This is a genomic window from Phytohabitans kaempferiae (assembly GCF_042433955.1).
GTDB classification, from domain to species: domain Bacteria; phylum Actinomycetota; class Actinomycetes; order Mycobacteriales; family Micromonosporaceae; genus Phytohabitans; species Phytohabitans kaempferiae.
This window is the reverse complement of sequence record NZ_JBHLUH010000035.1, coordinates 1-85,874: the sequence shown is the minus strand read 5'-3', so window position 1 is coordinate 85,874 and position 85,874 is coordinate 1. Positions and strand designations below refer to the sequence as shown.

General features: G+C 73.4%; 84 protein-coding genes and 1 pseudogene. 47 read left to right on the top strand and 38 right to left on the bottom strand.

Translation table 11 applies throughout. From position 1 onward, the window contains the following. Positions 1 to 394, bottom strand: a 394-nt coding sequence (locus tag ACFFIA_RS17800; RefSeq protein WP_377252336.1) for a substrate-binding domain-containing protein, incomplete at its 3' end; no start/stop codon positions are given. Positions 395 to 834: 440 nt separating this feature from the next. Here ACFFIA_RS17800 and ACFFIA_RS17795 point away from each other — a divergent pair. From ACFFIA_RS17795 to ACFFIA_RS17780, 4 genes are all read left to right on the top strand, one after another. After that, positions 835 to 1,854: a LacI family DNA-binding transcriptional regulator gene (locus tag ACFFIA_RS17795; protein WP_377252345.1), complete on the top strand. Its 1,020-nt coding sequence runs from the start codon at positions 835 to 837 to the stop codon at positions 1,852 to 1,854. 46 nt (positions 1,855 to 1,900) lie between these two features. Next, positions 1,901 to 2,386 carry a TerB family tellurite resistance protein gene (locus ACFFIA_RS17790; protein WP_377252334.1) on the top strand — a complete coding sequence of 162 codons (486 nt, stop codon included), beginning with the start codon at positions 1,901 to 1,903 and terminating at the stop codon, positions 2,384 to 2,386. A 76-nt stretch (positions 2,387 to 2,462) separates the two neighbouring features. Continuing rightward, positions 2,463 to 3,752, top strand: coding sequence for an erythromycin esterase family protein (locus ACFFIA_RS17785; RefSeq protein WP_377252332.1), 1,290 nt, complete (start codon positions 2,463 to 2,465; stop codon positions 3,750 to 3,752). Positions 3,753 to 3,868: 116 nt separating this feature from the next. Further along, complete coding sequence (locus ACFFIA_RS17780) at positions 3,869 to 4,222, top strand: helix-turn-helix domain-containing protein (protein WP_377252330.1); 354 nt, start codon at positions 3,869 to 3,871, stop codon at positions 4,220 to 4,222. Positions 4,223 to 4,281: 59 nt separating this feature from the next. Here the strand turns inward: ACFFIA_RS17780 and ACFFIA_RS17775 are convergent, their stop codons facing one another. The 6 genes from ACFFIA_RS17775 to ACFFIA_RS17750 form a co-directional block, all read right to left on the bottom strand. Beyond that, positions 4,282 to 4,902, bottom strand: a complete 621-nt coding sequence (locus ACFFIA_RS17775) for a ClpP family protease (protein WP_377252328.1) — start codon at positions 4,900 to 4,902, stop codon at positions 4,282 to 4,284. After that, complete coding sequence (locus ACFFIA_RS17770) at positions 4,899 to 5,513, bottom strand: ClpP family protease (RefSeq protein ID WP_377252326.1); 615 nt, start codon at positions 5,511 to 5,513, stop codon at positions 4,899 to 4,901. The genes ACFFIA_RS17775 and ACFFIA_RS17770 overlap by 4 nt, the downstream gene beginning before the upstream one ends. Positions 5,514 to 5,602: 89 nt before the next feature. Then, positions 5,603 to 6,607, bottom strand: a complete 1,005-nt coding sequence (locus ACFFIA_RS17765) for an acetylxylan esterase (protein ID WP_377252324.1) — start codon at positions 6,605 to 6,607, stop codon at positions 5,603 to 5,605. A 59-nt stretch (positions 6,608 to 6,666) separates the two neighbouring features. Next, complete coding sequence (locus ACFFIA_RS17760) at positions 6,667 to 7,560, bottom strand: carbohydrate ABC transporter permease (protein ID WP_377252322.1); 894 nt, start codon at positions 7,558 to 7,560, stop codon at positions 6,667 to 6,669. Next, positions 7,557 to 8,528 (bottom strand): carbohydrate ABC transporter permease, encoded by a 972-nt coding sequence (locus ACFFIA_RS17755; RefSeq protein ID WP_377252320.1) that lies wholly within the window; start codon positions 8,526 to 8,528, stop codon positions 7,557 to 7,559. The genes ACFFIA_RS17760 and ACFFIA_RS17755 overlap by 4 nt, the downstream gene beginning before the upstream one ends. A 7-nt stretch (positions 8,529 to 8,535) precedes the next feature. Next, entirely contained in the window at positions 8,536 to 9,897 is a 1,362-nt protein-coding gene (locus ACFFIA_RS17750) for an ABC transporter substrate-binding protein (RefSeq protein WP_377252318.1), read from the bottom strand. 133 nt (positions 9,898 to 10,030) lie between these two features. On the opposite strand from ACFFIA_RS17750, the gene ACFFIA_RS17745 reads away from it, so the two are divergent. Beyond that, positions 10,031 to 11,032 carry a LacI family DNA-binding transcriptional regulator gene (locus ACFFIA_RS17745; RefSeq protein ID WP_377252316.1) on the top strand — a complete coding sequence of 334 codons (1,002 nt, stop codon included), beginning with the start codon at positions 10,031 to 10,033 and terminating at the stop codon, positions 11,030 to 11,032. A 141-nt stretch (positions 11,033 to 11,173) separates the two neighbouring features. On the opposite strand, the gene ACFFIA_RS17740 is transcribed toward ACFFIA_RS17745, so the two are convergent. Next, complete coding sequence (locus tag ACFFIA_RS17740; RefSeq protein WP_377252314.1) at positions 11,174 to 12,160, bottom strand: 2-dehydropantoate 2-reductase; 987 nt, start codon at positions 12,158 to 12,160, stop codon at positions 11,174 to 11,176. A gap of 393 nt (positions 12,161 to 12,553) precedes the next feature. Next, on the bottom strand, positions 12,554 to 13,711 hold the full coding sequence (locus ACFFIA_RS17735; RefSeq protein WP_377252312.1) for an ROK family transcriptional regulator: 1,158 nt from the start codon (positions 13,709 to 13,711) through the stop codon (positions 12,554 to 12,556). Positions 13,712 to 14,769: 1,058 nt separating this feature from the next. Between ACFFIA_RS17735 and ACFFIA_RS17730 the strand changes: the two genes are divergently transcribed. The 5 genes from ACFFIA_RS17730 to ACFFIA_RS17710 all read left to right on the top strand — a co-directional run bounded on the left by ACFFIA_RS17730 (position 14,770) and on the right by ACFFIA_RS17710 (position 21,652). Next, positions 14,770 to 15,399: a hypothetical protein gene (locus ACFFIA_RS17730; RefSeq protein ID WP_377252344.1), complete on the top strand. Its 630-nt coding sequence runs from the start codon at positions 14,770 to 14,772 to the stop codon at positions 15,397 to 15,399. Between the two features lie 237 nt (positions 15,400 to 15,636). Further along, a complete protein-coding gene (locus ACFFIA_RS17725; protein WP_377252310.1) occupies positions 15,637 to 17,682 on the top strand; it encodes a DNA gyrase/topoisomerase IV subunit B in 2,046 nt (681 codons plus the stop codon). A 17-nt stretch (positions 17,683 to 17,699) separates the two neighbouring features. Then, positions 17,700 to 20,180: a DNA gyrase/topoisomerase IV subunit A gene (locus ACFFIA_RS17720; protein ID WP_377252308.1), complete on the top strand. Its 2,481-nt coding sequence runs from the start codon at positions 17,700 to 17,702 to the stop codon at positions 20,178 to 20,180. Between the two features lie 51 nt (positions 20,181 to 20,231). Beyond that, positions 20,232 to 20,963 (top strand): ATP-binding cassette domain-containing protein, encoded by a 732-nt coding sequence (locus tag ACFFIA_RS17715; RefSeq protein WP_377252305.1) that lies wholly within the window; start codon positions 20,232 to 20,234, stop codon positions 20,961 to 20,963. Continuing rightward, positions 20,960 to 21,652: a hypothetical protein gene (locus ACFFIA_RS17710; protein ID WP_377252303.1), complete on the top strand. Its 693-nt coding sequence runs from the start codon at positions 20,960 to 20,962 to the stop codon at positions 21,650 to 21,652. Before ACFFIA_RS17715 ends, ACFFIA_RS17710 begins: the two co-directional genes overlap by 4 nt. A gap of 34 nt (positions 21,653 to 21,686) precedes the next feature. Here ACFFIA_RS17710 and ACFFIA_RS17705 read toward each other — a convergent pair whose 3' ends face one another. Next, entirely contained in the window at positions 21,687 to 22,334 is a 648-nt protein-coding gene (locus ACFFIA_RS17705) for a TetR/AcrR family transcriptional regulator (RefSeq protein ID WP_377252301.1), read from the bottom strand. Positions 22,335 to 22,448: 114 nt separating this feature from the next. On the opposite strand from ACFFIA_RS17705, the gene ACFFIA_RS17700 reads away from it, so the two are divergent. Continuing rightward, positions 22,449 to 23,225: an SDR family NAD(P)-dependent oxidoreductase gene (locus ACFFIA_RS17700; RefSeq protein WP_377252299.1), complete on the top strand. Its 777-nt coding sequence runs from the start codon at positions 22,449 to 22,451 to the stop codon at positions 23,223 to 23,225. 175 nt (positions 23,226 to 23,400) lie between these two features. Here ACFFIA_RS17700 and ACFFIA_RS17695 read toward each other — a convergent pair whose 3' ends face one another. From ACFFIA_RS17695 to ACFFIA_RS17685, 3 genes are read right to left on the bottom strand one after another with little or no spacing between them, the layout of a single operon-like run. Further along, positions 23,401 to 24,156 carry a succinate dehydrogenase/fumarate reductase iron-sulfur subunit gene (locus ACFFIA_RS17695; RefSeq protein WP_377252297.1) on the bottom strand — a complete coding sequence of 252 codons (756 nt, stop codon included), beginning with the start codon at positions 24,154 to 24,156 and terminating at the stop codon, positions 23,401 to 23,403. After that, entirely contained in the window at positions 24,153 to 26,078 is a 1,926-nt protein-coding gene (locus ACFFIA_RS17690; protein WP_377252295.1) for a fumarate reductase/succinate dehydrogenase flavoprotein subunit, read from the bottom strand. Before ACFFIA_RS17690 ends, ACFFIA_RS17695 begins: the two co-directional genes overlap by 4 nt. Further along, on the bottom strand, positions 26,078 to 26,758 hold the full coding sequence (locus ACFFIA_RS17685; protein ID WP_377252293.1) for a succinate dehydrogenase cytochrome b subunit: 681 nt from the start codon (positions 26,756 to 26,758) through the stop codon (positions 26,078 to 26,080). The genes ACFFIA_RS17690 and ACFFIA_RS17685 overlap by 1 nt, the downstream gene beginning before the upstream one ends. A 71-nt stretch (positions 26,759 to 26,829) precedes the next feature. Between ACFFIA_RS17685 and ACFFIA_RS17680 the strand changes: the two genes are divergently transcribed. From ACFFIA_RS17680 to ACFFIA_RS17670, 3 genes are all read left to right on the top strand, one after another. After that, entirely contained in the window at positions 26,830 to 27,717 is an 888-nt protein-coding gene (locus ACFFIA_RS17680; RefSeq protein WP_377252291.1) for a LysR family transcriptional regulator, read from the top strand. A 5-nt stretch (positions 27,718 to 27,722) separates the two neighbouring features. After that, positions 27,723 to 28,088: a YybH family protein gene (locus ACFFIA_RS17675; protein ID WP_377252288.1), complete on the top strand. Its 366-nt coding sequence runs from the start codon at positions 27,723 to 27,725 to the stop codon at positions 28,086 to 28,088. 77 nt (positions 28,089 to 28,165) lie between these two features. Beyond that, the gene (locus tag ACFFIA_RS17670) at positions 28,166 to 28,534 is read left to right on the top strand and encodes a hypothetical protein (protein WP_377252286.1); all 369 of its coding nucleotides are present in this window, start codon (positions 28,166 to 28,168) and stop codon (positions 28,532 to 28,534) included. 451 nt (positions 28,535 to 28,985) lie between these two features. Here the strand turns inward: ACFFIA_RS17670 and ACFFIA_RS17665 are convergent, their stop codons facing one another. Continuing rightward, positions 28,986 to 29,309, bottom strand: coding sequence for a hypothetical protein (locus tag ACFFIA_RS17665; protein ID WP_377252284.1), 324 nt, complete (start codon positions 29,307 to 29,309; stop codon positions 28,986 to 28,988). A gap of 18 nt (positions 29,310 to 29,327) precedes the next feature. On the opposite strand from ACFFIA_RS17665, the gene ACFFIA_RS17660 reads away from it, so the two are divergent. Together ACFFIA_RS17660 and ACFFIA_RS17655 are read left to right on the top strand one after the other, a co-directional pair. Further along, positions 29,328 to 30,227, top strand: coding sequence for a hypothetical protein (locus ACFFIA_RS17660; RefSeq protein WP_377252281.1), 900 nt, complete (start codon positions 29,328 to 29,330; stop codon positions 30,225 to 30,227). A gap of 378 nt (positions 30,228 to 30,605) precedes the next feature. Continuing rightward, complete coding sequence (locus ACFFIA_RS17655; RefSeq protein ID WP_377252278.1) at positions 30,606 to 31,211, top strand: response regulator transcription factor; 606 nt, start codon at positions 30,606 to 30,608, stop codon at positions 31,209 to 31,211. A 143-nt stretch (positions 31,212 to 31,354) separates the two neighbouring features. On the opposite strand, the gene ACFFIA_RS17650 is transcribed toward ACFFIA_RS17655, so the two are convergent. After that, positions 31,355 to 32,221, bottom strand: a complete 867-nt coding sequence (locus tag ACFFIA_RS17650; RefSeq protein WP_377252276.1) for an SDR family oxidoreductase — start codon at positions 32,219 to 32,221, stop codon at positions 31,355 to 31,357. Positions 32,222 to 32,291: 70 nt separating this feature from the next. Between ACFFIA_RS17650 and ACFFIA_RS17645 the strand changes: the two genes are divergently transcribed. Together ACFFIA_RS17645 and ACFFIA_RS17640 are read left to right on the top strand one after the other, a co-directional pair. Next, positions 32,292 to 32,666 carry a winged helix-turn-helix transcriptional regulator gene (locus tag ACFFIA_RS17645; protein ID WP_377252274.1) on the top strand — a complete coding sequence of 125 codons (375 nt, stop codon included), beginning with the start codon at positions 32,292 to 32,294 and terminating at the stop codon, positions 32,664 to 32,666. 91 nt (positions 32,667 to 32,757) lie between these two features. Continuing rightward, on the top strand, positions 32,758 to 32,910 hold the full coding sequence (locus tag ACFFIA_RS17640) for a hypothetical protein (protein WP_377252271.1): 153 nt from the start codon (positions 32,758 to 32,760) through the stop codon (positions 32,908 to 32,910). 24 nt (positions 32,911 to 32,934) lie between these two features. On the opposite strand, the gene ACFFIA_RS17635 is transcribed toward ACFFIA_RS17640, so the two are convergent. Further along, complete coding sequence (locus ACFFIA_RS17635) at positions 32,935 to 33,702, bottom strand: TetR/AcrR family transcriptional regulator (RefSeq protein WP_377252269.1); 768 nt, start codon at positions 33,700 to 33,702, stop codon at positions 32,935 to 32,937. A 93-nt stretch (positions 33,703 to 33,795) separates the two neighbouring features. After that, a complete protein-coding gene (locus tag ACFFIA_RS17630; protein WP_377252267.1) occupies positions 33,796 to 35,169 on the bottom strand; it encodes an aminotransferase-like domain-containing protein in 1,374 nt (457 codons plus the stop codon). Between the two features lie 134 nt (positions 35,170 to 35,303). Between ACFFIA_RS17630 and ACFFIA_RS17625 the strand changes: the two genes are divergently transcribed. From ACFFIA_RS17625 to ACFFIA_RS17575, 11 genes are all read left to right on the top strand, one after another. Then, positions 35,304 to 36,143, top strand: a complete 840-nt coding sequence (locus tag ACFFIA_RS17625; protein ID WP_377252265.1) for a nitrilase-related carbon-nitrogen hydrolase — start codon at positions 35,304 to 35,306, stop codon at positions 36,141 to 36,143. A gap of 71 nt (positions 36,144 to 36,214) precedes the next feature. Then, positions 36,215 to 37,615 (top strand): dihydropyrimidinase, encoded by a 1,401-nt coding sequence (hydA, locus tag ACFFIA_RS17620; RefSeq protein ID WP_377252263.1) that lies wholly within the window; start codon positions 36,215 to 36,217, stop codon positions 37,613 to 37,615. A 5-nt stretch (positions 37,616 to 37,620) separates the two neighbouring features. Further along, positions 37,621 to 39,150, top strand: a complete 1,530-nt coding sequence (locus tag ACFFIA_RS17615; protein WP_377252342.1) for a CoA-acylating methylmalonate-semialdehyde dehydrogenase — start codon at positions 37,621 to 37,623, stop codon at positions 39,148 to 39,150. Between the two features lie 2 nt (positions 39,151 to 39,152). After that, positions 39,153 to 40,172: a TIGR03842 family LLM class F420-dependent oxidoreductase gene (locus tag ACFFIA_RS17610; RefSeq protein ID WP_377252261.1), complete on the top strand. Its 1,020-nt coding sequence runs from the start codon at positions 39,153 to 39,155 to the stop codon at positions 40,170 to 40,172. Beyond that, positions 40,169 to 41,020 carry an ABC transporter permease gene (locus ACFFIA_RS17605; RefSeq protein WP_377252259.1) on the top strand — a complete coding sequence of 284 codons (852 nt, stop codon included), beginning with the start codon at positions 40,169 to 40,171 and terminating at the stop codon, positions 41,018 to 41,020. The genes ACFFIA_RS17610 and ACFFIA_RS17605 overlap by 4 nt, the downstream gene beginning before the upstream one ends. Then, positions 41,017 to 41,799, top strand: a complete 783-nt coding sequence (locus ACFFIA_RS17600) for an ABC transporter ATP-binding protein (RefSeq protein ID WP_377252257.1) — start codon at positions 41,017 to 41,019, stop codon at positions 41,797 to 41,799. The genes ACFFIA_RS17605 and ACFFIA_RS17600 overlap by 4 nt, the downstream gene beginning before the upstream one ends. Then, positions 41,796 to 42,557 carry an ABC transporter permease gene (locus ACFFIA_RS17595; RefSeq protein ID WP_377252255.1) on the top strand — a complete coding sequence of 254 codons (762 nt, stop codon included), beginning with the start codon at positions 41,796 to 41,798 and terminating at the stop codon, positions 42,555 to 42,557. Before ACFFIA_RS17600 ends, ACFFIA_RS17595 begins: the two co-directional genes overlap by 4 nt. A 22-nt stretch (positions 42,558 to 42,579) precedes the next feature. Beyond that, on the top strand, positions 42,580 to 43,710 hold the full coding sequence (locus ACFFIA_RS17590) for an ABC transporter substrate-binding protein (RefSeq protein ID WP_377252253.1): 1,131 nt from the start codon (positions 42,580 to 42,582) through the stop codon (positions 43,708 to 43,710). A 67-nt stretch (positions 43,711 to 43,777) separates the two neighbouring features. Beyond that, on the top strand, positions 43,778 to 44,281 hold the full coding sequence (locus ACFFIA_RS17585) for a cysteine dioxygenase (protein WP_377252251.1): 504 nt from the start codon (positions 43,778 to 43,780) through the stop codon (positions 44,279 to 44,281). 23 nt (positions 44,282 to 44,304) lie between these two features. After that, on the top strand, positions 44,305 to 44,775 hold the full coding sequence (locus tag ACFFIA_RS17580; RefSeq protein ID WP_377252340.1) for a rhodanese-like domain-containing protein: 471 nt from the start codon (positions 44,305 to 44,307) through the stop codon (positions 44,773 to 44,775). A gap of 98 nt (positions 44,776 to 44,873) precedes the next feature. Next, positions 44,874 to 45,395, top strand: coding sequence for a winged helix-turn-helix domain-containing protein (locus ACFFIA_RS17575; RefSeq protein WP_377252338.1), 522 nt, complete (start codon positions 44,874 to 44,876; stop codon positions 45,393 to 45,395). A 344-nt stretch (positions 45,396 to 45,739) separates the two neighbouring features. Here ACFFIA_RS17575 and ACFFIA_RS17570 read toward each other — a convergent pair whose 3' ends face one another. Then, on the bottom strand, positions 45,740 to 46,630 hold the full coding sequence (locus tag ACFFIA_RS17570) for an AMIN-like domain-containing (lipo)protein (RefSeq protein WP_377252249.1): 891 nt from the start codon (positions 46,628 to 46,630) through the stop codon (positions 45,740 to 45,742). A 78-nt stretch (positions 46,631 to 46,708) separates the two neighbouring features. Between ACFFIA_RS17570 and ACFFIA_RS17565 the strand changes: the two genes are divergently transcribed. Then, entirely contained in the window at positions 46,709 to 47,089 is a 381-nt protein-coding gene (locus ACFFIA_RS17565; RefSeq protein WP_377252247.1) for a thiol-disulfide oxidoreductase DCC family protein, read from the top strand. A 214-nt stretch (positions 47,090 to 47,303) separates the two neighbouring features. Here the strand turns inward: ACFFIA_RS17565 and ACFFIA_RS17560 are convergent, their stop codons facing one another. Both ACFFIA_RS17560 and ACFFIA_RS17555 read right to left on the bottom strand, forming a co-directional pair. Continuing rightward, complete coding sequence (locus tag ACFFIA_RS17560) at positions 47,304 to 48,155, bottom strand: MFS transporter permease (protein ID WP_377252245.1); 852 nt, start codon at positions 48,153 to 48,155, stop codon at positions 47,304 to 47,306. Further along, positions 48,143 to 48,577: a hypothetical protein gene (locus ACFFIA_RS17555; protein WP_377252243.1), complete on the bottom strand. Its 435-nt coding sequence runs from the start codon at positions 48,575 to 48,577 to the stop codon at positions 48,143 to 48,145. Before ACFFIA_RS17555 ends, ACFFIA_RS17560 begins: the two co-directional genes overlap by 13 nt. A 527-nt stretch (positions 48,578 to 49,104) precedes the next feature. On the opposite strand from ACFFIA_RS17555, the gene ACFFIA_RS17550 reads away from it, so the two are divergent. The 3 genes from ACFFIA_RS17550 to ACFFIA_RS17540 are packed head-to-tail and all read left to right on the top strand — an operon-like array spanning position 49,105 to position 51,175. Further along, positions 49,105 to 49,617 (top strand): winged helix-turn-helix domain-containing protein, encoded by a 513-nt coding sequence (locus ACFFIA_RS17550; RefSeq protein ID WP_377252241.1) that lies wholly within the window; start codon positions 49,105 to 49,107, stop codon positions 49,615 to 49,617. A 31-nt stretch (positions 49,618 to 49,648) separates the two neighbouring features. Further along, complete coding sequence (locus ACFFIA_RS17545) at positions 49,649 to 50,299, top strand: nucleoside/nucleotide kinase family protein (RefSeq protein WP_377252238.1); 651 nt, start codon at positions 49,649 to 49,651, stop codon at positions 50,297 to 50,299. 9 nt (positions 50,300 to 50,308) lie between these two features. Further along, a complete protein-coding gene (locus tag ACFFIA_RS17540; RefSeq protein ID WP_377252236.1) occupies positions 50,309 to 51,175 on the top strand; it encodes a DUF72 domain-containing protein in 867 nt (288 codons plus the stop codon). Positions 51,176 to 51,371: 196 nt separating this feature from the next. Here the strand turns inward: ACFFIA_RS17540 and ACFFIA_RS17535 are convergent, their stop codons facing one another. Genes ACFFIA_RS17535 through ACFFIA_RS17525 form a run of 3 tightly spaced genes read right to left on the bottom strand, consistent with a single transcriptional unit; the run spans position 51,372 to position 54,364 of the window. Then, the gene (locus ACFFIA_RS17535; RefSeq protein WP_377252234.1) at positions 51,372 to 52,577 is read right to left on the bottom strand and encodes an acyl-CoA dehydrogenase family protein; all 1,206 of its coding nucleotides are present in this window, start codon (positions 52,575 to 52,577) and stop codon (positions 51,372 to 51,374) included. Further along, entirely contained in the window at positions 52,578 to 53,609 is a 1,032-nt protein-coding gene (locus ACFFIA_RS17530; protein WP_377252231.1) for a phosphotransferase family protein, read from the bottom strand. After that, positions 53,606 to 54,364, bottom strand: coding sequence for an SDR family oxidoreductase (locus ACFFIA_RS17525; protein ID WP_377252229.1), 759 nt, complete (start codon positions 54,362 to 54,364; stop codon positions 53,606 to 53,608). Before ACFFIA_RS17525 ends, ACFFIA_RS17530 begins: the two co-directional genes overlap by 4 nt. 149 nt (positions 54,365 to 54,513) lie before the next feature. On the opposite strand from ACFFIA_RS17525, the gene ACFFIA_RS17520 reads away from it, so the two are divergent. Beyond that, positions 54,514 to 55,506: a serine hydrolase gene (locus ACFFIA_RS17520; RefSeq protein WP_377252227.1), complete on the top strand. Its 993-nt coding sequence runs from the start codon at positions 54,514 to 54,516 to the stop codon at positions 55,504 to 55,506. Here the strand turns inward: ACFFIA_RS17520 and ACFFIA_RS17515 are convergent. From ACFFIA_RS17515 to ACFFIA_RS17495, 5 genes are read right to left on the bottom strand one after another with little or no spacing between them, the layout of a single operon-like run. Continuing rightward, on the bottom strand, positions 55,481 to 56,074 hold the full coding sequence (locus tag ACFFIA_RS17515; protein WP_377252224.1) for a GNAT family N-acetyltransferase: 594 nt from the start codon (positions 56,072 to 56,074) through the stop codon (positions 55,481 to 55,483). The two genes, ACFFIA_RS17520 and ACFFIA_RS17515, sit on opposite strands and share 26 nt — an antisense overlap. A gap of 2 nt (positions 56,075 to 56,076) precedes the next feature. Then, positions 56,077 to 56,355: a DUF6510 family protein gene (locus ACFFIA_RS17510; protein WP_377252222.1), complete on the bottom strand. Its 279-nt coding sequence runs from the start codon at positions 56,353 to 56,355 to the stop codon at positions 56,077 to 56,079. Between the two features lie 6 nt (positions 56,356 to 56,361). Continuing rightward, entirely contained in the window at positions 56,362 to 57,114 is a 753-nt protein-coding gene (locus ACFFIA_RS17505; protein WP_377252220.1) for a ferredoxin reductase, read from the bottom strand. After that, entirely contained in the window at positions 57,084 to 57,683 is a 600-nt protein-coding gene (locus tag ACFFIA_RS17500; RefSeq protein WP_377252218.1) for a sulfite oxidase-like oxidoreductase, read from the bottom strand. The genes ACFFIA_RS17505 and ACFFIA_RS17500 overlap by 31 nt, the downstream gene beginning before the upstream one ends. Before the next feature lie 36 nt (positions 57,684 to 57,719). Then, on the bottom strand, positions 57,720 to 58,619 hold the full coding sequence (locus ACFFIA_RS17495) for a S1C family serine protease (RefSeq protein WP_377252216.1): 900 nt from the start codon (positions 58,617 to 58,619) through the stop codon (positions 57,720 to 57,722). 125 nt (positions 58,620 to 58,744) lie between these two features. Between ACFFIA_RS17495 and ACFFIA_RS17490 the strand changes: the two genes are divergently transcribed. Continuing rightward, positions 58,745 to 59,416 (top strand): DsbA family protein, encoded by a 672-nt coding sequence (locus ACFFIA_RS17490; RefSeq protein WP_377252214.1) that lies wholly within the window; start codon positions 58,745 to 58,747, stop codon positions 59,414 to 59,416. Between the two features lie 28 nt (positions 59,417 to 59,444). Here ACFFIA_RS17490 and ACFFIA_RS17485 read toward each other — a convergent pair whose 3' ends face one another. After that, positions 59,445 to 60,068: a TetR/AcrR family transcriptional regulator gene (locus tag ACFFIA_RS17485; protein WP_377252212.1), complete on the bottom strand. Its 624-nt coding sequence runs from the start codon at positions 60,066 to 60,068 to the stop codon at positions 59,445 to 59,447. A 530-nt stretch (positions 60,069 to 60,598) separates the two neighbouring features. Between ACFFIA_RS17485 and ACFFIA_RS17480 the strand changes: the two genes are divergently transcribed. Beyond that, positions 60,599 to 63,082, top strand: a complete 2,484-nt coding sequence (locus ACFFIA_RS17480) for a putative bifunctional diguanylate cyclase/phosphodiesterase (protein ID WP_377252210.1) — start codon at positions 60,599 to 60,601, stop codon at positions 63,080 to 63,082. Positions 63,083 to 63,304: 222 nt separating this feature from the next. On the opposite strand, the gene ACFFIA_RS17475 is transcribed toward ACFFIA_RS17480, so the two are convergent. Further along, positions 63,305 to 64,663 carry a 6-phospho-beta-glucosidase gene (locus ACFFIA_RS17475; protein WP_377252208.1) on the bottom strand — a complete coding sequence of 453 codons (1,359 nt, stop codon included), beginning with the start codon at positions 64,661 to 64,663 and terminating at the stop codon, positions 63,305 to 63,307. A gap of 266 nt (positions 64,664 to 64,929) precedes the next feature. Here ACFFIA_RS17475 and ACFFIA_RS17470 point away from each other — a divergent pair, with 266 nt between their 5' ends. After that, complete coding sequence (locus ACFFIA_RS17470; RefSeq protein ID WP_377252206.1) at positions 64,930 to 65,925, top strand: NADP-dependent oxidoreductase; 996 nt, start codon at positions 64,930 to 64,932, stop codon at positions 65,923 to 65,925. A 63-nt stretch (positions 65,926 to 65,988) separates the two neighbouring features. Here ACFFIA_RS17470 and ACFFIA_RS17465 read toward each other — a convergent pair whose 3' ends face one another. Beyond that, positions 65,989 to 66,837: a hypothetical protein gene (locus ACFFIA_RS17465; protein ID WP_377252204.1), complete on the bottom strand. Its 849-nt coding sequence runs from the start codon at positions 66,835 to 66,837 to the stop codon at positions 65,989 to 65,991. Positions 66,838 to 67,094: 257 nt separating this feature from the next. Here ACFFIA_RS17465 and ACFFIA_RS17460 point away from each other — a divergent pair, with 257 nt between their 5' ends. After that, a complete protein-coding gene (locus ACFFIA_RS17460) occupies positions 67,095 to 67,538 on the top strand; it encodes a GNAT family N-acetyltransferase (protein ID WP_377252202.1) in 444 nt (147 codons plus the stop codon). Positions 67,539 to 67,665: 127 nt separating this feature from the next. Here ACFFIA_RS17460 and ACFFIA_RS17455 read toward each other — a convergent pair whose 3' ends face one another. Together ACFFIA_RS17455 and ACFFIA_RS17450 are read right to left on the bottom strand one after the other, a co-directional pair. Beyond that, positions 67,666 to 69,939, bottom strand: coding sequence for a glycoside hydrolase family 95 protein (locus ACFFIA_RS17455; protein ID WP_377252200.1), 2,274 nt, complete (start codon positions 69,937 to 69,939; stop codon positions 67,666 to 67,668). Positions 69,940 to 69,998: 59 nt separating this feature from the next. Next, positions 69,999 to 72,224: an MMPL family transporter gene (locus ACFFIA_RS17450; protein ID WP_377252198.1), complete on the bottom strand. Its 2,226-nt coding sequence runs from the start codon at positions 72,222 to 72,224 to the stop codon at positions 69,999 to 70,001. Between the two features lie 130 nt (positions 72,225 to 72,354). On the opposite strand from ACFFIA_RS17450, the gene ACFFIA_RS17445 reads away from it, so the two are divergent. Then, complete coding sequence (locus ACFFIA_RS17445; RefSeq protein WP_377252196.1) at positions 72,355 to 73,080, top strand: TetR/AcrR family transcriptional regulator; 726 nt, start codon at positions 72,355 to 72,357, stop codon at positions 73,078 to 73,080. Positions 73,081 to 73,148: 68 nt separating this feature from the next. Here the strand turns inward: ACFFIA_RS17445 and ACFFIA_RS17440 are convergent, their stop codons facing one another. Further along, entirely contained in the window at positions 73,149 to 73,769 is a 621-nt protein-coding gene (locus ACFFIA_RS17440; protein ID WP_377252194.1) for a pyridoxamine 5'-phosphate oxidase family protein, read from the bottom strand. A 181-nt stretch (positions 73,770 to 73,950) separates the two neighbouring features. After that, the gene (locus ACFFIA_RS17435; protein ID WP_377252192.1) at positions 73,951 to 75,270 is read right to left on the bottom strand and encodes an SNIPE associated domain-containing protein; all 1,320 of its coding nucleotides are present in this window, start codon (positions 75,268 to 75,270) and stop codon (positions 73,951 to 73,953) included. A gap of 461 nt (positions 75,271 to 75,731) precedes the next feature. On the opposite strand from ACFFIA_RS17435, the gene ACFFIA_RS17430 reads away from it, so the two are divergent. The 3 genes and pseudogenes from ACFFIA_RS17430 to ACFFIA_RS17420 form a co-directional block, all read left to right on the top strand. Next, positions 75,732 to 76,745 (top strand): alpha/beta fold hydrolase, encoded by a 1,014-nt coding sequence (locus ACFFIA_RS17430; RefSeq protein ID WP_377252190.1) that lies wholly within the window; start codon positions 75,732 to 75,734, stop codon positions 76,743 to 76,745. 201 nt (positions 76,746 to 76,946) lie between these two features. After that, positions 76,947 to 77,135, top strand: coding sequence for a hypothetical protein (locus ACFFIA_RS17425; protein WP_377252188.1), 189 nt, complete (start codon positions 76,947 to 76,949; stop codon positions 77,133 to 77,135). Between the two features lie 84 nt (positions 77,136 to 77,219). After that, positions 77,220 to 78,069 (top strand): annotated as a pseudogene (locus ACFFIA_RS17420) (penicillin acylase family protein); the annotation flags it as partial. Positions 78,070 to 78,200: 131 nt separating this feature from the next. Here ACFFIA_RS17420 and ACFFIA_RS17415 read toward each other — a convergent pair. From ACFFIA_RS17415 to ACFFIA_RS17405, 3 genes are read right to left on the bottom strand one after another with little or no spacing between them, the layout of a single operon-like run. Beyond that, positions 78,201 to 79,271 carry a PfkB family carbohydrate kinase gene (locus ACFFIA_RS17415; RefSeq protein ID WP_377252186.1) on the bottom strand — a complete coding sequence of 357 codons (1,071 nt, stop codon included), beginning with the start codon at positions 79,269 to 79,271 and terminating at the stop codon, positions 78,201 to 78,203. A 7-nt stretch (positions 79,272 to 79,278) separates the two neighbouring features. Next, positions 79,279 to 80,442, bottom strand: a complete 1,164-nt coding sequence (locus ACFFIA_RS17410) for a sensor histidine kinase (protein WP_377252184.1) — start codon at positions 80,440 to 80,442, stop codon at positions 79,279 to 79,281. Next, the gene (locus ACFFIA_RS17405) at positions 80,439 to 81,095 is read right to left on the bottom strand and encodes a response regulator transcription factor (protein WP_377252182.1); all 657 of its coding nucleotides are present in this window, start codon (positions 81,093 to 81,095) and stop codon (positions 80,439 to 80,441) included. The genes ACFFIA_RS17410 and ACFFIA_RS17405 overlap by 4 nt, the downstream gene beginning before the upstream one ends. Positions 81,096 to 81,222: 127 nt before the next feature. Here ACFFIA_RS17405 and ACFFIA_RS17400 point away from each other — a divergent pair, with 127 nt between their 5' ends. From ACFFIA_RS17400 to ACFFIA_RS17380, 5 genes are all read left to right on the top strand, one after another. Next, positions 81,223 to 81,765 (top strand): hypothetical protein, encoded by a 543-nt coding sequence (locus ACFFIA_RS17400; protein WP_377252180.1) that lies wholly within the window; start codon positions 81,223 to 81,225, stop codon positions 81,763 to 81,765. Positions 81,766 to 81,838: 73 nt separating this feature from the next. Further along, positions 81,839 to 82,939, top strand: coding sequence for a peptidoglycan-binding protein (locus tag ACFFIA_RS17395; RefSeq protein ID WP_377252178.1), 1,101 nt, complete (start codon positions 81,839 to 81,841; stop codon positions 82,937 to 82,939). After that, complete coding sequence (locus ACFFIA_RS17390) at positions 82,936 to 83,613, top strand: ABC transporter ATP-binding protein (RefSeq protein ID WP_377252176.1); 678 nt, start codon at positions 82,936 to 82,938, stop codon at positions 83,611 to 83,613. Before ACFFIA_RS17395 ends, ACFFIA_RS17390 begins: the two co-directional genes overlap by 4 nt. After that, a complete protein-coding gene (locus ACFFIA_RS17385; RefSeq protein WP_377252174.1) occupies positions 83,610 to 84,815 on the top strand; it encodes an ABC transporter permease in 1,206 nt (401 codons plus the stop codon). The genes ACFFIA_RS17390 and ACFFIA_RS17385 overlap by 4 nt, the downstream gene beginning before the upstream one ends. A 110-nt stretch (positions 84,816 to 84,925) precedes the next feature. After that, positions 84,926 to 85,720, top strand: coding sequence for a hypothetical protein (locus ACFFIA_RS17380; RefSeq protein ID WP_377252172.1), 795 nt, complete (start codon positions 84,926 to 84,928; stop codon positions 85,718 to 85,720). Positions 85,721 to 85,874 lie beyond the last annotated feature (154 nt).

Sequence of the window (85,874 nt, the reverse complement as noted above, 5' to 3'; positions counted from 1 at the left end):
TGGAGTCGACGGCGCGGTCGGTGAGGATGACCGGGATGCCGGCGTCTTTGGCTTCTTTGAGGACGGTGTCCCAGCCGGACTCGACGACGGGGGAGAAGGCGATGACGTCGACTTTTTGTTGGATGAACGAGCGGATCGCCTTGATCTGGTTTTCTTGTTTTTGTTGGGCGTCGGAGAACTTCAGTTCGATCCCGGCGGCTTTGGCCGAGTCCTGGATTGATTTGGTGTTGGCGGTGCGCCAGCCGCTTTCGGCGCCGACCTGGGAGAACCCGAGGGTGATCGTCCCGTCGTCGGAGCCGCTGCCGGAGCCGGCACCGTCACCACCGCCACACGCCGTCACGGTGACGGCGGCCAGCAGGCCGGCGGCCACCGCCGTGGACCATCTCCTGAGCATCGCTTCCTCCTGCCAAGAAACTGGTGCGAACCGCGCTGGGTGAGCGTTAACATTGACAACCGTGACATCCCCGTCGCGAGAACGGGGATCGTCGTGCTGCTGAGCCCTATCCAGGTCTTGAAGAGCCGCGCGCCAGGGGGAGATCTGACGCCGGTCACGGAAGTGGCCTGAGTCACCTTCCGCGATCGAGAATGTTACCGTTCTCTATCCGCGCGTCAAGAGGTGGTTGCGATCTGTTGCCGAGGTGTTGCCACCGGGCAGGACTGACGCGGCGCGTCGCCTGTCGGTAGCTTGTGATCGGTAACAAGAGGGCTCAGGGGGTGGATGTGCCGAGGAAGCGGCCGGCGGACGACGACCGCCGGGAGGTGCCCGCCGGTGGTCCGGAGAAGGGGCCGGCCCGGGTCGACGGCGCGGTGCCGGCCGCGCCCCGCGGTTCGGTGATGCGCGATGTCGCCCGGCTCGCCGGGGTCTCGCACCAGACCGTGTCCCGCGTGCTCAACGAGCACCCCAACGTGCGCCAGGAGACCCGGCGCCGGGTCCTGGAGGCGATGCAGGCACTCAACTACCGGCGCAACCTCGCCGCCCGCACGCTGGTCACCCGCCGCTCCGGGACGCTCGGCGTCGTGGGCCTGGAGAGCACGCTCTTCGGCCCGGCCTCGATGCTGTACGGGATCGAGGACGCCGCCCGCACCGCCGGCTACTTCGTCACGGTCGCCTCGGTGCGCACATTGGAGCGTCGCTCGGTGCTCGAGGCGGTCGACCGCCTGTGCCAGCAGTCGGTCGAGGGCATCATCGCGATCGCGCCCAAGCCGGCGGTGACCAACGCGCTCGTGCAGGTCCCCTCCGGGCTGGCCAGCGTCGGCGTGGGCGGCGGCGCCGACGACGACGCGGTGCCGACCGTCCGCATCGACAACGTCGCCGGCGCCCGCCTGGCCACGCAGCACCTGCTCGACCTCGGCCACCCCACCGTGCACCACGTGGCCGGACCGACCGACTGGCCGGAGGCGCGCGAGCGCATCGAGGGCTGGCGGAGCACGCTCTACGCCGCGGGCGCGCCGGTGCCGCCGGTCGAGGCCGGGTCGTGGAGTGCGCAGTCCGGCTACGAGCAGGGGCAGGCGCTCGCCCGCGACCCGTCGGTCACGGCCATCTTCTGCGGCAACGACCAGATCGCGCTCGGCGTGCTGCGCGCGCTCCAGGAGGCGGGCCGGCGCGTGCCGCGCGACGTGAGCGTGGTCGGCTTCGACGACATGCCCGACTCCGGCTACTTCCTGCCGCCGCTCACGACGATCCACCAGGACTTCGCGGAGCTGGGGCGGCGCAGCCTCGCCGTGCTCCTCGACCAGATCAACCACTCCGCCGAGCGCGCGCCCGACCACGTCCTGCTCTCGCCCGAGCTCGTGGTCCGCGCGAGCACGACCCGCCCCCGCGTGCCGGCGCGCGAAGGATCGTCGCCACGATGAGCGCGGCGTCCCGGCGCGATCCCCGTCGACGGGGTGCCCTACGACCGTGCCGGTGATCCCGCTCGACAAGGTCGGCGAGGTCGTCCAGTGCCAGACCTGCAAGGTCCGCTTCGACCCGGTCGTGCTCCAGCAGCCCACCAGCGCCCAGCTCGCCACCGCCCTTCCCACCGGCATGCGCGCCGCGGTCGTGGCGGTGCTCCGCGCGGGCGGCACCTCCGACCTCGCCGTCACCGCCGCGGTCGCCGCGGTGCGTTCGGCCGGCGCGCAGGGATACGACCTGCCGCAGCTCCAGGCCGATCTCGCCCAGCCCGCCGACGCCGTGGTGGAGCCGCTGCGCGCGCTGGGGGCCAACCTGACGCTCGACGCCCGCGAGCGCTACCTGGCCGACGCCGCGCGGGTCGGCCTGGCTGACGGGTCGCTCAGCCCCGCCGAGCGCGACGCCCTCGGCTGGATCGCCAGCACCCTCGGCCTCACCCCGGCCCACGCGCTCGGCGTCATCACCACCGTCGAGCAGTCGGCCCGCCTGGGGTGACCGCGCCGGCGGGTTGATCCATCCGCCGCGGGGTAACCGCGAGTGGACGGGACAACCGCACCCGCCGGGAGGGGACATGTCACGGTACGGGGACGATGTCGCCGCGCTCGCCGCGCCACTCAACGACGCGGGCGACCTCGACGTACTGCTCGACCGGGTCGGCACGGCCCGGGTCGTCATGCTGGGCGAGGCGAGCCACGGCACGCATGAGTACTACCGCTGGCGCGCCATGCTGACCCAGCGGCTCATCGAGGAGGCAGCTTTCTCGTTCGTCGCCGTGGAGGGGGACTGGCCCGACTGCGACCGGGTCAACCGCAGCGTACGGCTGGAGGAGGGGGCGCCCGAAGACCCGCGCGCCGCGCTCGCCACATTCGAGCGTTGGCCCACCTGGATGTGGGCCAACGAGGAGGTCGTCGACTTCAGCCAGTGGCTGCGCTGGCACAACGCGCAGACCGACCCGGAGGTACGCGCCGGCGTGCACGGGCTCGACGTCTACTCGCTCTGGGAGTCGCTCCGCGAGATCCTGGTGTACCTGCGCGAGCACGACCCGGAGCAGGTGCCGGCCGCGCTCGCCGCGTACCAGTGCTTCGAGCCGTACGGAGAGGACGCGCAGATCTACGCGCTGGCGAGCCGGTTCGTCGCGGCGGCCTGCGAGAACGAGGTGGTCGACCTGCTGGTGGGGCTCCGCGAGCGGGCCGCCGAGGCCGGTGGGTCCGAGCGCTTCAACGCCTGGCAGAACGCCGAGGTGGTCGCCGGCGCCGAGCGCTACTACCGGGCCATGGTGCGCGGCGGACGCGAGTCGTGGAACCTGCGCGACCGGCACATGGACGCCACGCTCGACCGCCTGCTGGAGCACTACGGGCCGGAGTCGAAGGCCGTCGTGTGGGCGCACAACACGCATGTCGGCGACGCCCGCGCCACCGACATGCGCGACCGCGGCGAGGTGAACATCGGCCAGCTCGCGCGCGAGCGGTACGGCGCCGACGACGTCGTCCTGATCGGCTTCGGCAGCCACCACGGCACGGTCGTGGCCGGCGACGGCTGGGGCGCGCCGATGGAGGAGATGCTGGTGCCGCCGGCCCGCGGGGACGCGCTGGAGGGGGTGCTGCACGCCGCGGCACCGTCCCGAGGGCTCTTCGTCTTCCCCCGCGACGAGCGGCCCGACCTGCTCACCGACACGCTCGACCACCGGGCGATCGGCGTGGTCTACCACCCCGAGCGGGACCAGTGGAGCAACTACGTACCGACCGTCCTGGGCGACCGGTACGACGCGTTCTTCTGGTTCGACGAGACGCGCGCGGTGCGCCCGATGCGCGTGCCGCCGGCGCCGGTGTTCGAGCCGGAGACGTACCCGACGGGGGTCTGACGCCAGTGGCGGCGGCCACGTGCGCGGTGAGGCCGCGTACGTGGCCGCCCTACGCTGACCGCGAAACCAGCGCCGGCGCGATGCCCGGTGGCGGCCGCCGCACGTATGGTGAGCGCATGTCGGAGGTGGCGTACATCGGTCACGGCGGGCGGCGGCAGCGGCCGTTGCTGCGCGTGCTCGCCGGCGACGTGCTGCGCCGCAACCGGATCGCGCAGCGGCGCACGCTCGCCGACGTCGCCGGGGCGGCCCGGGTCTCGTCGCAGTACCTGTCCGAGGTGGAGCGCGGCCGCAAGGAGGCCAGCTCCGAGGTGCTCGCCGCGGTCTGCGAGGCGCTGGGGATCGAGCTGGCCGACTTCCTGACCGAGGTGCGGCTGCTGCTCCTGCACCAGACGGCGCCGGTGCGGTCCGCCCGGCACCACATCTTCGGCCCGCCCCGCCGCTCCGGCGACGTGGTGCTGCTGGCCGCCTGACCGGCGCGCCCGGCCGGTGGTGCCCGCACGACCGCCACACGCGGCCGCGCGGGCCGGTCTCAGGCGGCGCGGCGCAGGTCGCGCGGGCGGCGCTCGATGACCCGGTCGGCGAGGCCGTACGCCACGGCGTCCACAGCGGACAGCGTCATGCTGCGGTCGGTGTCCGCGCGGATCTTCCCGGTCGGATTTCCGGTGTGGCGGCTCAGGATCTCGTCCATCTCGGCGCGTACCTTGGCCACCTCCTTCGCCTGCACCGCGAGGTCGGGCAGCGTGCCGCGAGCCTGGCTGGACGGCTGGTGCAGCGTCACCTTCGCGTGGCGCAGCACCGACCGCCGGCCCGGTGTGCCGGCTGCCAGCACCACCGCGGCCGCGGAGGTCGCCTGCCCCACGCAGATCGTGGCGATGTCGCACCGAACGAAGTTCATCGTGTCGTAGATGGCGGTGAGCGCGCTGAACGAGCCGCCCGGCGAGTTGATGTAGATGCCGATCTCCTGCTCGTTCTGCGCCTCCAGGTGCAGGAGCTGGGCGATCACCACGTTGGCCACGCCGTCGTCGATCTCCGTGCCGAGGAAGACGATGCGCTCGGAGAGCAGCCGCGAGTAGATGTCATACGCCCGCTCGCCCTGCGCCGTCCGCTCGACGACCGTCGGGATCAGGTACTGGCCTCGGGGTGCGTTCACTGGAACATCCCCACTAGCGTGCGGGCGCCGGCCGGGCGTACGTCGTCGACCCGCGTGAGGATGTGGTCGATGAGGCCGTACGCGCGGGCCTCCTCCGCGGTGAACCACCGGTCGCGCCGGCTGTCCCGCTCCACCTTCTCCAGCGGCTGCCCGGTGTGCTCGGACGTCAGCCGCAGCACGGTGGTGCCGAGCCGGTCCAACTGCTCGGCGTAGATCTCCACGTCGGCTGCCGTGCCGCCGAAGCCGGCCGAGCCCTGGTGCATCAGGATCTGCGCGTGCGGGAGGCTGAACCGCTTGCCCTCGGCGCCCGCGGTGAGCAGGAACTGACCCATGCTCCCGGCCAGCCCCATCGCGAGCGTGCCCACGTCGTTGGGGATGAGGCGCATGGTGTCGTAGATGGCGAGGCCGGCGGTGACCGAGCCGCCCGGCGAGTTGATGTAGAGGCTGATGTCGCCCTTCGGGTCCTCCGCCGACAGCAGGAGCAGTTGGCCGCAGAGGCGGTTGGCGACCTGGTCGTCGACCTCGGCGCCGAGCACGACGATGCGCTGGTGGAGCAGGCGCGCGGCGACCTGGTCGTCGAGCGTGCCGGCGGCTGGTGTGGGGTACTGCATGGGATCCTCCCGGTTCCGTCTCTCTCCGGACCAACCATGGGACCGGGGAGCCGGACACGCCAAGGGAATCTGCTGTCAGCAGCGGGGCGTCACGCCGGCCTGACCGGCTCGCCGGCGAGCAGCGGCCGCAGGAAGTCGAGCTGCCGCCGCACCTGGTGGGGGCCGCCGCCGTCGTGGTCGTTGAACTCCCACACCACCATCCGCTTGGGGCCGGCGTAGTGGTGGTACGCCGCGTAGACCGTCGAGGGTGGACAGACACGGTCCATCAGCGCGACCGAGAAGAGCGCGGGCGCGGCGCAGCGGGCGGCGAACGACATGCCGTCGAAATACGCGAGCGTGGCGAAGACGTCGGCGACCGGCTGGCGGTGGCTGGCGCACCAGCGGGCCACCTCGGTGTACGGGCCGCGGTCGCTGACCCGCACCGCTCGGCTCCAGTGGCACAGGAACGGCAGGTCGCACAGGACCGCCGCGACCGGGCCGACGAGCGCGGCGGCGGCGAGCGCGATGCCGCCGCCCTGGCTCACACCGCCGACGGCGACCCGCTCGGGGTCCACCATGGAGAGTCCGCGCACCGCCTCGACCGCGCACGCGGCGTCGACGAAGGCGCGGCGGTAGTAGTACGCCTCCGGATCGTGCAGCCCGCGGACCACCGGAGGACCGGCCTCCCACGCGCCCGGGTCGGGCGTCTCGCCGCCCTGGCCCCGCGCGTCGACGACCACGTGGGCGTAACCGGCGCTGGCCCAGACCAGGTGCTCGACCGGCAGGCCGCGACCGCCGCCGTAGCCGACGAACTGCACGAGGCAGGGGAGCGGCCCGGTGTGGTGGGCGGGGAGCGTGAGCCACGCCTTGACCGGCTCCCCGCCGTACCCGGCGATGGTCATGTCGTGCGTGACCACGGTGGACAGTCCGTTGTCGACGGCGGTGAGTCGCGCGGAGGCGGCGCCGCCGGTGCGGCCGTAGGCGAGCGCCTGCTTCCAGAAGATGTCGAAGTCGGCGGGCTCGTCCCGGGGCGGGCGGTAGGTGGCCAGGGCCGCGGGGTCGAGGTCGTACGCGGTGGGCGCCGGCGGGTCGCCGGCGTAGGGCACGGCGGGCATCCCTACCACGCCCCCTCGGGCTCGCGGCCCGTGGCCCGGAGACTGCCGCTCATGGACCCTCACTTTCCCGATCCGGCCAGCAGGCCGCGGACGAAGTAGCGCTGGAGCGCGAAGAAGATCACCATGGGCACCGCCATCGCGACGAACGCCGCCGCGGTCAGCAGGTGCCAGCCCTGGCCGGTGCTCGCGCTGACGAGGTTGCTCACCGCGACGGTCAGCGGGGCCACGCCCGGGTCGCCGCCGAGGAAGATGAGCGCGATGAGCAGGTCGTTCCAGACCCAGATGAACTGGAAGATGGCGACCGAGGCGAGGGCCGGCCCGGAGACCGGCACCGCCAGCCGCAGGAAGGTGGTGAGCGTGGAGGCGCCGTCGAGCGCCGCCGCCTCGAACATCTCCTCCGGCAGTCCGGCGAAGAACGTCCGCAGTAGATAGACGGCGAACGGCAGCCCGAAGCCCAGGTGCACCAGCCAGATCCCGGCGAACGTGCCGGTCAGGCCGGCGGCGTTGTAGAGGCGGAGCACCGGTACGAGCGTCATCTGGAGCGGCAGCGCCAGCAGCGCGATCATCGCGACCGTCACCGCGCGGCGGCCGGCGAAGGACATGCGGGCGAGCGCGAAGGCGGCGACCGAGCCGACCACCACCATCGCCGCGACCGCCGGCACGGTGATGAGCAGGCTGTTGACGAGCGCGGTGCCGAAGCCGCCGGTGGCCAGCACGTCCCGGTAGTTGCCGGTGGTGAGCGTGCCCTCGCCGGCCCGCCACCAGCCGGTGGTGGAGATGTCGTAGGCGGGGCGGAACGAGCTGACCAGCAGCCCCAGCACCGGCACCGTCCACAGTCCACACACGAGCAGCAGCGTGAGGTGCGTGGGGACGCGGCGGCGCCGGCGGGCTCTCCGGGTCGGGGCGGGGGCGGGCCGGGCCGCCGCCTCCGGACGGGTCAGGAGCTGGGTCACGGGGCGCTCCTCCGGGTCGCGCGCGCGTTGACGAGCAGGATCGGCGCGGCGAGCAGCGTGAGGAGCACCGCGATCGCGCTCGCCCGCCCGTAGTCCTGGTCGACGAAGAGCTGCCGGTACATGAGGTTGGCGATGACGTCAGTGCGGTAGTTGCCGTTCGTCATCGCGTACACGATGTCGAACGCCTTGAAGGCACTCACCGCGACGAGCGTGGCGGTGACCACGATGGCCGGACGCAGCTCGGGGAGGATGACGTGGCGGAATGCCTGCCACGGCCCGGCGCCGTCGATCCGGGCCGCCTCGTGCAGCTCGGGCGGCACCGCCTTGAGCGCGGCGGAGAGGATGACGGTCGCGAAGCCGGCGGTCATCCACACGCCCACGCCGATCAGCGCGGCGTTGTTGGTGCGGCCGTCGACCAGCCAGGCCACCGGCGCGGCGCCGACCGCGGTCAGGACCGCGTTGAGCGTGCCGGTCTGCGCGAGGCCGGGCGGGCGGTACTGGTACATGAAGCGCCAGATCACCGCGCCGGCGACGAACGGGATCGCGGTCGGCAGCACGACCGCCGCCTTGGCGAGCGACTCGTACCGCACGCGGTCGGTCAGCACCGCGACCGCGAGCCCGACCACCAGGCAGCCGCCGGTGAGCAGGACCAGCCAGAGCAGGTTGTTGCGGAGCGCGGTGTGCACCTCGCCGCTGGTCACCAGGTAGCGGTAGTTGTCGAGCCCGGCCCACGACCGCGAGCCGGCGTCGCGTAGCGAGAGCCACACCGTGTTGGCCAGCGGCCAGGCGAGGAAGACGCCGACCGGGACGAGGGCCGGCGCCAGCCACAGCCAGGGCACCAGCCGCCGCTGGAGGCGGTGCGGGACCACCGCCTCCAGCCGGCCGACCAGCCACAGCCAGCCGAGCACGACCACCGGCGCGGCGACCGTGAAGGCGAGCGCGGCGAGGATACGGGTCGCGGGAACCATGCGCCGCTCAGCTCCGGTACGCGCCGGCGCGGGCCCGGTTCAGCCCGGCGAGCTGCGCGTCCAGCGTGGACGGATCGTCGACGTACGCGAGCACCGCCTTGTGGAACGCCTGGGTCATGGCGAGCGGCATGGCGTTCTGCGCGGCGTACTGCACGGTGCGCGCGTCCGCGTAGACCTGGGCGGCCCGGCGGGACAGCGTGGACGGGTACGCCTCCGGGGGCGTGCGGCGGTTGGCGCCGATCCACTGCCCGGTGCCGGCGACGAGGGCGCTGAACTCGGGCGTCGCCACGTACCGCATGAAGGCCCGCCCCTGCGGGCTCTCCCGGAGCAGCGCGAGCGTCTCGCCGGAGATCTCGATCGAGCCGGCCCGCGCCGGGTCGACCGGCGGGAACGGGAAGAAGTCGATGTCGGTGCCGGGCACCACACCGGGCACCGTCTGGGCCAGCGCGTTGCCGAGGAAGTCCGCCTGTACGTGCAGGTGGCACGCGGGCGGGTCGGCGAAGAGCCCTTGCGGGCTGGAGTTGAAGTCGGTGGTGAGCACGGCGGTGGGGCCGCCGCTGACCTGCTTGGCGTCGGTGGCGATCGCGCCGAACCGCTCGAACGCCTGCCTGATCTCCGGCGCGGTCCAGGGCAGCTCGCCCTTCCACCACTTGGTGAAGACCTCCGGGCCGGCCTGTTGCAGCACGAACTCCTCGATCCACACCGCGCCGGGCCAGCCGCTGGTCGGGCCGGATTCCAGCCCGATGCACCACGGTGTCGTGCCGGCGGCCGAGGTCTGCCGTGCCCAGCCGGCGAGGTCGTCCCAGGAGGCGGGGGGCTTCGGCCCCTGGTACGTCTTCGGGTCGTACCAGACCAGCCCCTGGACGGCGGTGTTGTAGAAGATCCCATAGAGCCTGCCGTCCACTGTGGAGAGGTCGAGCAGGCCCTCCGGGTAGTCGGCGCGGACCGCCGCCATGTCCAGGAACGGGTCGAGCGGAACCAGCCTGCCCTGCGCGGCGAGCTGGGCCACCTGGCCGGCACTGGGGTTGGAGACGGCATCGGGCGGATTGCCGCCGGCGATGCGTGTCTGCAGTACGGCGAAGACGTCGCCGGTGCTCTCGTACTTGATCTCTATGCCGGTCGCCTCCTCGAAGGGGGCGAAGGTGCCGAGGTACGCGTCGAGCTGGGGCCCGCTCAGGACGCCGAGCAGGTTGAGCGTGCCGCCGGGCCGGGCCCCGTCGGCGGCCCGGACGGCGGCGTCGCGGGCGGCCTGGAGCCGGTCGGCCGCCTGCGCCGGTGGTGCCTGGGTCCGGGACCCGGAACCACCGCAGCCGGCGGCGAGGACGGCGACGAGTGCCGTGGTGGCGGCGATGAGGGTGCGCGGTCTCATGAGGGGTGCCCTCCCTCAGCTTGTTGGGGTGTCACGCCATGACGGAAATAGAACGCCCGTGTTACAAGCTTGTCAAGAGCTTCGCTCGAAGCACTTCGAAGACTCGGCTAACCTGTTCCGGAGGGAGGCGCGTGTGACCGACAAGATCACCATCTACGACGTCGCCGCGCGGGCGGGCGTGAGCATCTCCACCGTCTCGCTGGTGCTCAACTCGCCGACCCGGGTCCGCCAGGCGACCCGCGAGCGCGTGCTCACCGCCGCCGACGAGCTGGGCTTCGTGCCCAAGGCGGACGCGGTCACCCGGGCCCGCCGGGGCGTCGGGCGGATCGGCGTGATCGCGCCGTTCAGCTCGTACCCGTCGTTCAGCCGCCGGCTGGCCGGTGTCTTCGGCGCGCTCGGCGCCGACCCGCTCGAGGTCGTGGTCTTCGACCAGCAGTCGGCGGCCTCGGCCACGTCACCGCTGCTTTCCAGCCTCCCCATCACCCGCCGCCTCGACGGCCTGATCATCATGGGGCTGCCGCTGGAGGAGTCGGTCGTCGAGCGCCTGCGCGGCCAGCGGCTGCCCACCGTCGTGATCGACTCGCCCCGCCCGCGCTTCGAGGCGGTGGTGACCGACGACGAGGCCGGCGGCGAGCTGGTCGCGCGGCATCTGCTGGAGCGGGGGCACCGCCGCTTCGGATATGTGGGGGAGGCGCAGCGCTCGCACGCGTACGTCTCGCCGTCGGAGAGCCGCCTCGCCGGCTACCGGCGGGCGCTCACCGAGGGCGGCGCGGCGCTGCCTGGTGAGGCGGTGCGGCTGGTGCGGCACGACGTGGCCGAGGCGCGGGCGGCGACCCACGCGCTGCTCGACCTCGCGGCGCCGCCGACCGCGATCTTCGCGCACGACGACACGCTCGCCGGCGGTGTGCTGGCCGCCGCCCGCGACCGGGGGCTGGCGGTGCCCGAAGGGCTGGCGGTGGTCGGCTTCGACGACTCCGACCTGGCCCAGGCGCTCGACCTCACGACGGTGCGGCAGCCCTTCGAGGAGTCCGGCCGGCTCGCGGTCCGCGCCCTGCTCGACCAGATGCAGGAGCGCCCGACCGGCCGCCGCACCACGGTCCTCGACCTCGACCTCGTGGTGCGTGCGACGACATAGCCGAGCTGCCGCGACGTCCGTCGCGGTCCAGACCGCCGCTCCCGCGGCCTCGCCCTTCGCGGTCACCACGACCCGCCCGGTCACGCCGGCGGTTCGACCCCGGTGACCGGCGGCACCTCCCGGAGGTCGCGGTCGCCCGGATCAGGGGTAGAGGCCGCGCTGGCGGGCGGCGAGCCGGGTCAGGCCGAGCAGGGCGTCGATGTGCGGCGTCGGCACGCCGGCCGCCTGGGCGATCTCGCGGACGACGGTGACCATCGCGTCGAGCTCCAGCGGGCGGCCGGCCTCGGCGTCCTGGAGCATCGAGGTCTTGAACGCACCGAGCCGCCGGGTCACCTGGTTGCGGTCTTCGGCGCTCTGCGCGATCGGGCAACCGATGCGGTCGCCGATCGTTGCCGCCTCGCCCATGACCGCGCGGACGAAGCCGTCGACCAGCGGGTCGTCGAGGATGCGGTCGGCGGTCGCCCCGGTGAGGGCGGAGATCGGGTTCATCGTCATGTTGCCCCAGAGCTTGTACCAGATGTCCTGCTGGATCCGGGGCGAGACGGTGACCGTGAAGCCGGCCTGGTCGAGCACGCCGGCGAGGGCGTCGACGCGCGCGCTCGGCTCGTCGCCGCCGGCCGGCTCGCCGAGGATGAGGCCGCCGCCGGCGTGGTGGCGGGCCAGGCCGGGCTCCTCGACGCTGGCGCTGAGGTGCACGACGCAGCCGACCACGCGCGCGGCCGGGATGGCGGCGGCGACCGTGCCGTCCGGGTCGACCGCGCGCAGCCGCAGCCCGGCCAGCGCGCCGCCGGCGCCGTCGAAGAACCACCACGGCACGCCGTTGATCGCCGGTACGACCACGGTCTCCGGGCCGAGCAGTGGCGCGAGCGTGGGGGCGAGCGCGGGGAGCGCGTGCGCCTTCACGGTCAGCAGCACCGCGTCCTGCGGGCCGAGCGCGGCCGGGTCGTCGCTGGCCTCGACCGCCCCACCGACCAGCCCGTCGGCGGTGCGCAGCCGCCAGCCGTGCGCCCGCAGGGCCGCCAGCGTACGCCCGCGGGCCAGCGCGCTGGTGTGGCATCCGCTCGCGGCGAGCCGCGCCCCGATGAGCCCACCGACCGCGCCCGCTCCGACGACACATATCCGCTTCACGCCGACCATTCTGCGCCTCGCGCCAGCGTCCGGGCGCGGTGCGGGGGCGGCCGCCACGGGCTGGCTCCTCCGGCCGGTGCGCCCTCCGGAGCGTACGGATGACCTGGTCAGGGCCGTCAGTTTGGAGTGATCGTCGGCTACCGGACAGTGGCGTGGCCGGCGGCGCGACCGCTCCTAGCCTGATCAGCCATGGAACGGATCACGCCGCGGCGCACCGCCGCCGTGGGTCGCTCCTGAAACGGCCCTGGGCCGCCGCTCACCCCCCGGAGGGCGGCCCAGGGTTTGCTCCTCCCGCTGCGCCGCCCGGCTGGTCCGCGCCTCGGCTCGGCCCGTGCGCTCTGGGCATGGTGAGCGGGCTCCTTCCCAGCGGATGAGGGGTCTGCGCGGCGGGGCCTACGCGGCCGGGGCGGCTTCCCGCAAGGTGGCGATGATCTGCTCGCGCAGGGCCCGCTGGGCGGCGACCTGCGCGCCGAGCAGCACCGGATCGCCGTCGACACCGGTGACGGCGATCGCGGTGTCGAGGGGCGTGGTGGCGCGCAGCGAGGCGGTGACCCGCGTGGCGAGCGCGTCGCCGCCGGCCCGGGCGATGTCGCCGGCCAGGACGATCAGCTCCGGGTCGAGCACCGCGGCGACGGCGGCCAGCCCGTACGCGATCCGCTCGGCGAGCGCGTCGAGGAAGGCGCCGGCACCGGGCGCGCCGGCCGCGGCGGCGACCGCGGCCTCCGGGGTGGCTGCCTCGATGCCGTGCGTGGCGGCGAGCGCGCGTACGGCCGGGCCGCCGACGAGGTCGGTGAGGTCGGTGCCGTGGCCGAGCCCCACCGGCACGTACCCGATCTCGCCGGCCCCGCCCCGCGCGCCGCGCAGAAGCGAGCCGCCCAGGTCGATGGCGAGACCGAGGCCGCCGGAGAACCACACCAGCGCGAAGCTCTCCACCGCGCCGGCGACCCCGTGGTGGCGCTCCGCGAGGGCGGCGAGGTTGACGTCGTTGTCGGCGGCGACGGTGGCGCCCAGCCGCCCGGCGAGGTCGGCGACGAGCCCGGGCCGGTCCCAGCCGGGCACGTCGATGTGGCGGATGGCGCCGGCGGCGGGGTCGAACGAGCCGGGGAGCGCGAGCTGGACCAGCCGTACGCGCCCCGGGCCAAGCCCTGCCTGGCGGGCCAGGTCGTCGACCAGCCCGAGCACGGCCGGTACCGGTTCGGCCGCGACCGCCACCTCGGCCCGGGCCACCTCGGCGCCGGCGAGGTCGGCGAGCACGCCGGTGAGGTGGGGGCGTCGCGCCTCCCGTACCGAGATGGCGATCGCGTGCCCCGCGGCCGGGTTGGCGGCGTAGATCTCCGCGCTCGGACCCGGCCCGCCGCTCGTGTGCCCGACCACGACGGCGAGCCCGGCGCCGGTGAGGCGGCGCATGACCTCGGAGGTGGTGGGCTTGGAGAGGCCGGTGAGGTCGCGCAGGTCGCCGCGGGTCAGCGTGCCGTGGTCGAGCAGGAGTGCGAGCGTGGCGCTCTCGTTCATGGCGCGGAGCAGCTTGGAGGAGCCGGCGAGTCGCGTCATCCGTTCCCCAATGCTGTCCGGAAATCGTTAGGCAAGTTACCTAACTAATGCGGTGAAGGCTAGGCGGCCCACCGCGCACCGGTCAAGACCTGAGGGCTGCCACCGCCACGGCGACGAGGTGCTGCTCTGCGTCGGCATCTCCCCGAAACGGCCCCCGGCGGGCGGGAGGGCGGCCAGCGGGCAGACTGTCCGGAAAAGGATCCGCTACCACGACCGCGGCAACGCCGAAGGTTCGACGCTCGGCTGCCTGCTCGCCCGCCGATCTCCGCATTCGGCTGCGACGCCTGGGGACATCGGGGCGGATGATGTTCGGGCGTGCTGGCGAGGCCCGGCTGTCGGAATGGATGGCACGGCACGCGAAGGTCGCGTGGATGGCCGCATGTCCGTGCATTCCGTTTTGTGGATCAGGCCGGATATCAAAGGCTTCGAGGCGGCGACCACGCGCGCCATTCACGGCAGATATCGGGCGTGTCCCGTGGATCCCATTTGCGGCGCGAGGCGAGCCGTGCCGCCACATGCCGAGCGCGTTCGCGGAATGGCCGGCCACCCCGCGGCGTTATGCATCCGGCTCGCCAAGGAGCCCGCCGGATCGGCACGGTGGCCGCCGGCTGTGCGGAATGATCGGCCGCCCGGCGGCGTTGTGCATGCGGCCCACGAAGGGGTCGCCGAATCGGACACCGCGCCCGCCGGCTGTGCGGAATGGCCGGCCGCCGGATCGCGTTGTACAGGCGGCCGACGGAAAGCCTGGCGAGCCGAGCGAAATGGCTCGTGGAAAGCCGGGCAGGCGGCCCAGGAAGAAGCCCGTGGATCCGAGTGGAAATCGCGGAATGGCGGGCGGGTCGGCGGCGTTGTCAACGGCGGCCGACAGAGTGGCCCGCCCCGGATGGGGCCGTGGAATGTCGGGCCGGGCCCGGGCGTTGGATATCCCGGTGCCGGAGATCCGTCAATTATGGCGGGCGTTCCCGCATCCCCTTTTCGCAGCGCCGAAATGGTGCTCGCATGTGCGTCTCCTGTTTTTGGTGGAGGCGCGCGCCTCCCCCTGGAATGGAGAGATCAGCATGAACAACACGATTCTGCGCAAGACTGTAATCGCGCTGGCCGGGCTGACCTTCTCCGGTGCGGTGGCCGCTGGTCCGCCGGCCGCGGCGATGGCGGCGCCCAGCACCCCGGCGCAGCCGGCCGTGACGCAGGTGGCCGAGAAGCCGACCGCGCACGAGGTTGCCGCCAAGCCCGCCGACAAGCCGGGCAAGGACAAGCTGATGCCGCATGGCGTGCAGGGTGAGCAGTCGTCGATTCCGCTCTCGGGTGAGCAGGTGGCGAACTCGAAGGCGATTATCGCGGCGACGAAGAAGGCCGGTATGGACGAGCGTGCCGCGGTGGTGGCGATCGCCACGTCGCTGCAGGAGTCCAAGTTGGAGAACCTGGGTCACCTGGGCGATACCAACGACCATGACTCGCAGGGCCTGTTCCAGCAGCGTCCGTCGTCGGGTTGGGGTTCGGTGGAGCAGATCACCGATCCGGAGTATTCGACGACCGCGTTCCTGTCGGCACTGAAGCGGGTTGACGGTTGGCATGACATGCCGCTGACCGAGGCCGCGCAGGCGGTGCAGGTGTCGGCGTACCCGTTCCACTACGCGCAGTGGGAGACGCAGGCCGCGAACCTCGTGGCTGACCACTGGAACAGCTGACGCCGGTAACCACCGAATCCGGTGACAACCGAATAAGGCAGCCGCTGGCCGGGTCCTCATCCCAGAGGGCCCGGCCAGTGGCGTGTCAGCCTGGCCGGTCGAGGTGGCCCGGGACCGAGCGCGACCTGACACACCCCGGCCAGGGTGACGGGCTGATGTCGGAGTCGGCCGTTACGCTGGCCGGGGCGTGCCGCCGGTACGCCGTGACGTGCCGCACGACCCGGGAGCGCAGCGCAGGTGACCGCACAGCCCGAAACCCTGTACGGGGCGGACGACCTCACGCACCTCGAAGGGCTCGACGCCGTCCGCAAGCGACCGGGCATGTACATCGGCTCGACCGACAGCCGCGGCGTCAACCACCTGGTCAACGAGATCCTCGACAACTCCACCGACGAGGGCGTGGCCGGCCACGCCACGCGCGTCGAGGTGACGCTGCACGACGACGGCTCGGTGCAGGTCGACGACGACGGGCGGGGCATCCCCACCGACGTGCACGCCCGCTCCGGCCTCTCCGGCGTCGAGCTGGTGCTGACCCGGCTGCACGCGGGCGGCAAGTTCGGCGGCTCCGGCTACAAGACCTCCGGCGGCCTCCACGGCGTCGGCGCCTCCGCGGTCAACGCGCTCGCCAGCCGCTTCGACGTCACCGTCCGCCGCGGCGGCAAGGTGCACGAGATGTCGTTCCGCTATGGCGAGCCCGGCGTCTTCGACGGCCCCGGCCCGGACGCGCCGTTCACCCCGCAGACCGGCCTGCGCGTGACCGGCCGCCTCCGCGCCGGCAAGGCCACCGGCACCTCCATCCGGTACTGGCACGACCCGCGCTACTTCGAGACCGGCGCCGCGCTCGACGTCGAGGCGGTGCGGGCCAAGGTGCGCAACACCGCGTTCCTGGTGCCGACGGTGACCTACCTGCTGCACCACGGCGGCGAGAAGGACACGTTCCACTTCCCCAACGGCCTCTCCGACATGGTGGAGTTCCTCGCCCCGTCCGGCGACCGCCCGGTCTGCGGCACCATCCTGATCAACGGCTCAGGCACCTACCGGGAAAACGCCGCCGACGAAAACGGCGTGATGCAGTCCAACGTGGAGCGCCGGGCCGAGGTCGAGGTCGCGCTCCGCTGGGGCACCGGATACGAGCGCACGGTCGAGTGCTTCACCAACACGATCCGCAACATGCACGGCGGCACGCACCGCAAGGGCTTCGAGCGGGCCGCGACCCGCGCGCTCGTCGAGGCCGTGCGCAGCACGCGCGGGCTGCTCAGGCCCAAGGAGGACCCGCCCGTCCTCGACGACGTGCTGGAGGGCATGACCGCGGTCGTGCACGTGCGGATCCCCGAGCCGCAGTTCACCTCGCAGACCAAGGACGAGCTCTCCACCGCCGGCATCACGCGCGTCATCCAGAGCGTGGTCGAGCAGCACCTGCGCGGCTGGGTCGACGCGCGCAAGACCAAGGCCGAGGCGCGCACCGTCCTGCAGAAGATCGTCGACGCCGCGCGCGTGCGCCTCACGCAGAAGCAGCAGAAGGACGCCGCCCGGCGCAAGACCGCGCTCGAGGGCGCCTCGATGCCCGCCAAGCTGGTCGACTGCCGATCCACCGGCGTCGAGCGCAGCGAGCTGTTCATCGTCGAGGGCGACAGCGCGCTCGGCACCGCCCGGCTGGCCCGCTCCGCGGAGTACCAGGCGCTGCTCCCCATCCGCGGCAAGATCCTCAACGTGCAGAAGGCCAACCTCCAGCAGGTGCTCGACAACGCCGAGTGCTCGGCGATCGTGCAGGTGCTCGGGGCCGGCTCGGGCCGCACCTTCGACCTCACCTCGCTGCGCTACGGCCGGATCCTCATCATGGCCGACGCCGACGTCGACGGCTCGCACATCCGCACGCTGCTCATCACGCTCTTCGCCCGGTACATGCGGCCGGTCGTCGAGGCGGGCCGCCTCTACGCCGCGATGCCGCCCCTGCACAAGGTGACCACCAAGGGGCGCGACCCGAAGACCATCTACACCTACACGCAGGCGGAGATGGAGGGCACGGTCGCCAAGCTGGAAAAGTCCGGCAAGCAGGTGGTGACGCCGGTGCCCCGGTTCAAGGGTCTGGGCGAGATGGACGCCGACGAGCTGTGGGACACGACGATGAATCCGGCCACGCGCTCCGTCCGTCGCATCACGATGCAGGACGTCGACGAGGCGGAGCGGGTCCTCGACCTGCTGATGGGCGACGCGGTGCCGCCGCGCCGCGCGTGGCTGATCGACCAGGCGGCGCGCGTCGACCGCGACGCCATCGACGCGTAAGGGAGAGACCGAAGCACATGGCACGCCGCAAGGGCAAAGCGTCCACCGTGGACCTGTCCGCGTTCGACCAGGCGGGCGCGACGGTCCTCGACAACCCGCTGATCCAGGAGGTCGAAGACTCCTACCTGGAGTACGCGGTCTCGGTCATCCACTCCCGCGCGCTGCCCGACGCCCGCGACGGCCTCAAGCCGGTGCACCGCCGCATCCTCTACTCGATGTACGAGCAGGGCCACCGCCCCGACCGCCCGCATGTGAAATCTGCCCGAGTTGTCGGGGATACGATGGGTAAGTACCATCCGCACGGAGATGGGGCGATTTACGACGCCATGGTGCGGATGGCGCAGGACTTCTCGCTCAACGCCACACTCGTCGACGGGCACGGCAATTTTGGGAGCCCAGACGACGGACCCGCCGCGTCGAGGTACACCGAGGCGCGGATGTCGCGGGAGGCGATGCTGCTCGTCGGTGAGCTGGGCGAGGGCACCGTCGACTTCTACCCCAACTACGACGGCTCGCTGGAGCAGCCCACCGTGCTGCCGGCCGCCTTCCCCAACCTGCTGGTCAACGGCACCTCGGGCATCGCGGTCGGCATGGCGACCAACATGATCCCGCACAACCTGGGCGAGGTCGTGGCGGCCGCGCGGTGGCTGATCAACCATCCGGACGCGACGCTCGACAAGCTGATGACCTTCGTGCCCGGCCCCGACCTGCCCACCGGCGGGCTGCTGCTCGGCCTCGACGAGGTGCGCAAGGCGTACGAGACCGGTCGCGGCGTGGTGCGCATGCGCGGCAAGGTGGAGATCGGCCCGGTGGAGGGGAGCCGGGGGCGCCAGGCGATCACCGTGACCGAGCTGCCGTACGGCGTGGGCGCGGAGAAGGTGATCGAGCGGATCACCGACGAGGTCAACCGCACCAAGCGGTTGCAGGGCATCGCCGACGTCAAAGACCTCACCGACCGCGAGGCGGGCACGCGGCTGGTCGTCGAGTGCAAGGTGGGGGTCAACCCGCAGGCGCTGCTTGCCGACCTCTACCGGCTCACGCCGCTGGAGTCGTCGTTCGGCGTCAACAACCTGGTGCTGGTCGACGGGCAGCCGCAGACGCTGGGGCTCAAGGCGCTGCTGGAGGTCTTCCTCGCGCACCGCTACGAGGTGGTGACCCGGCGCACCACCTACCGGCGGCGCAAGCGGGAGGAGCGCCTGCACCTGGTCGACGGCCTGCTCATCGCGCTGCTCGACATCGACAAGGTGGTGCGGCTGATCCGGGCGAGCGAGAATGCCCAGGCGGCCAAGGACGGGCTGATGAGGCAGTTCAAGCTCTCCGAGATCCAGGCGACGTACATCCTGGACACTCCGCTGCGGCGGCTCACCAGGTTTGACCGGCTGGAGTTGGAGGCCGAGGGGGAGAAGCTGCGCGGCGAGATCGCCGAGCTCTCCCGCATCCTCGACGACGAGGCGGTGCTCAAGAAGGTCGTCTCGGACGAGCTGGCCGCGGTGGCGAAGGAGTTCTCCAGCGAGCGGCGCACCACGCTGATCGGCGGCGATCTCAAGGAGACGCTGGCCGCCTCGATCCCGGCCGGGCCGCTGGAGGTCGGCGACGATCCCTGCCAGGTGATCCTCTCGGCGAGCGGGCTGGTCGCGCGCACCGCGGTCGAGTCGGAGGAGGCGCCGGAGGGGCGCAGCCGGCGGGGGCGGGTCAAGCACGACAGCGTACGCGCGGTGGTGCACTCCACCGCCCGGGGCCGCGTGCTGCTCGTGACCAGTCACGGGCGGGCGTTCAAGACCGACGTGCTGCCGCTGCCGGTCCTGCCCGAGCAGACCGGCACGGTGTCGCTGAGCGGCGGCATGTCCGCCTCCGAGCTGGTGCCGCTGGCGGCGGGGGAGACGGTGATCGGCCTCGCCCCGCTCACCGGCGAGGGGTCGCCCGGCCTCGCGCTCGGCACCAAGCAGGGCGTGGTGAAGGTGTGCGCGCCGGAGTGGCCGGTCCGCTCCGACGAGTTCGAGGTGATCACGCTCCGCGAGGGCGACGAGGTGGTCGGCGCCACCTGGCTCACCGACGGGGCGGAGGTGCTGGCGTTCGTCAGCTCCGACGCGGCGCTGCTCTACTACGCGGCCGGCCTGGTGCGCCCCCAGGGCCTGAAGGGCGGGGGCATGGCCGGCATCAACCTGACCGCCGGCGCGCACGCGGTCTTCTTCGGCGCGGTGCGCACCGACGACCCCGAGCACGGCGACCCGATGGTGGTCACCTCCAGTGGCGGCAGTGTCAAGGTCACGCCGCTGTCCGCGTACCCGACGAAGGGGAGGGCGACCGGCGGCGTGCGTGCCCAGCGCTTCCTCAAGGGTGAGCGGCGGCTGGCCCTCGCCTGGGTCGGCCCGCGGCCGGCGGCGGCGAGCGGCACGGGCGAGCCGGTCACGCTCCCCGACGTCGACATGCGGCGCGACGGCTCGGGCGCGGCCATGTACGGCCCGGCCGTGGTGGGCCACCTCATCGAGCGCGGCTGACCGACCTCCACCGCGGGCCGTGGACTGAGCGGGGCGTGGCATCATCGACCGGTGCGATTGGACGGGGTGTGGCTCCGCTACCGCCGGGGTGAGCCGTGGATCCTGCGCGGCGTGACCGGCGCGGTCGGGCCGGGTGAGGCGGTCGCGGTCGTCGGCCGCAACGGCGCCGGCAAGTCGACGCTGCTGAGGCTCGCCGCGGGCCTGCTCCGCCCGCGGCGCGGGGCCGTCCACGACCGGCCGGCCACCACCGGGTACGTGCCGGAGCGGTTCCCGGCCGACCAGCCGTTCACCGCCCGGCGATACCTCCTGGGGATGGCGGCGATCCACGGCCTGGCGCCGGCCGACGCGCGCCACGCGGTCGGTGAGTGGGCCGAGCGCCTGCACCTGGGGCGGCTGCTGGACACGCCGCTGGCCGAGCTATCCAAGGGGTCAGCGCAGAAGGTGGGGCTGATCCAGGGCCTGGTGCACCGCCCCGACCTGCTGATCCTCGACGAGCCGTGGGAGGGGCTGGACGCGGCGACCCGCGCGGAGGTGCCGCTGATCGTGGCCGACGCGCTCGACCGGGGCGGGCGCGTGCTGATCAGCGACCACCTGGGCGGTGCGGGCACGCTCCCCGACGTACGCACCTGGGAGTTGGCCGACGGCGTGCTCACCGCGTCGGGCGCCGCACCTGCCGCCGAGTGCGTGATCGAGGTGGCCGTGACCGCCGCCGGCGTCCCCGCCGCGGTGGCCAGCCTGCGCGCCGCCGGGCATCGGGTCGTGGGGGTGCGCACGCCGTCATGACCGCGCTGATCCGCCTGCGGCTGGCCGCGTTCCTGCGTACCGGCCGCGCGCTCGCCCCGCTGCTCACCGTGCTCGTGGTGCTCGGCATCATCTACGGGGGCGGCGAGGCGCAGGCCGCCGAGGCGTACGGCTTCTCCGCCGCCGTCCTCTTCCCGGTCGTCGCCTGGCAGACGCAGATCCTCTTCAACGTCGAGCCGGACACGCAGCGGCAACTCTCCACAGTGGCCGTACGCGGGCTGGGCCGCGAGGTGGCCGCCGGGCTGCTCACCGCGCTCGTACCGGCCCTCGCGCTGGTCGCGCTGGCGCTCGCGCTGCCCTGGCCGCTCGGCGGCATCACCGGCCCGGAACGCGGCGACGACCCGTCGCTCGCCGCCGGCGTGGTCGCGGGCGTGTGGGCCCATCTGCTGCTGGTCCCGCCGGCCGTACTGCTCGGCGCGCTCGCCAGCCGCGCGGTCGTGGGCAACGCCGCCCGGGGGCTCGCGGTCCTGGTCGGTTGCACGGTGGTCGCGTTCGTCGTGGGCACGAAGGACTCGCCGGTGCCGTGGCTCGCGCCCCCGCTTCTGCCCACCGCCCGCGCCACGGTGGACGGGCTGTCGGTGGGCCCGCTCGCGCTCCAGACGGCGGTGGCGGCGGGATGGGCGGTGGTCGCGCTGGCCGGCTACGTGGCCCTGCGCCGCCGCAACACCTGATCGGCCGCTCAGCCCCGGCGCCTGGTGGCGGCGGTCAGGCTGGCGCGTGGCCGGCGGCGGAGCGCGGGCCGGCGCCGTGCAGGAGGGTGTCGACGACGCGGCCGGCCAGGATGTCGGGGTCGGTGCCGGCGTCGTCGCCGTGCAGGGCCTCGCCGATCAGCGCGTAGTAGACGCGGCGGGTCCACTCCAGGTCGGCGTCGGGGGCGAGCACGCCGAGGTCGCGGGCGCGGGCGAAGAGCTCCAGGCAGCGGCGGGCCACGTCGCGCTGGCCCTCGGCGGCGGCGGAGCCGGGCGCGGCGGGCAGGTCGAGGGCGAAGCGCCAGCCGATCTTCGTGCGGAGCACGCTGGCGGTGATCTGGTGGAGCGAGACGAGCGGGGGTGCGGTCTCCGGGCGGCCCTCGTCGATGACCGCGCGGAGCTGGGCCACGGCCGCGTCGGCCATCGCGTCCGTCAGCGCCTGCCGCGTGGCGAACCGGCGGTGGATGGTCGTGCGGGCCACGCCCGCGGCCTCGGCGATCTGCTCCATCGAGGCACCGGGGTCGGTGGCGAGGACCCGCTCGGCCGCCTCCAGGATGGCCCGCACGCTCCGCTCCGCGTCGGCCCGCAGCGCACGGGGGCGCCGCTGCGCCGTGGCCCTCTCCGCGCGGGCGGCCGCGGCGTCCGGGGGGCGAGCGTCTGTCACGGCACATACGGTACACCGGCGTCGCGGGTCCTGCGATAACCGCAACAGTGGTGTTGCGGATCTGACGCGAACGGCTACGCTCGTGTGGCGATACCGCGAGAGAAGGGATTGCCCATGACCGCGCTTGTCACCGGAGCGTCGAGTGGCCTCGGCGCCGAGTTCGCCCGCCAGCTCGCCGCGCGCGGGCACGACCTCGTGCTGGTCGCCCGGTCCGCCGGCCGCCTCGACGCGCTCGCCGAGGAGCTGCGCGGGGCGCACGGCGTGCGGGTCGACGCGTTCGCGCACGACCTCGCCGCGCAGGGGGCGCCGGAGCGGGTCGCCGCCGACCTCGCCCGCATCGGCATCGCCGTCGACCTGCTGGTCAACAACGCCGGCTTCGGCACGGCGGGGCGGTTCGAGGAGATCGCGGCGGGGCAGGACACCGCCCAGCTCATGGTCAACGTGGTGTCGCTCGTCGGGCTCACCCGCGCGCTGGTGCCGACCATGCTGGCCCGGGGCGGTGGCGGCGTGATCAATGTGGGCTCGACCGCCGGGTTCCAGCCGTCGCCGTACTTCGCCACCTACGCGGCGGGCAAGGCGTTCGTGCTCAACTTCAGCCTCGCGCTCCGGGAGGAGTACCGGGGGCGGGGCCTGCGCGTGCTGGCGCTCTGCCCGGGCCCGACGCGCACCGCCTTCTTCGACGAGGTGGGGGAGCGGGCGGCGATCGGCGGGCCGATGATGCCGGTCGGCACGGTGGTGCGGGCGGCGCTGCGGGCCTTCGACCGCGACCGGGGCTACGTGGTGCCCGGACTGGCCAACGCGCTCAACGCCCACCTGACCCCGCGCCGCCCCCGCCGGCTGGTCGCCGCGATGGCCAAGCGCGCGACCCGCGGCGTCCTCAAGCCCGCCTGACAGGCGATCCATCGGGCTACCGCGATGCCCGTCGCGGTCCGGACCGCCGCGCGGGGTCCCCGGGGAGACGTGGAGCGCAGCGGAGCGTCTTCTTGGGTGCTTTCCCACGGCCTCACGCTCCACGGTTCACGACCCCGACCCGGCCCGCCGCGCCCGCCGCCTCACGCTCCGCGGTTCACGACCCCACCTCCGCCCGCCGCGCGGCGCGGACGAAGTCGTGGTTGAGCTGGCCGATCGCCGTCAGCGGGATGCCCTTCGGGCAGACGGCGGTGCACTCGCCGGCGTTGGTGCACCCGCCGAAGCCGGCGTCGTCGTGCGCCGCCACCATGTCCAGCACGCGCTCGTAGCGTTCCGGCTGGCCCTGGGGCAGCCGGCCGAGGTGGGTGACCTTCGCGGCGGTGAAGAGCATCGCCGAGCCGTTGGGGCAGGCGGCCACGCACGCCCCGCAGCCGATGCAGGTGGCCGCCTCGAAGGCCGCGTCGGCGTCGGGCTTGGGTACCGGCTGGGCGTGCGCGTCGGGGGCGCTGCCGGTGGGGGCGGAGACGTACCCGCCGGCCTGGATGACCCGGTCGAGCGCGCCGCGGTCGACGACCAGGTCCTTGACGACGGGGAAGGCGCGCGCCCGCCACGGTTCGACGTCGATGGTCTGGCCGTCGCGGAAGTGACGCATGTGGAGCTGGCAGGTGGTGGTCGCCTTCTCCGGGCCGTGCGCGGCGCCGTCGATGACCACGCCGCAGGCGCCGCAGATGCCCTCACGGCAGTCGTGGTCGAAGGCGACCGGATCCTCGCCCTCCAGCGTCAGCCGCTCGTTGAGCGCGTCGAGCACCTCGAGGAACGACATGTCCGGCGAGATGTCGGTGACCGGGTAGGCGACCATGCGGCCCTTCTCGTCCGGGCCGGCCTGGCGCCAGATGCGCAGTACGACGTTCACTTGTAGCTCCGCTGGCTCGGTGTCACGTACTCGAAGGTCAGCTCCTCGCGGTGGAGCACCGGCGGGCCGCCGGTCCACTCCCACGCGGCCACGTACGCGAAGTGCTCGTCGTCGCGCAGTGCCTCCCCCTCCGGCGTCTGGCTCTCCGCCCGGAAGTGGCCGCCGCACGACTCGGTGCGGTGCAGCGCGTCGACGCACATCAGCTCGGCGAGCTCGAAGAAGTCGGCGACCCGGCCGGCCCGTTCGAGCGCCTGGTTGAGCGTGCCGGCGGAGCCGGGCACGCGCACGCGCGCCCAGTACTCCTCGCGCAGCGCCCGGATCTGCCCGATCGCCTTGCGCAGCCCGTCGTCGGTGCGTTCCATGCCGCAGTGGTCCCACATGACGCGGCCCAGCTCGCGGTGGAACGAGTCGACCGTGCGGTCACCGCCGACCGCGAGCAGCCGGTCGATCCGCGAGGTGACGTCCGCGAGGGCGGCCCGGGCCGCCGGATGCGTGGCGTCGACCGGCGGGAACGGCCCGTCCGCCAGGTAGTCGCCGATGGTGTTGGGCAGCACGAAGTACCCGTCGGCGAGGCCCTGCATGAGCGCGGAGGCGCCGAGGCGGTTGGCGCCGTGGTCGGAGAAGTTGGCCTCGCCGGTCACGAAGAGCCCCGGGATGGTCGAGCGCAGGTCGTAGTCGACCCACAGCCCGCCCATCGTGTAGTGCACGGCGGGGTAGATGCGCATCGGCACCGCGTACGGGTCCTCGCCGGTGATCCGCTCGTACATCTCGAAGAGGTTGCCGTACCGCTCCGCGACCGCCGGCCGCCCGAGCCGCGCGATGGCGTCGGCGAAGTCGAGGTAGACGCCGAGCCCGCCCGGCCCGACGCCGCGCCCCTCGTCGCACACGTTCTTCGCCGCGCGGGAGGCGATGTCGCGGGGGACCAGGTTGCCGAAGGCGGGGTACAGCCGCTCGAGGTAGTAGTCTCGCTCGGCCTCCGGGATGTCGCGGGGCGGCCGCCGGTCGCCGGCCCGCTTCGGGACCCACACGCGCCCGTCGTTGCGCAGCGACTCGCTCATCAGCGTGAGCTTCGACTGGTGCGGGCCGGACTGGGGGATGCAGGTGGGGTGGATCTGCGTGAAGCAGGGGTTGGCGAAGAGCGCGCCGCGCCGGTGCGCCCGCCAGGTGGCGGTGACGTTGCAGCCCTTGGCGTTGGTGGAGAGGAAGAAGACGTTGCCGTAGCCGCCGGTGGCGAGCACCACCGCGTCGGCGAACTCGGTCGTGATCGCGCCGGTGACCAGGTCGCGCACGACGATGCCGCGGGCCCGCCCGTCCACCACGACCAGGTCGAGCATCTCGTGGCGCGAGTACGCCTCGACGGTGCCGGCGGCGACCTGGCGTTCGAGCGCCTGGTACGCCCCCAGCAGCAGTTGCTGCCCGGTCTGCCCGCGCGCGTAGAACGTGCGGGAGACCTGCGCGCCGCCGAAGGAGCGGTTGTCGAGCAGCCCGCCGTACTCCCGGGCGAACGGAACCCCCTGGGCCACGCACTGGTCGATGATCTCGACGGAGACCTCGGCCAGACGGTACACATTGGACTCGCGGGAGCGGAAGTCACCGCCCTTGACCGTGTCGTGGAAGAGGCGGTGCACCGAGTCGCCGTCGTTGCGGTAGTTCTTGGCCGCGTTGATGCCGCCCTGCGCGGCGATCGAGTGGGCGCGGCGAGGGCTGTCCTGGTAGCAGTACGACCGGACGCGGTAGCCGGCCTCGCCGAGCGTCGCGGCGGCCGAGGCACCGGCCAGCCCGGTGCCGACGACGATGACCGTGAGGCGGCGGCGGTTGGCCGGGTTGACCAGGCGGGCCTCGAAGCGCCGCCGCGCCCAGCGACCCTCGATCGGCCCGCCAGGCGCGCGCGAGTCCTTCACCGGGGAACCGACCTCGAACATCAACTCACCAACCCCAACGAGACAGCGAACGGCACCGACAGGTAGCCGGCGCACAGACCCACCGAGACCACCAGCGCCGCCAGCCGCGCGCGCCGCTCGCCCGCCGCCGTGCGCTGCCCCAGCGAGCGGAGCGCGCTGAAGACCCCGTGCCGCAGGTGCAGCCCCACCGCCAGCACCGCGAGCGTGTAGAAGAGCGTCACGTACCACCGCTCCGGCGCGAAGTCGGCGACCACGTTGTCGTACGGGTGCGCACTGTCGCCCACGGGGTTGAGGTGGCCGGTGGTGAGGTCCAGCACGTGGTACACGACGAAGAGCAGGATGATCACGCCGCCCCACCGCATCGTGCGCGCCGCGTAGCTGCCCCGCACCGGGCGGCGGTGCGCGTACCGGACCGGCCGTGCGGCCCGCGCCCGCAGCGCGAGCGTGGTCGCCGCCCAGATGTGCGCCACCACCGCGACGGTGAGCACGGCCCGCTGGACCCAGAGGTATCCGGACTGGGGCAGCAGCGGCGCGCCGATCGTGCGCAGCCAGTGCGCGTAGTGGTCGAAGGACTCCGCCCCCACGAACACCTTGAGGTTGCCGACCATGTGCGCCACCAGGAACAACACCAGCACGATGCCGCTCACCGCCATCAGCGCCTTCCGCCCGACGGTCGACCGCACCGCACTCAACGTGACCACGGCACCGACGCTAGGGCGGGCGGCGTGATTCGTCCAATGCATCGTTGGCGCAGTCGCGATAGCTGTAGGCTATGGCCGTGCAGCTGCAACAGCTCAGGTACTTCGTGGCCGTCGCCGATGAGCGCCACTTCACACGCGCGGCCTCCGACCTGGGCGTGGCGCAGCCCACGCTGAGCAAGCAGATCCACAGCCTGGAGCGCGACATCGGCGCCCCGCTGCTCGACCGCACCCGCGGCACGGTCACGCTCACGCCCGCCGGCGCGGCGCTGCTGCCCATCGCGCGGCGCATCCTCGCCGACGTGGAGACCGCCCGCCGCGAGGTGCAGGAGCTGGTGGGGCTGCGCCGGGGCCGCGTGCGGCTCGGCGCCACGCCCAGCCTCTCCACCAGCCTCGTCGCCCGCGTGCTGCCGCTCTTCCGGGCCGACCATCCCGGCATCGACCTGCACGTGGAGGAGAGCGGCTCGCAGGATCTCGTGCGCCATCTCACCGAGGGAAACCTCGACCTCGCGCTGGTCATCCTGCCGCCGCACGGCATCGACCCGGCCCTGCGGGCCGAGCCCATCCTCCGCGAGGACCTCGTCGTCGCCTCGGCCTCACCCCTCCCGGCGCCCGCCGGGGGCATGCCCATCGCGGAGCTGCGGCACCACCCCCTCGTGATGTTCCGCAAGGGGTACGACCTGCGTGATGCCACCCTCGCAGCCAGTCACGCCGCGGGGTTCGAGCCGGCGTTCGCCGTCGAGGGCGGTGAGATGGACGCGGTCCTCAGCTTCGTCGCGGCCGGGCTCGGCGTGGCGGTCGTGCCGAGCATGGTGCTCGCCGGCCACCCCCGCCTGCACGCCACCTCGCTCGCCCCGCCCGGCATCCAGCGCACGGTCGCCATCGCCGAGCGGCGCGAGTCGACGCCGACGCACGCGGCCGCCGCGCTTCGCCGCGCGATCCTCGCGTACCTGAGAGACTGAGCGGCGTGGAGCATTCCGACGTGCTGGGCTGGGTCGACGCCTACGAGCGGGCCTGGCGCTCGCCGGGCACCGAGACGCTCGGCGAGATCTTCACCGAGGGCGCGAGCTACCTCCAGGGGCCGTGGGACGAGCCGGTCGTGGGCCTGCCCGCCATCGCCGAGATGTGGGAGGCGGAGCGGGCGGGGCCGGACGAGGCGTTCGACATGAGCTGCGAGGTGGTGGCGGTCGACGGCGACACGGCGGTGGTGCGGGCCGAGGTGCGCTACGGCCCGCCGCACGACCAGGAGTGGCGTGACCTGTGGATACTCCGCTTCGAGGCGGACGGGCGGTGCCGGTGGTTCGAGGAGTGGCCCATCGCGCCGAGCGGCTGACGCCCGGCCCGCCCAGCGTCACGAGGCACGCAGCTGACTTTCAGTAACCTTTCAGTCGCGGGCGCTACGGTCGGCGGATGGACGAGAGCAGGGCCCAGCGGGTCGTCGACGCACTCCGTGACCGGGGCGTGCCGGCCCACCTCGCCCGCCCAGGCGTCGCGCAGTACGGCATACGCGTGGCGCTGCGTGACGGCCGCGAGGCGCTGTGGGACACCGACGGCACGGCGGGCCTGGAGGCGCAGGTCCTGCGCAACGGCGTGCTGGTCGGCTTCGTGCCGCATGTCGAGGGCTCGGAAAACTTCGACGAGGAGCAGGTGGTCGACACGATCGCCCGCACCGACTACGACCAGCCGATCGCCCGGCAGCGGGCCACCGCACCCCCGTCCGCGCCGCCGCTGCCCCGCGAGGGCGGCTTCTTCCGCCGCTTCCGTGACGGCTTCCGTTAGGGCCTGTTCACGAGGGCATGGCCGGCCTACGGCGGGCCATGACGACGACCGGCGGCACCGGACGGCCGCCCGGGCACCGACCCTCATGAAACAGGCCCTGGCCCGCGCCTTCCACGCGCGACTCTCCACAGTGGGATGACCGCCGCCCGGGGGCGTCATCCCTACCGGGTAATGCGACCTTGTAAATGTGTTGATATTGTCCGCTGATCGTATGATCGCGGAGGGTGACACAGGCTTGACGAGCAGCAATCCGGCACTCCGGGCCGCGGCACGCACGCTGCTGCTCGCCGGCGTGGCGGTCGCCGCCTACCTGCTGCTCACCCTCCTCGACCGTCCGGCCCACGCGAGCCCCCAACGCGACCTCCCGGCCCGGCCCAGCACCGCCGAGCCGAAGCTCCCGCTGCTCGGCCTGCTCCTCGGCCCCGCAGGCCACGCTGCCGCCGACGCGGCCCTATCCGACGCCGATCGGTCCCACGGCGACGATCCAGTCCCGGGCAGCGATGCCGCCCCCGGCAGCGACACCTCTCGCGGCGGTGACGCGGCTCGCGGCGGCAGCGCCCTTCGCGGCAGCGGCGCGGCTCGTGGTGACGATGCCGCTCGTGGTGACGATGCCGCTCGTGGCGACGATGCCGGTCGCGGCGACGATGCCGGTCGCGGCGGCGGTGGCGCTCGTGGTGGCGACGCCGCTCGCGGTGGCGGCGCCTCGGGGCGGGGTGGGGGAGATCCGGGCGGTCGTGCCGGCGGTCCAGTCAGCGGCGATGGCGCCCGCGTCCACATCGGACTCGTAGGCGCGGTGACGGGCCTGGTCACGCCGGTCGTGGGGGAGCTGCCTGGCTTCGCTTCCAGCACCGCGGAGGCCGGTCTGACGCCTGGCACCACGAAGACCACGCGCCCGGCCACCGAGTCGGATGCGCTCCCGCCGGTGACAGCCCCGGCGCCCCAGCCGGCCGAGCCTGGCATCGGCCCGCTCCCCGGCACCGTGGGCGTCGCGCTCCGGCCGGTCGAGCGGGTCGTCGGCCTCGTGGTGGGCGCTGGCCAACGGCCGGTCAAGCGCGTCGCCGGCCGGGTCGTGGACCTCGCCGGCGCCGTGCCGCGGCCTGTGCGACCTGTCACTGACCTGGTCGTCGGTGTCGCGGGCGCGGCGCTGCGGCCCGTCCAGCCGGTCGTGGCCCTCGTGGTGGGCGCCACGGGCGCTCTCCTGCGGCCCCTCGCCCCGGTGCTTGGCGGCGTGGTCGAGCGGCCACCGCCCACCGGCCAGGAGTCGGGGCCGCCGGCCCCACCGCCGCCCGCCGTGCCCGCCGTACCCGGCGAGCAGCCGGCCACGCCGCCGGCGGCCACAGCGGAGGCCGGCGAGGCGCGGATAAGCGCCCCTGGCGATCGCCTGCGCCGGACATCGGCGACGGCGGGGCCGAGCGTCGGCGCCGGCAGCGGCCTCACCGAGCCGCCGCGGCAGCGGGTCGCGGCGACGGTGGGCGCCGATCGGGGCGCGCCGCCCGGGCCGGGGTCCGGGTTCGGGGGATGCGGGCCGGCCGGATGCGCCCACACCACCGACGCGATCAGCGCCTCGGGCCAGCCGCTGGTCCTGCCTTCCGGGCTCGCGGTACCTCCGGACGCGCGCGGGCACCTCGTCACGCCGCCCGCCGGGCTCGTCCACGCGGGCCGGCGTCCCGGGGTCGCGCCGCTTCCCGGCTGAGCCCTTTCCGCCGCGTTCGAGGTGGGCGGCGCGTGAGCACGGGCTTAGCCGGCGAAGCGACCGCGCTCACCAGTAGCGATGAGGGGCGGCATCCGTCGTGGGGATGCGGCCGCGCGCGTTCGGGCAGTGCCCCGTGCGGGGGATCCGACACGCCGACCGTCCGCGACACGCCGGTGCCCGGCCCTCGACCGACCGCCGGCCGAACGCGCGGAGAGCTTGCCAAACGCACCACCGGTGTGGGGAGGGCGTGGCCGTTCCCCAACACGGCGTTGCGGTGCGCGGGTCGTCAGCGATGACCCATGAGGAGCGACGCGGAGTACCACGGTCCACAAGGGACCGGAACAGAGCTGTGGGCACCAGAGATCGGAGAAGACCCTCGTGGTCCGCATCATGGTCGTCGAGGAGATGGGATTGCTACGGAGCGCGCTGCGTACCGTGCTGTCGAGCGAGCACGACCTGGAGGTGGTCGCGGAGATCGCCGAACAGGCGGAGATACTGCCGGTCGCCCAGCGGGAGCGGCCGGACGTCGTGGTGGTGGACGTGGACCTGACCGGGGCGCAGACGCGTTCGGCGCTGATGCGGCTGCGGGAGGCGCTGCCGCCCGTGGCGGTCCTGGCGCTGAGTGCCCACTGGACCGCCGACTCGCTGCGGCGGGCGCTGGCGGCGGGGACGCTGGGGTTCGCCGGTACGGATGTGACGCCGGTCCAGTTCGTGCGGATCGTGCGGTCGGTCGCCGTGGGCAACCGGGTGATCGACCCGGTGGTCGCGGCGGCGGTGCTCAACCCGCCGCCGAACCCGCTGACCACGCGGGAGCGGGAGATCCTCCGCGCGGCCGCGGAGGGGCTGCCGCCCAAGGAGATCGCCAACCGGCTGTACCTCGCGCACGGCACGGTGCGCAACCGCATGTCGGCGATCCTGCGGAAGACCGGCGCCCGCAACCGCGTGGAGGCGATCCGCCGCGCCCAGGAGCGGGGCTGGCTGTGACGCCGCGCCCCGCGACCCCACCAGCCCGCGGCCGCTCCGCGACCACCAGCCCGGAAGCCGCGCGACCACCAGCCCGCGTGGCCCTCTCGCGGAGCGACCGCGCCGCCGGGCACCGAAAGAAGGCGGCGCCCGCCGGCAAGCGGCTACGACAGGCGGGACAGGCCGGCCGCCACCGAGTCCGCCAGCGGGGTCGTCGGGCGGCCGATCAGGCGGCTGAGGTCACCGGTCTCGACCAGCAGCCTGCCCTCCCTCAGGGCCACGTCCGAGCCGGCCAGCACCTGTGCGTACCGCTCGGGAAGGCCGGCCCCGACGAGGGCCCGCGCGTACTCCGCCGGCGGCAGATCGCGGTAGGCGACCTCCCTGCCGCTCTGCCGGGACACCTCGGCGGCCAGCTCGGTGAGGGTGAAGGGCTGGTCGCCGCCGAGCTCGTACACCTTGTTGTCGTGGCCCTCGCCGGTGAGGACGGCGGCCGCCGCGGCGGCGAAGTCGGCCCGCGGGGCCGCGGAGACCTTGCCGTCGCCGGCCGAGCCGAGGATGGCGCCATGGGCGAGGGCGGGGGCGAGGTTGTCGGTGTAGTTCTCGACGTACCAGCCGTTGCGAAGGAACGTGAACGGCACTCCCGTGCCCCGGATGACCTCCTCGGTCGCCTTGTGCTCGGGGGCGATGGGCAGGTCGGTGGTGTCGGCGTACGGCGCGCTGGTGTAGACGATCAGCGACACGCCCGCCGTCACCGCCGCGTTGACCGCGTTGGTGTGCTGGGCGACCCGCACGCCGACCTCGCTGCCGGAGACGAGCAGCAGCCGGTCGATGCCCGCGAACGCCGAGGCGAGCGTCTGCGGCCGGTCGTAGTCGGCCTCCCGCACCCGCACGCCGAGCGCGGCGAGGTCGGCGACCTTCTCCGGGCCGCGCGTGCCCGCGACGATGTCGCCGGCCGGGACGCCCCGGTCGAGCAGGGACCTGACCACGAGCCGGCCGAGCTGGCCGCTGGCGCCGGTGACAGCAACGATCATGAGGACCCCACTAACCATCGGAAAGCACTAACCAAAAGAGAGTACCCCACCATCGGGTAGCCTGGCGGGCATGGAGGAGGCCATGGAGGATCTCGTCGCCGACGTGTTCGCGCGCGCCTGCGCCTCCCGCCACGTGCTGGAAAACGTCGTCGGCAAGTGGGGCGTCCTCGCGCTCGCTGCCCTCTCCGAGGGGACCTACCGGTTCAACGCGCTGCGCCGCCGCGTCGACGGGATCAGCGAGAAGATGCTCGCCCAGACCCTCCACGCGCTCGAGCGCGACGGCCTGGTGCGGCGCGAGGTGCACGGCACGATCCCGCCCCGCGTGGAGTACTCGCTGACCCCGGTGGGCGAGCGAGTCGCCGCCAAGCTGATCGAGCTGATCGAGCTCGTCGAGGGCGAGATGCCGGCCATCCGTGCCGCCCAGGACAGCTACGACAACCGGTAACACCTGGGCGGGCCGGTGACCTGTCTCATGTGGTGTCACAAACGACCGGCCAGGGGGTGTCTGCCGCCCCGGCGCGAAGCTCAAGGAGTTCGTGGTCAGGAGCGCGGTCAAGCAGTTGGCGGCCGAGGCGCGCAAGCCCGGTTCGCGCAACCTGTGGGCCAAGGACGGCAAGCGCCAGCAACTGCTGCGGGCCAAGCGCGGCGAAGGGCTGGCCACGGCCGAACGGGCGCCCCGGCACGCCTGACGCAGGGGCGGTGCCGCGGCCGGGTCAGTCCGGCGCGCCCCGTGAGATCAGCACCGCGATCCCGTCGAGGATCCGCGCCAGCCCGAACTCGAACGCGCGGGCCGGGTCGAGCGCCGCGGCGTACTCCGTGCCGGCCGCGGTGCCGACCCGGCTGGCGACGGGGAAGCGGTCGGCGTCGTACACCTTGTCCAGCAAGGGGGCCAGCTCCTCCCACCACTCGTCGTCGGTCTTGCCGCTGTCCCGGGGGAGGGCGACGGCGGCGAGCGCGCTCCGTACCGCCCCGTGCACGTAGTCGTTGACCATCGTCACGACCAGGTCCATCTCGATGTCGGTGAGGCCGGTGCCCTCGACCGCGCGCAGCTCGTAGTCGTACCGGGCGATGAGGTTGGGGCCGAGCACCGGGCGGTTGGTCGCCACGTGCAGCAGCCAGGGGTGGCGCAGGTAGAGCGCCCACGTCTCGCGCGCGACAAGTTGGAGCCGCGCCCGCCAGCCGCCCGGCACGTCCTCGGGCTTGGCGGTCTCCGCGCAGACCCGGTCGAGCATGAGGTCGAGCAGCTCCGCCTTGCCCGGCACATACGTGTACAGCGACATCGCGGTCACGCCCAGCCGCTCGGCGACGCGGCGCATGGAGAGCGCGGCGAGCCCTTCGGCGTCGGCGATCTCGGTGGCGACCGCGACGATCTGGTCGACGGAGAGGCGGGGCTTGGGGCCGCGGCGGACCCGCTCCGGGGCGCCCCAGAGCAGCTCCATGATCCGCTTCGGGTCACTCCCGCCCGTGTACTCGGTGGTCACTCCGTACAGCGTAGAGCTGTGCGGCGCGGAGAGCCGGGGCGCCTGGACCGGTGGTCAAGGGCTCGTCCAGGCCGGCGAGGCGCAGGGACGCGGTCAGCGGGCGGCGCGGTGCAGGGGACGCGTGCGGTGGCCGCTGGCGCGGTGCCGGGAGCCGGCGGCCTCGGCGAGGATCGCGGCCAGGTCTTCGAAGCCGTCCCGGACCAGCCCGACCGTGACCCGGATGTGGTCGGTGCCGAGCGGGCGTACCTCGAACGGCGCGCCCGGCGCCGCGCCGATCCCGTGCGCGGCGAGCGTGAGGAGCGCGACCTGCTGATCCCGCACGGCGATCCACATGTTGATGCCGTCGGCGGCCGTCGCCGCCACGCCGTGCCGGGCGAGGGCGGCGAGCAGCAGGTCGCGGCGGCGGGCGTACTCCCGGCGGGCCTCCGCCACCGCCCGCGTGGTCGCCGGGTCGGTGAGCAGGTCGACCAGCACCGCCTGGAGCACGCGGCTGGACCAGCCGGGGCCGAGCAGCCGGCGGTCGGCGATCGCGGAGATCAGCGCGGCCGGCCCGCCGATCGCGGCGAGGCGCAGGTCGGGGCCGTGGCTCTTGGAGAAGCTGCGCACGTGCACGACCCGGTCCGGCAGGTGCGCGCCGAGCGAGACGGCCGGAGCGGTCGCGATGTCGCCCACGTGGTCGTCTTCCACCACGACGACCGAGTCGTGGCCGGCGAGCACCGAGGCGAGGTCGGCGGCGCGTGCCGGGGTCGTCGAGACGCCGGTCGGGTTTTGCGCGCGAGGCTGGAGGAAGACCGCGATGGGCGAGTGGTCGAGCGCCTCGGCCAGGGCCGCCGGCTCGACACCGGAGGCGTCCAGCGGCACGGGGACGGGCACCGCGCCGACCGACTCCAGCAGGTCCAGCAGCGGCGGAAACGTCGGGTTCTCCACCACCACGTGCGCGCCGAACCGCACCACCGCCCCCACCACGCGGTCGAGCGCGTCCAGCGCCCCGTCGACGACGGTGAGCTGCTGCGGCGGGTACGGCCAGCGCTCGCGGAGCACCACCTCCAGCCGGGGCAGCACCGGATCCTCCAGGTACGACGTCGTGAGCCGCGTGTCGCCGATGCGGCGCAGGGCCGGCGCGAGGTCGGGGAGGAGGTCGTGGTCGGGCACGCCGGTGGAGAAGTCGTGCGGGAGCGTCGAGGGGTTGGCGACGAGCCGGGAGAAGCGCATCTTCTGCCGGGGGCGGGACGGCGTCAGCACGTACGTGCCGGAGCGCCCGCGCGTCTGGATCGCCCCCGCGCTGGCCAGCGAGCGCCACGCCTCGCTGACCGTGGTGGGGCTGATGCCGAGCGCCTGGGCGACCGAGCGGACGGTGGGCAGGCGGGCGCCGGCGGGCAACTCGCCGGTGTGCACGAGACGGCTCACCGCGGCGGCGATGCCACGTGCGGTGCGGTCGTTGACCGCATCGGCGATGAGCTGGAGCATGTTACTCCTACGCAATATCCTGTAACAATCTCGCCATTGTCCGCCCGCACCTGTGTCACTAAAGTCCTACGCTAAACCACCAGATGAAGACAAGACAGGTTGCGAAAAGAACAGAGCCGAGAGGGGACAACCCCATGGCAGACCTTGTCCGCGCCGCGCTCGTCCAGACCACGTGGACCGGCGACAAGGAATCGATGATCAAGGCTCATGAGGAGTACGCCCGCCAGGCGGCCGCCCAGGGCGCGAAGGTGATCTGCTTCCAGGAGCTGTTCTACGGCCCGTACTTCTGCCAGGTCCAGGACAGCCAGTACTACGCGTACGCCGAGTCGATCCCCGGGCCGACCACCGAGCGCTTCCAGGCCCTCGCCGCCGAGCTGGGGCTGGTGATGGTGCTGCCGATGTACGAGCAGGAGCAGCCCGGCGTCCTCTACAACACCGCGGCCGTGGTCGACGCCGACGGCAGCTACCTCGGCAAGTACCGCAAGACGCACATCCCGCAGGTCAAGGGCTTCTGGGAGAAGTTCTACTTCCGCCCCGGCAACCTCGGCTACCCCACGTTCGACACGGCGGTCGGCCGCATCGGCGTCTACATCTGCTACGACCGCCACTTCCCCGAGGGCTGGCGCGCGCTCGGCCTCGCCGGCGCCACGATCGTCTTCAACCCGTCGGCGACCCACCGAGGGCTCTCCTCGTACCTGTGGAAGCTGGAGCAGCCGGCCAGCGCGGTCGCCAACGAGTACTTCGTCGGCGCGATCAACCGGGTCGGCGTCGAGCCGCTCGGCGACAACGACTTCTACGGCACGTCGTACTTCGTCGATCCCGAGGGCAAGTTCGTCGGCGAGACCGGTGACCCGCACCAGGCCGAGCTGATCGTGCGCGACCTCGACATGGGCCTGCTGGCCGAGGTGCGTGACCGGTGGGCCTTCTACCGCGACCGCCGCCCGGACGCCTACGGCCCGCTCGTCCAGCCCTGACCAGCCCGGCCCCTGCCGGCCGCACAAGGCCCGGGGCGCGGAGCGCCCGTGGCCAGAGAGGGGATTCGCGCATGACTCTGCTGATCACCGGGGGCACCGTGATCGGCCCCACCGGCGCGGCACCGGCCGACGTGCTGGTCGACGGCGAGACCATCGCCGCCACGTACGCGCCCGGCACCGGCCCGTCGGACACCGAGACGCTCGACGCCACCGGGAGGTACGTGATCCCCGGCGGCATCGACGCGCACACGCACATGGAGCTGCCCTTCGGCGGCACGTTCGCGTCGGACACCTTCGACACCGGCACGAGGGCGGCGGCGTTCGGCGGCACCACCACGATCATCGACTTCGCCGTGCAGCGCACCGGCGAGGTGGTGCGGGACGGGCTCGCCGCCTGGCACGCCAAGGCCGAGGGCAACTGCCACGTCGACTACGCGTTCCACATGATCCTGGGCGGCGTCGACGACGACTCGCTCAAGGCGATGGACCAGCTCGTCGCCGACGAGGGGATCTCCAGCTTCAAGCTCTTCATGGCGTACCCCGGCGTCTTCTACTCCGACGACGGCCAGATCCTGCGGGCGATGCAGAAGGCGCGCGACAACGGCGCGGTCATCATGATGCACGCGGAGAACGGCATCGCGATCGACGTACTCGTGCGGCAGGCCCTGGCCCGCGGCGAGACCGACCCGATCCACCACGGCCTGACCCGCCCCGAGGCCCTCGAAGCCGAGGCGACCCACCGCGCGATCATGCTGGCCGAGGTGGCCAGGGACTGCCCGCTGTACATCGTGCACCTCTCCGCGAGCCGCGCGCTCGCCGAGGTCGCGGCCGCGCGCGACGCCGGGCGCAACGTCTTCGCCGAGACCTGCCCGCAGTACCTCTACCTCACGCTCGAGGACCAGCTCGGCGCGCCCGGCTTCGAGGGCGCCAAGTGGGTCTGCTCGACGCCGCTGCGCAGCAAGCACGAGACCCACCAGCGCGACCTGTGGCAGGGGCTGCGCAGCAACGACCTCGCGGTGGTCTCGACCGACCACTGCCCGTTCTGCTTCAAGGACCAGAAGGAGCTGGGCGTCGGCGACTTCTCCAAGATCCCCAACGGCATCGGCGGCGTCGAGCACCGCGTCGACCTGCTGTACCAGGGCGTGGTCGACGGCAAGCTCTCGCTGGAGCGCTGGGTCGAGACGATCGCGACGACGCCGGCCCGGATGTTCGGCCTCTACCCGCGCAAGGGCGTCATCCAGCCCGGCTCGGACGCCGACATCGTGCTCTACGACCCCAACGGGCGCACGCGGATCGGCGTCGAGACGCACCACATGAACATGGACCACTCGGCGTACGAGGGCTACGAGATCGCCGGCAAGGTCGAGACCGTCATCTCCCGCGGCGAGGTCATCGTCTCGTCCGGCGAGTACCGCGGTGCCAAGGGCCGCGGCAAGTACCTGCCCCGTGGCCTGTCGAGCTACCTGGTGTGATGGCGATGCGGACGGTTCCACATTGGATCAACGGGGCTCGGGTCGAGGGCGCGGGGGAGCGGCGGCTGCCGGTCTACGACCCGGCCACGGGCGAGCGGCAGGCCGAGGTGGTCGCCGCGACCGGCACCGAGGTGCGCGCGGCGGTCGAGGCGGCGCTCGCGGCCCAGCCGGGCTGGCGGGCGGCGTCGCTGTCCCGCCGGGCCGAGGTGATGTTCCGCTTCCGCGACCTGGTCGACGCCCATCGTGGGGAGATCGCCACGCTGCTCTCGTCCGAGCACGGCAAGACCGTGGCGGACGCGGGCGGCGAGATCGCCCGCGGCCTGGAAAACGCCGAGTTTGCGGCCGGCGCGCCGCACCTGCTCAAGGGCGGCTACAGCGAGCAGGCGGCGACCGGCGTCGACGTGTACTCGATCCGGCAGCCGCTCGGCGTCGTCGCCGGCGTCACGCCGTTCAACTTCCCGGCGATGGTGCCGATGTGGATGTTCTGCAACGCGCTGGTGGCCGGCAACACGTTCGTGCTCAAGCCGAGCGAGAAGGACCCGTCGGTCTCGCTGCTGCTGGCCGACCTGCTGCGCCGGGCCGGGCTGCCGGACGGGGCGTTCAACGTCGTGCAGGGCGACCGGAGCGCGGTCGACGCGCTGATCGCCGACCCGGACGTGCGCGCGCTCTCGTTCGTCGGCTCGACGCCGGTCGCCCGCGCCATCTACGAGGCGGGCACGCGGGCCGGCAAACGCGTGCAGGCGCTCGGCGGGGCGAAGAACCACATGGTCGTACTCCCGGACGCCGACGTCGACGCGGCGGCCGACGCGGCGGTCTCGGCCGGCTTCGGCTCGGCGGGGGAGCGGTGCATGGCGGTCTCCGTCGTGGTCGCGGTCGGGTCGGCGGGCGACGCGCTCGTGCCCGCCATCGCCTCCCGACTGGCGAAGATCCGGGTCGGGCCCGCGTCCGATCCGGACTCGGAGATGGGCCCGCTGATCACTCGCGAGCATCGCGACCGCGTGGCCGGATACCTTTCCCAGGCCCAGCTCGTGTCCCAGGCCCAGCTCGTGTCCCAGGCCCAGCTCGTGTCCCAGGGCCAGCTCGTGGTCGACGGCAGGGACGACCCGGCGACCGGCGGGCCCGGCTTCTTCCTCGGTGCGTCCCTTGTGGACCACGTGGACACCACCTCGCCGCTCTACACCGACGAGATATTCGGGCCGGTGCTGTCGGTGGTGCGCGTGGACACATACGACGAGGCGCTCAGGCTCGTCAACGACAACCAGTACGGCAACGGCACCGCCATCTTCACCCGCGACGGCGGGGCGGCGCGCCGCTTCCAGTACGACGTGGTCTGCGGCATGGTGGGGGTCAACGTGCCCATCCCGGTGCCGGTTGCCTACTACAGCTTCGGCGGCTGGAAGGCGTCCCTCTTCGGCGACCTGCACATGTACGGTCCGGAAGGGCTCCAGTTCTACACTCGCACCAAGGTGGTCACCTCGCGGTGGCCCGACCCGGCGACGTCCGAAGTGGACCTCGGCTTCCCGAAGGTTAGGTGAGCATGGACATTGGCGTCGTCTTCCAGTGCGACCCTCCCGCGTCCACTGTGGTCGACCTGGCGGTCAGGGCCGAGGCGGCGGGGTTCAGTCACGTGTGGACGTTCGACTCGCACCTGCTGTGGCAGGAGCCGTTCGTCATCTACTCGCAGATCCTCGCGCGCACCGAGCGGGTGATCGTCGGCCCCATGGTGACCAATCCGGGCACGCGCGACTGGACCGTGACGGCGTCGCTGTTCGCCACGCTCAACGAGATGTACGGTGACCGCACCATCTGCGGGATCGGCCGGGGCGACTCGGCACTGCGGACGCTCGGCTACCCGCCCACCACGCTCAAGGAGCTGGCCGAGTGCGTCCACGTGATCCGCGAGCTGGTGGCCGGCCGCCCGGTCGCCTACCGTGGCAACGAGGTGCGCCTCCCGTGGGTCAGCCCCGGCACCGCGCTCGACGTCTGGGTCGCGGCGTACGGGCCGAAGGCGCTGGCGCTGACCGGCGAGGTGGGCGACGGCTACATCCTCCAGCTCGCCGACCCCGACATCGCCGCCTGGATGATCCACACCGTGCGCGCGGCGGCCGAGAAGGCGGGGCGCGACCCGGCCGCCATCAAGTTCTGCGTGGCCGCCCCCGCGTACGTCGGCGACGACCTGGCCCACCAGCGCGAGCAGACCCGCTGGTTCGGCGGCATGGTGGGCAACCACGTGGCCGACATCGTCGCCCGCTACGGCGCCTCCGGCGCGGTGCCCCAGGCACTGACCGACTACATCGAGGGCCGCCGCGGCTACGACTACGCCGAACACGGCCGCGCCGGCAACACGCACACCGACTTCGTGCCGGACGAGATCGTCGACCGGTTCTGCGTACTCGGCCCGGTGGACTCGCACCTCGCGAAGCTGCGGGCGCTCCGGGACCTGGGCGTCGACCAGTTCGCGGTGTACCTCCAGCACGACGACAAGGAGCAGACCCTCGCCGCGTACGGGGAGCACATCATCCCCGCGCTGCGCGCCGAGCACGCCGCCACGCGATGAGGGGAGCGCGGGCGTTCGCCACCGGGCTCGGCGCGGTCGTCGTGGCGGTGCTGCTGTGGGAGGCGTACAAGGCGGTCGGCGGCGACGACGGGACAAGCCTCCTCGGCGTGCGGATCCTGCCCCGCGCCGACGACGCCGCCATGCCGCACGTGTGGGACGTGCTGCGCCGCTTCGGTGAGCCGGAGCTGGCCGGGGGCGACCCGATCGGGCTGGTCGTGCTCAGGGCGTGCCTGTTCACGCTCCGCGGCGTCGCCGTCGGGTTCGGGGTCGGTGCGCTCGTCGGGCTCGTGCTCGCGGTGGCCATGCAGCGGTTCCGCGTGGTGGAGCGGGGTCTGCTGCCGTATGTGATCCTCTCCCAGACCGTGCCGCTCATCGCCCTCGCGCCGGCGATCGCGGGATGGGGCGGGCGGCTCTCGCTCGGCTCGTATCCGTGGCAGCCCTGGATGTCGGTCGCCACCATCGCCGCCTACCTCGCGTTCTTCCCGGTGGCCGTCGGCATGCTGCGAGGGCTCCAGTCGCCGCCGCGCGTGGCCGAGGAGCTGATGCACAGCTACGCCGCGGGGTGGTGGCACACGCTGGTGAAGCTCCGCCTCCCGGCCTCCACGCCCTATCTCTTCCCCGCGTTGCGCCTCGCGGGGGCCGCGGCCGTCGTCGGGGCCGTCGTGGGGGAGATCTCCACCGGTACGCGGGGCGGCATCGGCCGCCTCGTCATCGAGTACTCCCGGGAGGCGACCGCCGACCCGGCCAAGGTCTACACCGCGATGATCGGCGCGGGGCTGCTCGGCCTCGCGGTCGCCGGGGTGGTGGGCGTCGCCGAGTTCGCGCTCAACCGACGGAGGGCCGCATGACCGCCGCTGTGCAGCTGACCGGAGTCGGGAAGGTCTACAACCCAGGGCGGGCCGACCAGGTCGTGGCGCTCACCGGCGTCGACCTGACCGTGGAGAGTGGACAGTTCGTGTCGCTGATCGGGCCGTCCGGCTGCGGCAAGTCGACGCTGCTGCGGCTGGTCGCCGACCTGGTGCCGCCCACCGAGGGCACGGTCGCCGTCGCCGGCAAGCCGGCCCGCAGGGCGCGCCTGGACCAGGAGTACGGCATCGCCTTCCAGCAGGCCGGGCTCCTCGACTGGCGCACCGTGCGGCGCAACGTCGAGCTGCCCCTGGAGCTGCGTGGCGCCTCGCGGGCCGAGCGGCGGGAGCGGGCACGGGAGATGCTCGACCTCGTCGGGCTCGCCGACTTCGCCCGGCACTACCCGCCGCAGCTGTCGGGCGGCATGCGGCAGCGGGTTGCGATCGCGCGGGCGCTGGCCGTGCATCCGCCGCTGCTGCTGATGGACGAGCCCTTCGGCGCGCTGGACGAGATGACCCGCGAGCGGCTCCAGGACGAGCTGCTGCGGATCTGCGCGCGTACCGGCACGAGCACGATCTTCGTGACGCACTCGATCCCGGAGGCGGTGTACCTCTCCGACCGGGTCGTGGTCATGTCCCCGCGTCCGGGGCGGATCACGGAGGTCGTCGAGATCGACCTCGGCGATCGCACCGACGCGACCCGGCAGTCGGCGGGCTTCTTCGCCGGCATCACCGAGGTGCGCCGCGCGCTCCGGGGGACACCTTCGGAGATCCCGGCATGAAGTCGTCCTGGCGCGGCCTCCTGCCTCCGGCTCTCGTGGGGATCGGCGGGCTCGCGCTGTGGGAGGTGGTCGTCAGGGCGGGGCGGGTCGCGCCGTTCATCCTGCCCGCGCCCTCGGCGATCTGGGAGCAGTTCTGGCTCAGCCGCGAGGTGATCTGGCAGACCGGGCGGGCGAGCGGCACCAACGCGCTCGTCGGGCTGGTCGCCGGCGCGGTGCTCGGCATCCTCGCGGCGATGGTCGCCAGCCGCTTCCGGCTGGTCGGCGAGGCGTCGATCCCGGTGGCCGCGGCGCTCAACGCGCTGCCGATCATCGCGCTCGCGCCGATCCTCAACAACATGTTCGACTCGACCAGCAGCATCCCCCGCCGCGTGGTCGTCGCGATCGTGGTCTTCTTTCCCGTCTTCGTCAACACCCTGCGCGGGCTGCGCCAGGTCGACCCCACCCACCGGGAGCTGATGGACAGCTACGCCGCCGGCGGCTGGACGTTCACCCGGCTCGTACGGCTGCCCGGCGCCCTCCCGTTCGTGTTCACCGGTCTCCGCCAGGCGTCCTCCCTGGCGGTGATCGCGGCGGTGGTCGCGGAGTACTTCGGCGGTCTTCAGGACGGCCTGGGCTCCCGCATCACCTCGGCGGCGGCGAACACCGCGTACCCGCGTGCCTGGGCCTTCGTGGTTGGCGCGTGCGTGCTCGGTCTCGTCTTCTACGTCGCCGCGCTCGCACTGGAGCGGCTCGCCACGCCGTGGCGCCGTTCCGGATAACCACACCCCCTTGGAGGATGCGATGAGAAGGATGATCGGCGGGGCGCTCGCGGGCGTGCTCGCGCTCACCGCCTGTGGCACCGCGGACGAATCGGAAACCCCGGGCGGGGACACCGGCGGCACCAGGACGGTCAAGCTCCAGCTCCAATGGTTCGTGCAGGCCCAGTTCGCCGGGTACATCGCGGCGGTGGACAAGGGCTTCTACGGCGAGCAGGGGCTGGACGTGCGGATCCTGGAGGGCGGCGTCGACATCGTGCCGCAGACCGTGCTCGCCCAGGGGCAGGCGGACTTCGCCGTCGCGTGGGTGCCGAAGGCGCTCGCCTCGCGCGAGCAGGGCGCCCAGATCACCGAGATCGCGCAGGTGTTCCAGCGCTCTGGCACGTACCAGGTGTCTTTTGCCGCCAGCGACATCAAGGCCCCCGCGGACCTCAAGGGCAAGAAGGTGGGAAACTGGGGTTTCGGCAACGAGTTCGAGCTCTTCGCGGCGATGACGAAGGCGGGCCTCGACCCGGGCCGGGATGTCACGCTGGTGCAGCAGCAGTTCGACATGCAGGCGCTGCTGCGCGGGGACATCGACGCCGCGCAGGCGATGAGCTACAACGAGTACGCGCAGTTGCTGGAGGCGAAGAACCCGGCGACCGGCCAGCTCTACCAGCCGGCCGACTTCACGGTGCTCGACTGGAACGACGTCGGCACCGCCATGCTCCAGGACGCGGTGTGGGCCAACAGCGAGAAGCTGGCGGGCGACAGCGCCTACCAGGAGACGGCGGTCAAGTTCCTCACCGGCTCGCTCAAGGGCTGGGCGTACTGCCGGGACAACGCCGAGGAGTGCCGCGACCTGGTGGTCAAGCGCGGCTCAAAGCTCGGCGCCAGCCACCAGTTGTGGCAGATGAACGAGGTCAACAAGCTCGTCTGGCCCTCGCCGAACGGGGTCGGCCTGCTCGACGAGGCCGCCTGGAAACAGACCGTCGACCTCTCGCTGACGACGAGGAACCAGGACGGCCAGACGGTCATCACCAAGCAGCCGGAGGGGACGGCCTACACCAACGAGTACGTCCAGAAGGCGCTCGACGCCCTCAAGGGCGCGGGCGTGGACGTGGCCGGCACCTCGTTCCAACCGGTGACGGTGGAGCTGAAGGAGGGCGGGGCGTAACGCGCGACACGCGAATGCCCACCCTTCCCTACTAGACCGATGGGGTTTATGGGGTACGCTGTGTGTCATGACGTTGTCCTCGGATCTGCTCGCCGCGGCGCGGCGGTGGGCGGCTGACCCGGCCGCGTGGCCCATCCAGCCCCAGTACGATCCCGACGAGCGGTGGTACGCGCGGATCGCGGAGACCGCTGAGCACGAGGTCTGGCTCCTGACCTGGCTGCCCGGACAGGAGACCGACTGGCACGACCACGGCGGCTCGGCCGGGGCGTTCACGGTGGTGTCCGGCGCCCTGGTCGAGCGGACCGTGATAACAACACCACGAAAACGCTCCGCTGCACTCCACGTTTCCGCGGGGGCCCCGGGCGGTGGGCGGGTGCGCTACATGGACCTGCCGGCCGGGTCCGGGCGGCGATTCGGGACCCACCACGTGCACGGCGTCGCCAACCGGGGCGAGGTGCCGGCGATCAGCATCCACGTTTACGCGCCGGCCCTCCGCTCGATGACCCGCTACCGGCTGGTCGACGGCAAGCTCCGCGTGGCCGAGATCGAGCGGGCGGGGGTCTCGTGGTGAGGAGCCAGCTCGCCTGTCCGGCCGTGCGGGCCGACCACGCCCCTGCGGGCGCGAAGGGGATCGACGAGATCCTGGCCGAGGCGCGGGCCCGGCTGCGCCGCCTGGAGCCGGAGGAGGCGCACATCGCGTACCGGCGCGGCGCCCACCTCGTCGACATCCGCCCGGCCGCCCAGCGGGCCGCCAGCGGCGAGATCCCGGGCGCGCTGATCGTCGAGCGCAACGTGCTGGAGTGGCGGTTCGACCCGCGCAGCGCCGCCCGGCTCCCGATCGCCGGCCGGTACGACCTGCCCGTGATCATCTTCTGCCAGGAGGGCTACACCTCCTCGCTCGCGGCCGCCGCCCTCCAGGACCTCGGGCTGCACCGCGCCACCGACGTCGCGGGCGGCTTCGCCGCCTGGCGCCTGGCCGGGCTGCCCGCCTTCGGCCCCGCCGACGTCTACGCGTACCTCCAGGCCGTCTCCCCGGGCGACCCCCGACCACGGCCGACCACCTGAGGAGAGCCACCATGACCGTCACCGCCATCCCACAGCGCCGGTACCCGTCGCAGCTCACCGGGCCGGGCCGCGCGCCCCGCCGTCCCGCCCCGGCACCGATGCCGGCCCTCACCGTCACCTTCACGGTGCCGCTGGCCGGAGAGTCGATGAGCCCTCACGCGTTCCGCCTCCTGGAGGTCGTGCGCGACCTGGTCGAGCGCGGGGAGGGCACGGTGACGATCGCGCCGTCGGGGGTGCCCCCGGCGCCCCTCGCGGCCCCGGCGCCCCTCGCGCTCCCCGCGGGCGAGCCCGCCGAGACGGCCGCGGCGGCCGTGCCCGGCGCGCTGCGGATCTCCCGCGCCTCCCGCACCGTGACGCGGGGCGGCGCGCCGCTCGACCTGACCCGCCTGGAGTTCGACCTGCTGGTCTTCCTCGCGGAGAACCCGCGCCGCGTCTTCACCCGGCTCCAGCTGCTCGGCTCCGTCTGGGGATACGAGCACGCCGTGGCCCGCACCGTCGACGTCCACGTGCGCCGGCTGCGCGCCAAGGTCGGCGACCACGTGCCCCTGGTCACCACCGTGTACGGCGTCGGCTACCGCCTCGCCGACGACGCCCGCGTCGAACTCCTTCCCGACGACTAAGGAGCTTCCGGCTCGAAGGCGACCGCGCGGATGCACGCCCTGGCCAAGCTGCCGCCCGCGCGCACCAGATCCCTCTCCCACAAACCGCTACTGGAAGATCGTTCTGGGCTACCGCGATGCCCGTCGCGGTCCAGACCGCCGCTCCCGCAGCCTCGCCCTCCGCGGTCCACACCCCCGCCCTCGCCTCGGCGCCGAGAGATCGCCGCGCCCGGGCGCGTCCGTGGCGATTTCTTGACCCCATACATAGGGTGAACTTCTCGCCACGCACGCGTCGCGAGTCGTCCTGATCTCGATCCCCGCGACACCACGCCGGCGCTGAGTGTCGCGCAAGCGGGCCGGCAGGCTCAGTGCCGCACGTCCACCACCACGCGCGTGGGGTTGGTGAGCAGCATCACGCGGAAGCCGGTACGCCGGTTGGTGTCCGCGAAGACCGAGACGGTGCCGTTCTCGTACGCGACGACCGAGACGCCCCGGAGCCGGCTCAGTCCGATGTGGATCTGACGGGGGCCGGTGATCCGCGCCGGCGCGGTGGTCAGCCCAGTGAGTCCGATGTGGACGCGGTTCGGCGCGGGGCGCGTGTACGCCACGGTCACCAGCGGGTGCGCCGCGGTGCGCAGGTCGAGCACCAGCCGGTCGTACCCGGGATGGGCGCCGGAGCGTACGCCGGCGATCGAGACCAGGCCGGCGCCACCGCCGCCCCGGAACGTCTCCGTGCCGAACGGGGCGGCCGGCGGATGCGCCACGTCGACGGCGATCCGCGGCGGGTCGGCCAGTCGCAGCACGCGGAAGCCGAGCCGGTCGGCGAGGCCGAGGCCGGCGAGGATCCGCCCCTCGAACGCGCCGCCGAAGCGCACCTGCCGCAGCGTCGGGTAGCGCGGGTCGAGCACGGTGCGCATGTCGAGCGTGGTCGAGGGCGCGCCGGCGAACGTGACGCGCAGGTCGGCCGCCCCCGCCAGCGCGATCGGGTCACCGGTGCCGATGCCGACCAGCGGGGCGTACTCGACCCGGTAGGCGGGCGTGCCGCCAGCGAAGTCGAAGACCACGCGGTCGTACCGGTCGTGCCGCCCGTGGCGGACGCCGACCAGCACCGGTCTGTCCGGCGGGACGGTGGCGGTGCCGACCACCGGGTCGGTCCGCGTGGGCGCGGGCAGGTCGGTCGCGCCCGCCCCGGCGCCGGTGGCCACCACGAGCGGCAGGGCGAGGCAGGCGAGCGCGAGCGGGTACTTGATCCACATTTTCATCCTCCCTGGGTTGTGGAGGCAGACGCCGTGGGGCGGCGGGCGGTTTACCGCCGGTTGCGGCACCATGGAGGTATGGACCGACCGACCTTCGTGTACGACGGCGACTGCGCCTTCTGCACCTCGTGCGCGGAGTTCGCCCAGCGTCGCGTGCCCTCGCCGGCGCGCGTGGTGCCGTGGCAGTTCGCCGATCTCGACGCGCTGGGGCTCACCGCGGCCCAGTGCGCGGAGGCGGTGCAGTGGGTCGACCCGCGCACCGGTGCCACCGCCGCCGGGCCCGACGCGATCGCGCTGCTGCTCGGCTCCAGCCGCCCCTGGTGGCGGGCGGCCGGCGCGGTGCTGCGGCTGCTCCCGGTGCGGGCGGCGGCCTGGCCGGTGTACCGCTGGGTCGCGCGCAACCGCCACCGCATGCCGGGCGGCACCGCCGCGTGCGCCGTGCCCCGCCCCGACGCCTAGGGCGCACCTGGCCGGATCTTCGCGGTGCCGTGGCGGGCGGCACCGCCCAACCGCGCCTCGCACCTACAAGACCCGGTCAAGAAATCGCCACAAAGGCCGGAGGCCGCGTGGGTCAGGGTCGACCCTCGCTGACCGCGGAGGGCGAGGCTGCGGGAGCAGCGGTCTCGACCACGACGAACATCGCGGTAGCCCGAATCTGCCCCTTGGAAAGGCCTTAGGTCTGCGCCGCCGCGCGCTCGCCCCGCCGTGCCTTCAGCCACTCGATCGGGCGCACCTTCTCCAGCGGCAGGAACGAGGCCATCGCCACCAGGTGGGGGGCGAACGAGATCGTGATCGCCGCGTAGGTGAACAGGTGGAATGTGTAGAAGAACCCGATCCCCGCGTGTCGCCAGCGGTCGCGCAGTACGAAGATGAGCGGGCTGAGCAGCTCGAACGCCACGATGCCGAACTGCGCCACGATCAGCAGGTAGGGCACCTGGGCGATCAGGTCGGCGAAGTCGGTGCCTCGCCGGATGATCGCGCGGGCGAGCACCGAGCTGGTCAGCCAGTCGAGCCCGCCGAAGCGGAGTTTGGCGATGGCGGCCAGGAAGTACGTGCACACCACCGCGATCTGGGTCACCCGCAGCGCCCAGCCGCCGGCCTCGGTCCGCGTGGTGTCGCCGTGCCGCGCCCGCCCCACGGTGGGGAGCACCGCGAGCGCTACCAGGAAGCCGAACCGGTCGTGGTCCACCTTCCCGTAGCTCATCGCGATGATCATCCACTCGAAGTAGAGCGCGAAGACCGTCCAGCCCAGGACCCGCGGCGCGCGTCCGGTCGCCGCCGCCAGCGACGTCACCAGCAGGATCCAGAAGATGGCGTGTACGAGCAGCGGGGTGGGCGTGGGCAGCGGAAGGATGCGCCCCACGAGGAGCGGCTGGTACAGGTCACCGGGGACGTGGGCGTGGGTCCGCACCCACGGCGTGATCACGGTCAGGTCGGCGACGACGAAGAGGTAGACGAGCGTGCGGAACGCCGCGATCCGCCCCCGCGGCACCGGCTCGAAGAGCCACCGCTTCACGGCCGCCACGAGGCCACCGTCTCGTCGGTGTGGGTACGCGTGGGGCGGCTGTCCTTCACGCCCTCGTAGCGGATCACGATGCGCACCTCGACCAGCGCCGGCGCGTTCGGGTTGCGGGCGGCGTACGCCTCGGCGACCCGGCTCAGGCGGGACGGGTCCTGCTCGTACGCCTGCATCTGCCCCTCGATCTCGGCCCGGCGGATGCCGGTGCTCCGCTCGGTCAGCGGGACGACCGCGCCGGTGGTGTCGACGCCCTCCACGCGCGTGTCCGGGGCGGGGGAGTCGGGGCCGGGCGCGGTCGAGTACATCCGGAACGGGCCGAACGGGAAGTCGTCGTCGACCCCCCAGAAGGTGCCCGCCAGCAGCAGCACCCCCGCGGCCACCGTGGCCAGCAGGCGCGCCGCCCGCCCGGGGGTCGTCAGCGTGTCCACAGCACGGTGACGATACCGGACCGATGATCGTGGACGGTCATGCTCACCGAGCGTCCATCCCCCCTTTTAGGGGAGGCAATCGCGAGGTAGTGAGAGATATCGATTCCCGCAAAGGTTGTCGATTGTCACATTTCTGCAACGCCCGCGCCTATTGACCGGGGACCGGGCGGGCCGGGACCATCGACACATGCACTCTGTTGGGGATACTCGTGTGCCTTCTTCGCCTGACTTAATCGTCCTGCCTCACGCATGGCTCTGTTTCTGGTCGGAAACCGTTTGACTGGTGGAATGTTGCCGGAATTGGGGCCGGCAGCACCGCTGTAAAACTTGAGTTTCCTGGGGATTCGCTTCGCGTACTAACACCGGCCCCATTTTCGGGCCGCACGCGGGCGATATCCGATTGTTGAGGAGGACCCATGTCGGTCGTCGCCACGTCCACGCGCGTCGGATGGCACATGTCGCAGCCACCGGGGCCTGGCCGGGCACCCGGGAGCCGCCGGCCCGCCGGTGGTTCACCCACACTCACCGTGACGTTCTCGATCCCGCTCGCCAGCGACGACGGGCTCACCCCGCAGGCCTTCCGCCTGCTCGAGGTGGCGCGTGAGCTCGTGGAGCGCGGCGAGGGCACCGTGAGCCTCTCGCCACCGCCGGTCGCCACCGCGCCCGACTCCCTCGACGAGGAGGAGGCGGAGGAGGGTGACGCGCCGGTCCCGAGCCGCGCGGCGTCCACCGGCGAGAGCACGCTGCGCGTCCTGGCCGCCTCCCGCACCGTGCTGCTCGGCGACGAGCAGTTGCGGCTGACCCGGCTCGAGTTCGACCTGTTGCTCTTCCTCGCGGAAAACCCCCGCCGCGTGTTCAGCCGCCTCCAACTGCTGACCGGCGTGTGGGGCTACGAGCACGCCGGCGCGCGCACGGTCGACGTGCACATCCGCCGCCTGCGCTCCAAGATCGGCATGCACGTGCCGCTGGTCACCACCGTCTACGGGGTCGGCTACCGCCTGGCAGACGACGCGCGCGTGGTCATCGAGCGCGACGCCTGAGCCGTCGCCCCCGGTGCGGCACGCTGGTGGGATGCGCGTGCGTCCCATCGCCCCCGACCTGCTCGTGGCGGAGCTCGCCGACCGGCTGGCCGCCGACCGGCCGGGGCAGTGGCTGAGGGTGGCGGTCGACGGGCCGCCACCGGCAGACCCCGACGGGCTCGCCGCCGCGCTCGTCGACCCGCTCCGGGCCCGCGGGCGCCCCGCCGTCCACGTCGCCGCCGGTGGCTTCCTGCGGTCGGCGTCGCTGCGTTTCGAGTACGGGCGGGACAACTCCGACGCCTTCTACACCGGCTGGCTCGACGAGGCCGGGCTGCGCCGCGAGGTGCTCGACCCGCTCTCCCCGGGCGGCACCGGCCGGGTCCTCCCGAGCCTCTGGGACCCAGCGACCGACCGCGCGACCCGCGCGCCCTACCTGACCGTCCCGCCCGGCGCCGCCGTCCTCGTGAGCGGTGCGCTGCTGCTCGGCGGCGTCCTGCCGTTCGACGTGGCGTTCCACCTGGTGCTGTCGCCCTCGGCGCTGGACCGGCGGATGCCGGCCGACCTGCGGTGGACGCTGCCCGCCTACGCGCGGTACGCGGAGGAGGTCGATCCGGCCTCGTTCGCCGACGCGGTGGTGCGGATGGACGACCCGCGGCACCCCGCGTTGGTCGTTCCGGTTGCCGAAGGCGGCGCCGGCGGGTGAACTGGGAGCGTGGGGGAGATCAAGGTCGGCACGGCGTCGTGGACCGACCGCACGCTGCTCGAGTCGGGGTGGTACCCGGCGAGCGCGGACACGCCGGAGAAGCGACTGGGTCACTACGCGGAGCAGTTTCCGCTGGTCGAGGTCGACTCCACCTACTACTCGCCGCCCGCCGAGCAGACCGCCGGGCTGTGGGCGGAGCGCACGCCGCCCGGCTTCACGTTCAACATCAAGGCGTTCAGCCTGCTCACCGGCCATCCCACCAAGGTCTCCGCCATCTACAAGGACCTCCGGCCGGAGACCGACAAGAAGAGCGTCTATCCCGGCGACCTCGATCCGGCCGCGTACGAGCAGGTGTGGGAGCGGTTCCTCGCCGCGCTCCAGCCGCTCGTCGACGCGGGCAAGCTGGGCGCGCTGCTGTTCCAGTTTCCGCCGTGGTTCACCATCCGCCGCGCCAACAAGCAGTACCTGCTGGAGGTGGAGCGCCGCGTGCGGCCGTTGCGCGCCGTGTACGAGTTTCGCCACTCCTCGTGGTTCGCCGACGGCAACCGCGACGAGACGCTGGAGTTCCTGCGCGAGCACCGACTGCCGTACGTCTGCGTCGACATGCCCCAGGGGTACAAGTCGTCGGTGCCGCCGCTGCTGGTCGCGACCGCCGACCTGTCGGTGGTGCGCTTTCACGGCCACAGTGAAAAGTGGACCAGTAAGGACATCCACGAGAAGTTCGGCTACCTGTATTCGGAACAGGAGTTGATCGAGTGGGCGCCCAAGCTGAAGAAGCTGGCCAGCGAGAGTGACCAGTTGCACGTGCTCACCAACAACTGCTACCGCGACTATGCACAGCGCAACGCGAGCCAGCTAATCGACTTGCTCTCCTGAAAGTACGCTGTGAATGTCGCGCCGGATGGATGATCATGGCGCGAGTCGATCACTGAAGCCGAGTTCGAGCGGCCGGTGCACGGGCGCGAGCTGCTCGCACACTGTTACCGGATGCTCGACTTCATCCAGGCTGCCGCTGCTCGGCGCGCTGCCACGGGGCGGCCACCGGCCAAGCGGCAGCCGAAGGGCGGCGGCGTCAGGCGGACGGCCGCTGGCGGCGGAGCTCGCGCCGGGCGAGCGCGGCCCGGTGCACCTCGTCCGGGCCGTCGGCGATCCGCAGCGTGCGGGCGGCGCTCCAGAGCCGGGCCAGCGGGTAGTCCTGGCTGACCCCGCCGCCGCCGTGGGCCTGGATCGCCTTGTCCAGTACCCACTCGGCCATCGCCGGCGTCACGATCTTGATGGCCTGGATCTCCGCGTGGGCGGCCTTGTTGCCGGCCGTGTCCATCAGCCACGCGGTCTTCAGGACCAGCAGCCGGGCCTGCTCGATTCGTACGCGCGACTCGGCGATCCAGTCGGCCACCACGCCGTGCTCGGCGATCGGCCGCCCGAAGGCCACGCGCTCGCTCGCCCGCGCACACATCAGCGCCAGCGCCCGCTCGGCCATGCCGATCAGGCGCATGCAGTGGTGGATCCGGCCGGGACCAAGCCGGGCCTGGGCGATCGCGAAGCCGTCACCCTCCCCGGCGATCAGGTTCTCCTTTGGTACGCGCACGTCCTCGAACGAGATCTCCGCGTGACCGCCGTGTCCACCGTCGTCGTACCCGAAGACCCGCAGCCCTCGGCGCACGGTGACGCCGGGAGTGTCGCGGGGTACCAGGATCATGCTCTGCTGGCGGTGCCGCGGCGCCTCCGGGTCGGTGCGGCCCATGACCACGAGGATCTCGCAGCGGGGGTTCATCGCGCCGGACGACCACCACTTGCGGCCGTTGACCACGTACTCGTCGCCGTCGCGCTCGACGCGCGTGGCGATGTTGGTGGCGTCGGAGGAGGCGACGTCCGGCTCGGTCATGCAGAAGGCGGAGCGGATCCGCCCCTCCAGCAGCGGCTCCAGCCACCGCTCCCGCTGGGCCGCCGAGCCGAACTCGGCGAGCAGCTCCATGTTGCCGGTGTCCGGTGCCGAGCAGTTGAGCGCCTCGGGGGCGAGCAGCGGGCTGTGGCCGGTGATCTCGGCGAGCGGCGCGTACTGGAGGTTGGTGAGCCCGATCGAGGGGAGGAAGAGGTTCCACAGGCCGCGTTCGCGGGCCCGCGCCTTCAGCTCGTCCACGATGGGCGGTGTCGTCCACAGTGGACCGGACGCCTCCTGCTCCGCGTAGACCGGCTCGGCCGGGTACACGTACTCGTCCATGAAGGTGAGCAGCCGCTCGCGGAGCTCCTCGGTCTTGTCGTCGTACCCGAAGTCCATCTAGGTCTCCTCGGACAGCGTGGCGTGGCCCTGCGCGACCAGCGGCGGGACGATCGCGCCGAGCTCCTCGAAGCCGGCGCCGACGGTCTTGCCCCTGGTGTACCGGTAGTGGATCCCCTCGGCGATCACGGCGAGCTTGAAGTAGCCGAACGCGGTGTACCACGGCAGCCGGGCCAGGTCGGCGCCGCGGCGCTCGGCGTACCGGGCGGTGAGCGCGCTCCCCGGCGGGAAGCCGGCGGCGGGGTTGACCGCGGTGGCGACCGCGTTGCCGCCGATCCGCCCCAGCCCGTCCCAGTAGACGAGGAGCAGCCCGAGGTCGGCGAGCGGGTCGCCGAGCGTCGCCATCTCCCAGTCGAGGACGGCGGCGACCCGCCCGCCCGCGTCGACCACCACGTTGTCGAGCCGGTAGTCGCCGTGCACGATGCCCGCGCCGCTCTCCGCCGGCGTGGTGGCCGCGAGGCGGGCGTGCAGCTCCTCGATGCCCGGCAGCTCGCGGCTGCGGGAGGCGTCGAGCTGCCCCTTCCACCGCCGCACCTGCCGCTCCAGGTAGCCGGCCGGATGCCCGAAGTCGCCCAGCCCCACCGCCGCGGGGTCCACCTCGTGCAGGTCGGCGAGGACGTCGACCAGCGTGTACGCGAGCGTGGCCGCCCGCTCCGGCCCCAGCGACGCGGTCTGCTCGGCGGTGCGGTAGATCGTGCCGGCCACGTACTCCATCAGGTAGAACGGCGCCCCGAGCACCTCGGCGTCGGGGCAGAGCAGCACGGTGCCGGGCACCGGCACGGCGGTGGGGGCGAGCGCGCTGATCACGCGGTGCTCGCGGGTCATGTCGTGGGCGGTACGCAGGACGTGCCCGAGCGGCGGCCGCCGGAGGATCCAGGTGTGGGAGTCGTCGTGGAGCGTGTACGTGAGGTTGGAGCGACCGCCGGCGATGAGCTCCGCGCGCAGCTCGCCGGTGCGGAGGCCGGGGTGGTGCGCGTCGAGGTACGCGCGGAGCCGGGCGAGCTCCAGCCCGGGCGGGCTGGCGGACGTCATGCCAGGTTGCCGACGAGCGTGACGCCGCCGTCGACCACCAGCGTCTGCCCGGTGATCCAGCCCGCGTCGGGCGAGGCGAGGAACGCCACCGCCCCCGCCACGTCGGCCGGCACGCCGAGCCGTCCCAGCGGGTAGCCGGCCGCCACCTCGTCTTCCCGCCCGGTGTAGAGCGCGGTCGCGAACTGCGTCTTCACCACGCCCGGGGCGACCGCGTTGACCCGTACCGTAGGCGCGAGTTCGACCGCGAGCTGGGCGGTGACCTGGATGAGGGCGGCCTTGCTCGCCGCGTACGCCCCCAGGCCGGGGGCCGGACCCAGCCCGGCGATCGACGACATGTTGACGACCGCGCCGCCGTGCTCGCCGAGCCACGCCTCGTGTGCCTGCCGCACCCACGACACCGCCGCGAAGACGTTGACGTCGAAGATCTTGCGCACCGCCGCCGGGTCGGTCTCCAGCAGCGGGCCGAAGGTGGGGTTGATGCCGGTGTTGTTGACCAGGATGTCGAGCCGCCCGAACGTCTCGACCGCCCGCTCGACCGCCTCCGCCCGGTGTGCCGGGTCGTCCGTCTTGCCGGCGACGGCGAGCACCTGGTCGGGCCCGCCCAGCGCGGCGGCCGCCTCGCGCAGCGGCTCGGGCTTGCGGGCGGTGACGCACACGCGCGCGCCCTCCGCGACCAGCCGCCGCGCCACGGCATGCCCGATGCCCCGGCTCGCGCCGGTGACCAGCGCGACCTTCCCCTCCAGCCGACGCTCCACCCGGTCGCCTCCCGCCTCGTCGCGTGCTGCTCCGCAGTATGTTACTGCCCAGTCGCTAAACCGGCGCCGCCCGCGCGCGGGTGAAGGCGGAGTGAAGGGTCGATCCGGTAATCTCGCGCCGTCCATCGACGACCATGGGGAGGATTCGGATGGCCAGCGGAATCAGCCGGCGCGCCGCGCTCGGGGTGACGGCCGCCGCCGCCGCGGTGGCGGCGGGCACGACGGGCGGACCCGCGCACGCCTTCGCGGGAGGCGGCCTCCGGGGGATCGCCGCTTTGTACGCGCGGCAGAAGGCGAAGGCGGGCGGCACCTGGCACTCGCACATCGCCGCGCTCGACGGGACCGGCGCGCTCACCACACTGGTGGCGGACGACGCCGACCACGTCATCCACGGGTACAGCGTGCAGAAGCTCTTCGTCGCGACCGCGGTGCTGGACAAGGTGGACCGGGGCCAGCTGAGCCTCGGGCAGAAGCTCGACCTGCCGGCCGACATCATCCTCGGCGGCAGCGGCATCTACCACCTGCACACCGTCTGGGGCGACGACATCACCGTCGCCAACTTCCTCACCGCGATGCTGCTGGTCTCAGACAACACGGCGGTACGCATGTGCGGGCGCGTGGTGCCGGCCCTGGAGATCAACGAGATCCTGGCGGCGAAGGGCTTCACGCACACGCGGGTCGAGCCGGTCGCCAACCCCAACCGCTTCTTCCTCGGCGTCACCACGCCCCGCGAGACCCACGACCTGCTGCGGCGGCTGGCCGACAAGACGCTGCTGTCACCCGCCTCCTGCGACTTCATGCTCGGCGTGACCCGGTGGGTCAACGGCTACCACGACGGCGTGCGGCGGAACATGTCGTCGGCGGAGCGGAGCCGGGTCGCCACCAAGTACGGCGCGGACTTCAACACGCTCGGCGCCTCCCGCCACGAGGCCGGCATCATGTTCGGCACGGACGGGGCGCCGGTGCTCACGTACGCGCTCTTCGCCGACGGACTCTCCGATCTGGACAACTACGGCGCGACCCATCCGGCGGTGCAGGCGCACGCGGTGCTGGGGCGGGCGATGCTCGACTCGGTCACCACCGCCGCCAACCCCGCCGCGAAGGCGCGGCACACGGTCACTCCGTACCGCGCCGGGGGCTGATCGGGGCCGTCGCGTGGCCGGCGGTCAGCCCTTGCCACTCCGGGGCCAGCAGCGACCAGACCTCGGTGTCGTGGCGCTCGCCCTGGTAGAGGAACTCCTCGCGCAGCACGCCCTCGAGCCGCATGCCGAGGCGCTGGGCCACGTTGCGGCTGGCGATGTTCTCCGGGCGGTTCTGCCAGACGACCCGGTGGATGCCGCGCACGCCGATCGCCCAGTCGACGAGGTGGCCGGCGGCCTTGGTGATCAGCCCTCGGCCCTGCCCGGCGGGCTCCAGCCAGCAGCCGATCTCGCAGGCGCCGGCCTTCGCGTCGAAGTGGACGAACATCGTGCCGCCGACCAGCGTGCCGTCGAGCCAGATGCCGTACAGCCGGCCGGCGTCGCGGGCCTGGAGGTCGGCGTACCGCTGGAGGGTGGCCCGGGCCGACTCCAGGTCGGTGCTGCGGCTGGCCCACGGGATCCACGGGTCGACCACCGCGCGGGCCCGGTCGATGTGGGCGAGGAACTCCTCCGCCTGCCAGGGTTCGATGGGACGGAGCAGGGCACCGCCGCCCAGGTCCACGGCGAACACGGTCACATCGGGAGGCGCAGCGAGACCGCGCCGCGCAGGTCGAGCCAGGCGGCGTCGGGCGCCCGGACCACGCGGAGCACGACCTCCTCGCAGCTGGGGCACCGGGCGACCATGCCGGGCGCGTTCGGGTACACGTGCAGGGCGGCGACCGCGCCGGTCCGGCCGCAGGAGGCGCAGCGGCTGGTCGCGGCGGTCACGTCGACCGCGAAGATCTCCTGTAGCGGGCCGGCGAGCACGTTGCCGTCGATGTGCGGGCCGAGGTCGAGTGCGGGTTCGGGCATTTTGTGTCAACCTCCGGTCGGGCCGAAGCGCTCGGTGCGCACGCGGCGGGGGTCGTGTCCGAGTGCGACGAGGATGTCGGCGACCGTCTCGACGAAGCCGGTCGGGCCGCACACGTAGCAGTCCGGCGTGAGGGCCGGCGGCCAGCCGGCGGTGTTGACGTCGGCGACGCCGACCCGGCGCGGTGGCGTCGGCCAGCCTTCCGGGACCGCACGCGTGTACGCGTACGTGACGTCGAGGCCGGCGTCGTCGCGGACCCGGCGGCGCAGCTCGTCGGCGTAGTAGACGTCGTCGGGCGTGCGCACCGAGTAGATGAGCCGGAACGGGGTGCGGCTGCCCGCCGCCCGCCGCGCGCGGATCATCGCCATCAGCGGGACGATGCCGGAACCGCCGGCGACCAGCAGCACCGGGTCGGTGCTGGTGGGCCGCCACACGAACCAGCCGCCCACCGGGCCGCGCAGCTCCACCGGGTCACCGGGGGAGTAGACCTCGATCAGGTACGGCGAGACCTCACCCTCCGGTACGGCCTGGATGGTGAGCTCGACCCGCTCGCCATCGGCCGGCGCGGCGAGGGAGTAGCTGCGCTGTGTGCTGTAGCCGTCTTCGGCGGTGAGGCGCACGTCGACGTGCTGGCCGGCGAGGTGGCCGGGCCAGCCGGGCACGTCGAGCACCAGCGTGCGGGCGGTCGGTGTCTCGGCGCGGGCCTCCGCCAGCGTGCCGACCCGCCAGGTCAGTCGCCCTGGTACCGCTGCTCGCGCCATGGGTCACCGTAGTCGTGGTAGCCGGCCGTCTCCCAGAACCCGGGCTCGTCTTCGAAGCGCAGCTGGATGCCGCGCACCCACTTCGCCGACTTCCAGAAGTACAGGTGGGGAACGAGCAGGCGGGCCGGGCCGCCGTGCTCCGGGGCGAGGTCGTCGCCGTCGAACTGGTAGGCGACCCACGCCTGCCCGTCGACCAGGTCGGCGAGCGGGAGGTTGGTGGTGTAGCCGCCGTACGAGTGGACGAGCGCGTAGTCGGCCGCCGTGTCCACATCGGACAGCAGCGTGTCGAGGGAGACGCCCTGCCAGGTGGTGCCGAGCTTGGACCACTTGGTCACGCAGTGGATGTCGACGACCGGCGTCTCGCTGGGCAGCGCCATCAGCTCGGGCCAGCTCCACCGGTGCTCGCGCGCGGTCTCGGTGGTGATGACGAACTCCCAGCGGTCCATCGGCACCCGGGGCGTGGGGCCGGCGGAGAGGACCGGGAAGTCGTCGACCAGGTACTGCCCGGGCGGCAGCTTGGGCCCGGACGAGCGCGGCCGGCCACGGAAGCCCGGCGAGACGATACCCACGGGCCTCAGTCTTCCACGGATGCCCGCCCCGCAAGGTCAGGCCGCCGCGATGATCTCCTGGGCGGTCTGCGCGGCCCGTTCGATCGGGATGGCGAAGCCGATGCCGATGTTGCCGTTGCCGTCGATGGTCGCGATCGCGGTGTTCACGCCGACGACCTGGCCGCGGGCGTTGACGAGCGGGCCGCCGGAGTTGCCGGGGTTGATGGAGGCGTCGGTCTGTACCGCCGGCTGCCGTGCCGCGTCGCCCAGCCGCACCTGCCGGTCGACCGCGCTCACGATGCCGGCCGTGACGCTGCCGGAGAGGCCGAGCGGCGAGCCGACGGCGAGCACCGGCTCGCCGACCTTCAGGTCGCTGCTGCGGCCGAGCGCGAGCGGGCGGAGGGGCTCGGCGCCCGTACCGACCCGGAGCACCGCGATGTCGGTGCGGGCGACCCGCCCGACCAGCCGGGCGGTGCGCTCCTCGCCGTCCTGGCCGACGACCGTGATCCGCCCGCCGGCGACCACCACGTGGCTGTTGGTCATGATGTGGCCCCGGTCGTCGATGACGAAGCCGGACCCGGAGGATGCCTCGTCCTCGCCGACGACCTCGACCGAGACCACGCCGGGCAGCGCCTGCTCGGCGGCGCCGACCAGCGCGTCCGGCACGGCCCCGCCGGCGGTGAGGCGGGCTCCGCCGGCGGGGGCGTTCGCCCAGAGCGAGGCGTACCAGCCGGCGGCGCCGCCCGAGCCCGCCGACACCACCGCGACCAGCAGGCCGGCGAGCAGGAGCCGGGGCCCCCGCCGGCGGGACCGGGCCGGCGGGGGAGCGTCCCAGACCGTGCCCGGGGGCAGGTCGGCCCGGTGGCGGGGGTAGCTGCGCGGCCCCGGCCAGGGCTCGTGGTACTGGGGCTCGCGGTACGGGCCGCCCCGGTCGTCGTACCCCAGCATCGCGGTCATGCCCGGTGATACGGACGGCGGCGCCCGCCGGCTGAACGGAAACGGGAAATTTTCCCGAGCCTGACCATCTGAGCCCGCCCCGCGGTACGTACTCCCGGGCGGCGTTTGAGGTCGTTGGGGGACCGATGAACGAACCTGGGCTCGTCTATGTGTTCGATGGCTACTGCGCGTGGTCGTACGGATTCGCGCAGACGATGGTGGATCTCGCCGCCGCGTATCCCGGAGTCCCCGTGGAAGTCCTCTGTGGAGGGCTCTACGTGGGTGCGGCGCGGGTGCCGCTCCACCGGCTGGGCGATTTGTCCGGCACCAACCGCCGGATCGCCGAGCTGACCGGCGCGTGGTTCGGCGACGGCTACGAGCGGCTGACCGCGGACGGGACGTTCGTGATGAACTCCACCGCGGCTGCCCGCGGGTATGTCGCGTTGCGGCGGGCCGCGCCGGAGCGGGCGGTGGAGCTGGCCGCGGCGTCGCAGGAGGCGTTCTTCGTCGAGGGGCGGAGCCTCGCCGGGCCGGACACGCACCGGCGGATCGCCCGGGAGTACGGGCTGGACGAGGCGGCGGTGGTCGCCGGCTTCGACCATCCGTGGTCGCTGCGGGCGGCGGAGGCGGAGTTCGCCCGGGTACGGCGGCTCGGCGTGGTCGCCTTCCCCACGCTGCTGGTCGACACGGGCGGCCGGCTGACGCCGGTGATGACCGGGGCGGCGACCGCGCGACAGGTCGAGGAACGGGTCTCGGCCCTGCTCGGGCGGGCGGTGCGGCGGGCCGGCGCGACCGGGCGGCACGCGGCCCCCGAGTGAGGCGGGCCGGGACGCGCCGCGCGGCGGCTCAGCCGGCCGGGCCGCGGCGCAGGCCGGTGAGGACCATGTCGACGAGCGCCTCGACGTACTCCTCGGTGCGGGCGGTGACGTCCTCGCCCGGCGCGGGCGGTGCCAGCGAGACCTGGACGGTGGCCACGCCGAACATCGTGCCGAGCACCAGCGCCGGCTCGGTGCCCTCCGGCAGCTCGCCCCGGGCCACCGCCGCCCCGATCATCGCCTCCACCATCCGCACGCTGCCGAAGAGATAGAAGTCACGCAGGTCGGCGAAGAGGTCGGGGTAGGTGCGCGCGTCGAGCCACAGCCGCATGACCGCGAGGCCGGCCCAGCCCCAGTACATCTGGAAGACGTAGCGGGCCATCGCCTTGAGGTCTTCGCGCAGGTCGCCGGTGTGGGTCCAGCCCTGGAACGGCTCCAGCCGGTCGCCCATCGCGGCGAGCAGCAGCTCGCGCTTGTCGCGCCACCGCAGGTAGACCGACGCCTTGCCGACACCGGAACGGCGGGCCACCTCGTCCAGCGTGAAGCCGGCCCAGCCCTTCTCGGCGAAGACCAGGACGGCGACGCTGTAGACCCGCGCCTCCATGTCGGGGTCCCGGGGCCGGCCACGCCGCCGCACCTCGCCCGAATCCGCCACCGCGCGAGCGTACCGGGCGGGACTTTCGCGCTCCGTACCGGCTCTGGGTCCGGAGGGCACTGTGGGTGCCAGGTCACGGCGGGTTCTGGTAGAACCGCGTCGATACGCCCCGCAACCGTCGCGCGTACGGCGCCCAGCGGCGTGAAACCAGTGGTGCTGGTGTGACGTGAGCTGGGTAAAGTGCCGGTTGAGGGTTACCGCGCGTGTCCCCTCGCGGGTCCGTTGTAGCGCGGCGATGGTTGCGGAGCGTGGCGTGAAACCGACGGAACGTCACAGATCCGCCTGAATAGGCTCAGTCTGGTGCAAGGGACGTTTTAACCTTCCTTTCCTGGGCGAATTCTCCCTACGGTGTGCGCGGGCGACACGGAAGGGAGGGCGGCCATCATGCGCAAGGGCTTGGAGTGGGGCTGAGGGGTCCTGTATGGAGGCGGCCGGGCGTCGAGGGTGTCGATCTCACCCTCCGCTGCGGTAACCTGACCGAATGTCGACCGGTCGATGGAAATGCTCCACTGTGGAGGGCACGGACCGGCATGAGCAGGGGTGAGACCGGGCAGCTGCGGCTGCTGACCGGTCTCGTCCTGCTTTCTGCCGGAGGTTGTCTCGCGTGGGCCGTTCCCCGGTTGAGCGTCCCGTCGCCGAGTGAGGCGTTCGTCCTCGTCATCGCCGCCGCCCTCGTGGTCGTGGGCGTCGGCTGTTCGGCACCGGTGCGCATCCGCACGCAGATCCGGTTCAACGCGGCCTCGTCCGCGGTGCTGGTGGTGGCCGTCGTGCTCCCGCCGCAGTGGGCGCTGGTCTGCGTCGCCGCGGGCGTCGCCGTCGGCCGAGGCGTCGTGCGCCACCGGGGCGGCTCGCTGCACAAGGCACTGCACAACGGCGGCACGGTCGTGCTCGCGGCCGCCGCGGCGACGGGCGCCGTCTCGGCCGCCGGTGTGCACCCCACGCTGGCGGGCGGCGCGGTCGCGCCGTGGACCACCTACCTGCTGGCGCTGCTCGTCGGCGCGGTCGCCTTCGTCGTGGTGGAGGAGGCGGTGATCGCGACCACGGTCGCGCTGGTCACCGGCCGTTCCATGCAGCAGGTCCTGCGCACCGACGCCGACATCCGGCTCGCGCTCAATCTCGCCTGCCTGGCCATCGCCGTGGCCGCGACCGCGCTCGTCATGCTCGACCTGCGGCTGCTGGTCGCGATCCCGCTGGCCCAGCTCGTGCTCTACCTGGTCTACATGCACCGCCTCCACCTGCGGGCCGAGCGCAGCACCTGGGAGCAGCTCGCCGCCGCCACCGACGCGCTCAACGGGGTCGATCTCACCGGCGTGCTGCACACCGCCGCGCGCGGGGCGGTCGGGCTATTCAACGCCCGGCAGGCCCAGGTCGAGCTCTGGGACGTCGAGCCGTGCCGGCTGGTCCGGGCCGACGCCGACGGCGTGGTGTACGACGGGCCCTCCGGTGCCGCCCCGCCGCCCGCGCCGCTGACCGCGAGCCGCTTCCTCGGCGGGCGCGACGGCAGCGCGGTCGGCGTGCTCCGGCTCGCCCTCCCGGCGACCACCGTCGGGCTCGACGGGCGCGAGGAGAGCACGCTGCGGGCCTACGGCGCCTCGCTCACCACCGCGATCCTCAACGCCCGGGCGTACGCCGAGCTGATCGCCGAGCGCGACCAGCACGCCCGCGACGCCCGCCGCGACCCGCTCACCGGCCTCGCCAACCGGCGCGCCCTGCTCGACCGGCTCGCCGAGGCGCGGGAGAGCACCGGCGGCACGCTCGCGCTCGCGCTGGTCGACCTCAACCGGTTCAAGGAGGTCAACGACACGCTCGGCCACGCCTTCGGCGACAAGCTGCTGGTCGAGGTGGGCGAGCGGCTGGGCGCGGCGGCCACCGACAACGGCGCGGTGGTGGCCCGGCTGGGCGGCGACGAGTTCGCGATCCTGCTCGAGCACCTGCCCGCCCCGGCCACCGCGATCCACCGCGCCCGCCGCATCCTCGACTGCCTTCGCGAGCCGGTCGCCCTCGCCGGCATGCAGGTCACCGTCCAGGCCAGCGCCGGCATCGCGCTCGCCGGTCCGGGCGTGAGCGCGGGCGAGCTGCTGCGCCGCGCCGACGTCGCGATGTACCAGGCGAAGCGGGCCGGTGTCGCCATCGTCGACTACCAGCACGGCCGCGACACCGCCGACCACCGCCAGCTCTCCCTCGGCGGCGAGCTGGCCCGGGCGGTGGCGGGGGGCGAGTTCACCGTCCGCTTCCAGCCGATCGTCGAGCTGGGCAGTGGCGAGGCGATCGCGGCCGAGGCGCTGACCCGCTGGCACCATCCGCGCCACGGCGTGCTGCTGCCCAAGCAGTGGCTGCCGATCGTGGAGCGCTCCGACCTGCTCGGCGCGTTCACCGCGGGCGTGCTCCGGCAGGCGCTGGCCGGTCTCCGCGAGTGGCGCGCCGCCGGCTTCGACCTGGCCGTCGCGCTCAACGTGTCGCCACACAGCCTGCTCGACCCCGCGTTCCCGGCGATGGTGCTCGAGGAGCTGGGGGCCCAGCGCCTCGACCCCGGCTCGCTGGTGCTCGAGCTGGCCGAGACCGCGTCGGTGGGGCAGCTCCAGGCCGTCGACCGCGTGCTCAACAGCCTCCGGGCGGCCGGCGTGCGGCTGGCGCTCGACGACTTCGGCACCGGCCACTCGTCGCTGTCGGTCGTCTCCGAGGTGCCGGTGCACGAGCTGAAGATCGACCGCACCTTCGTGGCCGCCATGCGCACCTCCGCCCAGGCCGCCGCCGCGGTGCGGTCCACTGTGGAGCTCGGCCGCTCGCTGGGGCTCACCGTCGTGGCCGAGGGCGTCGAGACCGCCGACCAGCGGCAGGCGCTGTGGGAGGTGGGCTGCACGGCCGGCCAGGGCCACCTCTTCGGCCGCCCGGTCGACGCCGCCGAGCTGCTCGACGCCCTGCGCGCCGGGGTCGACGGCGTGCGCGGCGCGCTGGCCGCCAGCCTCCACCGCGGCGCCACGGTGATCGCCCTCCGCCACCGCCCGCCCGCCTGACCCGCCTCAGTGCCCTGATCGAGGCGATCCGTTCCAGAGGACAGATTCGGGCTACCGCGATGTCCGCTGCGGTCCAGGCCGCCGCTCCCGCGGCCTCGCCCTCCGCGTCCCCACGACCCGCGGGCCTCACCCTCCGCGCTTCACGATCCCTCCCCGCGGCTGGCCTCTCGACCACCTCGATCGCGCCGGTTTCGAGGGCGGCGGCCAGGTCCGAGAGCAGCGTCATGGGTGGACCGTAGAGTCACCGCGCAGGTAGGACAAGGGGCCGTGGCGGTCGATGTACGCGTCGAGGAGCCGCCGCGCGACCGCGACCGAGTCGACGAGCGGATGCAGCGCGAAGGCCCGCAGCGCCGCCGCCCGCGACCCGCTCGTGGCCGCCTCCAGCACCGCCCGCTCCACCGCCTTTACGGTGGTGACCAGCCCTGCCGCGTGGCCGTCGAGCGGGGCGACCGGCAGCGGGCGGGCACCGGACACGTCGACCGCGCAGGGCACCTCGACCACCGCCTCGGCGTCGAGCGCGGGGAGCGTGGCGCGGTTGCGCACGTTGAGGATGAGCGTGGCCGGCCCGTGCCCGCCGAGCGCCCGCATGAGCGCGAGCGCGACCCCCTCGTAGCCGCCGCCCTCCAGGTCCGCCGCGTCGCGAGCCTCCCGGTACGTCCGCTCGCGGGCCAGGCGGGCCTCCTCCCACGCGGCCAGTGACGGGCCGGCGTAGAACGCCGCCTGCTGCCGCGCGATCTGCGCGCCGCGCGTCTCGCCTCCCGTCCGCGCGTCGGCCGCCGTGGCCTCCGTGGCGCGGGTTTCGGTCGTCCGCGCGGCGGCCAGCGCCTCGCGGGCGAAGTAGTGGTAATGCAGGTACTCGTTGGGGAGCGCGCCGAGCGCGCGCAGCCACTCGCCGCCGAAGAGCCGGCCCTCCTCGAACGAGGCCAGCGCCGCGTCGTCCGCCAGCAGCCGGGGGAGCAGGTCGACCCCACCGGAGTACAGGCCGCGGAGCCAGCCGAGGTGGTTGAGACCGGCGTAGTCGAGGCGCACCGCCGAGGGGTCGACGCCGAGCGCGCGGGCGGCCCGCCGGGCCAGACCGACCGGCGAGTCGCAGATGCCGATCACGCGGTCGCCGAGGTGCGCGGCCATCGCCTCGGTGACCAGGCCGGCGGGGTTGGTGAAGTTGACGACCCAGGCGTCCGGCGCGACCGTGGCGATCCGGCGGGCGAGGTCGACGGCGACGGGGACGGTGCGCAGCCCGTACGCCACGCCGCCGGCGCCCACCGTCTCCTGCCCGAGCACGCCCTCGGCGAGCGCCACGCCCTCGTCGATAGCGCGGCCGGCCAGCCCGCCCACGCGGATCGCGGAGAAGACGAAGTCGGCACCGCGCAGGGCCGCGTCGAGGTCGGTGGTGGCGGTGACGCGGGGGCCCGCTCCGGCCGCCCGCTCGGCGATCACCTGACCGACCGCGGCCAGCCGTCCACTGTCGACATCGTGCAGCACCAGCTCGGTGATCCGGCCGGGACCGCGGTCGGCGAGCAGCGCCGCGTGCACGAGCGGGACCCGGAAGCCGCCTCCGCCGAGGATCGTCAGCCGCGCCATCCGCCGATCGTACCCAGGAGAATTGTGCCCGGTTCGCAGGCGCGCTACGTTCGTGGCGTGGCCCCGGCCGCTCGGCGGGCTCCTCAAGCGCCTGGAGCGCGCGGGTCCGCTCGTCTGTCCACATTGGTGCCGCGCTGGCTCGTCGCGGGGGAGCGCCGGTTGGCGGGCCGCGTGAGTGACCGGGCGAGCTGGCGCGCCGCGCGAGAGCGTGGTGCCGACGAAGGGATGACGCACATGCGCGTGCTCCACACCGCGGTGGCCGCCGCGTGAAGGCGCGGGAGATCCACCTCGCTTCCCGCCCGACCGGTTGGCCGGTGCCGGAGGACTTCCGCCTCGTCGAGGTGCCCGTGCCACCGCTTGAGCCGGGTCAGGTGCTGGTCCGCAACCAGGTGATGTCCGTCGACCCGTACATGCGCGGCCGGATGGACGACGTCAAGTCGTACATGCCGCCGTTCCAGCTCGACGCCCCGCTCGACGGCGCGGCGGTCGGCGAGGTGATCGCCTCCGAGTCGCCAGACCGAGGCGTCGGCGACATCGTCGTGCACAACTTCGGCTGGCGCGACCTCGCGGTGCTGCCCGCACGCCGCACGCGCGTGGTCGACGTATCGGTGGCACCGGCGGAGGCACACCTGGGGCCGCTGGGCGGGCCGGGGCTCACGGCGTACGTCGGGCTGGTCGAGATCGCCCCCATGAAGCCGGGCGAGACGGTCTTCGTCTCCGGCGCGGCCGGCGCGGTGGGCAGCCTGGCCGGGCAGATCGCCAGGCTCCGCGGTGCCGGCCGCGTGGTGGGCAGCGCGGGGTCGCCGGCGAAGGTGGCGTACGCGCGGGAGCTGGGCTTCGACGCCGCCTTCGACTACCACGACGGCCCGATCCGCGACCGACTGCGCGAGGCCGCGCCGGAGGGCATCGACGTGTACTTCGACAACGTCGGCGGCGAGCACCTCGAGGCGGCGATCGGCGCACTCCACGTCCACGGCCGCGTGGCGCTCTGCGGGGCGATCGCACAGTACAACGCGACCGAGCCCACGCCCGCCCCGCGCAACCTCGTGCTCGCGGTCGGCAAGCAGTTGACCCTGCGCGGCTTTATCGTGACCTCGTACGGCCATCTGGCGCCCGCGTTCCAGGCCGAGATGGCGCAGTGGCTCCGCACCGGCGCGATCCGCTACGACACAACCTATGTGGACGGTCTGGCCGAGGCACCGTCCGCCTTCCTCGGCATGCTGCGGGGCGCCAACGTCGGCAAGATGCTCGTCCGGCTGTAGCGCCCGCGTCGTCGCCCGCTGCCGCGGGCGGTGGCCGGTGCGCGCGGCGCCGGCCGAGGCGCCTCACTGACAGGCGGAGCCGTTGACGGCGCAGGCCGAGGGGGAGATGTCGCGGCCCCAGCGCTGGAACTGCACGCGCAGCGCCACCTTGCCCCGGGCGGCGACCGGTGCGCGGCTGGTGAAGACGTAGGTGGTGCCCTGGCGGTCGACCTCGGGCGGGGGTGCGCCGTCGACCCAGAAGGTGTGCAGGCGGCCCACGTCGCGGCCGAACTGGAGGCGGACGGTCCAGCCGCGGGCGGTGGCCGACGGGTTGGTCACCAGGATCTCGCCGATGAAGCCGTCGCGGTAGGTGTCGACCACCCCGTAGCGGCCGGTCAGCGGCGGCGGGGGAGGCGGTGGCGTGGTGCGCGGCCTGGTGGTGGTGCGGCGGACCGTGGGGGTGGGGGAGAGGGGCGGGATGGTGGCCGGGATGAGCGAGGGGGAGGGGGCGCGGGTCGTGGCGGCGACCGGTGGTTGGTAGGCGACCGGTGGGGTCCAGGCGTAGTCGATGGAGGCGCGGGGCGCGGGGCCGGCGCCGGAGCCGCGGGTGACCGCGACCGCCGCGATGATGGTCAAGGCCACGGCCACGCCCAGGGCGGTCGGGGCCCAGAGCAGCAGCACCTCGGATGTGCTCGGGCGGCGCAGGCCACCGCCGGTCGGGGATCCCACCGCGCTGCGCAGGCCGCCGCCGGGCGGTGCCAGCGACCGGCGCGGGCCGCTCGCGTCCGTGGGCGCCGGCCACCCGCGCGGGGCACCGCCGCCGGTGGACGCCGGCGACCTGCGGCGGCCCGGCTTGGGCGGGGACGCGTCGGCCGGCCTCAGGGCATGGCGGCCGGCGTCGCGGGGCGACCGGGGGTCCGGGCGGGTGGGCACTCACTCTCCCTGCGGCGGCACGGCGGAGGGGTCGCCCGTGGAGGGGGACGGGCGGACGGACCGGCGGCGCCGCCGGCGCGCCACAGCGTATCCCGATCGGTCCCAGCCGGGAATCCCCTCGGTTGAAACAATCCATTGACATCGATCAGGATGGAGGGCGCGAGCAGCGTCAAGGCGTCGGTGACCTGCGGCGCCGGCACGGCCGGTGCCTCCTCCACGATCGGACTTACCGGCGCCGCCCCGCGTAGCCTGTCCCGATGGAGGTGTTGTTGCGCGCCGCGACGGCGGCCGACAGCGACTTCTGCTACGCGCTGCACGAGGCCGCGCTCGGCCCGTACGTCACCGCGGTCTGGGGCTGGGACGAGGCGGTGCAGCGCGGCTTCCACGAGCGCGGCTTCGACCCCTCCAAGATCAAGATAATCATGGTGAACGGGCGGGAAGCCGGCCGCCTCGACGTCGAGCGCCGTCCGGACGGGATCTTCCTGGGGCTGATCGAGCTGCTCCCGGCGTACCAGGGGAGGGGCGTCGGCGGGCGTCTGGTGCGCGACCTGATCGCGGAGGCCGCCGCGCGCGGGCAGCCGCTCTCGCTGGAGGTGCTCGTGGTCAACGTCCGCGCGCACGCCCTCTACACGCGCCTCGGATTTCGCGAGACCGGCCGCGACGAGGTCAAGGTGCGGATGCGCATCGAGGTCCACCGTTAGCGGATGGGTCCCGCGCGGCCGCCCGCCGTTCCGTTCCTCGGCCGCGCGAAGCTCGCCAGCGCCGCTTCGCACGGGCACGGAGCGGCGCGACGGACGACGCGCGGGAGGTTTGGGGCTGAGCCGCCGCTCAGCCGGCCTGGTAGCGGTGCCCCGCCCGCGCCGCGAACGTCGCCTGTGGACCGTCGAGGGTCACCGGCACCGGCCGCCCCGTGTCGAGGTCGACGAGGCCGGCGGTGGTGAGCAGCGGGCTGCGTACGGTCAGGCGGCCGGTACCGCCCGCCGTGACCGTGACGCGCGTGGCCGCGCCGCGGCTCCACGTCACGTCCACTGTGGCATTGCCCCGCGCGCGCAGCCCGGTGACCGAGCCGTCGGCCCAGGCGGACGGGAGCGCGGGCAGCACGTCGATGACGCCGGTGTGGCTCTGTAGCAGCATCTCGGCGATGCCGGCGGTGGCGCCGAAGTTGCCGTCGATCTGGAACGGCGGATGCGTGTCCCACAGGTTGGCGAGCGTGCTGCCGGCCAGCAGCTCGCGCAGCAGCGCGTGCGCCCGGTCGCCGTCGCGCAGCCGGGCCCAGAAGTTGACTTTCCAGGCCCTGCTCCAGCCGGTGGCCCCGTCGCCGCGGGCGTCGAGCGACACGCGGGCGGCGGCCGCGTACGCGGGTCTGGACAGCGGCGAGACCTGCCGTCCGGGATGGAGGCAGTACAGGTGGGACACGTGCCGGTGCGTGTCGGCGGGGCTGTCCCAGTCGCCCTTCCACTCCTGGAGCTGGCCCCACGAGCCGACCCGCAGCCCGGGGTCGAGCCGGTCCAGTGTGGACTGCCAACGCGCCCGGTCGCCGGCGTCGACGCCGAGCGTGCCGCTCGCCGCGATCGTGTCGCCCAGCAGCTCCCAGACGATCTGCTGGGACATCGAGGCGCCGGCGGTGAAGTCGCCGTTTTCCGGGGAGTAGCTGGGCGACACCACCAGCGTCCCGTCGCGCGGGTCGGTGTGCAGGCTGGCGCACCAGAAGTCGGCGACCTCCCGCATCGCGGGGTAGGCCCGGTCGCGCAGGAAGGCCGTGTCGCCGGTGAACCGGTAGTGGTCGTACAGGTGCCGGCACAGCCACGCCGCCGCCTCGGGAAACCAGAACGACGTGGGCCAGTCCTGCACGCCGGTGTATCCGAACGGCGTGGTCTCGTCGTGCACGACCCATCCCGGCGCGCCGAACATCGACGCCGCGCTGACCCGGCCCGGCGGACGCAGCCCGTCGATGAAGTCGAACAGCGGCGCGGCCGTCTCGCCGAGGTTGGTCACCTCGGCGGGCCAGTAGTTCATCTGGAGGTTGATGTTGACGTGGTAGTCGGCGGCCCACGGTGGATTGGTGGAGTTGTTCCACACGCCCTGGAGGTTGGCCGGCAGCGAGCCGGCGCGCGACGAGGCGATGAGCAGGTAGCGCCCGTACTGGAAGAAGAGCGCCTCCAGCGCCCGGCCGCCGAGCTTGACCAACTCGTCGGTGGGGACGGCCGGCATCGACTCCGCGATGTCGAGCCGCACGCGGTCGAAGAGCGCGCGGTGGTCGGCGACGTGCTCGGCCCGCAGCGCGTCCCACGACTGGGCCGCGGCCGCGTCGACGGCGGCGGTGACGCGGGCGTGCGGGTCGGCCCCCCGGTAGGTCGGGTACGCCTGCGCGTAGTCGGTGCCGGCGGAGAAGACGACCGTCGCGCTGTCCGCCCCGGAGACGGTGATGCGGTCGCCGCCGCTCGTCAGGCTCCCGCCCTCTGCGACGACCCGGAACTGCGACTCGTACACCATCGCGTTGTCGGCGAGCGTGCCGCGTACGGTGACCCGGTCGCCGCGGACCGTGAGTGTGGCCCCGGCGTGCGGCGAGGTGTGCCGCAGTACGAACGAGACCCGCCCCGCCTCGCTCGCGGTGAACCGGGCGGCGATCACGGCACGGGGATGGCTGGCGATGTACTCCCTCCGGTACGTCACGCCGCCGTGCGCGTAGCTGACCGCCGCGACCGCCTCGGCGATGTCGAGCTCCCGCCGGTACCCCTCCACGGCGGCCGGCGTGCCGGTCATCTCGAGGTGGAGGTCGCCGAAGTTCTGGTAGGCGCCGTAGCCGGCCCGGGGAGCGCCGAGCCGGCCCGCCACAGTGGAGGGTGACACGCGCAGGTCGCGGTCGATCAGCGCCCGCGTCTCGGCGATGGCGGTGGGACGGGGCGCGGTCCAGTCGCCGTTGGCGTACGCCCCGCTGCCCGGGCCGCCGGTCCACAGTGTCTTTTCGTTGTACTGGAGGCGCTCGGCCTGGGCGCCGCCGAAGACGCTCGCGCCCATCGCGCCGTTGCCGATCGGGAGCGACTGCGTCTCCCAGTCGGTGGCCGGCTCGTCGTACCAGAGGGTGAGGGCGGGGTGCGGCACGACCGCGAGCGTAGCCGGGGAGGCGCCCACCCCCATGAGCGCCTCCCAGCGGGACCGGACTACCGGGCGACGGCGCCGGCCAGCTCCACCGAGTGCTCCGGGTCGGGCGGGGTCGGCAGGTGCCGCTCCGGCTGCCCCTCCACATGCAGCTCGGGGAGGATCCGCCCGAGCCAGCGCGGCATCCACCAGTTGGCCCGGCCGAGCAGGTGCATGACCGAGGGGACCAGCAGCATGCGTACCACGGTGGCGTCGACGAAGATCGCGGCGGCCATGCCGACGCCGATCACCTTGAGCACGACGTCGGGGCTCGGCACGAAGGCCGCGAATACCGCGATCATGATGGCCGCGGCGGCCGTGACCACGCGGCCGGTGCCGGCCAGCCCCTCGGTGATCGCCCGGCTGTTGTCACGCGTGCGGTTCCACGCCTCGCGCATCCGGCTGACCAGGAACACCTCGTAGTCCATCGAGAGTCCGAAGAGGACGGCGAACATCAGCACCGGCACGAACGACGGCAGCGGCGTCTCGGTGTCGATGCCGATCAGCCGCCCGGCCCAGCCGCCCTCCAGGACGTAGGCGACCACGCCGTACGCGGCGGCGACCGAGAGCAGGTTCATCGCCGCGGCCTTGGCCGCCACCGCCACGCTGCGGAACGAGGCGAGCAGCAGCACCATCGACAGCGCCACCACGCCGGCGATGAGCAGCGGCAGGCGGCGGGCGATGTTCTCCGTGCTGTCGATGGACGCGGCGGTCACGCCGCCGACCCGCACGACCGCCCCCGAATCCTGGGTCGCGGCCGGGATGGTCTCGTCGCGCAGGCGGTGTACCAGATCCTCGGTCCGCTCGTCCTGCGGCCCGGTGGCCGGGACGACGGTGAGCACCGCGGTGTCGCCGACGGGGTTGAGCTGCGGCGGCGTGACCATCGCGACGCCCGGTGTCGCCGCGACCGCCGCGCGGAGCCCGTCGAGTGCGGCCGTGTCGCCCGGCCGCGACAGCTCCGCGGCCAGCACGAGCGGGCCGTTGGCGCCCGGGCCGAAGCCCTCGGCCTGCAGGTCGTACGCCTGCCGTGTCGACGTCTCCTCCCGGCTGTTGCCCGCGTCCGGGAAGCCGTAGCGGACACCGAGGAACGGCGCGGCGAGCGCGAGCAGGATCGCCACGCCGGCGAGCGCCGCGACCACGCGGTGGCGCTGCACGAGGCGGCTCCAGGCCAGCCAGCCGCGGCTCGGCTCGATGTGGCCGCCGACCGCGACCTCCGCCTCCCGCCGCCGGCCGAGCGGCAGCCGCAGCCGGTCGACGTGCCGGCCAAGGTAGCCGAGCAGGGCGGGGAAGAGCGTGACGCTCGCCGCCATCACCACGAAGACGCCGAGGATCGTGACCACCGCGGCGCCGCGCATGAAGGACAGGCCCATCGCGAACAGGCCGAGCATGCTCACCACGACCGTGCTGCCGGCGACCATCACGGCGCGGCCGGCGGTGTCGAGCGTCGCGACCGTCGCCGCCTCCGGGTCCAGGCCGGCGGCCCGCCACTCGCGGAAGCGGGTGACCATGAGCAGCACGTAGTCGATGCCGATGCCGATGCCCATCATCGTGGCGAGGGCGGTGGACCAGTCGGGCGCGTCGACGGCCAGCAGCGCCAGGCCGGTGAGCGAGCTGCTGACCGCGAGGCCGGCGACGGCGGTGAGGATCGGAAGGCCGGCGGCGACCACCGAGCCGAAGGTGAGCAGCAGGATCACCGCGGCCGCGAGCAGCCCGATGCCCTCCGACCCGATCTCGCCCTGCTCGGCCACCGCGATCGCCTGGCCGCCGAGCGCGACGTCGAGGCCGGGGCGCTCGGCCGCGTCGGCGATCTCCAGAAGCCGCTCGCTCTGCGCGTGCGGCATGTCGTTGGCGTTGGTCACGTCGAGGCGCAGCTGCGCGACGAGCGTGCCGCCGTCGGGCGAGATCCCGCCGGGCGTGGTGAACGGGTCGCCCACGCTCGCCACGTGCGGCACGGTGGCCAGCTCGGCGAGGAGCGCGCCGACGTCCGCCCGCGCCGCCTCGACACCACCGTCGGCCCGCACCACGACCTCGACGACCTCTCCGGACTGGGCCGGGAACCTCTCCTGGAGCAGCTCCTGCGCGGCCTTGGAGTCGGAGCCGGGCGCGGAGTAGTCGGCGGCGAAGTCGCCACCGAAGGCCGCCGAGAGACCGGCGGCGAGCATGAGGGCGGCCAGCCACAGCAGTAAGGTGCGGCCGCGGTTGCGGTAGGCGAGTCGGGCGATCCGGCCCAACGGTCCTGGCTCGTTCATGTCCATTCCCCGAGTGAAGGTATGTCAGTCGCGTTAAGCTCCATAACAAACACGATGGTTCGTCACTTGTCAAGCGTCTTCACGTCTGTAACGATGCTTAACGCAAGGCGTAACATGGAGGGACCAGACGATGAGCCCGAGCCCGCGGACCGCCCCCCGCCGCGAGCGGGCGAGAGCAGCCACGATCGACGAGATCAAGCAGACCGCCCTCGCTCTCATGCGGGAGCGCGGGACGGTGGAGGTGCGCTTCACCGACATCGCCCGCGCGATGGACATGACACCTCCGGCGCTGTACCGGTACTTCGCCGACCGCGACGAGCTGATCAGCGCCCTCATTCAGGACGCCTACGACGCGCTCGGCACCGAGGTCGCCGAGGCCCGCGCCGAGGTGCCGGCGGACGACATCGGCGCCGCCTTCCTGGCCGCCGCGCAGGCGTACCGCCGGTGGGCGCACCGGGAGCCGCAGCAGTTCGCGCTGATCCTGGGCATGCCGCTGCCCGACTACGCGGCGCCGGAGGACGGCCGCACCAGCGAGGCCGCCGGCCGCGCGATGGCCCAGCTGTCGTCACTGTTCATCGAGGCGCGCCAGCGCGGCGAGCTGGCGTCGCCGCGGCTGCGCGAGGTGCACCCGGCGGTCGAGGACTGCGCCAAGCTGAAGCACGGCCACCACTCGATGGTCGAACCGGAGCACTTCCAGGCGATGCTGCACGCGTGGGCGTCGCTGCACGGGTTCACGTCGCTGGAGGCCAACGGCCACTTCGACTGGATGGAGGAGGCCGCCCGCGATGCTCTCTTCGGCGGCCAGATGCGCCTGGTCGCCGAGGTCGCCGGCCTGCCGGTGCCGCCGCCTCTGTAGGCCGCGCGGTACCCGGCGGCTCGGCTTGTGCGCGTCGCTCGCTGGGACGGTGGCCGGGCGAGGGCGGATCAGGTCGGGCTCGGCGCCGCCCGGTGCCGAGGGGCGGGCGGCATCGCGGGAAGGGGCAGCGGGAGGCCGGGGAGGCCGTCCATGCTGGTCGCCACGTGCTCCTTCTTCTCGAAGTAGGCGCTGAGCGAGGCGTCGTCCTCCCGGGCGAACCGCTTGCCGTGCAGGTCGCGGTCCGCCTCGTACGCCATGAACGGCACCGCGTAGCCGCAGGTGTCGCGGATCAGCTCCGCCCGCACGACGATGATCGCGCGCAGCCCGTGCTGGCTTGCGTCGATGTCGGGGAAGCGCGCGACCAGTTCGCCCCACCGCGGGTCGTCGCGGAAGACCGGCTCGCCTCGGCCGTGCACGCGCACGATGTTGGGCGGCCCCTGGAAGGCGCACCACATGAGCGTGATCCGCCCGTTCTCCCGGAGGTGGGCGATGGTCTCCGCGTTGCTGCCGGCGAAGTCGAGGTAGGCCAAGGTCAGCTCGTCCAGGACGGCGAGCGAGCCGCGCAGCCCCTTGGGCGAGAGGTTGAGTGTGCCGTCGCAGGCGAGCGGCGCGGTGGCGGTGAAGAAGATCGGCTGAGCCAGGATGAAGTCGCGCAGCCGCCCGTCGATACGCTCGTGAATCTTCCCCATGATCACAATTATCGCCCGCCGCCGGTGGGCCCGTCGCCGCCGATTCCGCGTGGTGGACTCGCGTCGCGGCCGCCATCGCCGGTCGCCGTCGGACCGGCGCGCCGTCGAGCACCACCTCGCCGGGCGCGGCTGGCGGGCGAGAGGGCCCGTGCCCGGTGGATGCCCATGCCGATCCCGCCCGTCAGACCACCGTGGCCATGGTGGATGGTACTGGCGCGGCCGGGGGCTGCGTCGCCTGTTTGTGCGTCCCACTGGCCCGCCACTCAAGTGCCTCGGGCGTCTCGTGGTACGCCACCAGGTGCTGGCCCGCGATCTCCTGGAGCAGGTCGCGCACCTGGGCGGGGTCGGCATAGAAGAACTCGCGCCGAGTGTTGACCTTGTTGACCCGCTGCTTGTCGAGGGCCGCGTGCAGCCGCGCCTCGAGGCCCACCGCGTCGTGGCTGAAGATGAGCGCGTGCGTGTCGAACTTGAACGGGACTGACGCGTCGCCGAGCTCGCGTACGCGGTCTTCGGGGTCGAGCCGGCGAGTCATTCCGATCTTCACCATGTTGGGCCCGAAGGCGCCGATGTTGGAGATCACGTAGACGTACCCGGTGCGGATGTTGGCCTCCCGCGCCTCGACGCCGGCGATCGCCTCGCCGATCTCCGCGAGCTTCGCCTCCAGGTCGGCCGCGCCGGCCAGGTCGCCCTTGGCCTGGAGCTTCGCCAGCGCGGCCTGGTAGTGCGACTGTTCCTTGGCGAGGCGCGCCTTCTCCCGCTCGAACTCCAGCAGCGCGGCCCGCTCCTCGCGCTGCCGTTCCCGTTCCTCGCGGACGCGCTCCTTCTCCTCCTCGACCTTGGCGCGGTAGTCGGCGGTCAGGGTGATCTCATGAACGCGCAGCCGGTGGTAGTCGGGCCCGATGCGGATGCCCATCGTCTTGCCGAGCCGCGCGATGGTGGTAGCCACCTTGTCCAGCCGCTCGATGGTCGTGTGCACGCGGTGCGGCTGGACCCGGGCCACGCAGTTGTCGGCCTCCGCGTTGTACGCGCGCAGCATCAGCTTCGAATACTGCGCGACCATCTTTCGGCCCTCGGCGACCGACCCGTTGATGGTCCAGCCGGTTGCGGCCTCGACCGCCGTACCGCCCCGCGCCATCGCCTTGATCCGATCGGTCAGGTCGGCGATCTGCGCCTTGTACGCGACCGCGTCGGCGAGCGGATGCTGGTAGCGGTAGATGCCCACCTCCTGTAGCTCGGCTTCGGTCGAGGTGCGGACCAGCTCCGCCCGCACCGTCGCCACCTGCGCCTGCAGCGTGGTGTACTCGGCACGGAGCGCCGCCACCTGTGTTTGGAGGGCGGCCGCCTCGGCGGCCACCGCCGCCGCGTCCATCCCGAGGAGAGCGTTGATTTGGCGGCGCAGCTCCTCGTTCTCCTCCTCGGCGCGCTTTCGACCACCGAAGATCCCACCGAGCCCGCCACTACGCGCCGGCGTGACGGCCAGCGGGGTGACGGCCTGGGGCATCGGCGGTGAGGGCGGGACCGACTCCGCCGGCGGGCGCGGCGCGGTGGCGGCCGGCCGGGGGCCGGGTATAACCGGAACGGTGGCCGCGCCCCGCGCGCCTTCCGGCCCAGCCGGCGGCACCTCGGTAGTCCACCACTGCCAACCCGGCGGCGCGGGCGGCCATGAGGGGTCGGGCTGCCACCCCGCCGGCGGTTTCCAGCCCGGCGGTGGCGTCGGCCAGCCCGGCGGCGAGTTGAACCGTTGCGTGGGCATGGCTGCCCCTCCAAGCGACTACGCTGCGTATTGGGAGGGCTCACTGTAGCGATCCTCGCTTCCTTGGAACTATCACCTGAACGGTGCGGAATGCCGCCGAAAAGCGAGCGCTGTGGCCGATCATCGGAACCGAGAGTGCCGGCATGTCGAGAAACGGTCGGCCGCTCCGACCTCACTCCGGAACTCGTCATCCGACAGAGGAGTGAGACATGGGTACGACCGAGGTGCGGAGGCTTCCCGTGCCGGGCGCGACGCTGCACTACGAGGTGCGCGGCGCCGGGCCGGTGCTGCTGCTGATCTGCGGCGGCGTGTACGACGCGGCCGCGTTCGCGCCGCTGGCCGAGCGGCTCGCTGACCGGTACACGGTGGTGACGTACGACCGGCGGGGAAACTCGCGCAGCCCGCTCGACGGGGCGCCCGGGCCGCAGAGCATCGAGGAGCACGGTGACGACGCGTACCGCGTGCTCGGCGCGGCGGGGGTGAGCGCCACGACGCCCGCATACGTGTTCGGCAACAGCTCGGGCGCGATCATCGGGCTGGAGCTGGCCGCCCGCCATCCGGAGCTCGTGCGGGTACTGGTGGCGCACGAGCCGCCGCTCTTCGAGCTGCTGCCCGAGCGGGACCACTGGCGGGAGGTCCTGCGTGAGGTGGCGGCCGCGTTCCAGGAGGGCGGATCGGCCGCCGCCGGCCAGGTGCTGGGCGCCGCGCTCGCCATGTCCGGCGCACCGACCGACGAGCCGAAGCCCGAAGGCGGCCGCGAGCCGGCCACCGCGACAAAGCCCGAGGGCGGCCGCGAGCCGGCCGCCGTGGCGGAGCCGGAGGGCGACCGCGAGCCGGCCGTCTTCGGGAGCGAGGCCGCCACGGGAGAGGGCCACGGCGGCGGGGGACGGATTCCCGGCGGGAGTGCGGCGCCGGCCGAGCTGGACCCCGAGACCGCGGCCATGCTCGCCCGCTTCGCGGTGAACAACGAGTTCTTCCTGGAGTTCGAGGTGCCGCCGTTCGCCCGGTACGTGCCGGACGCCGCCGCGCTCAAGGGCTCGGCGACCCGGGTCGTGCCGGCCGCTGGCGCCGTCTCGGTGGGGGAGCCGCCGGCCCGCGCGGCGCACGCGGTGGGCGGGCTGCTCGGCGTGCCGACGGCGACGTTCCCCGGTGACCACGGCGGGTTCGGCCTGGCGGTCGAAGACTTCGCCCGCCGGCTCGACGAGGTGATCACGGAGGGCTGACACCGGGCCGGTCCGTGGCGAGTTCCTCATCGTGGAGGGGCAGAAACTCGCCACAGACGCACGCCGAGCCGTCGACCGCCACCGCGAAGGCGGCACGATCGGCCGGCCGCGCCCGCCTGCCGGCACCGGCCGAATCGGACGGTCCGGGCGGGCTGACCGGCCGATCAGCGGGCGCCGAGCCGGGGCATAGGATGCGGCGCCATGGTGCAACGGCGGCGGTGGCGCGTGGTCCGGCGGATCGTCCTCTTCGGACTGGTGGGGCTCACCGCGTTCGCCGTCGTGAGCGGGCTCGTCTCGGTCCGGGCGGTGCGCCGCTCCTTCCCGCGGTACGGCGGGGAGGTTGCCCTGCCCGGCCTCGCCGCCGAGGTGACCGTGTACCGCGACGCGTAAACCGACCGATCATCGACGGCGGCGGTGTGGCCCGCGGCGCCTTCGTGGCGGCGGACACCGGAGGAGGCGGGGGTTGGCTAGCATCTCGACGAGTACACCGAGACCATCAAGATCGCCGGTGGTGGGCCGGTCACCATCACCGTGCGGAGCAGCCGCAACGGCCCGCTCGTCTCGGACGCCTCGGCCGAGCTGCGGAAGGTCGGCGACCGGTACGCGGTGGCGCTGCGCTGGACCGCCCTCGACCCGGGCCGCACGATCGACGCGCTCTTCGCGCTCAACCGGGCCCGCGACTGGGCCACCTTCCGCGCGGCGGCCGCGCTCTTCGACGTGCCCTCGCAGCTGCCGAGCGTGCTCAACCCCGCCCAGGGGTATGTGGTCACGGCCAACCAGTCGGTCGTCGGCAGCGGCTACCCGTACCTGCTCACGCACGACTGGTCGTACGGTTACCGTTCGGACGACCAGATGCTGACCGCGGCGCCGGAGGACGCGGAGGCGGAGCTGACCGACCGGTTGGGCGACGATCCGGCGGCGCGGCGGTGGGGCGATCTGCACACGCTGACGCTGCGCAACCAGAGCTTCGGCGAGTCGGGCGTGGCGCTGGTGGAGTGGCTCTTCAACACCGGCGCCGAGCCCGTCGCCGCCAGTCCCAGGCCGAGCCCGGCGACCGGCAGCGTCCATTGTGAACGCGACCGGCTGGGACGCGGCCGAGTCGTACGAGGCCGACAACGTGCCGTCGATGCGCATGGTCGTGGACCTGTCCAACCTGGACGGCTCGCGGTGGGTCCAGTCGAGCGGCAACTCAGGGCACGCGTTCAGCCGGCACTACGACGACCAGTTCGAGCCGTGGCGGGAGGGGCGGATGCTCCCGATGCGCTGGGACCGCGAGACCATCCGCCGCGAGGCCGAGCACACGCTGCGCCTGACCCCGGCCTAGCGGGCCTTCGCGGGAGACGGATCCGGGCCAAGGACGCCGACATCGAGCGGCGCGCCGCCACGTCCGCGAACGCCGGGCCGCGCGAGGTGACCAGCGTGTGGCCGGTCCGACGAGCCCCGGACCGGCCCGCGCTACCGGGCGTCGGACAACCGGGCGATCGTCGCGGACGCGCGGCGGACCGTGCGGATCGCGCCGGTCGGGATGGCGTCGTCGAGGAAGGCGTACCGGCGGGCGACCTCGGCCTCCGTCGAGTCGGCGTGACCTCGGGCGCCCCGCTCCCGCGCGGCCCGCCACCAGTCGCCGATGTCGCCCCAGCCGGGCGCGGAGAGCGAGCCGCCGAAGTGCTGCACCGAAAGCGCCGCCACCAGGTTGGCGAAGGCGAGCCGGTCGGCAAGCGGCCAGCCGGCGAGCGTACCGGCGATGAAGCCCGCCCCGAAGACGTCGCCGGCGCCGGTGGGGTCGAGCGCGTCGACCGGGATGCCGGGCACCGACGCCTCCTCGCCGGTACCGGCGTCGAGCGCGAGCGCGCCGGCCGGGCCGCAGGTGACCACCGCCACCGGTACGCGGGACGCCAGCTCGCGCAGCGCCCGGTCCGGCGTGTCGGTGTGCGTGTACCGCATCGCCTCGACCGCGTTGGGCAGGAACGCGTGGCAGTTGTCGAGCAGCGCCAGCGACTCCGCCGACCAGCTCCCCGTGGCGTCCCAGCCGGCGTCGGCGAAGACCAGCGTGCCGGCCGCCTGCGCGCGGCGTACCCAGGGCATCGGCTCCTGGCCGAGGCTCGCGTACGCGGTGCGGGCCGCCGGGAGGTCGCCGACCAGGCCGTCGACGGTCGCGGGCGGGGGATGGCCGTGCGTGATCATGCTGCGGTCGCGCTCGTACGCCAGCGACACCGTCACCGGCGAGTGCCAGTCGTCGAAGCGGCGGGAGGCGGAGAGGTCGACGTTCTCCTCGCCGCCGAGGATCTGCCAGCAGAAGTCGCCGTACGCGTCGGAGCTGATCGGCGCGCTGAGCCCGGTGCGCACGCCGAGCCGGCTGGCCGCGACCGCGAGGTTGGCGATGCCGCCGGGGGAGGAGCCCATGCCGTGCGTCCAGACCTCGGTGCCGGGCGCGGGGAGGGCCTCCAGGCCGGTGAAGATGATGTCCAGGTAGACGATGCCGGACACGAAGAGGTCGAGAGGTTCCCCGTCCACAGTGGCCGACATCTGCCGATCATGCCACGGCGGGCTCGTTCAACCGGGGCAGAGTGACCCGGACCAGCAGGCCGCCCCCGTCGCGCGGCGCGGCGGTCACCTCACCGCCGTGGGCACGGGCGACCGACCGCACGATCGACAGCCCCAGCCCGGCGCCCCGGTCGCGGTCGACGCGCTCGGCGCCGTACCGGCGGAACGGCTCGAAGAGCCCGGGGATCTCGTACCGGGGGACCACCGGCCCGGAGTTGGTCACCGTCACCTCGACAAGGCCCTCGGGGACGGTACGGCAGGCGACCCGGACCCAGCCGCCGGCTCCGGTGTTGTGGCGGATGCCGTTCTCGACCAGGTTCTGCACCAGCCGCTCCAGCAGCACCGGGTCGCCGAGCGTGGGCGCCGCCGCGGGCTCGCCGCCGACGCTCACGCCCGCCTCCTCCGCCTCCGGCGACAGGTGCGAGACGGTGTGCGCCACGATGTCCGCGAGGTCGACTGGCGTGCTGTCGATCATCTCGTTGTCGGTGCGGGCGAGCAGCAGCAGCCCGTTGATCAGCCGTTCGTGCCGCAGGTTGATGTCGAGCAGCAGCTCGGTCAGCTCCCGCACCTCGGGGGTGAGCTGGTCGCGGTGCGCGGCGTACTCCAGGACCGCCCGGCTGAGCGTGAGCGGCGTGCGCAGCTCGTGCGACGCGTTCGCCACGAACCGGCGCTGGCCGTCGAAGGACCGGTCCAGCCGCTCCAGCATCGTGTCGAACGTGTCCGCGAGTTCCTTGATCTCGTCGCGCGGCCCGGCCAATGCGATCCGCTCGTGCAGCCCTCGGTCGGCGGCGGGCGCGGCGGCGATGCGGTGCGCGGTCTCGGTGATCCGGTGCAGCGGCTGGAGGGCGCGCCCGGCGAGCAGCCAGCCGAACGCCACCGCCACCGTGGTCACCAGCACCAGCGCCACGACGCTGGTGGTGAGCATGCCGTCCAGCGCCGCGTCGCGCATCCTGGCCGGCAGCTCCGCCGTGTAGAACTGGTCGACCTCCGGCATCGGCTGGTCCCTCGTGCCGGTGCGGGTGAGCAGCTTCATGGTGGTCGGCAGCCGCTGGCCCACGAGCACGTACGTGACCGCCACCAGCACCGCGCCCGCCGCGAAGAGCAGCCCCCCGTAGAGCACGGTCAACCGCGCCCGGATCGTCAGCCGGTTCACCGGATCACGTACCCGTCACCGGGCACCGTCTCCACGACCGGCGGGTCGCCGAGCTTGCGGCGCAGCTTGAGGATGGTGACCCGGACCGCGGCGGTGAACGGGTCGGCGTGCTCGTCCCACACCTTCTCCAGCAGGTGCTCGGCGCTGACCACCGCGCCGTCCGCCCGCATCAGCTCGGCCAAGGTCGCGAACTCCTTCCGGGACAGCGCCACGTACCGCCCGTTCCGGTAGACCTCCCGGCGAGGCAGGTCGAGGGTGATGCCGGCGCGGGCGAGGACCGGCGGGGCGGCCGGGCGGGCCCGCCGGCCGAGGGCCAGCACGCGCGCGGCCAGCTCGGCGAAGGCGAAGGGCTTGGGCAGGTAGTCGTCCGCGCCGAGGGAGAGCCCGGCGACCCGGTCGCCGATCTCGGCCGCGGCGGTGAGCATGAGCACGCGCGTCTCCGCGCCGGAGTCGACCAGCGCGCGGCACACGTCGTCGCCGTGCACCACCGGCAGGTCGCGGTCGAGCACCACGACGTCGTAGTCGTTGACGCCGAGCCGTTCCAGCGCGGCGTCGCCGTCGTACGCGACGTCCACCGCGTGGGCCTCGCCGCGCAGCCAGCGGGCGATCAGGTCGGCGAGCAGCCGCTCGTCCTCGACGACCAGTACACGCATCGCCCAATGATCACCCACGGGCATGTTCGTTCCGCGTTAACGCCGGTGGAAACCGCCGGGTAACGGGGCGGAGCGTTGACTCGCCACCGGTCGCCGGCCGCTGGGGCCGGCCGGACGTGGAGACGCGATGAGACGGACGGCATGGGCGGTCGCGGCGGCGGTACTCGCCCTCGCGCTCGCCGGCTGCGGCGGGGACGGTGGGAGCGACGGCGGCGGGATCGCCTCGGCGGGCGGCACCGCCGGCCCCGCCCCGGGCGCGAGCCCATCGGCCGGCAAGGACAGCTACGAGGCGATGCTCGAGTTCACCGAGTGCATGCGGGGCGAGGGCATCGAGATGGACGACCCGCAGCCCGGCGGCGGCGTGCAGTTGCGCCTGCGCGGCAGCGACCCGGCCAAGGCGGAGGCGGCGATGGCCAAGTGCCGCCACCTCATGCCGAACGGCGGCGAGATGCGGCGGGCCGACCCGGAGCGGATCGAGCAGGCCCGCCAGTACTCCAAGTGCATGCGCGACAACGGCGTGCCCGGCTTCCCCGACCCGGACCCGGAGACCGGCGGCATCATGATGCGGGCCGGGCCCGGCAGCGGCCTCGACCCGGACGACCCGGCGTTCGCGGCAGCCCAGAAGACCTGCGAGAAGCTGCGCCCGGTCCGGCCCGGGGCGGCCGGATGAGCGAGCGGAGCGAGCGAAACATCGGACTCGGCGCGCGTGGAGCCTCATGCCCGCCCGCGAAGCGAGGACGGGCATGAGCGAGGAGACTTTCGCGGCGCCGGAGGGCGCCGCGAAGGCGAGGACGACGCGCCGGCGCCGCCGGGCACTGCTCGCCGCCGGGGTCGCGGTCGCCGCGGCGGTCACGCTCGACGGCGGCAGCGGCGGCACGGCCGGCGGCACCACGCTCCCGCCGGCCACCGCACAGGTCGAGCGCTCGACGCTGGTGGACGCGGAGACGGTGGACGGCACGCTCGGGTACGGCTCCGAGACCACCGTCACGCCCCGCCTGCGCGGCACGGTCACCTGGCTGCCGGCGGCCGGCGCGACGGTCGAGCGGGGGGAGCGGCTCTACAGCGTGGACGACCAGCCGGTCGTGCTGATGCGCGGCGCGCTCCCGCTCTACCGGCCGCTCCGAGACGGCGTCGAGGGCGCGGACGTCAAGCAGTTCGAGCAGAACCTCGCCGCGCTCGGCTACGACGGCTTCACCGTCGACGACGAGTACACCGGCGCCACCGCCGATGCCGTCCGCGAGTGGCAGGAGGACGTCGGCCTGCCGGAGACCGGCACTGTCGAGGTCGGCCGGGTCGCCTACGCGACCGGAGACATCCGGATCCACGACGTGCGCGGCCAGGTCGGCGACGCCGCCGGCGCCCAGGCGGTGCTCTCCTTCACGGGTACGACCCGAGTGGTGACCGTCGACCTCGAGGTGGACCAGCAGCGGCTGGCGACCCGGGGCGCGGCGGTGGGCGTCCAGCTCCCCGACGGCCGTACCGCCCAGGGCGAGATCTCCGCCGTGGAGACCGTCATCGACCTGGGGAGCGCGGGCGGTGCCGGCCAGGAGCAGGAGCCGGAGACCAAGCTGGAGGTGACCGTGGCGCTCGACGACCAGAAGGCGCTCGGCACGCTCGACCAGGCCACGGTCGACGTCTCGTTCACGGTCGAGAAGCGGGAGGGCGTGCTGAGCGTCCCGGTCGCCGCCCTGCTCGCGCTCGCCGAGGGCGGCTACGGCGTGCAGGTGGTCGAGGGCACCGCCACGCGGATCGTGCCGGTGGAGATCGGGCTCTTCTCCGGCGGCCGGGTCGAGGTCTCCGGCGAGGGGCTCGCCGAGGGCATGACCGTGGGGGTAGCCGCGTGACTGGTCACGTTCTGGAGCTGGACGGCGTCACCAAGTCGTACCCGGGCGGCGTCGCGGCCGTGCGCGGCGTCTCGCTGGCCGTCTCGCGCGGCGAGATGGTGGCGATCGTCGGCCCCTCGGGCTCCGGCAAGTCGACGATGCTGCACCTGATCGGCACGCTCGACCGCCCGACCACGGGGACGGTCCGGGTCGACGGGTACGACGTCGCCCGCCTCTCCGACCGGGAGCTGTCCGCGCTGCGGGCGACCCGGATCGGCTTCGTGTTCCAGCAGTTCCACCTCGCCGCCGGGGTACGCGCGGTGGACAACGTCGCCGACGGCCTGCTCTACGCCGGGGTCGCCCGTCGCGAGCGGCGCCAGCGGGCCGCGGCGGCGCTGGAGCGGGTCGGGCTGGGGCACCGGCTCGACCACCGGCCGCACGAGATGTCCGGCGGCGAGCGGCAGCGGGTCGCGATCGCCCGCGCGGTGGTGGGGGAGCCGGCGCTGCTGCTCGCCGACGAGCCCACCGGCAATCTGGACACCGCCTCGGGCACCGCGGTGATGGCGCTGCTCCGCGAGCTGCACGCGGCCGGTACGACCATCGTGGTGATCACGCACGACCTGGAGATCGCGGCGAGCCTGCCGCGCCAGGTGCGGATGCGCGACGGCCGGGTCGAGGCGGCGGTGCCGGTATGAGCACGCACCGCTTGGCGCCCGCGCGCATGCGGGCGTCGGATGTCCTGCTCGTCGGTGGCGCGGGGCTGCGGACGCGGCCGCTGCGCGCGTTCCTCTCCGCGCTGGGCATCGCGATCGGCATCGCCGCGATGGTGGCGGTCGTGGGCATCTCCACCTCCAGCCGGGCCGACCTCCAGGAGACGCTGGACCGGCTCGGCACCAACCTGCTCACCGCCGGCCCGGGCAACGACATCTTCGGCGACGCCGCGACCCTGCCGGTGGAGTCGGTCGACATGATCGGGCGGATCGGGCCGGTCACGGCGGTCTCCGCGGTGGGCAAGGTGCCGGACGCCAAGGTGTACCGCTCCGACCGCATCCCCGAGATCGAGACGAACGGCCTGCTCTGCCTCGCCGCCCGCCTCGACCTCCTGACCACGGTGAGCGCCACGGTGGCGAGCGGTACGTGGCTCAACGAGGCCACCGCGCGCTACCCCGCCGTGGTGCTCGGCAGCGCCGCCGCGGCCCGGCTCGGGATCGGCGCGGCGGGGCAGGACGTGCGCGTGTACGTGGGCGGCGAGTGGTTCACCGTCGTCGGCGTACTCGACCCGGCCCCGCTGGCGCCGGAGCTGGACTCGGCCGCGCTGGTCGGCTGGGCCGCGGCGGAGTCCTATCTGGACTTCGACGGGCATCCGACCACCGTGTACACGCGGGCGCGGGAGGCGTACGTGCCGGCGGTGCGGGACGTGCTCGCCGCCACCGCCAACCCCGAGGCGCCGAGCGAGGTGGACGTCTCCCGGCCGTCCGACGCGCTCGCCGCCAAGCAGGCCGCCGACCGGGCGTTCACCGGCCTGCTGCTGGGGCTCGGCGCGGTCGCGCTGCTGGTCGGCGGCGTCGGGGTCGCCAACACGATGGTGATCTCGGTGCTCGAACGCCGCGCGGAGATCGGCCTGCGCCGCTCGCTCGGCGCGACCCGGGGGCAGGTGCGGAGCCAGTTCCTCGCCGAGTCGCTGCTGCTCTCCGCGCTGGGCGGCGCGGGCGGCGTGGTGATCGGCATGGCGGTGACCACGGGGTACGCCGCCACGCGGGACTGGCCCCCGGTGGTGCCGCCCTGGGCGGCGGTCGGCGGGGTCGGCGCGACGCTGGTGATCGGCGCGATCGCCGGACTGTACCCGGCGATCCGGGCCGCCCGCCTCGCCCCGACCGAGGCGCTCGCCACGCCCTGACCCCGGCCCTGGTCTCGCGCCCGTACCGTGGGGCGGGCGCGAGATCCGGCGCCCGGACGCGTCATCTTCTCGCGTCTCGGGCGTTGGAGGGGTTGGGGAGGGGGACGCTGATGGACGGTACGGGGAGGCGACCACCGGCTTCGGTCGAGGACCAGCGGGCCTGCTCGCTGCGCCGGCACCGCACGCCGGCCGGCGCGGTGCGGGACGGTTGGCGGGCGGCGGCCGAGCGGAGCGGCGTGGCCAGCCCTGACGAGTGGTGGCATCCGGCGGTCGAGGCGCTCGCGCGGGCGGTCGCGCGCCGCCAGGACGTGCGCCCCGCGGGCACGCACCTCGGCCACGCCCGGGCCCGCTCCGGCTGGGGGATCCGGCGCACGGTCGACGACATCTTCGCGCTGTACCGGCAGATGCCCCTCGCCGGTCCGCCGTCCCGCCTGGTCCGCGCGGTGGTCGAGGCGTGGGCCGAGGTGGTGCTCGCGCCGACCGACGTGACCCTCTGCGGCGACCCCCGCCGCGGCTCGGTGACCGCGGGCTACCTCGCCTCGCTGCTCGGCGGCGTCTACCAGCTCGGCGGCGAGGACGGCCCGCCGCTCTCCGACGAGTTCATCGTGCTGGTGGTCGACGTGCCCGCCCCGATCGGCGGCACCGGCTGGGAGCCGGTCACGCTGCTGCTGGAGCTGGGGCCCGCGCTGCTGCCGGTGCTGCCGGCGCACGCGCTGCTGGTGACCTTCTCACCGGGCCGGGTCGGCACGCTCGTCCGCCGCACGCCCGAGCTGCCGGCCGTGGTCGCCGAGCTGACCGCCCAGCTCCCCGACGGCGACGCGTCCGCCAGCGTCGTACTGACCGCGGAGATCCCCCAGGACGTCCCGGCCGCCCACCGCCTACTCGACCGCGTCGCCACCGTGTAGAGAGTTTCGGTGCCGAGGTCTGAGTGGATCGCGCGGCGTCCGGACCGCCCACCGGGCTGGGCAGTCTCTGGATCGAGACGGGTTATGGCTGCTATGACGCCATAGGTCGTCTAACTCGAAAATCGACGGTGACCGGACGCGGGGCAGCGTCCCG

Excerpts from the sequence above, each read along its gene's own strand:
- ACFFIA_RS17480 (WP_377252210.1), top strand. The coding sequence starts at position 60,599 with ATGAGCAGGGGTGAGACCGGGCAGCTGCGGCTGCTGACCGGTCTCGTC.
- ACFFIA_RS17435 (WP_377252192.1), bottom strand. The coding sequence starts at position 75,270 with ATGCCCCAGGCCGTCACCCCGCTGGCCGTCACGCCGGCGCGTAGTGGC.
- ACFFIA_RS17440 (WP_377252194.1), bottom strand. The coding sequence starts at position 73,769 with ATGGGGAAGATTCACGAGCGTATCGACGGGCGGCTGCGCGACTTCATC.
- ACFFIA_RS17570 (WP_377252249.1), bottom strand. The coding sequence starts at position 46,630 with ATGTGGATCAAGTACCCGCTCGCGCTCGCCTGCCTCGCCCTGCCGCTC.
- ACFFIA_RS17770 (WP_377252326.1), bottom strand. The coding sequence starts at position 5,513 with ATGCAGTACCCCACACCAGCCGCCGGCACGCTCGACGACCAGGTCGCC.
- ACFFIA_RS17765 (WP_377252324.1), bottom strand. The coding sequence starts at position 6,607 with ATGCCCGCCGTGCCCTACGCCGGCGACCCGCCGGCGCCCACCGCGTAC.
- ACFFIA_RS17700 (WP_377252299.1), top strand. The coding sequence starts at position 22,449 with ATGACCGCGCTTGTCACCGGAGCGTCGAGTGGCCTCGGCGCCGAGTTC.
- ACFFIA_RS17585 (WP_377252251.1), top strand. The coding sequence starts at position 43,778 with ATGACGTTGTCCTCGGATCTGCTCGCCGCGGCGCGGCGGTGGGCGGCT.
- ACFFIA_RS17795 (WP_377252345.1), top strand. The coding sequence starts at position 835 with ATGCGCGATGTCGCCCGGCTCGCCGGGGTCTCGCACCAGACCGTGTCC.
- ACFFIA_RS17780 (WP_377252330.1), top strand. The coding sequence starts at position 3,869 with ATGTCGGAGGTGGCGTACATCGGTCACGGCGGGCGGCGGCAGCGGCCG.
- ACFFIA_RS17605 (WP_377252259.1), top strand. The coding sequence starts at position 40,169 with ATGAGGGGAGCGCGGGCGTTCGCCACCGGGCTCGGCGCGGTCGTCGTG.
- ACFFIA_RS17450 (WP_377252198.1), bottom strand. The coding sequence starts at position 72,224 with ATGAACGAGCCAGGACCGTTGGGCCGGATCGCCCGACTCGCCTACCGC.
- ACFFIA_RS17425 (WP_377252188.1), top strand. The coding sequence starts at position 76,947 with ATGGTGCAACGGCGGCGGTGGCGCGTGGTCCGGCGGATCGTCCTCTTC.
- ACFFIA_RS17395 (WP_377252178.1), top strand. The coding sequence starts at position 81,839 with ATGAGCGAGGAGACTTTCGCGGCGCCGGAGGGCGCCGCGAAGGCGAGG.
- ACFFIA_RS17495 (WP_377252216.1), bottom strand. The coding sequence starts at position 58,619 with ATGACCGCGATGCTGGGGTACGACGACCGGGGCGGCCCGTACCGCGAG.
- ACFFIA_RS17610 (WP_377252261.1), top strand. The coding sequence starts at position 39,153 with ATGGACATTGGCGTCGTCTTCCAGTGCGACCCTCCCGCGTCCACTGTG.
- ACFFIA_RS17505 (WP_377252220.1), bottom strand. The coding sequence starts at position 57,114 with ATGGCGCGAGCAGCGGTACCAGGGCGACTGACCTGGCGGGTCGGCACG.
- ACFFIA_RS17520 (WP_377252227.1), top strand. The coding sequence starts at position 54,514 with ATGGCCAGCGGAATCAGCCGGCGCGCCGCGCTCGGGGTGACGGCCGCC.
- ACFFIA_RS17460 (WP_377252202.1), top strand. The coding sequence starts at position 67,095 with ATGGAGGTGTTGTTGCGCGCCGCGACGGCGGCCGACAGCGACTTCTGC.
- ACFFIA_RS17645 (WP_377252274.1), top strand. The coding sequence starts at position 32,292 with ATGGAGGAGGCCATGGAGGATCTCGTCGCCGACGTGTTCGCGCGCGCC.
- ACFFIA_RS17690 (WP_377252295.1), bottom strand. The coding sequence starts at position 26,078 with ATGTTCGAGGTCGGTTCCCCGGTGAAGGACTCGCGCGCGCCTGGCGGG.
- ACFFIA_RS17720 (WP_377252308.1), top strand. The coding sequence starts at position 17,700 with ATGGCACGCCGCAAGGGCAAAGCGTCCACCGTGGACCTGTCCGCGTTC.
- ACFFIA_RS17380 (WP_377252172.1), top strand. The coding sequence starts at position 84,926 with ATGGACGGTACGGGGAGGCGACCACCGGCTTCGGTCGAGGACCAGCGG.
- ACFFIA_RS17615 (WP_377252342.1), top strand. The coding sequence starts at position 37,621 with ATGCGGACGGTTCCACATTGGATCAACGGGGCTCGGGTCGAGGGCGCG.
- ACFFIA_RS17710 (WP_377252303.1), top strand. The coding sequence starts at position 20,960 with ATGACCGCGCTGATCCGCCTGCGGCTGGCCGCGTTCCTGCGTACCGGC.
- ACFFIA_RS17545 (WP_377252238.1), top strand. The coding sequence starts at position 49,649 with ATGCGCGTGCGTCCCATCGCCCCCGACCTGCTCGTGGCGGAGCTCGCC.
- ACFFIA_RS17750 (WP_377252318.1), bottom strand. The coding sequence starts at position 9,897 with ATGAGACCGCGCACCCTCATCGCCGCCACCACGGCACTCGTCGCCGTC.
- ACFFIA_RS17670 (WP_377252286.1), top strand. The coding sequence starts at position 28,166 with ATGGACGAGAGCAGGGCCCAGCGGGTCGTCGACGCACTCCGTGACCGG.
- hydA (WP_377252263.1), top strand. The coding sequence starts at position 36,215 with ATGACTCTGCTGATCACCGGGGGCACCGTGATCGGCCCCACCGGCGCG.
- ACFFIA_RS17415 (WP_377252186.1), bottom strand. The coding sequence starts at position 79,271 with ATGTCGGCCACTGTGGACGGGGAACCTCTCGACCTCTTCGTGTCCGGC.
- ACFFIA_RS17650 (WP_377252276.1), bottom strand. The coding sequence starts at position 32,221 with ATGATCGTTGCTGTCACCGGCGCCAGCGGCCAGCTCGGCCGGCTCGTG.
- ACFFIA_RS17630 (WP_377252267.1), bottom strand. The coding sequence starts at position 35,169 with ATGCTCCAGCTCATCGCCGATGCGGTCAACGACCGCACCGCACGTGGC.
- ACFFIA_RS17475 (WP_377252208.1), bottom strand. The coding sequence starts at position 64,663 with ATGGCGCGGCTGACGATCCTCGGCGGAGGCGGCTTCCGGGTCCCGCTC.
- ACFFIA_RS17445 (WP_377252196.1), top strand. The coding sequence starts at position 72,355 with ATGAGCCCGAGCCCGCGGACCGCCCCCCGCCGCGAGCGGGCGAGAGCA.
- ACFFIA_RS17405 (WP_377252182.1), bottom strand. The coding sequence starts at position 81,095 with ATGCGTGTACTGGTCGTCGAGGACGAGCGGCTGCTCGCCGACCTGATC.
- ACFFIA_RS17535 (WP_377252234.1), bottom strand. The coding sequence starts at position 52,577 with ATGGACTTCGGGTACGACGACAAGACCGAGGAGCTCCGCGAGCGGCTG.
- ACFFIA_RS17730 (WP_377252344.1), top strand. The coding sequence starts at position 14,770 with ATGAACAACACGATTCTGCGCAAGACTGTAATCGCGCTGGCCGGGCTG.
- ACFFIA_RS17595 (WP_377252255.1), top strand. The coding sequence starts at position 41,796 with ATGAAGTCGTCCTGGCGCGGCCTCCTGCCTCCGGCTCTCGTGGGGATC.
- ACFFIA_RS17510 (WP_377252222.1), bottom strand. The coding sequence starts at position 56,355 with ATGCCCGAACCCGCACTCGACCTCGGCCCGCACATCGACGGCAACGTG.
- ACFFIA_RS17755 (WP_377252320.1), bottom strand. The coding sequence starts at position 8,528 with ATGGTTCCCGCGACCCGTATCCTCGCCGCGCTCGCCTTCACGGTCGCC.
- ACFFIA_RS17680 (WP_377252291.1), top strand. The coding sequence starts at position 26,830 with ATGGCCGTGCAGCTGCAACAGCTCAGGTACTTCGTGGCCGTCGCCGAT.
- ACFFIA_RS17565 (WP_377252247.1), top strand. The coding sequence starts at position 46,709 with ATGGACCGACCGACCTTCGTGTACGACGGCGACTGCGCCTTCTGCACC.
- ACFFIA_RS17590 (WP_377252253.1), top strand. The coding sequence starts at position 42,580 with ATGAGAAGGATGATCGGCGGGGCGCTCGCGGGCGTGCTCGCGCTCACC.
- ACFFIA_RS17600 (WP_377252257.1), top strand. The coding sequence starts at position 41,017 with ATGACCGCCGCTGTGCAGCTGACCGGAGTCGGGAAGGTCTACAACCCA.
- ACFFIA_RS17400 (WP_377252180.1), top strand. The coding sequence starts at position 81,223 with ATGAGACGGACGGCATGGGCGGTCGCGGCGGCGGTACTCGCCCTCGCG.
- ACFFIA_RS17385 (WP_377252174.1), top strand. The coding sequence starts at position 83,610 with ATGAGCACGCACCGCTTGGCGCCCGCGCGCATGCGGGCGTCGGATGTC.
- ACFFIA_RS17530 (WP_377252231.1), bottom strand. The coding sequence starts at position 53,609 with ATGACGTCCGCCAGCCCGCCCGGGCTGGAGCTCGCCCGGCTCCGCGCG.
- ACFFIA_RS17490 (WP_377252214.1), top strand. The coding sequence starts at position 58,745 with ATGAACGAACCTGGGCTCGTCTATGTGTTCGATGGCTACTGCGCGTGG.
- ACFFIA_RS17735 (WP_377252312.1), bottom strand. The coding sequence starts at position 13,711 with ATGACGCGACTCGCCGGCTCCTCCAAGCTGCTCCGCGCCATGAACGAG.
- ACFFIA_RS17430 (WP_377252190.1), top strand. The coding sequence starts at position 75,732 with ATGGGTACGACCGAGGTGCGGAGGCTTCCCGTGCCGGGCGCGACGCTG.
- ACFFIA_RS17625 (WP_377252265.1), top strand. The coding sequence starts at position 35,304 with ATGGCAGACCTTGTCCGCGCCGCGCTCGTCCAGACCACGTGGACCGGC.
- ACFFIA_RS17575 (WP_377252338.1), top strand. The coding sequence starts at position 44,874 with ATGCCGGCCCTCACCGTCACCTTCACGGTGCCGCTGGCCGGAGAGTCG.
- ACFFIA_RS17785 (WP_377252332.1), top strand. The coding sequence starts at position 2,463 with ATGTCACGGTACGGGGACGATGTCGCCGCGCTCGCCGCGCCACTCAAC.